The organism is Pseudomonas sp. LH1G9 (assembly GCF_002949975.1).
In the GTDB taxonomy this organism is placed as follows: Bacteria; Pseudomonadota; Gammaproteobacteria; order Pseudomonadales; family Pseudomonadaceae; genus Aquipseudomonas; species Aquipseudomonas veronii.
This window is the reverse complement of sequence record NZ_CP026880.1, coordinates 1,077,759-1,191,858: the sequence shown is the minus strand read 5'-3', so window position 1 is coordinate 1,191,858 and position 114,100 is coordinate 1,077,759. Positions and strand designations below refer to the sequence as shown.

General features: G+C 61.9%; 100 protein-coding genes, 4 tRNA genes and 1 pseudogene (2 of these 105 only partly in view). 60 read left to right on the top strand and 45 right to left on the bottom strand.

Annotated elements, in window-relative coordinates; all coding sequences use genetic code 11:
* The 4 genes in view from C5F70_RS05635 to C5F70_RS05620 are tightly spaced (each overlapping or abutting the next) and all read left to right on the top strand, a layout consistent with a single transcriptional unit that may run on beyond the window.
* Positions 1–610, top strand: the end of a protein-coding gene (locus C5F70_RS05635) for a monovalent cation/H+ antiporter subunit D (RefSeq protein ID WP_046485002.1). 1,073 nt of this gene lie to the left of the window's left edge; only the last 610 of its 1,683 coding nucleotides appear in the window; its start codon lies off the left edge, out of view; the stop codon is at positions 608–610.
* A complete protein-coding gene (locus C5F70_RS05630; protein WP_017848090.1) occupies positions 607–1,095 on the top strand; it encodes a Na+/H+ antiporter subunit E in 489 nt (162 codons plus the stop codon). The genes C5F70_RS05635 and C5F70_RS05630 overlap by 4 nt, the downstream gene beginning before the upstream one ends.
* On the top strand, positions 1,092–1,370 hold the full coding sequence (locus tag C5F70_RS05625; RefSeq protein ID WP_017848091.1) for a K+/H+ antiporter subunit F: 279 nt from the start codon (positions 1,092–1,094) through the stop codon (positions 1,368–1,370). Before C5F70_RS05630 ends, C5F70_RS05625 begins: the two co-directional genes overlap by 4 nt.
* Entirely contained in the window at positions 1,367–1,705 is a 339-nt protein-coding gene (locus C5F70_RS05620; RefSeq protein WP_017848092.1) for a Na+/H+ antiporter subunit G, read from the top strand. Before C5F70_RS05625 ends, C5F70_RS05620 begins: the two co-directional genes overlap by 4 nt.
* Positions 1,706–1,832: 127 nt before the next feature.
* Here the strand turns inward: C5F70_RS05620 and C5F70_RS05615 are convergent, their stop codons facing one another.
* On the bottom strand, positions 1,833–2,291 hold the full coding sequence (locus C5F70_RS05615; RefSeq protein ID WP_026140168.1) for an HIT family protein: 459 nt from the start codon (positions 2,289–2,291) through the stop codon (positions 1,833–1,835).
* Between the two features lie 380 nt (positions 2,292–2,671).
* Here C5F70_RS05615 and C5F70_RS05610 point away from each other — a divergent pair, with 380 nt between their 5' ends.
* From C5F70_RS05610 to C5F70_RS05595, 4 genes are all read left to right on the top strand, one after another.
* Complete coding sequence (locus C5F70_RS05610) at positions 2,672–3,007, top strand: DUF6124 family protein (protein ID WP_104902871.1); 336 nt, start codon at positions 2,672–2,674, stop codon at positions 3,005–3,007.
* A 194-nt stretch (positions 3,008–3,201) separates the two neighbouring features.
* The gene (locus tag C5F70_RS05605) at positions 3,202–3,687 is read left to right on the top strand and encodes an Hcp family type VI secretion system effector (RefSeq protein ID WP_046485001.1); all 486 of its coding nucleotides are present in this window, start codon (positions 3,202–3,204) and stop codon (positions 3,685–3,687) included.
* On the top strand, positions 3,684–4,397 hold the full coding sequence (locus tag C5F70_RS05600; protein WP_104902870.1) for a DUF4225 domain-containing protein: 714 nt from the start codon (positions 3,684–3,686) through the stop codon (positions 4,395–4,397). Before C5F70_RS05605 ends, C5F70_RS05600 begins: the two co-directional genes overlap by 4 nt.
* A 5-nt stretch (positions 4,398–4,402) precedes the next feature.
* Entirely contained in the window at positions 4,403–4,696 is a 294-nt protein-coding gene (locus C5F70_RS05595) for a hypothetical protein (RefSeq protein WP_186357308.1), read from the top strand.
* A 70-nt stretch (positions 4,697–4,766) separates the two neighbouring features.
* Here C5F70_RS05595 and cysS read toward each other — a convergent pair whose 3' ends face one another.
* Together cysS and C5F70_RS05585 are read right to left on the bottom strand one after the other, a co-directional pair.
* Positions 4,767–6,155 carry a cysteine--tRNA ligase gene (gene cysS / locus C5F70_RS05590; protein ID WP_104902869.1) on the bottom strand — a complete coding sequence of 463 codons (1,389 nt, stop codon included), beginning with the start codon at positions 6,153–6,155 and terminating at the stop codon, positions 4,767–4,769.
* Between the two features lie 14 nt (positions 6,156–6,169).
* Complete coding sequence (locus C5F70_RS05585; RefSeq protein ID WP_017848095.1) at positions 6,170–7,867, bottom strand: glutamine--tRNA ligase/YqeY domain fusion protein; 1,698 nt, start codon at positions 7,865–7,867, stop codon at positions 6,170–6,172.
* Positions 7,868–8,115: 248 nt separating this feature from the next.
* On the opposite strand from C5F70_RS05585, the gene C5F70_RS05580 reads away from it, so the two are divergent.
* Positions 8,116–8,619, top strand: coding sequence for a peptidylprolyl isomerase (locus C5F70_RS05580; protein ID WP_017848096.1), 504 nt, complete (start codon positions 8,116–8,118; stop codon positions 8,617–8,619).
* On the top strand, positions 8,616–9,365 hold the full coding sequence (lpxH, locus tag C5F70_RS05575; RefSeq protein WP_057004440.1) for a UDP-2,3-diacylglucosamine diphosphatase: 750 nt from the start codon (positions 8,616–8,618) through the stop codon (positions 9,363–9,365). The genes C5F70_RS05580 and lpxH overlap by 4 nt, the downstream gene beginning before the upstream one ends.
* A 204-nt stretch (positions 9,366–9,569) precedes the next feature.
* Here the strand turns inward: lpxH and C5F70_RS05570 are convergent, their stop codons facing one another.
* The 7 genes from C5F70_RS05570 to C5F70_RS05540 all read right to left on the bottom strand — a co-directional run bounded on the left by C5F70_RS05570 (position 9,570) and on the right by C5F70_RS05540 (position 20,487).
* The gene (locus C5F70_RS05570) at positions 9,570–11,099 is read right to left on the bottom strand and encodes a DHA2 family efflux MFS transporter permease subunit (RefSeq protein ID WP_104902868.1); all 1,530 of its coding nucleotides are present in this window, start codon (positions 11,097–11,099) and stop codon (positions 9,570–9,572) included.
* Positions 11,099–12,295 carry an efflux RND transporter periplasmic adaptor subunit gene (locus C5F70_RS05565; RefSeq protein ID WP_046484987.1) on the bottom strand — a complete coding sequence of 399 codons (1,197 nt, stop codon included), beginning with the start codon at positions 12,293–12,295 and terminating at the stop codon, positions 11,099–11,101. Before C5F70_RS05565 ends, C5F70_RS05570 begins: the two co-directional genes overlap by 1 nt.
* 15 nt (positions 12,296–12,310) lie before the next feature.
* Positions 12,311–13,762, bottom strand: a complete 1,452-nt coding sequence (locus tag C5F70_RS05560) for an efflux transporter outer membrane subunit (protein ID WP_046484984.1) — start codon at positions 13,760–13,762, stop codon at positions 12,311–12,313.
* On the bottom strand, positions 13,759–14,232 hold the full coding sequence (locus tag C5F70_RS05555) for a MarR family winged helix-turn-helix transcriptional regulator (RefSeq protein ID WP_017848101.1): 474 nt from the start codon (positions 14,230–14,232) through the stop codon (positions 13,759–13,761). The genes C5F70_RS05560 and C5F70_RS05555 overlap by 4 nt, the downstream gene beginning before the upstream one ends.
* A gap of 142 nt (positions 14,233–14,374) precedes the next feature.
* Complete coding sequence (locus tag C5F70_RS05550; RefSeq protein WP_104902867.1) at positions 14,375–18,046, bottom strand: translocation/assembly module TamB domain-containing protein; 3,672 nt, start codon at positions 18,044–18,046, stop codon at positions 14,375–14,377.
* Positions 18,046–19,773, bottom strand: a complete 1,728-nt coding sequence (locus C5F70_RS05545) for an autotransporter assembly complex family protein (protein ID WP_017848103.1) — start codon at positions 19,771–19,773, stop codon at positions 18,046–18,048. The genes C5F70_RS05550 and C5F70_RS05545 overlap by 1 nt, the downstream gene beginning before the upstream one ends.
* A 63-nt stretch (positions 19,774–19,836) precedes the next feature.
* Positions 19,837–20,487: an N-acetyltransferase gene (locus C5F70_RS05540; RefSeq protein ID WP_017848104.1), complete on the bottom strand. Its 651-nt coding sequence runs from the start codon at positions 20,485–20,487 to the stop codon at positions 19,837–19,839.
* Between the two features lie 168 nt (positions 20,488–20,655).
* Here C5F70_RS05540 and xthA point away from each other — a divergent pair, with 168 nt between their 5' ends.
* Complete coding sequence (gene xthA / locus C5F70_RS05535) at positions 20,656–21,468, top strand: exodeoxyribonuclease III (protein ID WP_104902866.1); 813 nt, start codon at positions 20,656–20,658, stop codon at positions 21,466–21,468.
* A 134-nt stretch (positions 21,469–21,602) separates the two neighbouring features.
* Positions 21,603–22,934: a substrate-binding domain-containing protein gene (locus tag C5F70_RS05530; RefSeq protein WP_104902865.1), complete on the top strand. Its 1,332-nt coding sequence runs from the start codon at positions 21,603–21,605 to the stop codon at positions 22,932–22,934.
* A 129-nt stretch (positions 22,935–23,063) separates the two neighbouring features.
* Here the strand turns inward: C5F70_RS05530 and C5F70_RS05525 are convergent, their stop codons facing one another.
* The gene (locus C5F70_RS05525; RefSeq protein WP_017848107.1) at positions 23,064–24,293 is read right to left on the bottom strand and encodes an acyl-CoA dehydrogenase; all 1,230 of its coding nucleotides are present in this window, start codon (positions 24,291–24,293) and stop codon (positions 23,064–23,066) included.
* 151 nt (positions 24,294–24,444) lie between these two features.
* Between C5F70_RS05525 and C5F70_RS05520 the strand changes: the two genes are divergently transcribed.
* On the top strand, positions 24,445–25,380 hold the full coding sequence (locus C5F70_RS05520) for a LysR family transcriptional regulator (protein WP_017848108.1): 936 nt from the start codon (positions 24,445–24,447) through the stop codon (positions 25,378–25,380).
* An 11-nt stretch (positions 25,381–25,391) separates the two neighbouring features.
* Here C5F70_RS05520 and C5F70_RS30960 read toward each other — a convergent pair.
* Positions 25,392–25,478, bottom strand: a pseudogene (locus tag C5F70_RS30960) (outer membrane lipoprotein carrier protein LolA); the annotation flags it as partial.
* Positions 25,479–25,565: 87 nt separating this feature from the next.
* On the opposite strand from C5F70_RS30960, the gene C5F70_RS05515 reads away from it, so the two are divergent.
* Together C5F70_RS05515 and C5F70_RS05510 are read left to right on the top strand one after the other, a co-directional pair.
* Positions 25,566–25,961: a MerR family DNA-binding transcriptional regulator gene (locus C5F70_RS05515; protein ID WP_017848109.1), complete on the top strand. Its 396-nt coding sequence runs from the start codon at positions 25,566–25,568 to the stop codon at positions 25,959–25,961.
* 16 nt (positions 25,962–25,977) lie between these two features.
* Positions 25,978–26,877 (top strand): hydroxymethylglutaryl-CoA lyase, encoded by a 900-nt coding sequence (locus C5F70_RS05510; RefSeq protein WP_017848110.1) that lies wholly within the window; start codon positions 25,978–25,980, stop codon positions 26,875–26,877.
* 602 nt (positions 26,878–27,479) lie between these two features.
* Here the strand turns inward: C5F70_RS05510 and C5F70_RS05505 are convergent.
* Positions 27,480–29,162 (bottom strand): AMP-binding protein, encoded by a 1,683-nt coding sequence (locus tag C5F70_RS05505; protein ID WP_104902864.1) that lies wholly within the window; start codon positions 29,160–29,162, stop codon positions 27,480–27,482.
* Between the two features lie 151 nt (positions 29,163–29,313).
* Here C5F70_RS05505 and C5F70_RS05500 point away from each other — a divergent pair, with 151 nt between their 5' ends.
* Genes C5F70_RS05500 through C5F70_RS05485 form a run of 4 tightly spaced genes read left to right on the top strand, consistent with a single transcriptional unit; the run spans position 29,314 to position 34,840 of the window.
* Positions 29,314–30,477, top strand: coding sequence for an isovaleryl-CoA dehydrogenase (locus tag C5F70_RS05500; RefSeq protein WP_104902863.1), 1,164 nt, complete (start codon positions 29,314–29,316; stop codon positions 30,475–30,477).
* An 11-nt stretch (positions 30,478–30,488) separates the two neighbouring features.
* Positions 30,489–32,096, top strand: a complete 1,608-nt coding sequence (locus C5F70_RS05495; protein ID WP_057004449.1) for a carboxyl transferase domain-containing protein — start codon at positions 30,489–30,491, stop codon at positions 32,094–32,096.
* A 15-nt stretch (positions 32,097–32,111) separates the two neighbouring features.
* The gene (locus C5F70_RS05490) at positions 32,112–32,918 is read left to right on the top strand and encodes a gamma-carboxygeranoyl-CoA hydratase (protein WP_017848114.1); all 807 of its coding nucleotides are present in this window, start codon (positions 32,112–32,114) and stop codon (positions 32,916–32,918) included.
* A complete protein-coding gene (locus tag C5F70_RS05485) occupies positions 32,915–34,840 on the top strand; it encodes an acetyl/propionyl/methylcrotonyl-CoA carboxylase subunit alpha (RefSeq protein ID WP_104902862.1) in 1,926 nt (641 codons plus the stop codon). The genes C5F70_RS05490 and C5F70_RS05485 overlap by 4 nt, the downstream gene beginning before the upstream one ends.
* Here the strand turns inward: C5F70_RS05485 and C5F70_RS05480 are convergent.
* Complete coding sequence (locus C5F70_RS05480) at positions 34,837–35,472, bottom strand: LexA family transcriptional regulator (RefSeq protein WP_104902861.1); 636 nt, start codon at positions 35,470–35,472, stop codon at positions 34,837–34,839. The genes C5F70_RS05485 and C5F70_RS05480 overlap by 4 nt on opposite strands.
* Before the next feature lie 129 nt (positions 35,473–35,601).
* Between C5F70_RS05480 and C5F70_RS05475 the strand changes: the two genes are divergently transcribed.
* A complete protein-coding gene (locus tag C5F70_RS05475; protein ID WP_026140171.1) occupies positions 35,602–35,952 on the top strand; it encodes a DUF6124 family protein in 351 nt (116 codons plus the stop codon).
* 464 nt (positions 35,953–36,416) lie between these two features.
* Entirely contained in the window at positions 36,417–37,568 is a 1,152-nt protein-coding gene (locus tag C5F70_RS05470) for a M14-type cytosolic carboxypeptidase (protein WP_046485401.1), read from the top strand.
* Between the two features lie 40 nt (positions 37,569–37,608).
* Here the strand turns inward: C5F70_RS05470 and C5F70_RS05465 are convergent, their stop codons facing one another.
* The 5 genes from C5F70_RS05465 to C5F70_RS05445 form a co-directional block, all read right to left on the bottom strand.
* Complete coding sequence (locus tag C5F70_RS05465) at positions 37,609–38,148, bottom strand: cytochrome b (protein ID WP_017848120.1); 540 nt, start codon at positions 38,146–38,148, stop codon at positions 37,609–37,611.
* Positions 38,145–39,227, bottom strand: coding sequence for a catalase family peroxidase (locus C5F70_RS05460; protein ID WP_104902860.1), 1,083 nt, complete (start codon positions 39,225–39,227; stop codon positions 38,145–38,147). Before C5F70_RS05460 ends, C5F70_RS05465 begins: the two co-directional genes overlap by 4 nt.
* 120 nt (positions 39,228–39,347) lie before the next feature.
* Positions 39,348–40,112, bottom strand: a complete 765-nt coding sequence (locus tag C5F70_RS05455) for an enoyl-CoA hydratase-related protein (protein WP_046485403.1) — start codon at positions 40,110–40,112, stop codon at positions 39,348–39,350.
* Positions 40,113–40,155: 43 nt separating this feature from the next.
* Complete coding sequence (locus tag C5F70_RS05450) at positions 40,156–41,454, bottom strand: hypothetical protein (RefSeq protein WP_104902859.1); 1,299 nt, start codon at positions 41,452–41,454, stop codon at positions 40,156–40,158.
* A complete protein-coding gene (locus tag C5F70_RS05445) occupies positions 41,447–43,054 on the bottom strand; it encodes an amino acid adenylation domain-containing protein (RefSeq protein WP_104902858.1) in 1,608 nt (535 codons plus the stop codon). The genes C5F70_RS05450 and C5F70_RS05445 overlap by 8 nt, the downstream gene beginning before the upstream one ends.
* Before the next feature lie 198 nt (positions 43,055–43,252).
* On the opposite strand from C5F70_RS05445, the gene C5F70_RS05440 reads away from it, so the two are divergent.
* The 4 genes from C5F70_RS05440 (at position 43,253) to C5F70_RS05425 (ending at position 47,059) form a co-directional block, all read left to right on the top strand.
* Positions 43,253–43,759 carry a sigma-70 family RNA polymerase sigma factor gene (locus C5F70_RS05440; RefSeq protein WP_046382864.1) on the top strand — a complete coding sequence of 169 codons (507 nt, stop codon included), beginning with the start codon at positions 43,253–43,255 and terminating at the stop codon, positions 43,757–43,759.
* Complete coding sequence (locus tag C5F70_RS05435; RefSeq protein WP_017848126.1) at positions 43,756–44,493, top strand: anti-sigma factor; 738 nt, start codon at positions 43,756–43,758, stop codon at positions 44,491–44,493. Before C5F70_RS05440 ends, C5F70_RS05435 begins: the two co-directional genes overlap by 4 nt.
* A gap of 117 nt (positions 44,494–44,610) precedes the next feature.
* Positions 44,611–45,705, top strand: a complete 1,095-nt coding sequence (gene zapE, locus C5F70_RS05430) for a cell division protein ZapE (RefSeq protein ID WP_104902857.1) — start codon at positions 44,611–44,613, stop codon at positions 45,703–45,705.
* 40 nt (positions 45,706–45,745) lie between these two features.
* A complete protein-coding gene (locus C5F70_RS05425; RefSeq protein WP_104904531.1) occupies positions 45,746–47,059 on the top strand; it encodes a leucine-rich repeat-containing protein kinase family protein in 1,314 nt (437 codons plus the stop codon).
* Positions 47,060–47,183: 124 nt separating this feature from the next.
* Here the strand turns inward: C5F70_RS05425 and C5F70_RS05420 are convergent, their stop codons facing one another.
* Both C5F70_RS05420 and C5F70_RS05415 read right to left on the bottom strand, forming a co-directional pair.
* Positions 47,184–47,891, bottom strand: a complete 708-nt coding sequence (locus C5F70_RS05420; protein ID WP_017848129.1) for a YebC/PmpR family DNA-binding transcriptional regulator — start codon at positions 47,889–47,891, stop codon at positions 47,184–47,186.
* 101 nt (positions 47,892–47,992) lie between these two features.
* The gene (locus C5F70_RS05415; RefSeq protein WP_017848130.1) at positions 47,993–48,850 is read right to left on the bottom strand and encodes a LysR substrate-binding domain-containing protein; all 858 of its coding nucleotides are present in this window, start codon (positions 48,848–48,850) and stop codon (positions 47,993–47,995) included.
* A gap of 126 nt (positions 48,851–48,976) precedes the next feature.
* Here C5F70_RS05415 and C5F70_RS05410 point away from each other — a divergent pair, with 126 nt between their 5' ends.
* The 3 genes from C5F70_RS05410 to C5F70_RS05400 all read left to right on the top strand — a co-directional run bounded on the left by C5F70_RS05410 (position 48,977) and on the right by C5F70_RS05400 (position 51,603).
* The gene (locus tag C5F70_RS05410) at positions 48,977–50,086 is read left to right on the top strand and encodes a 2-aminoethylphosphonate--pyruvate transaminase (RefSeq protein WP_104902856.1); all 1,110 of its coding nucleotides are present in this window, start codon (positions 48,977–48,979) and stop codon (positions 50,084–50,086) included.
* 29 nt (positions 50,087–50,115) lie between these two features.
* On the top strand, positions 50,116–50,943 hold the full coding sequence (gene phnX, locus C5F70_RS05405; protein WP_104902855.1) for a phosphonoacetaldehyde hydrolase: 828 nt from the start codon (positions 50,116–50,118) through the stop codon (positions 50,941–50,943).
* A gap of 114 nt (positions 50,944–51,057) precedes the next feature.
* Entirely contained in the window at positions 51,058–51,603 is a 546-nt protein-coding gene (locus C5F70_RS05400; RefSeq protein WP_046485421.1) for a cytochrome b, read from the top strand.
* Here C5F70_RS05400 and C5F70_RS05395 read toward each other — a convergent pair.
* Both C5F70_RS05395 and C5F70_RS05390 read right to left on the bottom strand, forming a co-directional pair.
* A complete protein-coding gene (locus tag C5F70_RS05395; RefSeq protein ID WP_104902854.1) occupies positions 51,600–52,490 on the bottom strand; it encodes a 1-aminocyclopropane-1-carboxylate deaminase/D-cysteine desulfhydrase in 891 nt (296 codons plus the stop codon). The genes C5F70_RS05400 and C5F70_RS05395 overlap by 4 nt on opposite strands.
* A 57-nt stretch (positions 52,491–52,547) precedes the next feature.
* Positions 52,548–54,587, bottom strand: coding sequence for an NADPH-dependent 2,4-dienoyl-CoA reductase (locus tag C5F70_RS05390; RefSeq protein ID WP_046485425.1), 2,040 nt, complete (start codon positions 54,585–54,587; stop codon positions 52,548–52,550).
* Positions 54,588–54,798: 211 nt separating this feature from the next.
* Here C5F70_RS05390 and C5F70_RS05385 point away from each other — a divergent pair, with 211 nt between their 5' ends.
* A complete protein-coding gene (locus C5F70_RS05385; RefSeq protein WP_104902853.1) occupies positions 54,799–55,929 on the top strand; it encodes a carbon-nitrogen hydrolase family protein in 1,131 nt (376 codons plus the stop codon).
* Between the two features lie 4 nt (positions 55,930–55,933).
* Positions 55,934–56,968 carry an AraC family transcriptional regulator gene (locus C5F70_RS05380; RefSeq protein ID WP_046485428.1) on the top strand — a complete coding sequence of 345 codons (1,035 nt, stop codon included), beginning with the start codon at positions 55,934–55,936 and terminating at the stop codon, positions 56,966–56,968.
* An 8-nt stretch (positions 56,969–56,976) separates the two neighbouring features.
* Here the strand turns inward: C5F70_RS05380 and C5F70_RS30490 are convergent, their stop codons facing one another.
* Positions 56,977–57,156 carry a hypothetical protein gene (locus C5F70_RS30490; RefSeq protein ID WP_126585751.1) on the bottom strand — a complete coding sequence of 60 codons (180 nt, stop codon included), beginning with the start codon at positions 57,154–57,156 and terminating at the stop codon, positions 56,977–56,979.
* A 143-nt stretch (positions 57,157–57,299) separates the two neighbouring features.
* On the opposite strand from C5F70_RS30490, the gene C5F70_RS05375 reads away from it, so the two are divergent.
* Entirely contained in the window at positions 57,300–58,304 is a 1,005-nt protein-coding gene (locus tag C5F70_RS05375) for a pyruvate dehydrogenase (RefSeq protein WP_104902852.1), read from the top strand.
* Positions 58,305–58,412: 108 nt separating this feature from the next.
* Here the strand turns inward: C5F70_RS05375 and C5F70_RS05370 are convergent, their stop codons facing one another.
* A complete protein-coding gene (locus tag C5F70_RS05370) occupies positions 58,413–58,883 on the bottom strand; it encodes a MarR family winged helix-turn-helix transcriptional regulator (RefSeq protein WP_017848139.1) in 471 nt (156 codons plus the stop codon).
* 145 nt (positions 58,884–59,028) lie between these two features.
* Here C5F70_RS05370 and aceE point away from each other — a divergent pair, with 145 nt between their 5' ends.
* Complete coding sequence (gene aceE / locus C5F70_RS05365; RefSeq protein ID WP_104902851.1) at positions 59,029–61,689, top strand: pyruvate dehydrogenase (acetyl-transferring), homodimeric type; 2,661 nt, start codon at positions 59,029–59,031, stop codon at positions 61,687–61,689.
* Position 61,690: 1 nt separating this feature from the next.
* Here the strand turns inward: aceE and C5F70_RS05360 are convergent, their stop codons facing one another.
* Together C5F70_RS05360 and C5F70_RS05355 are read right to left on the bottom strand one after the other, a co-directional pair.
* Positions 61,691–62,491, bottom strand: a complete 801-nt coding sequence (locus C5F70_RS05360; RefSeq protein ID WP_057004463.1) for a DUF2242 domain-containing protein — start codon at positions 62,489–62,491, stop codon at positions 61,691–61,693.
* An 89-nt stretch (positions 62,492–62,580) separates the two neighbouring features.
* Positions 62,581–63,480, bottom strand: a complete 900-nt coding sequence (locus C5F70_RS05355; protein ID WP_104902850.1) for a LysR family transcriptional regulator — start codon at positions 63,478–63,480, stop codon at positions 62,581–62,583.
* Between the two features lie 120 nt (positions 63,481–63,600).
* Here C5F70_RS05355 and C5F70_RS05350 point away from each other — a divergent pair, with 120 nt between their 5' ends.
* On the top strand, positions 63,601–64,767 hold the full coding sequence (locus C5F70_RS05350) for an MFS transporter (RefSeq protein ID WP_104902849.1): 1,167 nt from the start codon (positions 63,601–63,603) through the stop codon (positions 64,765–64,767).
* Positions 64,768–64,815: 48 nt separating this feature from the next.
* Here the strand turns inward: C5F70_RS05350 and C5F70_RS05345 are convergent, their stop codons facing one another.
* From C5F70_RS05345 to C5F70_RS05300, 10 genes are all read right to left on the bottom strand, one after another.
* The gene (locus C5F70_RS05345) at positions 64,816–66,690 is read right to left on the bottom strand and encodes a SurA N-terminal domain-containing protein (protein WP_104902848.1); all 1,875 of its coding nucleotides are present in this window, start codon (positions 66,688–66,690) and stop codon (positions 64,816–64,818) included.
* Between the two features lie 233 nt (positions 66,691–66,923).
* Positions 66,924–67,196, bottom strand: a complete 273-nt coding sequence (locus C5F70_RS05340) for an HU family DNA-binding protein (protein WP_003174819.1) — start codon at positions 67,194–67,196, stop codon at positions 66,924–66,926.
* A 148-nt stretch (positions 67,197–67,344) separates the two neighbouring features.
* Positions 67,345–69,741, bottom strand: coding sequence for an endopeptidase La (gene lon, locus C5F70_RS05335; RefSeq protein ID WP_017848145.1), 2,397 nt, complete (start codon positions 69,739–69,741; stop codon positions 67,345–67,347).
* A gap of 161 nt (positions 69,742–69,902) precedes the next feature.
* Entirely contained in the window at positions 69,903–71,186 is a 1,284-nt protein-coding gene (gene clpX / locus C5F70_RS05330) for an ATP-dependent Clp protease ATP-binding subunit ClpX (protein ID WP_017848146.1), read from the bottom strand.
* A gap of 112 nt (positions 71,187–71,298) precedes the next feature.
* Positions 71,299–71,934, bottom strand: a complete 636-nt coding sequence (gene clpP / locus C5F70_RS05325) for an ATP-dependent Clp endopeptidase proteolytic subunit ClpP (RefSeq protein WP_017848147.1) — start codon at positions 71,932–71,934, stop codon at positions 71,299–71,301.
* Positions 71,935–72,025: 91 nt separating this feature from the next.
* Positions 72,026–73,336, bottom strand: a complete 1,311-nt coding sequence (tig, locus tag C5F70_RS05320) for a trigger factor (RefSeq protein WP_017848148.1) — start codon at positions 73,334–73,336, stop codon at positions 72,026–72,028.
* A 400-nt stretch (positions 73,337–73,736) separates the two neighbouring features.
* A tRNA-His gene (locus C5F70_RS05315) sits at positions 73,737–73,812 on the bottom strand.
* A gap of 77 nt (positions 73,813–73,889) precedes the next feature.
* Positions 73,890–73,974: transfer RNA gene (locus C5F70_RS05310), tRNA-Leu, on the bottom strand.
* 57 nt (positions 73,975–74,031) lie between these two features.
* Positions 74,032–74,107 (bottom strand) — tRNA-His (locus C5F70_RS05305).
* A 32-nt stretch (positions 74,108–74,139) separates the two neighbouring features.
* Positions 74,140–74,216 (bottom strand) — tRNA-Arg (locus C5F70_RS05300).
* 275 nt (positions 74,217–74,491) lie between these two features.
* On the opposite strand from C5F70_RS05300, the gene folD reads away from it, so the two are divergent.
* The 5 genes from folD (at position 74,492) to C5F70_RS05275 (ending at position 79,812) form a co-directional block, all read left to right on the top strand.
* A complete protein-coding gene (gene folD, locus C5F70_RS05295) occupies positions 74,492–75,346 on the top strand; it encodes a bifunctional methylenetetrahydrofolate dehydrogenase/methenyltetrahydrofolate cyclohydrolase FolD (protein WP_017848149.1) in 855 nt (284 codons plus the stop codon).
* A gap of 141 nt (positions 75,347–75,487) precedes the next feature.
* Positions 75,488–75,772, top strand: coding sequence for a hypothetical protein (locus C5F70_RS05290; protein ID WP_046382845.1), 285 nt, complete (start codon positions 75,488–75,490; stop codon positions 75,770–75,772).
* A gap of 333 nt (positions 75,773–76,105) precedes the next feature.
* Complete coding sequence (gene pbpG / locus C5F70_RS05285; protein WP_017848215.1) at positions 76,106–77,029, top strand: D-alanyl-D-alanine endopeptidase; 924 nt, start codon at positions 76,106–76,108, stop codon at positions 77,027–77,029.
* A 210-nt stretch (positions 77,030–77,239) separates the two neighbouring features.
* A complete protein-coding gene (locus C5F70_RS05280) occupies positions 77,240–77,629 on the top strand; it encodes a DUF2946 domain-containing protein (RefSeq protein WP_046485607.1) in 390 nt (129 codons plus the stop codon).
* A 95-nt stretch (positions 77,630–77,724) separates the two neighbouring features.
* Positions 77,725–79,812, top strand: a complete 2,088-nt coding sequence (locus tag C5F70_RS05275; protein ID WP_104902847.1) for a TonB-dependent receptor — start codon at positions 77,725–77,727, stop codon at positions 79,810–79,812.
* 30 nt (positions 79,813–79,842) lie between these two features.
* Here C5F70_RS05275 and C5F70_RS05270 read toward each other — a convergent pair whose 3' ends face one another.
* The gene (locus tag C5F70_RS05270) at positions 79,843–81,177 is read right to left on the bottom strand and encodes a HAMP domain-containing sensor histidine kinase (RefSeq protein WP_102617272.1); all 1,335 of its coding nucleotides are present in this window, start codon (positions 81,175–81,177) and stop codon (positions 79,843–79,845) included.
* The gene (locus C5F70_RS05265) at positions 81,174–81,833 is read right to left on the bottom strand and encodes a response regulator transcription factor (protein WP_017848219.1); all 660 of its coding nucleotides are present in this window, start codon (positions 81,831–81,833) and stop codon (positions 81,174–81,176) included. Before C5F70_RS05265 ends, C5F70_RS05270 begins: the two co-directional genes overlap by 4 nt.
* 131 nt (positions 81,834–81,964) lie before the next feature.
* On the opposite strand from C5F70_RS05265, the gene C5F70_RS05260 reads away from it, so the two are divergent.
* The 5 genes from C5F70_RS05260 to C5F70_RS05240 all read left to right on the top strand — a co-directional run bounded on the left by C5F70_RS05260 (position 81,965) and on the right by C5F70_RS05240 (position 86,741).
* A complete protein-coding gene (locus C5F70_RS05260) occupies positions 81,965–82,288 on the top strand; it encodes a PepSY domain-containing protein (protein ID WP_104902846.1) in 324 nt (107 codons plus the stop codon).
* 82 nt (positions 82,289–82,370) lie between these two features.
* Positions 82,371–82,841: a DUF2271 domain-containing protein gene (locus C5F70_RS05255; RefSeq protein ID WP_017848221.1), complete on the top strand. Its 471-nt coding sequence runs from the start codon at positions 82,371–82,373 to the stop codon at positions 82,839–82,841.
* Between the two features lie 25 nt (positions 82,842–82,866).
* A complete protein-coding gene (locus tag C5F70_RS05250; RefSeq protein ID WP_104902845.1) occupies positions 82,867–85,047 on the top strand; it encodes a PepSY domain-containing protein in 2,181 nt (726 codons plus the stop codon).
* Positions 85,037–86,026, top strand: a complete 990-nt coding sequence (locus C5F70_RS05245; RefSeq protein ID WP_017848223.1) for an FAD:protein FMN transferase — start codon at positions 85,037–85,039, stop codon at positions 86,024–86,026. Before C5F70_RS05250 ends, C5F70_RS05245 begins: the two co-directional genes overlap by 11 nt.
* A gap of 13 nt (positions 86,027–86,039) precedes the next feature.
* The gene (locus C5F70_RS05240) at positions 86,040–86,741 is read left to right on the top strand and encodes a VIT family protein (protein ID WP_046485620.1); all 702 of its coding nucleotides are present in this window, start codon (positions 86,040–86,042) and stop codon (positions 86,739–86,741) included.
* 43 nt (positions 86,742–86,784) lie between these two features.
* Here C5F70_RS05240 and C5F70_RS05235 read toward each other — a convergent pair whose 3' ends face one another.
* Positions 86,785–87,447, bottom strand: coding sequence for a C39 family peptidase (locus C5F70_RS05235; RefSeq protein WP_046382837.1), 663 nt, complete (start codon positions 87,445–87,447; stop codon positions 86,785–86,787).
* 211 nt (positions 87,448–87,658) lie between these two features.
* Here C5F70_RS05235 and C5F70_RS30770 point away from each other — a divergent pair, with 211 nt between their 5' ends.
* Positions 87,659–87,820 (top strand): hypothetical protein, encoded by a 162-nt coding sequence (locus tag C5F70_RS30770; RefSeq protein ID WP_167331319.1) that lies wholly within the window; start codon positions 87,659–87,661, stop codon positions 87,818–87,820.
* Here the strand turns inward: C5F70_RS30770 and C5F70_RS05230 are convergent.
* On the bottom strand, positions 87,817–88,227 hold the full coding sequence (locus C5F70_RS05230) for a hypothetical protein (RefSeq protein ID WP_104902844.1): 411 nt from the start codon (positions 88,225–88,227) through the stop codon (positions 87,817–87,819). The genes C5F70_RS30770 and C5F70_RS05230 overlap by 4 nt on opposite strands.
* A 209-nt stretch (positions 88,228–88,436) precedes the next feature.
* Here C5F70_RS05230 and C5F70_RS05225 point away from each other — a divergent pair, with 209 nt between their 5' ends.
* From C5F70_RS05225 to C5F70_RS05210, 4 genes are all read left to right on the top strand, one after another.
* Positions 88,437–91,658, top strand: coding sequence for an efflux RND transporter permease subunit (locus C5F70_RS05225; protein WP_017848228.1), 3,222 nt, complete (start codon positions 88,437–88,439; stop codon positions 91,656–91,658).
* Positions 91,648–92,817 (top strand): efflux RND transporter periplasmic adaptor subunit, encoded by a 1,170-nt coding sequence (locus C5F70_RS05220; RefSeq protein WP_046382834.1) that lies wholly within the window; start codon positions 91,648–91,650, stop codon positions 92,815–92,817. Before C5F70_RS05225 ends, C5F70_RS05220 begins: the two co-directional genes overlap by 11 nt.
* On the top strand, positions 92,801–94,219 hold the full coding sequence (locus C5F70_RS05215) for an efflux transporter outer membrane subunit (protein WP_104902843.1): 1,419 nt from the start codon (positions 92,801–92,803) through the stop codon (positions 94,217–94,219). Before C5F70_RS05220 ends, C5F70_RS05215 begins: the two co-directional genes overlap by 17 nt.
* A gap of 680 nt (positions 94,220–94,899) precedes the next feature.
* Positions 94,900–95,358, top strand: a complete 459-nt coding sequence (locus tag C5F70_RS05210; RefSeq protein ID WP_104902842.1) for a transposase — start codon at positions 94,900–94,902, stop codon at positions 95,356–95,358.
* 252 nt (positions 95,359–95,610) lie between these two features.
* Here the strand turns inward: C5F70_RS05210 and C5F70_RS05205 are convergent, their stop codons facing one another.
* The gene (locus C5F70_RS05205; RefSeq protein WP_104902841.1) at positions 95,611–96,894 is read right to left on the bottom strand and encodes a Zn-dependent hydrolase; all 1,284 of its coding nucleotides are present in this window, start codon (positions 96,892–96,894) and stop codon (positions 95,611–95,613) included.
* A gap of 132 nt (positions 96,895–97,026) precedes the next feature.
* Entirely contained in the window at positions 97,027–98,514 is a 1,488-nt protein-coding gene (locus tag C5F70_RS05200; RefSeq protein ID WP_046485631.1) for an NCS1 family nucleobase:cation symporter-1, read from the bottom strand.
* A gap of 602 nt (positions 98,515–99,116) precedes the next feature.
* Between C5F70_RS05200 and hydA the strand changes: the two genes are divergently transcribed.
* The 3 genes from hydA to preA all read left to right on the top strand — a co-directional run bounded on the left by hydA (position 99,117) and on the right by preA (position 103,354).
* Positions 99,117–100,556, top strand: coding sequence for a dihydropyrimidinase (gene hydA, locus C5F70_RS05195; RefSeq protein WP_046382829.1), 1,440 nt, complete (start codon positions 99,117–99,119; stop codon positions 100,554–100,556).
* Positions 100,557–100,712: 156 nt separating this feature from the next.
* Positions 100,713–102,080, top strand: coding sequence for an NAD(P)-dependent oxidoreductase (locus tag C5F70_RS05190; protein ID WP_104904530.1), 1,368 nt, complete (start codon positions 100,713–100,715; stop codon positions 102,078–102,080).
* Positions 102,080–103,354, top strand: a complete 1,275-nt coding sequence (gene preA / locus C5F70_RS05185; protein WP_104902840.1) for an NAD-dependent dihydropyrimidine dehydrogenase subunit PreA — start codon at positions 102,080–102,082, stop codon at positions 103,352–103,354. The genes C5F70_RS05190 and preA overlap by 1 nt, the downstream gene beginning before the upstream one ends.
* A gap of 427 nt (positions 103,355–103,781) precedes the next feature.
* Here the strand turns inward: preA and C5F70_RS05180 are convergent, their stop codons facing one another.
* Complete coding sequence (locus tag C5F70_RS05180) at positions 103,782–104,402, bottom strand: TetR/AcrR family transcriptional regulator (RefSeq protein WP_046485637.1); 621 nt, start codon at positions 104,400–104,402, stop codon at positions 103,782–103,784.
* A 115-nt stretch (positions 104,403–104,517) separates the two neighbouring features.
* Between C5F70_RS05180 and copC the strand changes: the two genes are divergently transcribed.
* The 9 genes from copC (at position 104,518) to C5F70_RS05135 (ending at position 112,906) form a co-directional block, all read left to right on the top strand.
* Complete coding sequence (copC, locus tag C5F70_RS05175) at positions 104,518–104,883, top strand: copper homeostasis periplasmic binding protein CopC (protein WP_017847464.1); 366 nt, start codon at positions 104,518–104,520, stop codon at positions 104,881–104,883.
* A 3-nt stretch (positions 104,884–104,886) separates the two neighbouring features.
* Positions 104,887–105,744, top strand: a complete 858-nt coding sequence (gene copD / locus C5F70_RS05170) for a copper homeostasis membrane protein CopD (protein ID WP_104902839.1) — start codon at positions 104,887–104,889, stop codon at positions 105,742–105,744.
* A gap of 177 nt (positions 105,745–105,921) precedes the next feature.
* Complete coding sequence (locus tag C5F70_RS05165) at positions 105,922–107,184, top strand: OprD family porin (RefSeq protein WP_104902838.1); 1,263 nt, start codon at positions 105,922–105,924, stop codon at positions 107,182–107,184.
* Positions 107,185–107,380: 196 nt separating this feature from the next.
* Entirely contained in the window at positions 107,381–108,202 is an 822-nt protein-coding gene (locus C5F70_RS05160; protein ID WP_017847467.1) for an NAD(P)-dependent oxidoreductase, read from the top strand.
* A 30-nt stretch (positions 108,203–108,232) separates the two neighbouring features.
* On the top strand, positions 108,233–109,108 hold the full coding sequence (locus C5F70_RS05155) for an SMP-30/gluconolactonase/LRE family protein (RefSeq protein ID WP_104902837.1): 876 nt from the start codon (positions 108,233–108,235) through the stop codon (positions 109,106–109,108).
* A gap of 51 nt (positions 109,109–109,159) precedes the next feature.
* Positions 109,160–110,122 carry a TRAP transporter substrate-binding protein gene (locus C5F70_RS05150; RefSeq protein ID WP_104902836.1) on the top strand — a complete coding sequence of 321 codons (963 nt, stop codon included), beginning with the start codon at positions 109,160–109,162 and terminating at the stop codon, positions 110,120–110,122.
* 66 nt (positions 110,123–110,188) lie between these two features.
* Positions 110,189–110,716, top strand: coding sequence for a TRAP transporter small permease (locus tag C5F70_RS05145; RefSeq protein WP_104902835.1), 528 nt, complete (start codon positions 110,189–110,191; stop codon positions 110,714–110,716).
* A 1-nt stretch (position 110,717) separates the two neighbouring features.
* The gene (locus tag C5F70_RS05140) at positions 110,718–111,998 is read left to right on the top strand and encodes a TRAP transporter large permease (protein ID WP_017847471.1); all 1,281 of its coding nucleotides are present in this window, start codon (positions 110,718–110,720) and stop codon (positions 111,996–111,998) included.
* Complete coding sequence (locus tag C5F70_RS05135) at positions 111,998–112,906, top strand: aldose 1-epimerase (RefSeq protein WP_104902834.1); 909 nt, start codon at positions 111,998–112,000, stop codon at positions 112,904–112,906. Before C5F70_RS05140 ends, C5F70_RS05135 begins: the two co-directional genes overlap by 1 nt.
* Positions 112,907–113,381: 475 nt before the next feature.
* Here the strand turns inward: C5F70_RS05135 and C5F70_RS05130 are convergent, their stop codons facing one another.
* Positions 113,382–114,100 carry the 3' end of a DASS family sodium-coupled anion symporter gene (locus C5F70_RS05130; protein WP_017847473.1) on the bottom strand. Its footprint extends 760 nt past the window's final position, so only the last 719 of its 1,479 coding nucleotides appear in the window; its start codon lies beyond the right edge, outside the window; its stop codon occupies positions 113,382–113,384.

Below are 114,100 nucleotides of genomic sequence, written 5' to 3'. Positions count from 1 at the left end.
ACGCTCGCGCTCGGCCAACGACCTGCCGCTGGATGAAGAGATCGATGCGCTGCCCAAAGCCATGGAATCCCTGCATCCGCGCCCCGGCGTGAACCTCGATGACGAACAGAAAGCCGTGGTCGGCCAGGTGATTCCCTGGACCATGGCCTTCCTCGGCTTGAGCTTTGTCGCCTGCGCCCTGCTGATCATCGGCATGCCGCCGCTGTCGGGGTTTATCGGCAAGCTCAGCCTGTTGAGCGCGCTGGTCAATCCGCCGGGCTTGGGTCATGCGCTGGATGAGCCTGTCCGCCCTGCCGCGTGGGGCCTGGTGACGTTGCTGATCCTGTCCGGCCTGGCCTCGCTGATCGCCTTCGCCCGCCTGGGCATCCAGCGCTTCTGGACCCCGGAAGAACGCCCGTCGCCGCTGCTGCGCCGTTATGAGTGCGTGCCGATCTTCTTCCTGCTCGGCCTGAGCATCCTGCTGACCTTCAAGGCCGAGCCGCTGATGCGCTACACCCTGGACACCGCCAAGAGCCTGAACAACCCGGAACAGTATGTGATGGCGGTCATGGCCACACGCCCGGTGCCCAGCCCTGAAGCCAAGACCGCGGCGCTGGAGGTGCAGCCATGAAGCGCCTGTTCCCGGCCCCGTGGTTATCGCTGGCGTTGTGGGTGTTGTGGCTGCTGCTCAACTTGTCGATCAGCCCCGGCAACCTGTTACTGGGCGCGCTACTGGGTTTGCTCGCGCCGCTGCTGATGGCGCCGCTGCGCCCGCTGCCGATCCGCATCCGCCGCCCCGGGGTGATCATCCGCCTGTTCTTCCGGGTGGGGCGTGACGTGATCATCTCCAACCTGCAAGTCGCCTGGGGCGTGCTGGTGTGCGGCTCGCGGCCACCGCGTTCGCGCTTTATCAAAATCCCCCTGGACCTGCGCGACGCCAACGGCCTGGCCGTGTTGTCGATGATCACCAGCGTGACCCCCGGCACCGTCTGGTCGGAACTCGCCCTGGACCGCAGCATCCTGCTGCTGCATGTCTTCGACCTGGACGATGAAGCGCAGTTTATCCAGCACTTCAAACACGACTACGAACGGCCCTTGATGGAGATCTTCGAATGAGCGCCCTGCTCTCCAATGCGATCCTGTTCAGCCTGTTCCTGTTCTCGCTGGCCATGGCGCTGACACTGGTCCGCCTGTTCAAAGGCCCATCGGCCCAGGACCGGGTCCTGGCGCTGGACTACCTGTACATCCTGGCGATGCTGATGATGCTGGTGCTGGGCATTCGGTATGCCAGTGATACCTACTTCGAAGCGGCGCTGTTGATTGCGCTGTTTGGCTTTGTCGGGTCATTTGCCCTGGCCAAATTCCTGCTGCGTGGCGAGGTGATCGAATGATGCCGTTATGGGTTGAAGTGTGCGTGGCCGTGTTGCTGGTGCTGAGCAGCGTGTTTGCCCTGATTGGCGCAATCGGGTTGCTGCGCATGAAGGATTTCTTCCAGCGCATGCACCCGCCGGCACTGGCCTCGACGCTGGGCGCGTGGAGCGTGGCGTTGGCGTCGATCATCTATTTTTCGGTGCTCAAGTCCGGGCCGGTGTTGCATGGCTGGTTGATCCCGATCTTGTTGTCGATCACCGTGCCGGTGACGACGCTGCTGCTGGCGCGCACCGCGCTGTTCCGCAAGCGCATGGCCGGTGACGATGTGCCCGCCGAGGTCAGCAGCCGTCGCTGAGTTCTGATGCGACACGGTCAAAAAAATGTGGGAGGGGGCTTGCCCCCGATAGCAGGGTGTCAGTGAATGCAGCTGTCGCTGACACACCGCTATCGGGGGCAAGCCCCCTCCCACATTTGGATCGAGGCTAGGCGAAGGATCGGATGTGTGCCGCCAACTCCGCCAATTCGGCATCATCCGCCCGCACAAAATCGTGGGACGAGATGTACCCCTCGTAGCGATCAAAGAACTTGTCGACCCTGGAACTGATGGGCTTGAAGTCACTGTCCTGCCCCGTCCCATGCATGGGAAACAGCTTCGCATGCAGGTGATCCACCCCGTAGCCTTCCAGAATCATCCCCGTGCGCGCCACATCGGGAAACGCCCGGTCGATCTGCTGCGCGGTTTTCTTCGCCGCCACCACCAGACCTGCCAGCACCTCATCCGACTGGGCGAAGGCGTAGCTTCCGTAGTGCTGCTTGGGGATCACCACGCTGAAACCGGGCGTGTTGGGGAAAATAGACAGGAAGGCCATATGCTGTTCGTCTTCCCACAGAATATGGGCCGGGGAGGTTTTTCGGACAATGCTGCAGAAAATACAATCCATTTGAATCACCGTCAGTTTCATCATGGGTTGGGTTGTGGCAACCATCTAAAAGCACGCGTCGTGCCGGCGTCAAAAAAACCGTAGGAACGAGAACTTTCCGACATCTTTTTAGGGTTGCCCCTCGGAAGATGCATCACTAATCTTCGGCGGTCGCTGCAAATTCAGCGACCGGGTTTCGCAGCCCGGTTAAACTCTAGACGCACAGCGTCCACCTCAGATAGCGGGCGCTTTTTTATGCCTGATGTTATGGCGGCTGTGCGCGGGATACCTTCGGGTATGCCGGGTGCCTAGAGTCCCGGTCTGCGAACCTGCGTACAGCGGCCACCCAAATATCGTTTCGCAGCGATGGGTGGTGACTCCAATACTCTAGGAGCTACGCCATGATTAAAGACAGTCCGAATCCACCGTCAGATTCAACCGCATTTCACACTGCCGCTCATCGAGCGATAAATCACTACCTGAACCCGTCTGAAAAACCAGAGCCATCTGCTGAGGATCATGGTTTGTTTACCGTACGTGAAGGATTAGACGTCGAGACGCTGCTGGTCAACGCGTCGGAGGACCTTGCGTCAGTTCAGGCATTGGCTAGTCATTTAGCCTTTGAGATTGATGGCACACCACGCAGCGTGGCACTAGGGATTTGCCGAATGGTGGAAACTATCCAGCTTCTGGTGAATGAAGCACTGAATGAGCATTGCGCGAGAATTGAAAAATAGTAGGTAGCGAATGCCGTCATTACTTTCGCTCGCACAACCACAGCAAAACGCCCCGGCATAACGGGGCGTTTTTCTTCTCGCACAAAACCGAATAATCCTACATCCCGCCCGCACGATAAAAGGCGAAACATCCGATATTTCCTATTTACATTTTTCCGTATGTTTATGGTGAATAAATCAGGATACCAACGTCCATGGCTAACCACGGTTACATGTCCATTAACGGAAAATCTCAAGGCCTGATCTCGGCTGGCTGCTCAACTCAAGACTCTATTGGCAACAAATGTCAGGAGGGGCACAGGGATGAAATCATGGTGATGTCCTTCAACCACAATATGCTCAACACCGGCAACGTCAGAGCTTCCACCCACGGCCCTGTGGTCATCACAAAAAGCATTGATAAATCCTCGCCCTTGCTGGCCGTGGCGTTATCCAACAGAGAAGAACTGAACTGCGTCATCAACTTCTATCGAATTTCACAGTTTGGTCGGCACGAAAAATACTACACCGTCGATATAAGGGGCTGCATCATTGCCAGCCTGACCGTCGATGTGCCGCATTCTGTCCTGCTGAATGATGTCGAGGCACAGGAACATCTGGCGATTCGTTATCGGGAAATTATCTGGACGCACCACATCGCGGGAACCAGCGGCTATGGCACATGGGAAACCGGGCGATGAACTCAAAGAACAAAAGTCAAGCGCCTACTTTCTATGACTTGGGGGTAGTCAGCCAAGCCGCAGCAAAACTAACCAATTACGCGTGTGCAATCAGTGCTCGACATCTACAGGATGGCGTTACTCGGTCAATATTCAATCGAGAGGTGACCTATTACGCTCGTAGTATTGTTAGCGATGTGGAGCAAGGAAAAAAGACAGTCGCAGAGGGGCTGATTGAGATTAAAAAAGAGCAACGTAGCTTGCTGGATCAATCAATAACGATTGGGAGAAATGGAATAGGAGCCGTTGCGGGTGCGCTTCAAATAGCCACTGGTGCCGGAATTTGCTACGCGTCGGTGGGTACCCTGTGCCTCGTCGCAGGAGTGCCATTAATGGCACATGGCGCTAATAATTTATATGAAGGTGGACACAACCTAGTAACAGGACGATCCGATACCGTCGGTCCGGTTCGTACAGCATATCAATCAGTTGCATCCGCCGTCGGTCACGGAGAGCGGGAAGCAAACATGGCCTACGGCGCCGTTGATATTAGCCTATCTATCTACAGCACTGTAAGACATATATACAAACCAGATGCTTGGCGTTTATTTAGGTATTTGGATTCAGACCGGATACGAGCCTATAAAACCATGACACCAACTTCGCTGGCAGCGGAGGCCGCAACAGATGCAATCACATTAAAGCAACTACATGAAGAGTCTAAAAAGTGATTATTATGGCTTTTCTAATACTCTCGCCACTGGGGCTGTTATTCGCTTACTGGCTTAGAGTTATCTTCTCCGGCAAACGACTTGGATATACCAAAATCTATATCAGCTTAGCAGTCAATATTTTCTTTATGATGACACATATGGAAATCGCTCAATTTGACAAATACTTATACTTCGGCACTCATCCAGAAGTCATTGAAAACTATCCAATCATTGGCTGGATCGCACTAGCGTTCTTCATACTGCATGCACTCGCACTCCCAGTTAAACGCGACTTGAACTGGTGGTGGAAACGCTAAGTGACATCGCTATTTTTTGTAAAAAAACGCCCCGAACCAGTCGGAGCATTTTTCATTCAGCGCTTACAGATCAAGCCTGATCAGCCAAGCGCCACGTCGTCCCACCCTTGCCGTCTTCCAACACCACACCCATCGCGGTCAGTTGGTCACGGATCCGGTCGGACTCCGCCCAGTCCTTGTTGGCCCGCGCCGTCAAGCGCGCCTGGATCAGCGCGTCCACTTCAGCCGCATCCACACGCCCTTCGGCGCCGGCTTGCAGGAAGTCGTCGGCTTCCATCTGCAACACGCCCAGCACGCTGGCCAGTTCTTTCAGGCGTGCAGCCAGACCGGCCGCGGCGTCGAGATCGCTCTCACGCAGGCGGTTGATCTCGCGCACCATCTCGAACAGCACCGCGCAGGCTTCCGGTGTGCCGAAGTCGTCGTTCATTACTTCGGTGAAGCGGGCCACGAACGCTTCGCCGCCGGCCGGGGCCACGGCGGGCAGGCCTTTCAACGCGTGGTAGAAACGCTCCAGGGCGCCTTTGGCGTCCTTGAGGTTGTCCTCCGAGTAGTTGATCGCGCTGCGGTAGTGGCTGGACACCAGCAGGTAGCGGACCACCTCCGGGTGGTACTTTTCCAGCACGTCGCGGATGGTGAAGAAGTTGTTCAAGGACTTGGACATCTTCTCGCCATTGATGCGGATCATGCCGCAGTGCATCCAGGCGTTGGCGTAGGTCTTGCCGGTGGCGGCTTCGCTTTGGGCGATTTCGTTTTCGTGGTGCGGGAACTCGAGGTCGCTGCCGCCGCCATGAATGTCGAAGGTCTCGCCCAGGCAGCAGGTGGACATCACCGAGCATTCGATGTGCCAGCCCGGACGCCCGGCGCCCCAAGGCGATTCCCAGCTTGGCTCGCCTGGCTTGGTGCCTTTCCACAGCACGAAGTCGAGCGGGTCTTGCTTGGCTTCGTCGACTTCGATGCGCGCGCCGATGCGCAGGTCTTCGATTTTCTTGCGCGACAGCTTGCCGTAGCCCATGAACTTGGCGACGCGGTAGTACACGTCGCCATTGCCTGGAGCGTAGGCGTAGCCCTTGTCGATCAAGGTCTGGATCATCGCGTGCATGCCCGGGATATGGTCCGTGGCACGCGGTTCCATGTCCGGCTTGAGGATGTTGAGGCGCGCCTCGTCCTCGTGCATGGCGGCGATCATGCGCGCGGTCAGGACGTCGAACGGCTCGCCGTTTTCCTTGGCGCGGTTGATGATCTTGTCGTCGATGTCGGTGATGTTGCGCACATAGGTCAAGTCGTAGCCGCTGAAACGCAACCAGCGGGTCACCAGGTCAAAGGCGACCATGCTGCGGCCGTGGCCGATGTGGCAGTAGTCGTACACGGTCATGCCGCACACGTACATGCGTACCTTGTTGCCATCCAGCGGCTTGAAGACTTCTTTGCTCTTGCTGAGCGTGTTGTAGATCGTTAGCACGACGGTTCCTTAAATCACTGGCCCCACGAATCACGCAAGGTCACGGTACGGTTGAATACCGGATGGCCAGGTTTCGAGTCCTTGATATCCGCGCAGAAGTAGCCTTCGCGCTCGAACTGGAAACGGTCTTCCGGCTGTGCATTGCCAAGGGATGGCTCGGCACGACAACCCGTGAGTACTTGCAGGGAGTTCGGATTGATGTTGTCGAGGAAGCTCGCGCTGTCTTCGGCTTTCTCAGGGTTCGGCGAACGGAACAGACGGTCGTACAGACGCACTTCGCACTCGACGCTGGCGGCGGCCGGCACCCAGTGGATCACGCCCTTGACCTTGCGGCCTTCAGGGTTCTTGCCCAGGGTTTCTGGATCATACGAGCAGCGCAGTTCGACGATGTTGCCCGCGGCGTCCTTGATCGCTTCGTCGGCGCGGATCACGTAGCTGCCGCGCAGGCGCACTTCGCCGGTAGGTTCCAGGCGCTTGTAGCCTTTTGGCGGCTCTTCCATGAAGTCGTCACGGTCGATGTAGATTTCACGGGCAAACGGCAGTGCGCGCACGCCCATGTCTTCTTTCGGGTGGCGTGGCAGTTCGAGGTTCTCGACCTGGCCTTCCGGGTAGTTGGTGATCACGACTTTCAGCGGGCGCAGCACGCACATGGCGCGCGGGGCGCTGTGGTCGAGGTCGTCACGGATGCTGAATTCGAGCATGCCGAAGTCGACCACGCCGTCGGAACGGTTGGTGCCGACCATTTCGCAGAAGTTGCGGATGGACTTGGGCGTGTAACCGCGACGGCGGAAGCCCGACAGCGTCGACATACGCGGGTCGTCCCAACCGTTGACGTGCTGTTCATCCACCAGTTGCTTGAGCTTGCGCTTGCTGGTGATGGTGTAGTTCAGGTTCAGGCGGCTGAATTCGTACTGGCGCGGGTGTGCCGGAACCGGCAGGTGCTCCAGGAACCATTCGTACAGCGGACGGTGGCTTTCGAACTCCAGGGTGCAGATGGAGTGGGTGATGCCTTCGATGGCGTCCGACTGGCCGTGGGTGAAGTCGTAGTTCGGGTAGATGCACCACTTGTCACCGGTCTGGTGGTGATGGGCATGGCGGATGCGGTACATGATCGGGTCGCGCAGGTTCATGTTCGGCGAGGCCATGTCGATCTTGGCACGCAGTACACGGGCACCGTCTGCGAACTCACCGGCGCGCATGCGGGCGAACCAGTCCAGGTTCTCTTCCACCGAACGGTCGCGGAACGGGCTGTTCTTGCCCGGCTCGGTCAGCGTGCCACGGTATTCCTTGGCCTGTTCAGGGGTGAGGTCGTCGACGTAGGCCTTGCCGGCCTTGATCAGCACGATGGCCCAGTCGAACAACTGGTCGAAATACTTGGACGCATAGCGCACTTCACCGGACCATTCGAAGCCCAGCCACTTGATGTCGCTTTCGATGGCGTCGATGTATTCCTGGTCTTCCTTGGCCGGGTTGGTATCGTCGAAACGCAGGTGCGTGACGCCACCGAACTCCTGGGCCAGACCGAAGTTCACACAGATCGACTTGGCGTGACCGATGTGCAGGTAGCCGTTGGGCTCCGGCGGAAAGCGCGTGACGATCTGCGTGTGCTTGCCCGAATCCAGGTCCGCCTGGATGATCGGGCGCAGGAAATTGACCGTGGCGGCAGGACCGGCCTTGGCGTTCGAGGTAGGGTCGACAGTGGGCTTGCTCATATTATCCTTGAACAGACGAGTACGTGGCCTTGGGCAGGCCAGATAAAACAAAGGGCTTATCATAGCCGAAGCGGTCAACCGCCTGACAGGGTGCGGCCAAAAACTGCTGCTTTAATTGCCCGGGCGGTAAAAAACCACCTCGAAATTCCCGCAGGGCACGCTAAACTGCGCGTCTTGGCCAACGTTTAGCCAAACAGGTCAGGCGCACAGCGCCCGAACCCACGAATTCCCTGAAAAGAGTAGTACACATGACTCAAGTCAAACTGACCACCAACCACGGTGACATCGTCATCGAGCTGAACGCCGAGAAAGCGCCGATCACCGTCGCCAACTTCATTGAATACGTGAAAGCCGGCCACTACGAAAACACCGTTTTCCACCGTGTCATCGGCAACTTCATGGTCCAGGGCGGCGGTTTCGAGCCTGGCATGAAAGAAAAGAAAGACAAGCGCCCAAGCATCCAGAACGAAGCGGACAACGGCCTTTCCAACGACAAATACACCGTCGCCATGGCCCGTACCATGGAGCCGCATTCGGCCTCCGCGCAGTTCTTCATCAACGTCGCCGACAACGCCTTCCTCAACCACAGCGGCAAGAACGTGCAGGGCTGGGGCTACGCGGTGTTCGGTAAAGTCACCGAAGGCACTGACGTCGTCGACAAGATCAAAGGCGTTGCCACCACCAGCAAAGCCGGCCACCAAGACGTGCCAGCAGACGACGTGATCATCGAGAAAGCCGAGATCATTGAGTGATATTGCTGATTTCAGACTTGCATCTGGAAGAGGAACGCCCGGACATTACCCGGGCGTTTCTGGATTTACTCCACGGCCGCGCCCGTGGCGCCCAGGCGTTGTACATCCTCGGGGACTTCTTTGAAGCCTGGGTTGGCGACGATGGGATCACCCCTTTCCAGCGCTCGATTTGCGCGGCCCTGCGCGAACTGAGCGACAGCGGCACCGCGATTTTCATCATGCACGGCAACCGCGACTTCCTGATCGGCAAGACGTTCTGCAAAGCCGCAGGCGCCAAGCTGCTCAAGGACCCGAGCGTCGTGCAACTCGCCGGCGAGCCCGTGCTGCTGATGCACGGCGACAGCCTCTGCACCCGCGACGTCGGCTATATGAAGCTGCGGCGCATCCTGCGCAACCCGATTGTGCTGTTTATCCTGCGTCACCTGCCCTTGCGCACCCGCCACAAACTGGCGCGCAAGCTGCGCAACGAAAGCCGGGCGCAGACGCGGATGAAGGCCAACGACATTGTCGACGTCACCCCCGAAGAAGTGCCGCGGGTGATGCAGCAGTTCGGTGTGCGTACCCTGGTCCACGGCCATACGCACCGCCCCGCCATTCATAAGTTGCAGATCGGCGATCAGGCGGCCAAGCGTATTGTGCTGGGGGATTGGGACAAGCAAGGCTGGGCATTGCAGGTGGATGAGCAAGGGTTTCAGTTGGCGGCGTTTGACTTCGTCAATCCGCAACTGGCACTGCCGGGCGCCTGATCAAATGTGGGAGGGGGCTTGCCCCCGATGGCAGTGGGTCAGCTTCAAATAGGTTGACTGATACACCGCTATCGGGGGCAAGCCCCCTCCCACATTTGATTGCATTTCAGCCCTGGTTGATTGCATTCCAGCCCTGGTTGATTGCATTCCAACCTTGGCTGATTGCATTTCAGCCCTGGTTGATTGCATTTCAGCCTTGGCCGATCAGTGCCCTGATGCAGCCGGGCCCGCCTTCGCGGTAAACGGCGGTTTGGCGAACCACACCAGCAGCATCAAACCCATGAACATCCACCCCAGCAACGTGAAGTAATCCACGGTGGACATCATGTATGCCTGGCTGGTGAGGATCTGGTCGAGTTGGGCGTAGGCCTTTTGCCCCGCGCCGCCCAACGCACTCAACGCATCGCGGGTCGCCGCGTCGTAGGTGGTCATGTTCTCGCTCATGTACGCATGGTGCTGGTCCGCGCGGCGAATCCAGATCCAGGTGGTCAGCGAGGCCGCGAAGCTGCCGCCCAGGGTCCGCAGGAACGTCGCCAGGCCGGCGCCGTCGGCGATCTGGTGCGGCGGCAGGTCGGACATCAGGATGCTCAAGGTCGGCATGAAGAACAGCGCCACGCCGATGCCCATGAACAGCTGCACCAGGGCGATGTGCTGGAAGTCCACCTCATTGGTGAAGCTGGCGCGCATGAAGCAGCTCAAGCCAATCGCCAGGAACGCCAGGCCCGCCAGGACGCGCAGGTCGAATCGGTGCGCGTACTTGCCGACAAACGGCGACATCAGCACCGGCAGAATACCGATCGGCGCCACGGCCAGCCCGGCCCAGGTCGCGGTGTAGCCCATCTGGGTTTGCAGCCACTGCGGCAGGATCAGGTTGATGCCGAAGAAGCCCGCGTAGCCGAGGACCAGCACGATGGTGCCGATGCGGAAGTTGCGGTAGGCAAACAGCCGCAGGTTGACCACCGGGTGTTTGTCGGTCATCTCCCAGATGATGAACACCGCCAGGGCAATCACCGAAATCGCCGCCCCCACGATGATGAAGTTGGATTCGAACCAGTCCAGGTCGTTGCCCTTGTCGAGGATGATCTGCAACGCGCCGACCCCGACGATCAAGCTCAACAACCCCACATAGTCCATCGGCTGGTAGCTGGTGACCACCGGGCGTTTCTTCAACTGCGAACGCACCACCATCACCGCAAAGATGCCGATGGGCACGTTGATGAAGAAGATCCACGGCCAGCTGTAGCTGTCGGTGATCCAGCCGCCGAGGATGGGGCCGGCGATCGGCGCCACCACCGTGACCATCGCCAGCAGTGCCAGGGCCATGCCGCGCCTCGCCGGCGGGTAGACCGCGATCAGCAACGTTTGGGTCATCGGGTACAACGGCCCCGCCACCAGGCCTTGCAACACCCGAAAGCCGATCAGCTCGGGCATCGACGTGGAAATACCGCAGAGAAACGAGGCCAGCACAAACAGCACGGTGGCCCAGAGAAACAGCTTCACCTCGCCGAAGCGCCGGCTCAACCAGCCGGTCAGCGGCAGGGCAATGGCGTTGCTCACCGCAAACGAGGTGATCACCCAGGTGCCCTGCTCCGAACTCACGCCAAGGTTGCCGGAAATGGTCGGCAACGCCACGTTGGCGATCGTGGTATCGAGCACCTGCATGAAGGTCGCCAGCGACAGGCCAATCGTGGCCATCGCCAAGCTGGGTGGCGAGAAGGACGCGTTATGGCTCATCAGCGTTGCACAGCCTTGGGCGCGGCGAGGCTGTTGTCATGAATCAACTGGGTGATCATGGCATCGGCTTCGGCCAACTGGCGGTCATACACGTTGGTGGTGAACGAGGCCTTTTGCGGCGCCTGTTGCGCCAGTACCGGGCCGCTCTGGTCATGCAGGTCGACGCTGACCACCGTGCTCAAGCCCACCCGCAGGGGGTGTTTGGCCAGTTCTTCGGCATTGACGTGGATGCGTACCGGCACCCGTTGCACGATCTTGATCCAGTTGCCGGTGGCGTTCTGCGCAGGCAGCAAGGCAAACGCGCTACCGGTGCCAGCGCCGAGGCTGTCGATGGTGCCGCTGAACTTCACATCGCTGCCGTAAATGTCCGCTTCGATGTCCACCGGTTGGCCGATACGCATATTGCGCAGTTGGGTTTCCTTGAAGTTGGCATCGATCCACAGCTGGTTCAGCGGGATCACCGCCATCAACGCCGTCCCCGGCTGCACGCGCTGGCCCAGTTGCACGGTGCGCTTGGCCACATAGCCAGTGACGGGGGCGATCAGGGTGCTGCGCGCATTGGCCAGGTACGCCTGGCGCAGTTGCGCGGCGGCGGCTTGCACGTCCGGATGGGACGAGATCACCGTGTCATCGACCAGGGCGTTGCTGCTTTTGAGCTGCTGCTCAAGGTTGGTCAGGGCATTCTTGGCCGCGGTCAGGCTGTCACGGGCGTGGGACAGTTCTTCCTGGGAAATCGCCCCGCCCTGGGCCAGGGTCTTACGCCGGTTGTAGTTGTCCTGGGCAGTTTGCACGTCGGCTTTCTGCGCATTGACCTGGGCTTTCATGCCGTCGACGTTGCTGTACAAACCCCGCACCTGGCGCACCGTGCGGGCCAGGTTGGCCTGCGCACTTTGCAGGCCGACCGCGGCGTCGTTAGGGTCGAAGTTGATCAGCACCTGGCCTTCGTGGACCAGGTCGCCATCGTCGGCGCCGATGCTGACCACGGTGCCGGTGACCAGCGGGGTGATTTCCACCACGTTGCCGTTCACGTAGGCGTCGTCGGTGCTTTCATTGAAGCGGCCGTAGAGTTCATACCAGCCCCACACGCCGACCACGCCGAGGATGACGATCAGCACCAGGCCGACCAGCATGACTTTGCGTTTGCGCGGGTTGTTATCGGGCGTTCCCGTTGCGTTGTTGCTTTCGGCAGTGGCCATGTCAGTTACCTCAAATTATTCCGTGCGTGTAGCTGGGGTGGTCGATGCCACATTTGCGGCGTCGTAGCCGCCACCCAGGGCTTGCATCAATTGGATCGACAGATCGATTTGCGCGGCGTTCAAGGTCGCCAGCTGACGCTGGGCCTGCAGCAATTGCTGCTCGATGCTGAGCACGTCCAGGTAGTTGCCGATCCCGGAGCTGTAACGCTGCATCGCGGTGTCGTAGGACTGCTGGGCAATGTCCGCGGCATGTTGCTGGGCCTGGATCTGCCGACCGGTTTCGCGCAGTTGTGAAAGGCTGTTGCCGATATCGCCGAGGGCTTGCACCAGGGTTTTGTTGTACTGGGCCACGGCCAGGTCATAGTCGGCATCGCGCGCATCGAGGTTGGCGCGCAGGCGGCCGCCATCGAAAATCGGCAGCGAAATCGTCGGCGCAATGTTGAAGAAGCGGCTGGCCGAACCGAACATCGCATCCCCCAGCAACGACTCGGCCCCGGCGCTCGCGCTCAGGTTGAGGTTGGGGTAGAAGCTGGCCTTGCCGGCGGCGATATTCTTGCTCGCCGCTTCCACCCGCCAACGTGCGGCGATCAGGTCCGGGCGCCGGCCCAGCAGTTCGGCGGGCAGCACCGAGGGCACGGCGACGGCGCTGGGCTTGAGCACCGCCGGGCGCGCCAGTTCGTTGCCGCGGTCCGGGCCTTTGCCGAGCAATACCGCCAGGGCGATTTTCGCGCTCTGCAGTTGTTTTTCCGCATCGATCAGTTGCGACTGGGAGCTGGCTTCCAGGCTTTCGGTCTGCTGGTACTGGTACCGGCTGTCGATGCCCGAGTTCAGACGGCGCTGGCTCAGGCTGAGCATTTGCCGGGTGCGCTTGAGGTCGTCATTGGCCAGGTCCCGCACGATGTGCGCCTGGCCCAGGTCGCTGTAGGCCTTGGCCACATCGGCCGCCAGGGTCAGGCGCGCGGCCTGCTGGTCGACTTCGGCGGCGCGGGCCTGGCCCAACGCGGCTTCCCAGGCAGCACGCTGGCCGCCCCAGAGGTCGAAGTTGTAGTTGAAGCTGGCGCCGATGTTTCGCACCGTCGAGTAGGCATCGCCCTGCCCCAGCGGGTCCTTGTCCCTGGCCAGGCGCGAACGGCTCACACCGGCGCTGGCGTCCAGGGTCGGCAGGCGTGCGGCGTTGGCGGCATAAGCGGCGGCTTCGGCCTGGTGGGCGCGGGCGCTGGCCACTTGCATGTCGGGACTGTTTTGCAGGGCTTCCTGGATCAAACCGTCGAGCTGCGGATCGCCGAGGCTTTTCCACCAGTCGGCGCTGGGCCAGGCGGCGCTCGACAGGGTCACGCCGGTCAACGACTTACCGGTCTGCAGGGTGTTCGCGTCGAGGCGTTGGCCCTGGGTGTCGAGGCCGCTGAAATTGGCGCAACCGGCCATGCTCATGGCCGCCAGCACCAGGCAAAGGGCACGTGTATTCATGCTTTACCTACCCGCTGCAGGGTGATCGGATCACCGGCAGCTATCAGCATTTTCTTGAGGAGCTTTTCCAGGGTTTGCAATTCATCCGGCTCCAGTGCGCCGGCCAACTGGTTCAACGCCTCGGCGCCGATGTACGGCAGCCTGTCCGCCAGGCGCTGGCCGTCGTCGGTCAACACCAGTTGCACTTGGCGACGGTCCAGCGCCGAACGCTTGCGATCAAGCAGGCCTTTTTGCTCCAGGCGATCGAGCATGCGGGTCATCGAACCGCTGTCCAGGGACAGGTGGCGACACAGCTCCGCCGGGGTGTCGACACCGAACTGCGCCATGATGATCAACACCTTGAACTGCGCGGCGGTGATGCCGTGCGGTTCCATATGGGTGTCGATGATTTTGTCTTTAAGGATCGCCGCACGGCCCAGCAACAGCCCGAGGCGGCAGTTGTGGAAGTTGTCCGGGGTGAAGTGTTTCATCGGAAGTCACCTTATTACTGCCTAGGCAGCGAATGTGTGACGAGATATTACTGCTTAGGCAGCTAATGTCAAATGAAATGATTAGCTTGCTTGGTATATGCGAGCACAGACACGCGCTCCCACTTTTTTACCGAGTCCGACGCTAGAAATCGCGCTTGTAGAAAATATCCAACGAACTGGCCACCCCACTGGCCACTTCCAGGTACACCTTCTTGCTCAACAGGTAACGCAAGGCAATGGTGCTGGCCGGCTCGAACACCCCGACCCCATAACGCAGGCTGAGCTTCTCCGAGATCTTGCCGCTGGCGACCACGGCGGTGTTGGTGCCGCTGCCTTGGGTGTCGAGCTCGAAATCCTGGATGCCGAGGTCCTTGGCAATGTCCGAGGTCACGCCGGCACTGCCCATCAAGCCCAGGCCCAGGGCGGCTTGGGCGAGCATATTGTTGTCTTCACCGGTGGTGCTCAGCGGGCGGCCGAGCACCAGGTAGGACAGTGCCTGCTCCTGGCTCATGGCCGGCTCGGAGAAGATCTGCGTAGTGGGCTGTTCGGCGCTGCCGCTCAGGCGGATACCGGCGACGACATCGCCGGTCTTGCGGATCGCTTCGATATCCAGATAAGGCTGGTCGAGCGGCCCGGCGAACAGCAAACGCGCACGGCGCACATCCAGCTTCTGGCCGTAGGCACGGTAGCGGCCGTCGTTGAGCCACAGCTCGCCGCGGGTGTCCAGGTTGTCGCCGATATGCACATGCCCCTGCACCTTGGCGGTGAGGCCGAAGCCCGAGAAGTTGAGCTGGTCTTCACCCACCGCCACGTCGATATCCATCGCCATTGCCATCGGCGGCTTGCCCTCTTCGGTCTGGCTGCCGACGATCACCGTGTCATCGGAGACCTTGACCGTCGACGGCGGCAGTTCGCGCACGGTGATGTCACCCCGCGGGATCTGCACCTTGCCGGCGATCGCGAGCTTGTCGTTCTTCAGGCTGATCTTCAGGTCGGGCGCAACTTCCAGCACCGCGTAAGGTTCGACGGTGACCGGCAGGTGCGCGCCTTGCAGGCTGAGGTCGACCGCCAGGGCGCGGCCCCAGTCGATGTGGCCCTTGAGGCTGCCCTGCCCGGCCTTGCCGCTGTGCCAGCGGCCATCGAGTTGCACGCTTTCGCCGGCAATCAGCGCCTGTACGTTCAAGCCTTCGAGGCTGATGGGCAGTTCCGCCCCGGAAATCTCGCCGCCCACCAGATTCATGCTGCCGTTGACCAGCGGCGCCAGCAGGCCACCGGAGATGCGGCCATTGCCGTTGAGCTTGCCGTTGAGTTTTTCCACCATCGGCACAAACGGCCGCGCCACGGTGAGGTCCAGACCGGTGAGGCTGAAAGTACCGGTGATCGGCTTGTTTTTCGCCAGCGGGTTGATCTGTGCCTGCAACCGCAACTCACCGAGCTTGCCGCCCTGGAAGTTGAGCTGGGTGTCGATGCGCTTGGGGTTGAGAGTGGCGTCCAATTGCAGCGTGTCGTAGGGGAAATCCAGCCACTGGTGCTTGTCCTTGACGCGCAACGTGCCGCCACTGGCATCCACTGCGATCACGCCTTTGGGGCCGCTGGCCGGCAGGTCGAGCTGTACGTCGGCGTTGAGCGTGCCCTGCCAGGCGAAGTCCTTGGGCAACCAGGCCGCCAGGCTATCGATGGGGAATTGCTTGAGGTGGTAACGCAGCTTCGGTTCAGGCATCAGGCGCTGATCTTCAGCACACAGGCTGGCCGGGCCCGCGACCCAGCAGTGGGCGGCGAAGGTCAGCCTGCCATCGGCCAGGCGCTCGATTTTCGCCGGGGCCTGCAGCTTCCAGTCCTGGCCGCCGGCCTGCACGTCACCGCTGGCCAGGCGTCCGCGCCAGTTGCCTTGGTCGAGGTTGCCATCCAGGGCCAGGGCCAGCTTGACCAGTGGGCCGGCCAGATCCAACTGGACCTTCTGTTGCCTGACATCGCCCTGGGCGCTGGCTGTCAGGGTGCCGACTTGGGTGTCGCCGCTTTGGATGCCGCTGCCCTTGAGGTCGATCTTTGCGCGCTGGGCGTTATCGAGCGTGGCGTCGAGGCTCAGGCTTTGCAGGCGATTGTCGGCAAACGCCAGTTGCTGGCCCTTGAGGTCGAGTTTGCCTTGAGGCGCTTTGAGGCTACCGGCCACATCGAGTCGGCCATTGACCTGCCCGCGTAACTGCGGCCACAGCTGGGCCAGCCGCGTCAGTTTGATATCGATCTGCCCGGCCAGGCGTTGTTGCAGGCTGCCGCTGCCGTTGATGCGGTTGTCGCCCAGGCGGATATCCAGGTTGGCCAGGGTCCATTGCTCACCCGCGCCTTCGGCCTTGGCGGCCAATACGGCGGGCTGCCCGCGCAGACGGCCCTTGAGGCCGAGGTCGGCGCTCAGTTTGAGCTGCTGGTTCTTGAACTCGCCTTTGCTGCGCAGCGGTCCGGCCAGCGTGCCCGGCAACTCCGCGACCCAGTACGCCGGGTTCAGCGCCGACAGGTCGAGCGCCGTGTCCCAGGCGATGCCATCGGCGAACTGCAGGTTGAGGTGGCCTTCGGCCTTGCCTTGGCCAGCGGTCAGTTTCAGCTCGGGCAGGAACACTTGTTTGAGGTCGCCGCTGAACGGCGTGACCACATTGAATTTGCCTGCGGGACCATCGAGGTCGGCCTTGAGGTTGCCGAGGTAGTTGCCGTCTTTATAGGAAATTTCACCATTGAAGGTGCGCAAGGTGACTTGCGGCTCGTCAATCAAGGGGTAGAGGCGATGCCAGGGAAAGTCCAGCCAATCGATTTTCGCATCGGCGCTGAAGCCCTGCTGCCAGTCCAGCTGTGCCGTGAGTTTCAGGCTTTGCTTGTCACCGGCGCTCAGATCCAGGCCGGCGATCTGCGCGCCCTTGGCATCGACCTTACCTTGCAGCAGTAAGTCCACCGGGCCCTTTTCCGCGGGCAGTACGGCTTTGCCGAGCAATTGGTAACCGCTGTCCAGGTCGCCTTTGGCGGTGAGGTCAAGTTGATTGAGTTGCAGGGTGTCAGGCAAATCGGCGCTGGGTTTGAAGGCGTCGGCGGTGATGTGCAGCTGTGCCGGCAGGTTTTCCACCAGCGGCTGCAACTCGCCGCTGAGCTTGGCCGGCAGGTAGCCGCTGCTGTCGGCGTCGAGCTTGAGGGTCTTGAGCAGGTCGCCATCGGCCCTGAACGCCACCGTCCACGGCGCGCCGCCGGGGGCGTAAGGCAGGCTCAGGTTGCCGCTGGCGGTCAACGGCCAGTCGCCGCTGGGTTGGAGTAGCCCGGACAGGTCCAGCACCAGATCATCGCGTTGCAGATGCACGGAATCGATCTGCAGGCCCGCGGCGGTCCAATGCGCCGCCAGTTGCATACCCTTGAGTTCCTCGCTGCCGTTAAACAGCAGGCTGCCGACGCGAACGTCGCCCAACTGGAGCGCAACCGGCAACTTCAGCGCCGGCAGCTGGATCGGCCCGCTGCTCGGCTCCGTGCTCGGCGCAAATTGCAGGCTGACTTGATCCACCGCCAACCGGTCAATGCACAGCGTCAGGCGCAGCAGGCAGGCCGGCGACCAGTCGAACGTCGGCGCGTTGAGCTCGACACGGTCACTGCCCTGCTGCCACAGCAGATGCTCGGCACTCCATTGGCCGCCCAAACGGCCCTGAAAATTGTCCACGCTCAAGCCCGGCACCTGGCCCAACGCCCAACGGCTGCCCGCCTGGGTTCCGAGTACGGTCCACAGCGCCAGCAACACCACGGCCAGGAGGGCAACGGCAGCCAGCCCGGCTATTTTCAAACCACGCATCACAGCTCAGGCCCCATGGAAAAGTGCAAACGGATACCGCCCGGGTCTTCCAGGGCATGGGCCAGGTCAAGGCGAATCGGCCCGACGGGCGACACCCAGCGCAGGCCGACGCCCACGCCGGTTTTCAGGCTTGGCATTTCCAGGGTGTTGAAGGAGTTGCCCTGGTCGATAAAGGTCGCGATCCGCCATTTTTCGGCGATGGAATATTGATACTCGGCGCTCAAGGCCACCATGTAACGGCCACCGATGCGGTCGCCACGGTCGTTCTCCGGCGACAGGGTCTGGTACTCGTAACCACGCACGCTCTGGTCGCCACCGGCAAAGAAACGCAGCGACGGCGGCACCGACTTGTAGCCGTTGGTGGCGCTGCCGCCGATCTGCGCCCGCGCGAGGAAGCGGTGCTTGTCCCACACGGTGGTCAGGCCTTTGACCATGGCCGTGCCGTAAAGCAGGTTGGTGTCGGAGCCGAAGCCTTCCTTGGCCAGCTTGGTGTCGAATTGCAGGCGATAGCCGTGGTGGGGATCGATGCGGTTGTCGCTGCGCAAATAGGAATAGCTGAGCCCCGGCATCAACAGGTTGCTCAGGCCCGAGTCATCGCCCAGGCGATACTCTTCACGCTGCCACTTGAGGGAGACCACCCGGGTCCAGCCGCTGGGCAACTTGCTGTGCCATTCCGGGCCGAGGGTGAGCAATTTACTCAGGGTGTCGGTGTTGGCCAGCTCTTCATTCTGGTAGCCGCCGGCAAAACGCAGTTTGTCGGTAAGCGGTGGGTCGAGCGGGATGTCGTACCACAGGCCGACGTTCTGCCGTGGCGCCGACAATTCGGCTTCCCAGCCGTAACTGTGGCCCTGCGGATTGACCCAGTGGCGCGTCCAGTTGGCTTTGCCGCGCGGGCCGACGTCGGTGGAAAAGCCGAGGCCCAGGCCCATGGTGCGTGGCTTGCGGGTTTCCAGTTGCACCGCGACCGGGATCACATCGTTGGCCGACGCAGCTGGCGCGGCGTCCACCCGCACGCCCTCGAAAAAGCCGCTGGCTTGCAGGTTCTGGTTCAACTCGGCAATCAGTTCGGAATCGTAGGGCGCGCCGTTTTTGAACGGCACCATGCGTTGCAACAGTTCTTCATCGAACGGCGTATCGCCGGCAAAATTGACCTTGCCCAAGGTGTAGCGCGGGCCGCTGTCATACACCAGTTCGATATCGGCGACGCCCGCCTTGGGGTCGACCGACAGGGTCTGGCGGGTAAAGCGCCCATTGAAAAAGCCGTAGCGCGAGGCCTGGTTCTGGATCAGACGCTTGGCGTCTTCATAATGGCCGTGGTTGAGCACGGCACCGGATTCAAGGTCGCGGCTGGCAGGCACACGAAAGGCTTTGAGGGCGGCGGCCGGGCCGTCGACCCGAATGGTCACGTCGCGCAAATGCACCGGTTCGCCGGGCTCGATGGTCAGGGTCAGGCGCGGGTTCTTGCCGCCCTGCACATCACTGCTGATCTGCGGCTGATAGAAGCCCAAGGCCTGGGCCGCTTTGCGCGCCTGTTCTTCGGCGCCACGGCTGAAGCGCAGCAACGCTTCTTCATCGCGATCGCCTACCCCGCCGATGTAGCCTTCGATGTTGGCTTTCAACGCGTCGTTTGAGGGTTTGACTCGCACGTCCAGTTCGCTTTGCGCCAAAGCGCCGCAGCTTGTGAACAGCAGAATCAAGCCGCTGGTGAATCTTCCTGGAAACTTCATAGGCGCGGATGCTACACGAGCTGAGGAGACTCTTTGAACTCGGATTTATCTGAAAATCCTGACTCAAGTCGTTACAGCCTGTAACGGCTGTGGATTGGCATGAAAAAACACATGCTCCAGGATCGGTCCTACAGCAACTTCGCCGATTTCCTCATAACCCTGACGCTTGTAGAACTCCAGGTAACGTGAGTTGCCGGTATCGAGCACCACACCGGACGAATGCGGGTCCTCGGCGCACCAGTTGTGTACCGCGCCGAGCAGTTGCTCACCGAAGTGCTTGCCCTGGAATTGCGGGTGAATACCCAGCAACGGCAACACATGCACCGAATCGCTGGGCAGGCACGCCAGCACCGCCTGGTGATAATCCAGGTAACGCCGCGTCCCCCGCACACCGGTGCTCAACCACATGCGCAATTGCCACGCCCAGCTCTCGGTGATGCCCAGGCGCCGCTGGGGTGGCGCGATCAACGCAACGCCGATCAGTCGATCGTCAACAAACAGGCCGATGGCGGGAAGCTTCTGGAAGAAATGCTGTTTGACCAACTCGCGCACGGTGGCACGGACCCGCTGCTCATACCCCGGCCGCTCAGCTTCGAAGATGTAGGCGAACGTCGGCTCATGGCGATAAGCCTGGTACAGCAGGGAGCGCGCTTCGCTGGAATAGTCGCTATTGAGCAGGCGGATTTCGGCAATCGCAGTTGAAGTGTCAGACATACAGTGAATCTCCCTGGGCGCCATTCAAAAGACGGCGTTCTTATGGGTACGAACTTACGCAGCGCGAGTCGTTCCCAGACATTAGCAGCGCATCCGTCCTACCGCCACGCTGGCCCCCGTCCGACTTGTCGGCTAGCATCGCCCTTTTGCCAGACTGGACAGCCGACCATGAAAATCGTCTCTTTCAATATCAACGGGCTACGGGCTCGCCCGCATCAGTTGGCGGCGCTGATTGAAAAGCATCAACCCGATGTGATCGGCCTGCAGGAAACCAAGGTCCACGACGACCAGTTCCCGCTGGCCGAAGTGCAGGCCCTGGGGTATCACGTGTACTACCACGGCCAGAAAGGCCATTACGGCGTGGCTCTGCTCTCGCGCAAAGAAGCGTTGAGCGTACACAAAGGCTTTGCCAGCGATGAAGAAGACGCCCAGCGCCGCTTTATCTGGGGCACCTTCGCCGATGCGCAAGGCAACCCGATCACCATCATGAACGGCTATTTCCCCCAAGGCGAAAGCCGCGACCACCCCACCAAGTTCCCGGCCAAGCAGCGCTTCTACGCAGACCTGCAACAGTTGCTGGAAAGCCAGTTCAGCAACGACCAGGCGCTGGTGGTGATGGGCGATGTGAATATTTCCCCGGAAGACTGCGACATCGGCATTGGCCCCGACAATGCCAAGCGCTGGCTGAAAACCGGCAAGTGCAGCTTCCTGCCGGAAGAGCGCGAGTGGATGGCCCGCCTGAAGAACTGGGGCCTGGTGGACAGCTTCCGCCACCTCAACCCCGACGTGACCGACCGCTTCAGCTGGTTCGACTACCGCAGTCGTGGGTTTGAAGATGAACCCAAGCGTGGCCTGCGTATCGATGTGATCCTGGCGTCCAACGGCTTGCTGCCCAGGGTCAAGGATGCTGGGGTGGACTACGAACTGCGCGGCCTGGAAAAACCCTCGGACCATGCACCGATCTGGCTGGAATTGAGCTGACTTCAAGGACGGCGCGCTTAAACAATGTGGGAGCAAGCCCGCTCTCACATTTTTACGGTTGAGTGACAGTCATATTACTGAAACCCAACTGACTTAATCTCGCGGCACTCCCTTTGCCTTGAGACGGTGCCGGCATGACCCTGCGCGTTCTGTTACTGCTGACCCTTTTTCCCCTGAGTGCCGTTAGCGCGCCGCTGCCCGTCCCCGATCAGGGCCCCGCCTTGCGCATCCAGGGCTCCAACACGATCGGCGCGGCACTTGGCCCGGCGCTGGTCAAGGGGTTGATGGAGCAGCAGGGCCTGCAAGGGGTCCACGCAGAACCCGCCGAAGGCGCCAATGAACAGCGCGTGATCGGCAAGACCCGCCAGGGCAAGACGCTGACCATCGAGGTCGACGCCCATGGTTCCAGCACCGGTTTTGCCGCGCTGCACAAAGCCAGCGCCGACCTCGCCGCCTCCTCCCGCCCGATCAAAGACAGCGAACTGGTGGACCTCGAACCCCTGGGCGACCTGAAAAGCCCCGAGGCCGAACAGGTGATCGCCATCGACGGCCTGGCCATCATCCTCAACCCGCGCAACCCGCTGAATACGCTGAATACCGAGCAACTGGCGCAAATCTTCAACGGTGAGATCAGCACCTGGGAAGCACTCGGCGGCATCGGCGGGGCGATTCATTTATATGCGCGGGATGATCGGTCGGGCACCTATGACACCTTCAAGGACCTGGTCCTGAGCCGTCGTGGCAAGCCCCTCGCCGCGTCGGCCAAGCGGTTCGAGGCCAGCGAGCAACTGTCGGACGCGGTGAGCCAGGACCCGCAAGGCATCGGTTTCATCGGCCTGCCCTATGTGCGCCAGGCCAAAGCGGTGGCGATCGTCGACGGTGACTCGCAACCGATGCTGCCGCTGAACAGCCTGATTGCCACCGAGGACTACCCGCTGTCGCGCCGCCTGTTCTTTTACCTACCGCCGACCTCGCACAATCCGTGGGCCAAGGCGCTGGTGGACTTCACCCAGAGCAGCAAGGGCCAGGCGATCGTGGCGGCCAACGGGTTTATCGCGCAGCGGGTCCAGGCGATAAGCGTGGAGCCGCGCCCGTCCATGCCCGAGGACTATCAGGCAATTGCCCGCGAGGCCCAGCGCCTGACGGTGAATTTCCGCTTCGAAGAAGGCAGCGCGAGCCTGGACAACAAGGCGCGCCAGGATGTGCAGCGCGTGGTGGCGTATATAAAAGGCCACGGCAAGCTCGACAAGCAGGTGACGCTGGTAGGGTTTGGCGATATCAAGAATGACCCACAACGCGCGGCGCTGTTGTCCAAACTGCGGGCGATGGCGGTGCGTCGGGAATTGGTCAAGAGCGGCGTAGTGCTCCGCGATATCCGCGGGTTTGGCGCACAGATGCCGGTGGCGGCGAATACCGCGGATGAGGGCCGGATCAAGAATCGGCGGGTGGAGGTTTGGGTGTACTGAGGTTTGTGTTTTGTGTTGTTCGCACGGGCCTCGTCGCGGGCAAGCCCCCTCCCACACTAGACCGCGTTCTCATGCACAACTCGGTCAACTGTGGGAGGGGGCTTGCCCGCGACGGCAGGCGACGCGGTGTTACTGCCCGCCGCGCATCAACTCTTTAGGCACATACTTGCCGATCTCGAACTTGCCGATCGCCGCACGGTGGACTTCGTCCGGGCCGTCGGCCAGGCGCAGGGTGCGTTGCATGGCGTACATGTAGGCCAACGGGAAGTCGTTGGAGACGCCGGCGCCGCCATGGATCTGGATCGCCCGGTCGATCACCTTCAACGCCACGTTCGGCGCCACCACCTTGATCTGGGCGATTTCGCTTTTCGCCACTTTGTTACCCACGGTGTCCATCATGTAGGCGGCTTTCAGGGTCAGCAGGCGTGCCATGTCGATTTCCATGCGCGAGTCGGCGATCTTGTCGATATTGCCGCCCAGGCGCGCCAACGGTTTGCCGAACGCGGTGCGGCTGATGGCGCGTTTGCACATCAGTTCCAGCGCGCGCTCGGCCATGCCGATGGAGCGCATGCAGTGGTGAATGCGGCCCGGGCCAAGACGCCCCTGGGCAATTTCAAAGCCGCGGCCTTCACCCAGCAGGACGTTTTCATACGGCACGCGCACGTTGTCGAACAGCACTTCGGCGTGGCCGTGGGGCGCATCGTCGTAACCGAACACCGGCAGCGGGCGCACGATTTTCACGCCAGGGGCGTCCACCGGCACCAGGATCATCGAGTGCTGCTGGTGGCGCGGCGCATCGGGATTGCTCAGGCCCATGAAGATCAGGATCTTGCAACGCGGGTCGCAGGCGCCGGAGGTCCACCATTTTTTGCCGTTGATCACCCACTCATCGCCCTGGCGCTCGGCGCGGGCGGCCATGTTGGTCGCGTCCGAGGAGGCCACGTCGGGCTCGGTCATGGCGAAAGCCGAACGGATCTCGCCGCGCAACAGCGGTTCGAGCCAGCGCTGTTTCTGTTCGGCGTTGGCGTAGCGCACCAGCACCTCCATGTTGCCGGTGTCCGGGGCGGAGCAATTGAACGGCTCCGGGCCCAGCAGCGAACGGCCCATGATTTCCGCCAGCGGCGCGTATTCAAGGTTGGTCAGGCCAGCGCCCAGTTCGGATTCGGGCAGGAACAGGTTCCACAGGCCTTCGGCTTTCGCCTTGGCTTTGAGCTCCTCCATGATCGCGGTGGGCTGCCAGCGGTCGCCTTCGCTGACCTGGCGTTCGAACACCGGTTCGGCCGGGTAAACGTAAGCGTCCATGAACGCAGTGACGCGTTCACGCAGTTCCTGAACCTTGGGCGAATAGGCGAAATCCATGAGCAGCTCCCTTCTTTGAGAGGTTGTTTAGGTCATGCAATCGATGCTAGAACAGCGTTGATAATTTACCTAGCCTATTCTCGGCGTGTATTAACATTCATCACCGATATATGATCGGGGCATGGCCACCTAACAATAAGAGCGCAACGAAATGAATCTGAGCAAGGTCGACCTCAACCTGTTTATCGTCTTTGACGCGATCTACACCGAAGCCAACCTGACCCGTGCCGGGCAGATTGTCGGCATCACCCAACCGGCGGTGTCCAACGCTCTGGCACGCCTGCGCGAGACCTTCAACGACCCGCTGTTCGTGCGGACCGCCCAAGGCATGGTGCCCACGCCGATGGCGCAGAACATCATCGGCCCGGTGCGTAACGCACTGTCATTGCTGCGCGTGTCGGTGCAGGAAAGCCGGATTTTCAACCCGCAACAGGCGGCCAAGACCTACCGCATCAGCATGACCGACTTGACCGAAGCGGTGATCCTGCCACTGCTGTTCCAGCGCTTGCGTCGCCTGGCGCCGACGGTGGTGATCGAGAGTTTCCTGTCCAAACGCCGCGAGACCACCAAGGAGCTGGCCGCCGGGCGCCTGGATTTTGCCGTCGACGCACCGCTCAACACCGACCCGCAGGTGCGCCACGTCAAGCTGATGGAAGACCGCTACGTGTGCGCCATGCGCAAGGGCCATCCGATGGCGGGCAAGGACAAGTTCACCCTGGACGATTACCTGTCGCTGACCCATATCCATATCTCCAGCCGCCGCAACGGCCTGGGCCATGTCGACCTGGCCCTGGGCAAGATGGGCATCCAGCGCAAGATCGCCCTGCGCTCCCAGCACTACCTGATGGCCTCGCAAGTGTTGCAGCAGACCGACATGGTGATGACCGTGCCCGAGCGCTTCGCCCGCCGCCATGAACTGCACTGGTTCAACCTGCCGGTCAACGATGTGCCGCCGGTGGAAACCCACCTGTACTGGCACGAGAGCACCGACCAGGACCCGGCCAACCGCTGGATGCGCGAGCAAATGATCGAGTTGTGCCAGCAGGTCACGGCGCACGAGAAGAAACTCGACAAGCTGCAAGCCTGAACCTGTCGCCGTGTAGGAGCGAGCTTGCTCGCGAAAAACCCGAGGGCGCCTTTGGGTATCAGGGCTACCGCGTTAGCGTTGACGTTTTTCGCGAGCAAGCTCGCTCCTACAGGGATTGACGATCGACCTTGACGTTTACGTCAACCTGACATTAGCTTAGCGCCAAGACTTTCTTGAGCGCCTTCATGAGCACGACCTACAGCATTTCCGACCTCGCCCGCGAGCTCGACATCACCACCCGCGCCATTCGCTTCTATGAGGAACAAGGCCTGCTGGCCCCGGAACGCCGGGGCCAGGAACGCATCTACTCGGCGCGGGACAAGGTCAGCCTCAAGCTGATCCTGCGCGGCAAGCGCATCGGTTTTTCCCTGGCCGAATGCCGTGAACTGATCGAACTCTACGACCCCACCAGCGGCAACCATGTCCAACTCAACAGCATGCTGGTGAAAATCGCCGAGCGTCGCGAACAGTTGGAACAGCAGTTACTGGACATCGAACAAATGAAGCTGGAACTGGACACCGCCGAAGAGCGCTGCACCCAGGCCCTGGCCGAAACCATCCAAGGCCAGGCTGGCCATTGATCATAAGGTAGTTGCCATGTCCCTCCCCTCCCACGTGCGCCTGGTCGAAGTCGGCCCGCGCGACGGTTTGCAGAACGAAGCCCAACCCATCAGCGTGGCCGACAAGGTGCAGTTGGTGGATGCCCTCAGCGCCGCGGGCCTGAGCTACATCGAAGTCGGCAGTTTTGTTTCGCCCAAATGGGTGCCGCAGATGGCCGGTTCCGCCGAAGTCTTTGCGCAGATCCAGCGCAAGCCCGGCGTGACCTACGGCGCGCTGGCGCCGAACCTGCGCGGCTTTGAAGATGCGCTGGCCGCCGGGGTCAAGGAGGTCGCGGTGTTTGCTGCGGCGTCCGAGGCGTTTTCGCAGCGCAACATCAACTGCTCGATCAGCGAAAGCCTGGAGCGATTCGTGCCGATCATGGCGGCCGCCAAACAGCAGGGTGTCAGTGTGCGCGGCTATGTGTCCTGCGTGCTGGGTTGCCCTTACGAAGGCGCGGTCGCCCCGGAACAAGTGGCGGCGGTGGCCCGCGAGCTGTATGCCATGGGCTGCTATGAAGTGTCCCTGGGCGACACCATCGGCACCGGCACCGCGGGAGCCACGCGCCGGCTGTTCGAGGTGGTGGGCGCGCACGTGCCACGGGACAAGTTGGCGGGGCACTTCCATGACACCTATGGGCAGGCCGTCGCCAACGTCTACGCCAGCCTGCTGGAAGGGATCAACGTGTTCGACAGCTCTATCGCCGGCCTCGGCGGTTGCCCATACGCCAAGGGCGCCAGCGGTAACGTCGCCACCGAAGATGTGGTGTACCTGCTCAACGGCCTCGGGATCGAGACCGGCATCGACCTGGAGCGATTGATTCTCGCGGGCCGGCAGATCAGCGACGTACTCGGCCGGCCCAGCGGCTCGCGCGTTGCCAGGGCGCGTAACGCCAGTTGAGTAGCTTAGCCGTGACAATGTGTTACCGCAGGCCGGCCGGACGAGTAACACGGGAACATATTTTCCCGTGTTTACCGTAGGACATTTCTTACAAAAAACTCAACTCATTGATTTTAAACGATTTTTAAAAGTTGGCACGGCTTCTGCTATCTCTATGGCATAACAAGAATAAAAAGCGCCAAACCTAATAAAAATAAGACGAAACGACTCTGACATAACAAAAACAACACGGCAGAGACGCAGCTAACAGATTTTTTTGGAGAAGATGTGCTTCGCAGGGTACGGCATGCCGAAACCCGCAACCGGATAGAGAAAAATAAAACTACCTCAGGTAGCTACCCACTGGTTGGATCGTGTACGAAGAAGCAGATCAGCGCTCAAAAAAATACGTTTGCTCTTGACCCTGGATGGGGTCGCCAAAAACAGCGGTAAAGGGTAACGGTTGCCAAAAACAACAATAGACCGCCCCTCAATAATAAAAAAAGAGCACGTAACAACAAATTAAAGGGGACCTTCGGGTCCCCTTTGTGCTGTCTGGGATTACGCAATTTAAACTGTGGGAGGGGCTTGCTCCCTACCCCCACAAGTTTTCAGCGAAACGACTAAGACAGCGTTCGCAGCTCTTCGATCGAGATCTCGCGCATGCGGAATTTCTGGATCTTGCCGGTGACCGTCATCGGGAATTCGTCCACGAACTTGAAATGCTTGGGCGTCTTGAAGTGCGCGATACGCCCCTTGCACCACGTGTGCAACTCCAGCGCGCTGGCCACATGCCCGGGGTGAAACTTGACCCAGGCAACAATCTCTTCGCCATAACGCTCATCCGGAATACCAATGACCTGCACATCGGCCACCGCCGGGTGCGTGAAGAAAAACTCTTCCAACTCGCGCGGGTACACGTTCTCGCCACCGCGAATGATCATGTCCTTGTTGCGCCCGACGATGCACACGTAGCCGTGCTCGTCCATGGTCGCCAGGTCACCGGTATGCATCCAGCCGGCGTCGTCGATTGCGTCGCGGGTGCCGTCGGGGTTGTTCCAGTAACCGAGCATCACGCTGTAGCCACGGGTACACAGCTCACCGATCTCGCCACGCGCGACGGTGTGACCGGCGAGGTCGACGATCTTGCTTTCCAATTGCGGCTGGGTGCGGCCGACCGTGGTGACGCGGCGCTCCAGGTCGTCATCGGGGCCGGTCTGCAGGGACACCGGGCTGGTTTCGGTCATGCCGTAGGCAATCTGCACTTCGCTCATGTGCATTTCGCCGATGACCCGACGCATCACTTCGATCGGACAGGTGGCACCGGCCATGATCCCGGTGCGCAGGCTGGACAGGTCGAACTCGCCGCGTTGCGGATGGTCGAGCATGGCGATAAACATGGTCGGCACGCCGTACAGGGCGGTGGCGCGTTCTTCGGCGACGGCGGCCAGGGTCAGCAGCGGGTCGAAGCCGTCGTTCGGGTAAATCATGGTGGTGCCGTGGGTGATGCAGCCCAGGTTGCCCATCACCATGCCGAAACAGTGATACAGCGGCACGGGGATCACCAGGCGGTCCTGCGCGGTCAAGCCCAGGCTTTCGCCGACCATGTAGCCGTTGTTGAGGATATTGAGATGACTGAGGGTGGCGCCCTTGGGGAAGCCGGTGGTGCCGGAGGTGTACTGGATATTGACGGCCTGGTCGAAGTGCAGGCTGGCTTGGCGCGCGATCAATCGCTCAGGCGGGATGCCCGCACCAAGGGCCGCCAGTTGCGACCAGGGCAAAAAGCCCGTGGGCGGGCGCGGCGCAAGGCTGATCACGCCGCGCAGGTCCGCCAGTTTTTCACAGTTCAAGCGGCCGACGGGTTGCTCCGCCAGCTCGGGCAGCAGCTCCTGCAACATCGCGTGGTAATCGGAGGTCTTGAACGAACCGGCACACACCAGCCATTGGCAGCCGGATTGCTTGAGCACGTATTCCAGCTCAGTGCTGCGATAGGCCGGATTGATATTGACCAGGATCACCCCGAGCTTGGCGCTGGCCAGCTGGCTGATGCACCACTCGGCGCAGTTCGGCGCCCAGATGCCCAGGCGATCACCGCGCTGCAGGCCCAACGCCAGCAGCGCGCGGGCGTGCAGGTCAACGGTCTCAGCCAGTTGCCGCCAGGTGTAGCGGCGTTGCTGGTGACGCACCACCAAGGCTTCCCCATCGGGAGACTGCGCAACCGTGTGATCGAAGGCCTGACCGATCGTCATGGCCAACAAGGTCTTGTCCTGAGAGCCACGGCTGTAGCTCTGATTCGGTTGATCCATAACGACCCCTGTTGTCTTTTTTGTAGGTTGACGTAAACGTAAACTACGATTGACAGCGCCGCAACGCAAGCTTACGTTAACGTAAAGGTGAGCATCCCCTCCCCCGGTGCCGTCACCCCACAACAACAAAGCTCAATAAAGGTGCCTGTCCATGAGTTACCCCTCCCTGAACTTCGCCCTCGGCGAAACCATCGACATGCTGCGCGACCAAGTGCAGTCCTTCGTGGCCAAGGAGATTTCTCCGCGCGCGGCACAAATCGACATCGACAACCTGTTCCCCGCCGACCTGTGGCGCAAGTTCGGTGACATGGGCCTGCTGGGCATTACCGTGGCCGAAGAATACGGCGGTGCCGGCCTGGGCTACCTGGCCCATGTGGTGGCTATGGAAGAGATCAGCCGTGGTTCGGCGTCGGTGGCGTTGTCCTACGGCGCCCACTCCAACCTCTGCGTGAACCAGATCAACCGCAACGGCAACCATGAACAGAAACTCAAGTACCTGCCGAAGCTGATCAGCGGCGAACACGTCGGCGCCCTGGCCATGAGCGAGCCGAATGCCGGCTCCGACGTGGTCTCGATGAAACTGCGCGCCGACAAGCGCGGCGACCACTACGTGCTCAACGGCAGCAAGACCTGGATCACCAACGGCCCCGACGCCAGCACCTACGTGATCTACGCCAAGACCGACCTGGAGAAAGGCGCCCACGGCATCACGGCGTTCATCGTCGAGCGCGACTGGAAAGGCTTCAGCCGCAGTAACAAGTTCGACAAGCTCGGCATGCGCGGCTCCAACACCTGCGAGCTGTTCTTCGATGACGTGGAAGTGCCGGAGGACAACATCCTCGGCGTGCTCAACGGCGGCGTCAAAGTGCTGATGAGCGGCCTGGACTACGAACGCGTCGTACTGTCCGGTGGCCCGACCGGGATCATGCAAGCCTGCATGGACCTGATCGTGCCGTACATCCACGACCGCAAGCAGTTCGGCCAGAGCATCGGCGAATTCCAGCTGATCCAGGGCAAGGTCGCCGACATGTACACCCAACTCAACGCCAGCCGCGCCTACCTGTACGCGGTGGCACAGGCCTGCGAGCGCGGCGAAACCACGCGCAAGGACGCGGCCGGGGTGATCCTCTACAGCGCCGAACGCGCCACGCAAATGGCCCTCGACGCGATCCAGATCCTGGGCGGCAATGGCTACATCAATGAATTCCCCGCCGGACGCCTGCTGCGCGACGCCAAGCTGTACGAAATCGGCGCCGGCACCAGTGAGATCCGGCGCATGTTGATCGGTCGCGAACTCTTCAACGAAACCCGCTGAAGGAGCGCGTCATGGCCACCTTGCACACCCTGCTCAACCCGCGCTCGGCGGAGTTCGCCGCCAACAGCGCGGCGATGCGCCAACAGGTCGACGCCCTGCACACCCTGCTCGCCCAGGTGCAGCAAGGCGGCGGCGCCAAGGCCCAGGAGCGCCACACCTCGCGCGGCAAACTGCTGCCACGCGAGCGGATCAACCGTTTGCTCGACCCGGGCTCGCCGTTCCTGGAACTCAGCCAACTGGCCGCCCATCAGGTGTATGGCGAAGACGTGCCGGCCGCCGGGGTGATTGTCGGGATCGGCCGCGTGGAAGGCGTCGAATGCATGATCGTCGCCAACGACGCCACGGTGAAAGGCGGCTCCTACTACCCGCTGACGGTCAAGAAACACCTGCGCGCGCAGACCATCGCCGAACAGAACCGCCTGCCATGCATCTACCTGGTGGATTCCGGCGGCGCCAACCTGCCGCGCCAGGATGAGGTCTTCCCCGACCGCGAGCACTTCGGGCGGATCTTCTTCAACCAGGCCAACATGAGCGCCCAGGGCATCCCGCAGATTGCGGTGGTGATGGGCTCGTGTACCGCCGGCGGCGCCTATGTGCCGGCGATGGCGGACGAAGCAATCATGGTGCGCCAGCAAGCCACCATCTTCCTCGCCGGCCCGCCGCTGGTGAAGGCCGCCACCGGTGAAGTGGTCAGCGCCGAAGACCTCGGCGGTGCCGACGTACACTGCAAGATCTCCGGCGTGGCCGACCACTATGCCGACAGCGATGAACACGCCCTGGCCCTGGCCCGGCGCAGCGTGGCCAACCTCAACTGGCGCAAACAAGGCCAGTTGCTGCAACGCACGCCAGTGGCGCCGCTGTACAGCGGCGAAGAGTTGTACGGCGTGATCCCGGCCGATGCCAAGCAGCCGTTCGATGTGCGCGAAGTGATTGCGCGACTGGTGGACGGCTCGGTGTTCGATGAGTTCAAGGCGCTGTTCGGCACCACCCTGGTCTGCGGCTTTGCACACTTGCACGGCTACCCGATAGCGATCCTGGCCAACAACGGCATTCTGTTCGCCGAAGCCGCGCAAAAAGGCGCGCACTTCATCGAGCTTGCGTGTCAGCGCGGGATTCCGTTGCTGTTCCTGCAAAACATCACCGGTTTTATGGTCGGCCAGAAGTACGAGGCCGGCGGTATCGCCAAGCACGGCGCCAAGCTGGTCACGGCGGTGGCCTGCGCCAAGGTGCCGAAATTCACCGTGATCATCGGCGGCAGCTTTGGCGCGGGTAACTACGGCATGTGCGGCCGCGCCTACGACCCGCGTTTTTTGTGGATGTGGCCCAACGCGCGCATCGGCGTGATGGGCGCCGAACAGGCGGCCGGCGTGTTGGTGCAGGTCAAGCGCGAGCAGGCCGAACGCGCCGGCAACGGCTTCAGCGCGCAAGAGGAAGCGGCGATCAAACAGCCGATCCTCGACCAGTACGAAACCCAGGGCCACCCGTATTACTCCAGCGCACGCCTGTGGGATGACGGCGTCATCGACCCGTTGCAGACCCGCGACGTGCTGGCCCTGGCCCTGTCTGCCGCACTGAACGCCCCCATCGAGCCGAGCCGCTTCGGCGTGTTCCGCATGTAAATGGAGCTGTACCCCATGAACGATTTCAACACCCTCGAACTGATCACCGACAGCCGTGGTTTCGCCACGCTGTGGCTCAGTCGCGAAGCCAAGCACAACGCCTTCAACGCCGAGATGATCCGCGAACTGATCATCGCCCTCGACCAGGTGCAGGGCAATGCGTCGCTGCGCTTTCTGGTCCTGCGCGGGCGCGGCAAACACTTCAGCGCCGGCGCCGACCTGGCCTGGATGCAACAGTCGGCCGAACTGGATTACGCCACCAACCTCGACGACGCGCGCGAACTGGCGGAGCTGATGTACAACCTGGCCAAGCTGAAAATCCCGACGCTGGCAGTGGTGCAAGGCGCGGCCTACGGTGGCGCGCTGGGCCTGATCAGTTGCTGCGACATGGCGATCGGGGCCGATGACGCGCAGTTCTGCCTGTCGGAAGTACGCATCGGTTTGGCGCCTGCGGTGATCAGCCCGTTTGTGGTGCAAGCCATCGGGGAACGCGCGGCGCGTCGTTATGCGCTCACGGCCGAACGCTTTGGCGGCGAACGCGCGCGCGACATCGGCCTGCTGGCGGAAAGCTATCCGGCCGAAACCCTGGATCAACAGGTCGATCACTGGATTGCCAACCTCCTGCAAAACAGCCCGGCAGCGATGCGTGCAAGCAAGGATCTGCTGCGCGAAGTCGGTAACGGCGCCCTCACCCCGGCGCTGCGGCGCTATTGCGAAAATGCCATCGCCCGGATCCGCGTCAGCGCCGAAGGCCAGGAAGGTTTACGCGCATTCCTGCAAAAACGCCCACCCAGCTGGCAGTCGCAGGAGCCACGCTCATGAGCACACTGACCACCGTACTGGTGGCCAACCGTGGCGAAATTGCCTGCCGCGTGATGCGTACCGCCAAGGCGATGGGGTTGACCACCGTGGCGGTCCACAGCGCCACCGATCGCGATGCGCGCCATAGCCGCGAAGCCGATATCCGCGTCGACCTCGGCGGCAGCAAAGCGACCGACAGTTACCTGCAAATCGACAAACTGATCGCCGCCGCCCAGGCCAGCGGCGCCCAGGCGATTCATCCGGGCTACGGCTTCCTTTCCGAAAACGCCGGTTTTGCCCGCGCCGTCGAGGCGGCCGGGTTGATCTTTCTCGGCCCGCCCGCCTCGGCAATCGACGCCATGGGCAGCAAATCCGCCGCCAAGTCACTGATGGAAACCGCCGGCGTGCCGCTGGTGCCGGGCTACCACGGCGAAGCTCAGGATCTGGATACCTTCCGTGCCGCCTGCGCGCGCATCGGCTACCCGGTGCTGCTCAAGGCCACGGCCGGTGGTGGCGGCAAGGGCATGAAAGTGGTCGAGGACGTCAGTCAACTGGCCGAAGCCCTGGCCTCCGCCCAGCGTGAGGCGTTGTCGTCCTTCGGCAACGCGCAGATGCTGGTGGAGAAGTACTTGCTCAAGCCCCGCCATGTGGAGATCCAGGTATTTGCCGATCAGCAGGGGCACTGCCTGTACCTCAACGAGCGCGATTGTTCGATCCAGCGGCGCCACCAAAAAGTCGTCGAGGAAGCCCCGGCGCCCGGCTTGAGCGCCGACCAGCGCCGGGCGATGGGTGAAGCCGCGGTGCGTGCGGCCCAGGCCATCGGTTATGTGGGCGCGGGCACGGTGGAATTTTTGCTGGATGCCCGTGGCGAGTTTTTCTTTATGGAGATGAACACGCGGCTGCAAGTGGAACACCCGGTGACCGAGGCGATTACCGGCCTCGACCTGGTGGCCTGGCAGATTCGCGTGGCTCAGGGCGAAGCGCTGCCGATCACCCAGGCACAGGTGCCGTTGATCGGCCATGCGATCGAGGTGCGCTTGTATGCCGAAGACCCGGCCAATGATTTCCTCCCCGCGACCGGCCACCTGACGCTGTACCGCGAATCCGCACCCGGCCCGGGCCGCCGCGTGGACAGCGGCGTCGAGCAAGGCGACAGCGTTTCGCCCTTCTACGACCCGATGCTCGGCAAGCTGATTGCCTGGGGCGAGGACCGCGAACAAGCGCGGCTGCGGCTGTTGAGCATGCTCGACGAGTTCGCCGTCGGCGGGCTCAAGACCAACCTGGGCTTCGTGCGACGCATCATCGCCCATCCGGCGTTTGCCGCCGCCGAGCTGGATACCGGCTTTATTCCGCGCTATCAGGACGAACTGCTGCCGCTGCCCGGAGCATTGAGCGACGAATTCTGGCAGGCCGCGGGTTCGGCCTTCATGCAGAGTCTGCCGGCCGGCGACGGGCCCTGGGCAGACACCCGCGGCTTTCGCGCAGGGCTGCCCGCCGAAGTCTCGCTGCACTTGAGCTGCAACGGCCAGGATCGCCTGGTGACGTTGGCGCAACACACGCCGCGACTGCAAGGCGAACAGCTGCTGATCGACCATCAGGGCGTGCGCCGTGCCCATCTGGCCGTGCGTAGCGCAGGCACGCTGTTCCTGCGCTGGGAGGGCGACATGCATGCCGTCAGCCTGTTCGATCCGATTGCGGCGGTCGAAGCCAACCAATCCCACCAAGGCGGCCTCACCGCGCCGATGAACGGCAGCATCGTGCGGGTGCTGGTGGACATCGGCCAGACCGTCGAAGCCGGCACGCAGTTGGTGGTGCTGGAGGCGATGAAGATGGAACACAGCATCCGCGCGCCCCAGGCCGGCGTGGTCAAGGCACTGTTCTGCCAGGAAGGCGAAATGGTTGCCGAAGGTTGCGCGCTGGTCGAGCTTGAACCAGCGGACTAGAACTTCGCCGTGGCCTGCACGACGACGCCGAGGATGCGGCAATCGCCGCTGAACAGGCGCTTGGGGTAAGTCGGATTGAGCGGTACCAGGTACAGCTGGCCGCTCTCTTCGCGCAACTGGCGGAAGGTCGCCTGCGGGCTGTGCGCCCACTGCGCGACCACCAGCTTGCCGGGTTCGGCGTCGATGGCCGGGTCCACCAGGATCATCATCCCGGCACCGATGCTCAGGCCAGTGGGCGCGGTCATCGCGTCGCCGACCACGGGCAGCCAGTAAGCCTCGCCCTGGGCATGGTAGTCCGTCAGTTCGAAGCGCGCCGCGCCGTAGGCCGGGCGCTCTTCGCGAAGTTCGCACACGCCTTTCCAATCGCTGACCGGGTAGCGGAAGTACGGGTTGTAGTGTGGTGGCCCAACCGGCAGCGCATCGGCCTTGCGACGAACATCCAGCGCGACTTCCAGGGAGCCCAGCCCCAGCGCTTCCAGCACCCGGTTCATGTCCGCCAGGCTTGGCACCCGGCGCTTGTTCAGCCAATGCCCGACACCGCCCTGAGACATGCCCAGGCGTTCGGCCAGTTCATCCTGCGTGACCTTGCGGTCTTTCATGTTGGCCCTGACCAACGCGATCCATTTATCCATGGGGCCTGACAATACGTCGCGTATTTTTCAGGGCAATAAACAGTTTGTAGTAATCCATAAAACGACATAAATACGATACGTACTATCATCGGGTATCAGCGTTTCGACACCCAACCCGAGTACCGCCCTATGACGACAAGCCCGTATCGCCTGCCCTGCGAACCCGAATCCCATGAGCTGCTCGACATGCGCAGCAGCGGCGCCGCCCAACGTGCGCTGGATTACTATTTGAAAGAAGAGATGTGCGCCTCGGCCCCGAACGACGCCTTCTTCAGCATCAAGCCCGGCGTCAGCCCGGAGGAAGCCCTGGTGCATGCCTCGGACCTGTTGCGCAGCGCGGCTGCCACAGCCTACGAATCGGCGAGCAGCCATCAAGGCAACCAGCGTGACCTGGCATTTTCAGTGGTGTATTTGATTGATATGGCGAAGGCGATGGTGGAGCGATCGTTGCAGGCGCCGCAGGCTCAGGACGGAGCATGAGCCACGCGAAAGAAAAATATTTCTATCCCACGGATAAAAACATTTGACTTGCAAATGATAATGATTATTATTGGACCAAGCTGATCGCGAGATCAGTCGATAGACCAAGGGACCTTAGGTCGGACTCTTGGAATATCTCCTCATCAGGCTAATCACGGTTTTTGACCCGGCTCTTTGGCCGGGTCTTTTTTTTGCCAGCGTTTCTGGCTTTGCTTCAGGCTAATGAAGACTGTGTGTTGCTTGATGGCACGCATGATAGCAAAAGACCATCGTCAAAAGAAAGTCGGCCGACCGCTCTGGCTCAGACCTTTGCGAAATAGCACTTGAGAATCAATCTCACAAATTCTAAGCTGCTGCGGCGTCAAGGATGACGCCCCCTCCTCCCGCAACAATTTTGCATCCGGATTTTGCCCGGCCTCTGTGTAAGATAACCGCCACAACACTCATACTCAGGCAGCCAGACTATGACCGTGGCCTTGACCTCCATCAAAATCAGCACCAACTTCGACAGCGGCAACATCCAGGTTCTGGATGCCAGCGATGCCTATCACTTGTTGCTGGCAATCAAACCCGATACCCGCAGTCACCATTTCCAGTGGTTCCATTTCAAGGCCGAAGGCATGCACGTGGGCCACACCCACACCTTCCGCCTGAGCAATGCCGGGCAATCGTCCTATAAGCACGCCTGGAGCGGCTACAACGCCGTGGCGTCGTATGACCATGTCAATTGGTTTCGGGTGCCTACGCGTTTCGACGGCGAAACCCTGCACATCAGTCTCGAAACCCGTGAGAAACACGCCTGGTTTGCCTACTTCGAACCCTACAGCCGCGAACGCCACGACTGGCTCATCGACCAGGCGCTGAACCATGCGGGCACCCGCTTGCTGGCCACCGGTAAAAGTGTCGAAGGCCGCGATATCCAACTGTTGCGCCGTGGCAAAGGTGGCGAAGGCCGGCGCAAGGTGTGGATCATCGCCCAGCAGCACCCCGGCGAGCACATGGCCGAATGGTTTATGGAAGGCATCATCGAACGCCTGCAGCAGGACGGTGACGCCGAGCTGAAAAAGCTGTTGGCCGTCGCCGACCTGTACCTGGTGCCGAACATGAACCCCGACGGCGCGTTTCACGGCCACCTGCGCACCAACGCCATGGGCCAGGACCTCAATCGCGCCTGGCAGAGCGCCAGCCAGGAGATCAGCCCGGAAGTGCTGTTCGTCCAGACGCAAATGGAAAAGTATGGCGTCGACCTGTTCCTCGACATCCACGGTGACGAAGAAATCCCCTACGTATTCGCCGCCGCCTGCGAAGGCAACCCCGGCTACACCCCGCGTATCGAAGCCCTGGAAAAGCACTTTCGCAGCCACCTGAGCGCCTTGACCCGTGACTTCCAGACCACCCACGGCTACACCCGCGACCTGCCGGGCGAAGCCAATATGACCCTGGCTTGCAATGCCGTCGGTGAGAAGTACGACTGCCTGTCGCTGACCCTGGAGATGCCCTTCAAGGACAACGACGACGCGCCCAACCCGAACACCGGCTGGTCGGGCAAACGCTCGATGCAGTTGGGCAAGGATGTGTTGAGCAGCGTGGCCGATATCGTCGGCCTGTTGCGCTGAATGTGGCGAGCGTGCTCGCCACACGGATCAAGCGCGGGCCTCAGTCCTGGGTGCCCGTCATGCTCTGCAGCACGCCGTCACGGCGAATCAACCCATGGAACAGCGCCGCCGCCAGGTGCAACAACACCGTGAAAAACAGCACGTAGGCAAGATAGCCATGGGCCTTGCGCAGCACCGCGAACAGCGGTGCGTTGGCCGACACCAGCGCCGGCAGTTGCACCGAATGGCTGAGCATCACCGGGTCGCCCGCCGCCGAAATCATCGCCCAGCCGAGCAGCGGCAACACCAGCATCAAGGCATACAGCAGCCAATGGGAAGCCTTGGCCGCCAACACTTGCCATCGCGGCAAATCGCCAGGCAACGGCGGTTGGCGCGTGGAAAAGCGCACTGCCAAGCGCACGATCACCAACGCCAGGATCGCGATACCCAGCGGCTTGTGCAGGTGGATCAACCATTCATGCCGTTCGGAAACCGACGCTGCCAGGCCCGCGCCGATGAACAGCATGGCGATGATCATCAGCGCCATCAGCCAGTGCAGCAGGCGCGCCAGGGGGGCGAAAAACCGTGGTTGGGCATTCATGGCTTCGACTCCTGAGGGGGGCGGTGCAACGGGCTGACTTCTGCGGCGCGGCGCAGGTAGGAACTGGCATAGGCGGCCGAACGCGCGGCCAATAGCGGGTCATTCGAAGCCTCGATGCCGCTTGGCAGAATCAGCGGATCGAAGTTGATGTCGCGGCAATCGCCGTCTGCTTGCGCTTGGCTGCTTTGCAGCACCAGGGTGCCGGCGTTGAGTATTTTGTGCTCACCGATCCAGGGTTTGCTTGCATCGTCGAGCGGATCGCCGGGGTTGGCCAGGGTCAGGTTCAACTGCCAACGCAGCGGTCCGGAAGCCAGGCGTTGCACCATGTCTTTTTCCAGGAAGTCACTGCCGGCTGGCGCGGTATCGCCCACAGCATCCTGGCTTTGCGCGACAACCGCCCAACGCACGGCCTGGCGCTTGCCATCGGCGCCCACCAGGAAAAACGCGTTGATACCGTTGTAGGTTTCCGTCGCATAGCTGGCGGATGGCTTGGCCGTCTTGACCCACGCCAGGAACGGCGCAGCCTCGGGATGGGCCGCAAAGAACGCCGGCATATTCGCCGGGTTGGGCTTGCCGGTGGCCGGATCGGGCGCGCCGGCCTTGAGCAGTTGATAGAACGCCTCGGGAGTGCCCACCGGAAACACCGGCATGCTGTTCATCCCGGTGCGCCACTGCTGGCCGTTGGCCTGACTGAATTGCACGGCAAAACTGCGGATCGGCACACTACTGTCCGGCGCGTAGGGGTTACCGCTGGGCAAGGCAAACCGGCCGATCAATGGGGTCCTGGCCGCATTGAATACCTGGGCACTGGAGTAGGCACGCGCCTCGGCGCTGCTCTCGAAGTACCCCGCGACACACACGCCCTTGGCATGGTTGCGCCGAAACCCCGGGTGGATGCCGTTATTGGTTTCCAGGGCATTGACCAGGGTTTTGGGCTGCAGGCGTTGTGGGTCGAAGGTGCCGTTGACGTAGGCAAACGCCCCGGCGACAGCCGCTACCACGCCACCGATACACGCCAGCCTGATCGCCAGGCTGGCCGTGCTGAGTGGCGGACGGGGCGGTGATGAGTGATCTACCATGAAAAGCTCCAGGGCACATGGCCAAGGGGAAATTGAGCTATGAGACGAATCCCATGTAGGTTTATTCCTCCTTCACTGTAGTTTTTTTCAGAGCAGCCCAGCGCCGAGTCCTTGGCCCTCCTAGACCCGATTAAACGCGGCCGGTCGCTTGTCGAGAAACGCCTGCATGCCCTCCTGCTGATCGGGCGTGGCGAACAGACTGTGGAACAGTCGGCGTTCCAGCCGCACGCCCTCGTGCAGCCCGAGCTGCAGGGATTGCTCGACCGCCTCGCGCGCCGCCCGGGTGGCCAGGCGAGAAAAACCGGCGATTTGCGCGGCCACCGCCAGCGTCTGCTCCAGCAAGCTCGCCGCCGGATAGACACGCGACACCAACCCGGCCTGTTCAGCCTCGTGAGCCGTCATCGGCCGCCCGGTCAGCACCAGATCCATGGTCTTGGCCTTGCCGATCAAGCCTGTCAGACGTTGGGTCGCCCCCATGCCAGGGATCACGCCGAGCTTGATCTCCGGCTGGGCAAAGGTGGCGCTATCGGCGGCAAAAATCATGTCGCACATCAGCGCCAGTTCGCACCCTCCGCCGAAGGCGTAACCGTTGACGGCGGCGATGGTCGGCGTGCGCAAGCGGGTAAATGCCTCCCAGCCGACGAAGTAATCCTCGTTGAGCATGTCCTGATAGGACTTGCCGCTCATCTCCTTGATATCGGCTCCGGCGGCAAAATACTGCGCACCGCCGGTAATGACAAAACACCCGACCTGGGGGTCCTGGTCCAGGGCCTCCAGACAAGAAACCAGCTCGGTCATCAGCGCCGAGTTCAGCGCATTCTTGACCTGGGGACGATTGAGCCTGACCAGGACCACCCGACCCTGACGCTCGATCACTACATTCATAGGCACCTCCATTGATTGATATCGTTTAATGAACACATGCGCTTCACGAATCCCAGATCGCGCCATAGGCGGGTATCCCCCGGGCTTCCAGCTCTTGCACGACCTGCTGCGTCAGTCGTTGGTTGGCGATACAGATCACGGCCTCCGCGCCACAGGCTTGCACCGCGCCGTAGGCCAACTGCACCAGGTCAGGTTTGCCGCGCTCATCGGTGTCCCAGATCAACGCGTCGGGCTGGGCACCCAGGATCTCGTCGACCCATTCGTCGCCGTAGGTCTTGCGCGGGCTGCGGGTCGACCAGATCAGCTGGATCGGCAGCCGCGCCGCAAGTAAATGCGGCATGACCGGGCCGATCCCGCTGCCGGTGGCGACGTACACCACCGACTTGAACAGGGTTTCCACATGGGCCACGCCAGCGGTGGTGATGCCCTTGACCCACACATGGCGCGGCAGGTCCTCGATAAACCGCCCCGTCCAATCCCCGGCGCGGGAAATGGTCAGCCGAAACCCGGTTTGGCCCGGTGTGGGGATGTTGGCAAACGAGTGCCACTCCAACAGCGGATGTCGGCTGATCGCGGTCGACGAACCGGCGAATGGCGTGGTGTGGGTAAAGCGCGTAATCACCGCATGCCCGGAAGGCCGCGTGTGCTCAACGGCGACCTTGCGCAGCCGCAGCCAGGGCAGTGCGATGCTCAGCGTCAACAGCACCAGCATCCAGAACGCGCCACTGTGCAGCAGGCTCGCACCGCGTTCGACGGACGCCAGCAAGGTCAGCGCCCAAAACAACAGCAACGCGGCCCACCCCGCAAACCGATGAACCCGCTCGAAGCCGTTGTGAAATCGCCCCCGGATGCGCGGTTGCGCCATGCCCACCATCAACAGCAACACGCCGAGCAGCGTCGCGCCAAGCCACAACCCGGCGGACGAAACGCTGCCCGGCCGCTGCAGATAGTCCGTGGCCTGCACACCGACCCACCCCGCGAACCAGCCCGTGGCCGCCAGGGCCGCGCCACTGTGCAGCCCGCCGACGTGGTACACCTTGGCCGCGCTGCGCCGCACACGCAGCGGCCAGGTGACGGGGATGCGCGTCGCCAGCCAGAACAACGCATTGATCAGGTATTGCTGGCGAATCAGGATGGCCAGCGACAGGTTGATCAGCACCAGCGCCGACAACGTCTGGGCGCTGACGCCCTGCAGGCCGACGCCCAGCACCGCAAACGCCAGGTTGCTGAGCAACACCAGCGCTGCCAGGCGGTTGTAGTAGGAAAACACCGGCAACGCCGTCCAGCGCCGCCAGAGCGCCGGCTTGGGCGGCACCACGGTTTGACTCAGGGCATCAAGCATGGCCGGGCTCCTGCACCGCGAACGCCTGCACGGCCACCCACCTTTCACGCGCCCGTTGCAGCAACAGCGCCTTGTCGATCTTGCCGCGGGCGGTCAGTGGAAAATGCTCCACTGCGTCGATCAGCGCCGGCACGCAGTAGTAGGCCAGGCGCTGCTCGCATTGGCGTCGGCAGGACGCCACGTCGGCGCTGGCCGGCGAAACAAAGGCGACCAAGGTGCGGCTGTCGAGTTTTAGCGTGACGGCCCGCGTGCAGCCATCGCCGGCTTCCAGGGCGCTGGACACCGCGTCCAGCTCCACCCGGAACCCGCGGACTTTCACTTGGTCATCGACGCGCCCCAGGTGCTCGAGTTGCCCGTCGGCCGTCCAGCGTCCCAGGTCGCGTGTGCGGAACATCATGGCGTCGCCGCCCACAAAGGGGTCCGGGCGGTACCGTTCGTGGGTCAATGCGCGGTTGTTCAGATAACCCGCCGTTACCCCGGCGCCGCCCGCCCACATTTCCCCGGCTTGCCCCGCCTCACAGGGGCGGCCCTGTTCGTCGAGCACATACACGCTGTTGTTGGGGGTCGGCTGGCCGATGGTCAATGGGGTGCCAGGCACATGCCGATGCAGCGTATTGACGATGGTGGTTTCGGTGGGGCCGCAGCCGTTGTAGAACGTGCAATGCGCCGCCCAACGCTCGGCCAGGGCCTGGGAACAGGGTTCTCCGGCGACCGCGACCACCTGGAGATCGGGGCACTGCCGAGGATCGAGGCCGGCCAGGATCGAAGGGGTTGCGATCAACACATGGCACTGTGCAGCGGTCTGCGCAATGGCTTTACCGCGAATCAGCAAGGTCGCGCCATGGGCCAGGCAGCCGAGTATTTCCCAGGCCGCCATGTCGAAGCCGATATTGAGGATCTGCCCGACGTTGCGGCCCGGCGCCATGCCCATCCGCCCGGGCTGCGTCAACAGGATGTTGCATACGTTACGGTGACTGACACACACGCCGTTGGGGCGCCCCGTGGTGCCGGACGTGAACAGTACGAAACACAGGTCGTGGGTGTCGACGACGGCGCCCACCGGCTTATTGTCCTGGGCGATCCAGGGCAGTTCGGCCAGGAACGTGTCCAGGCACAAGCTGCGATGGGCGGCGTCTGACGGGATGCGATCCGCCAGGTGCGACAGGGTCAGGATCAGCGGGCTGGTCAATGACTCGAGGACCATGGCCAGTTGCAGGGGCGGGACGATTCTGGCGTCCTGCGGCACATACGCGGCGCCGACCTTCAACACGGCCAACAGGCCCACCAGCATGGGGATCGAACGCTCGACGAACAGCGCCACAGTGTCGCCGCGTTTGACGCCCTGCTCGATCAAGCCCGCGGCCAAACGATTGGCTTGGCGGTTGAGTTGTTCATAACTGATGCGCTGCCCCGCACACACTGCCGCCGTCGCATGCGGCGCCAGCGCCGCTTGCGCTTCGATGGCGTGGTGGATACAGGCGGCGCTCGGCGGGGTCGATGGGCCAAAGCCCCATTGTTCAACCAAGGCGCGCTGCAGGACAGGCAGAGGCGCCAGCATGGGCGGGGAAAAAAGCGGTTTTTCGGTCGGTGAAAACATCATGGATACACCCTCATCGGTTGACTGCCGAAAAATGGCTGGCAGGTACGAGGGTGGATTGAGGTACGAGCCCGCGATTACAGGCGCTCAGGCTTTACAGAAACTTCTCACCGACACGCGTAAAGTTTCTTTTCATCGCGAGTGGAATAACCTACGGGGAGCAGCGTCTACCTGCACACAACCGGTTAGACTCGACTCCCCATGCATGAACTCGACGAACAGTTACGTGAACTCATCCCCAGGCTGCGGCGCTTTGCCCTGTCCCTGAGCCGTAACGCCAGCAGCGCCGACGACCTGGTGCAATCGACCCTGGAACGGGCGATCACCCGCTGGGCCGACAAAACCGTCGACGGCGACCTGCGCGCCTGGCTGTTCTCGATCCTCTACCGGCAGTTCCTCGATGCCCATCGGCGCACCCGGCGCTATGCGCGCATGCTCGAGTTCTTCACCGGCCGCGACGATGTGCAGCCGTCGGTCGAACGCACGGTAATCGCCCAGTCGACCCTGCAAGCCTTCGACCGGCTCAACAGCGAACAGCGCGCCCTGCTGTTGTGGGTGTCGGTCGAAGGCTTGAGCTACAAGGAAGTCGCGCAGATTCTCGACGTGCCCATCGGCACTGTGATGTCGCGTTTGTCCAGGGCGCGCCAAGCCCTGCGTCAACTCAGCGATGGCGAAATGACCAGCCCTTCCCTGCGGATACTCAAATGATCAGCCTGCCCCCCAGCGAACGCGATTTGCATGCCTACGTCGACCAGCAACTGCCGGAGAGCGATCGACGCGTGCTGGAAACCTACTTGGCCGCCCACCCCGAGGTCGCCGCCCAGGTGCATGCCTGGCAGCAGGACGCGCACGTATTGCGCGCCGCCTTGAGTGGCGCGTTGCAGCAGCCGGCCAACCCGGCCCTGGACCCGGCGCTGATCCGCCAGCGCATCAAGCAGCAGTCGCGCCGCCACTTCGCCACGGCGGCGGTGTTGCTGATGGCGGTCAGCCTCGGCGGCCTGGGTGGCTGGCAGGCGCGCGAAGCCACGCAACCGCCCATGCTGCCCATGGCCGATGCCATGCAGGCTTACCGCCTGTTTGCCCAGGACGGTGTGCTGCCCGCCGACTATCACGCCCAGGGCAACGCCACGATGCAAACCTGGCTCGACCGCTATTTCAACCAGGCCCAGCGTCTGCCCGACTTGAGCCAGGCGGGTTTCACCGCCGTCAGCGGGCGCTTGCTCAGCACCGAACAAGGCGCGGCGGCGATGGTGCTGTACGAGGATCGGCAAGGCCGGCACATCAGTTTCTACATCCGCCCGCCGGGCCCGGAAAATAACTTCCTGCCCCGCGGCAGCCGCAGCGCCGATGGTTTGCTCGCCGAGTACTGGTCCGGCGGCGGGTACAACTACGCAATGGTCAGCCCGCAGGGGCTGCCGACCACGCCGCTGCTGCAGTTCTGAAGCCCACGCCCCGTAAAGGCCATGCGTTTTCGAGATGGCTGGCGACGCGCTTCGCTATTGGTCAAATCCCGATTGTCGCCCTAAAGTGAGCGACCACCGCACACAGAGTGACTCCCCTTGGCGCCGCGTTCCCTGATCCGTCGTTTGCTCGGTAAAAAACACCCCACCCACGACGACTCACCCATCCCCACCTTCTTTCAGACCAAGGCCGAGCAGCACGGCTATACCCTCAGCGCCGCACAGGCCCGGGCGATTGCGGCGATGGCGCGCGAGACCCACCACCTGCTCGCCGGCCAGCCCACCCGCAGCCTGTATTTGCACGGGCCGGTGGGGCGCGGCAAAAGTTGGCTGCTGGACGGGTTTTTCCAGGCATTGCCGATCGCCGAAAAACAACGCGTGCATTTCCATGATTTTTTCGCCCGCCTGCACCGGGGCATGTTCGCCCACCGTCAGCACCACGACGCACTGGCGGTGACCCTGGATACGCTGCTGGACGGCTGCCGCGTGCTGTGTTTCGACGAATTCCATGTCCACGATATCGGCGATGCGATGCTGATCAACCGCCTGTTCAAGGCGTTGTTCCAACGTCGCGTGCTGGTGTTGGTGACGTCCAATTATCCGCCGCAAGGGCTGTTGCCCAACCCGCTGTACCACGAGCGATTCAAGCCGGTGATCGACCTGATCGCAACGCGCATGGACGTGCTGGAAGTCAGCTCGCCCAAGGACTTTCGCAGCCTGCCCCAGGCCCATGCCGAACAGCGCTTCAGCAGCGGTCGGTACGTGTGGCCGGGTACACCGGCGCAGCGAACCGCGCTCGGGCTGCCGGCCACGGATTGCCCGGCGCAGGCGCTGACGGTCGGCAACCGCCAGTTGCGCTGCCGCAGCCAGCAGGCACGGCGCATCGCCTTCACCTTCCATGACCTCTGCGAACAACTCACGGCGGTGATGGATTACCTGCTGCTGTGCCAGGACTTCGACGAGTGGATCATCGACGGGCTGCCGCATCTGGCAGACTGCCCGATCGCCGTGCAACAGCGCTTTATCAACCTGGTGGACGTGCTCTACGACCAGGATAAACAGCTGATCCTGATCGGCGCGCACCCGCTGGAGCAGGCCTTGAGCGGCCAGGCCATCGATCTGGCGCGCACCGCCAGTCGCCTGAACCAATTGCAGGCGGTCCGCCCGCAACACACGCCCGACCCGGTATCATGAGCGCCTTTTTACGCCCCCTTGCCGAGTGACCGCGCCGTTCATGAATACCCTCGTCCAACTCAAGGCCGGCCAATTGGCCGGCATCCAGCGCCTGGACCTGTCCTGTGGGCTGACCGAATTCCCCCGGGAAATCTTCGAACTGGCCGACTCCCTGAAAATCCTCAACCTCAGCGGCAACGCCCTGAGCAGCCTGCCCGACGACCTGCATCGCCTGCCGCACCTGCGCGTGCTGTTCTGCTCGGACAACGCCTTTACCGAACTGCCGGCCTGCCTGGGCCAATGCGCAAAGCTGAGCATGATCGCCTTCAAGGCCAACCGCATCCGCCACGTGCCGGCCGCCGCGTTGCCGCCGCTGTTGCGCTGGTTGATCCTCACCGATAACTGCATCAGCCAACTGCCCGACGAATTGGGCGAGCGGCCGCTGCTGCAAAAACTGATGCTGGCCGGCAACCACCTGGCGCACCTGCCGCCAAGCCTGGCCAGTTGTCACAACCTGGAGCTGATCCGCATCGCCTCCAACCGCCTCACCGGCCTGCCCGATTGGCTCCTGGCGCTGCCCAGCCTGACCTGGCTGGCCTACGCCGGCAACCCGGTGGAAATGGCGGCGGACGTGGCCGCCGACGATGCGACGCCTGACATTCCATGGTCGGCACTGGAACTGGCCGAGGTGCTCGGGGAAGGCGCCTCCGGGGTGATCCGCAAGGCGCTCTGGCAGCCCTCGGCCAAGCCGGTGGCGGTCAAGCTGTACAAAGGCAGCATCACCAGCGACGGCTCACCGCTGCACGAAATGCAGGCATGCATTGCCGCCGGGTTGCACCCCAACCTGATCAAGGTGGAAGGCCGCGTGGTTGGCCACCCCGACGACCAGGCCGCGCTGGTGATGGACCTGATCGAGCCGAGCTACCGCAACCTCGCCGCCCTGCCGAGCCTGGCGTCCTGCACCCGCGACATCTACGAACCGGCTACCCGCTTCAGCCTCGCGGTGGCATTGCGCATGGCTCGCGGCATCGCCTCGGTGGGCGCGCACCTGCACCGCCACGGCATCACCCATGGCGACCTGTACGGCCACAATATTCTGTGGAACGCGGCGGGCGACTGCTTGCTCGGGGATTTCGGCGCGGCGTCGTTCCATGCCACCGCCGACACCGTAGAAACCAGGGCACTGCAACGCATTGAAGTGCGTGCGTTCGGAGTGTTGCTCGGGGAGTTGTTGCAGCGGATCGACGTAGGCTTGAGCGACACCACACGCCAGATCCTGGAAGGCTTGCAGGCCCGCTGCTGTCAGCCCGAAGTGCTGGCGCGGCCGGGCTTCGAGGAAGTCGAAGCGCTGCTGCAATCTATTCCACAGCACTGAACCCAATGTGGGAGGGGGCTTGCTCCCGATGGCTGTGGCCCATTCAACATCATCGTTGACTGACACACCGCTATCGGGGGCAAGCCCCCTCCCACAGTTTTGAGCGCGTTTATTCAGGCACGGATCAGCCGGCCAGGCCGACGAACATATCCTGCACGTCGTCATGGTTGTCCAGGCCTTCGAGGAAGGCTTCGACTTCAGCCATCTGCTCGTCGGTCAACCCCGTCACCGGGTTCTTCGCGATATAGCCCAGTTTGGCCGACAGCACGGTAAAACCCTGCTCCGGCAGCGCTTTCTGCACGGCGTCGAGGTCGGTGGTTTCGGTGATGAACAGGGTGGTGCCCTCTTCTTCGCCCTCTTCGAAATCCTGGGCGCCGGCTTCAATGGCCGCCATTTCAGGATCGGCGTCCGGGCTGTCCGGCGCGGCTTCGATCAGGCCGACGTGGTTGAAGTCCCAGGCCACGGAGCCGGAAGCGCCCAGTTGGCCCTTGCGGAACGCCACGCGGATTTCCGCCACGGTGCGGTTGATGTTGTCGGTCACGCACTCAACGATCAGCGGCACCTGATGCGGGGCGAAGCCTTCGTAGGTCACGCGGTGGTACTGCACGGTTTCCCCAAGCAGACCGGCGCCTTTCTTGATGGCGCGGTCCAGGGTTTCCTTGGGCATCGAGGCTTTTTTGGCCTGCTCCACCACCAGACGCAAGTGGGCGTTGGTCGCGGTGTCGGCACCGTTACGGGCAGCGATGGTGATCTCTTTCACCAGTTTGCCGAAGATCTTCCCCTTGGCATTGGCTGCCGCTTCTTTATGTTTGACTTTCCACTGTGCGCCCATGACTTGCTCTCTTCCTCATGCATCGCGCCGAGACGTCTACTGGCCGGCGCTTTGGGGGCAGAGTTTATAGGGCAAAAACGCAACGTTCCACCAAAAAACCTTCACGGCGCCAGCTCGAAAAACGCCTGAATCAAACGCAGCGACCGACGGCGCTCCATGCACCCCAACATGTGTCGGTTGAGCAGCCCCTGCCCGTGGATCGGCAGCGCACGCACGCGCGGGTCCGGGCTGACCTCCATCGAGGACACCACGCCAACCCCCAACTCGGCGGCAACGGCTTCGGTCACCGCTTCACGGCTGTCCAGCTCCAGCAGCACTTTCGGCTGCACCCCGGCGCCGAGGCAGGCGTGATCGAAGGTGCGCCGGGTAATGGAGCCCGGCTCGCGCAGCACCATGATCACCTCGTGCAATTGCTCCAACTGAATGCCCTGGGCCAGCGTCGCCCACGGGTGGCTGGCCGGCACCAACGCGCAGATCCGCGATTCGCCCAGCGCCTGCAAGTGCAGGCCGTTGCGTGGTTCGACTTCGGTGAGCACCGCCACATCCGCATGCTCGGACAGCAGCGCCGCCAGGGTTTCCTGGGCATTGCCCAGGCGCAGGTTCACGGTGATCCCTGGGTAACGCGCGCGCAGGCTGGCGATCATCGGCATCACCAGGTGCGGTCCGTCCGCCGCCACTTCGAGGCGTCCGCTGAGCAACTGCCGATTGGCCTCCAGCAGGGCCTGGGCTTCGTCCACCAGGCCAAAGATCGCCCGGGTGATCGCTGCCAGGCGTGTCCCCTCTTCGGTCAACTCGACGCGCCGCGCGGTGCGGCGCAACAAGGGGATCTGGTAGTGCTCTTCGAGGGCCTTGATGTGCCCGGTCACCGCCGGCTGGCTGATGAACAACCGCGCCGCCGCGCGGGTAAAGCTGCCCTCGCGGGCCACTGCGTCGAATGCGCGCAGTTGGAACAAATTCATGTTGAGTGACCTTTCTATCGGCCTGACTGATAGCTCGCATAACAACAAACAATTTGATTGATGACAAGCCAAACTGCAATTTAGGCGCCGTAACGTCCACCCCCGGACACTTTGCGAGGACTTGAAATGAGCAGCGCCGCGCCGATCCTGCTGACCCCAGGCCCCCTGACCACCTCTGCCCGCACCCGCCAGGCAATGCTGGTGGACTGGGGTTCATGGGATGAGCGCTTCAATCAACTGACCGCCAGCGTCTGCTCGCAACTGCTGGCGATCCTCAACGGCGCCGCCACTCACCATTGCGTGCCATTGCAAGGCAGCGGCACCTTCGCCGTCGAAGCGGCCATCGGCACCCTGGTGCCACGCAACGGCAAGGTGCTGGTGCTGATCAACGGCGCCTATGGCAAGCGCCTGGCGAAGATCTGCGAAGTGCTCGGCCGCGATTTCAGCACCTTTGAAACCGCCGAGGACGAACCCACTACCGCCGCCGACGTCGACCGCCTGCTGCAGGCCGACCCGGCCATCACTCACGTCGCGTTGGTCCATTGCGAAACCAGTACCGGCCTGCTCAACCCGCTGCCGCAGATCGCCCAGGTGGTCAAAGAGCATGGCAAGCGCCTGATCGTCGACGCGATGAGTGCCTTCGGCGCGCTACCGATCGATGCGCGCGAAGTGCCGTTCGACGCCCTCATCGCCGCCTCGGGCAAGTGCCTGGAAGGCGTGCCGGGCATGGGCTTTGTCTTCGCTGAAAAACACGCGCTGGGCGCCGCCCAAGGCAACTGCCACTCCCTGGCGCTGGACCTGTTCGAGCAGCACGAGTACATGGCCAGGACCGGCCAGTGGCGCTTCACCCCACCGACCCACGTGGTCGCCGCGCTGCACGAAGCGCTGCTGCAATACCACGAAGACGGCGGCCTGCCCGCGCGCCAGCGACGCTATGCCAACAATTGCCAGGTGCTGCTGGACGGCATGGCCGAACTGGGCCTGCGCAGCTTCCTGCCGGCGGCGATCCAGGCACCGATCATCGTCACCTTCCATGCGCCGACAGCCCCGCGCTACCAGTTCAAGGCGTTCTACGAACGGGTCAAGGCCAAGGGTTTCATTCTGTACCCCGGCAAATTGACCGAAGTGGACACCTTTCGCGTGGGCTGCATCGGCCACGTCGATGCGACCGAGATGCGCGCGGCGGTCGCGGCCATTGCGCAGGCGCTGCACGCGATGCAAGTGCTGGACATCTGATTGCCCTTTTTACCCCCAGGATCTGAACCATGAACTATCAACACCCCGATACCCTGCAGGCTGTCATCCTCGACTGGGCCGGCACCGTGGTCGACTTCGGCTCGTTCGCGCCGACGCAGATTTTTGTCGAAGCCTTCGCCGAGTTCGGCGTCCAGGTCTCCATCGAAGAAGCCCGTGGCCCGATGGGCATGGGCAAATGGGACCATATCCGCACCCTGTGCAACCAGCCGCAGGTCGCCGAGCGTTACCGCCAGGCGTTCGGCCGCACGCCCAGCGACGAGGACGTGAGCGCGATCTACCAGCGCTTCATGCCGCTGCAGATCGAAAAGATCGCCGAGCACTCTGCGCTGATCCCCGGCGCCCTCGACTGCATCGCCGCACTGCGTGCGCAAGGGCTCAAGATCGGCTCCTGCTCCGGCTATCCCAAGCAAGTGATGGACAAGGTCGTCGCGCTGGCCGCCACCAACGGCTACGTCGCCGACCATGTAGTCGCCACCGACGAAGTGCCCAACGGCCGCCCATGGCCGGCGCAGGCCCTGGCCAACGTGATCGCCCTGGGCGTTGACGATGTGGCGGCATGCGTCAAGGTCGACGACACCGTACCGGGCATTCTCGAAGGCCGTCGCGCCGGGATGTGGACCGTGGCGCTGACCTGTTCCGGCAACGCCCTGGGCCTGACCTACGCACAGTTCCGCGCCCTGGACAGCGCCAGCCTGGCCCATGAGCGCACGCGTATCGAAGCGATGTTCGAAGGTTCGCGCCCGCACTACATGATCGACACCATCAGCGACCTGCCAGCGGTGATCGCCGACATCAACCAGCGCCTGGCCCGCGGTGAAATGCCGCAAAGCCACTGATCGAGGTCAACTCAACGGCATTCGCGCCGGGCAAACCCTGCAAAACAGGCTTACAGTAAAAGGACTTCGTCGCCAAAGAACGGAGGTTTGCCCTGATGAGTGAGGAATCAAGCGATGCCGTGGAAAAATTCCGAGTCACGTTACAGCACCATGTCGGTTGCGTTGCACTGGTTGATGGTGGTGCTGCTGGCGGTGGTCTACGCCTGTATTGAGTTTCGCGGGATCTTCCCCAAAGGCAGTGGCGGGCGGGCGCTGATCGTGGAAATGCACTTCATGTTCGGCCTGACCGTGTTTGTGCTGGTCTGGCTGCGCCTGTTTGCCCGCTCGCTGGGGGTCGCACCGAAAATCGTACCAGCACCGCCGCAATGGCAGAGCCTGCTGGCGACCCTGATGCACTTTGCACTGTATGCCTTCATGATCGGCATGCCGATCGCTGGCTGGCTGATCGTCAGCGCCCAAGGGCATTCCGTGATGTTCTATGGGATCGAGTTACCGCCCCTGATCGGCGAAAACAAGGACTTGTCCAAGCAGATCAAAGAGTGGCACGAGCTGGGCGGCTCCATCGGTTATTGGTTGATCGGCCTGCATGCCGTGGCAGGTCTGTACCACCACTACTTCATCCGCGATAACACCGTGTTGCGCATGCTGCCCAAGCGTTAGGCAGCCAACCCTCGGCGGCCTTGCAAGCCGCCGGTGTGGACGAAGATCAGACGCGTGCCGGGAGGGAAGCGTCCGGCTTCGACCTGTTGCTTCAACGCCAGCAGTGCCTTGCCGGTATAGAGCGGCTCCAGCGGCAGGCCGCAGGCCCGTTGCGTGGTCTCGATAAAGTCGAGCAACAACGGGTCGACCTTGGCGAAGCCGCCCCGGCTGGCGTCCAACAACGCAAAGCCGTCCTGCACGATGGCGCGCACGTTCTGCGCCACGCCGTGATCGTCCGGCACCGCCATTGCACCGTACACCGGATGTCTCCCCGCCTCGGCCAACGCCAGCCCGGCCACAGTCGTGCCGGTGCCTGCCGCCAGCCACCATGCGTCGTAATCGTCCCACCCCACGTTGCTCAATTGCGCACGCGCCTGCTCGACCAATACGCCGCAACCCAACGCCCCGGCGATGCCCCCGCCGCCTTCGGGCACCGGGTAGAGATGGGGATAGTGTTCGCGCCACGGCTGCCAGAAACCGGGTTCATGCCGCGCGCGGTAGCCGCCATAGCCCAGCCAATGCAACTGCATGCCGAAGGCTTTCAAATCGAGAACGGTGGGCGTGTCTTGGGGATGGCCGCGCAACAGGCCGACGGTGGGAAAATCAAAACGCTTGCCGGCCGCCGCCAGCGCATGCAGGTGGTTGGAGTACGCCCCGCCGAGACTGATGATCCCGCCGGCACCGGCCTGTTGCGCCAGGGCCAGGTGTTCGCTGAGCTTGAACCACTTGTTGCCGCTGATCAGCGGGTCGATGCGGTCCAGGCGCAGCACGGCCAATTCGACCCCGTTCAGCCAATCCAGCGGCAGCGGTTCCAGGGGCGCATGGGGGAGCCAGTCGAAAGGGCCCATCGGCGCAAGTCCGTATGAAAAAGGGGCAGTAGTCTAACACTGCCCCTTCTCGGCGTTTTACAACTCAGCCGCCAGGCGCGAGCCCTGGTTGATGGCGCGCTTGGCGTCGAGTTCGGCGGCGACGTCGGCACCGCCGATCAGGTACACGTTCTGGCCCGCAGCGACCAGGCCGTCCTGCAATTCGCGCAACGGGTCCTGGCCAGCGCAGATCACAATGTTGTCCACCGCCAACAACTGCGGCTCGCCCTCGGCGCCGATGCGGATATGCAGGCCCGCGTCGTCGATCTTCAGGTACTCGACGCTGTTGAGCATCTGCACCTGCTTGTTCTTCAACCCGGTGCGGTGAATCCAGCCGGTGGTCTTGCCCAACCCGTCACCGACCTTGGAAGCCTTGCGCTGCAGCAGGAACACCTCGCGCGCCGGCGGGTGCGGTTGCGGCTTGATCCCGGCGACGCCGCCACGCGCTTGCAACTGCGTGTCGATGCCCCACTCTTTCCAGAACGCGTCGCGGTCCAGGCTGGTGGACACGCCCTGATGCACGAGGAATTCCGACACGTCGAAGCCGATACCGCCGGCACCGATCACCGCGACGCGCTTGCCCACGGGTTTGCGCTCGAGGATCACGTCGAGGTAGCTCAGCACCTTCGGGTTATCGATGCCCGCAATTGCCGGCGTGCGCGGGGCGATACCGGTGGCGAGGATGATCTCGTCGTACCCGCCTGCCGTCAGTTGCGCGACGTCGACGCGGGTGTTGAGGCACACCTCCACATGGGTGGTCTGCAATTTGCGGTTGAAATAACGCAGGGTCTCGAAAAACTCTTCCTTGCCCGGCACGCGCTTGGCGATGTTGAACTGGCCACCGATCTCGCTGGCCGAATCGAACAACGTCACCTGATGGCCGCGTTCGGCCGCCACCGTGGCAGCGGCCAGGCCCGCGGGACCGGCGCCGACCACGGCGATTTTCTTGATCTGTTTGACCGGCAGATAGTTGAGCTCGGTCTCGTAGCACGCGCGCGGGTTGACCAGGCAGGTGGTCAACTTGCCGCCGAAGGTGTGGTCGAGGCAGGCCTGGTTGCAACCGATGCAGGTGTTGATTTCATCGGCACGACCGGCCGCGGCCTTGTTGACGAACTCCGGGTCGGCGAGGAACGGCCGCGCCATCGAGACCATGTCGGCATCGCCTGCGGCGAGGATCTGCTCGGCAATCTCCGGGGTGTTGATGCGGTTGGTGGTGATCAGCGGGATCTGCACCGCGCCGCGCAATTTGGCGGTGACTTTACTGAACGCGCCCCGCGGCACCTTGGTGGCGATGGTCGGAATGCGCGCTTCGTGCCAACCGATCCCGGTGTTGATGATGCTCGCACCGGCCTGCTCGATGGCCTTGGCCAGTTGCACGATTTCTTCCCAACTGCTGCCGCCTTCCACCAGATCGAGCATCGACAGGCGGAAGATAATGATGAAGTTCGGGCCGACGGCTTCGCGCACCCGGCGCACGATCTCCACCGCCAGGCGCATGCGGTTTTCGTAGCTGCCGCCCCAACGGTCGGTACGGTGGTTGGTGTGGGCGGCGAGGAACTGGTTGATGAAGTAGCCTTCGGAACCCATGATTTCCACGCCGTCGTATTCGGCGGACTGCGCCAGCAGCGAGCAGGTGACGAAATCCTGGATCTGTTTCTCGATGCCCGCTTCGTCCAGTTCCTTGGGCTTGAACGGGTTGATCGGCGCCTGGATCGCGCTCGGTGCCACCTGCTTGGGGCTGTAGGCATAACGGCCGGCGTGGAGGATCTGCATGCAGATCTTGCCGCCGGCTTCGTGTACGGCGCGGGTCACGATCTTGTGCTTCTGCGCCTCTTCGTCGGTGGTCAGCTTGGCCGCGCCGGAATACACCCCACCTTCATCGTTCGGGCCAATGCCGCCGGTGACCATCAGGCCCACGCCGCCACGGGCGCGCTCGGCGAAGTAGGCCGCCATGCGTTCGAAACCGCCCGGTTTTTCTTCCAGCCCCGTGTGCATCGAGCCCATCAGGGTACGGTTGCGCAAGGTGGTAAAACCCAGGTCCAACGGGGCCAGCAGGTGCGGGTACGCAGCAGCGGTCATGGTCAAGCTCCACAACGGATCATCACGGGACGTGGCACGCTCTTACGGCTTGCCATCGGTTTATGTCCCACAGACTAAGAGGCGTTCGGCTAGCACTCAATGACCGAAACTGACAAGTTATTGATCCAAATGCACAGCGCCCCTTGGCAAGCCGAGCCGCGGGCCCTACCCTAGTCGCGAACCCTGCACTCGGTCTGTTGTCTGTTCCCCCATGCGTAAACTTCTCGCTTTTACCGTCACCCTGGCGCTGGTTGCCGCCGTCGCCGCCTATCTGGTCTGGACCCAGGAACGCCCCGTGGCGCATTACCTGTCCGACCTGCGCATCACCCTGGCCGTCAACGAAGGCCAGCCTGCCGATCGCGGCAACCTGCTGGGCATTCAGCCGGAACTGTTCCCCGGCGACTACCAGAGCCTGGAACGCCTGCACCTGAAGCTCGCGGCCTACCTGCAAACGGCGCGAAACCAGGGGCTGATCAATGAAAAAACCATCGTGGTGCTGCCGGAACATATCGGCACCTGGCTGATGCTCCGCGGCGAAAAAAACGAGCTGTATCAGGCGACCCACCTGAAAGATGCGATGAACTGGCTGTCGATCAGCAACCCGCTGCAGTTCATGCGCGCCTGGATCAGCGCCACCGGCGACAACCGCATGGACGACGCGTACTTGCGCATGAAAGCCCCGGCAATGGCGCGGGACTACCAAGTGCTGTTCGGCGGCCTGGCCAAGGAGTTTGGCGTGACCCTGGTGGCCGGTTCCATCGCGTTGCCCAACCCCAGCGTGAGCGAGGGGCAACTGCAGGTCGGGCATGGCGCGCTGTACAACGCCAGCCTGGTATTTGCGGCCGATGGCCTGCCCCTGGGCCAGCCGCAGCGTCAGCTCTACCCGATCTACGACGAGCGCGGCTTCATTGCGCCCGGGGATGAAAACACCGTCAGCGTGGTCGACACCCCGGCCGGACGCCTGGGCATCCTGATCGGCAGCGACAGCTGGTACCCGGACAACTACCGCAAGCTCAATGAGCAAGGTGCAAGGTTGATCGCCGTCCCCGCGTTTGTTATCGGCCGCGACACCTGGGGCCGCCCTTGGCGCGGCTTCAAAAGCGTGTCGACGCCCGCGGAAATCAGCCTCAAACCCGAAGAACTCAGCGAAGGCGAAGCCTGGCGGCGGCTGACCTTGATCGGCCAGCCGCCCATCAGCCAGGCCATCGCGGGCATGAGCGTGTTTCTGCGCGGGCAGTTCTGGGACCTGGGCAGCGCCGGCCAGAGCTTCCTCAGCAGCAACGGCCAAGTGTTCGCCGACGGCGACGCCCGTGGCGCGCGCTTGCTGAATATCTGGCTGTAACGCCGTGAAGCCGGTACGCCTGGGGGATCTGTCGGTGGGCTTCGTGCACACCCTGGCCGACGCCATCAGCAGCCACGGCCTGGACCCGCAACCGCTGTTGCTGCAATACGGCCTGGACCCGCTAAGGCTCGCCGAAGCCGGCGCGCGCTTGTCGATCCCGCGTTACATGCGCCTGGGCCATGCCGCCATTCAACTGACCGGCGACCCGGGCCTCGGCCTGCGCATGGGCCAGTCGAGCCGCTTGAGCCAGGCCGGCCTGGCCGGCGTCACAGCCGCCCAGGCGCCCAACGTGCGCGAAGCGGCCCGCACCCTCACGCGCTTTGAAGCGCTGTACGGCTCCAACTATCGCGGGCAGTCGAGCTTTCATGAAGACGCCGAAGGCGCGTGGCTGCGTTTCTACTCCATCAGCCCGTACAACGCCTATAACCGCTTTGTGGTCGACTCGATCATCGCCGGCTGGCTGCACCAACTGTCGAGCCTGGCCCAGCAGCCGGTACAGGCGCAGCGCATCGAGATCGAATTCGAAGCACCGGACTACAGCGAACAATACAGCGTGCTGGGTGACAGCCCGGTCCACTTCGGCGCCGAGGCCAATCAACTGCGCCTGAGCCAGACAACCCTGGCGCTGCGCAACCCGGAGCATTGCCCGAGTACCTGGCAACTGCTGTTACAACTGTGTGAAAGGGAGTTGGAGCAGTTGACCCGCACCCGCAGCCTGCGCGAGCGCATTACCCGCTTGCTCGGGCCGATGCTCAATGGCGGCCGGGAACCCGACCTGGAAGAAGTGGCGGCGCGCTTGAAGCTGCCGACCTGGACCCTGCGCCGCAAACTGGCCGATGAAGGCACTCAGTTCCGGGCGATCCTCAACGATACCCGCCGCGACCTGGCCATGACCTATATCCGCGATACGGAACTGGCATTCGGCGAGATCGCCTACTTGCTCGGTTTTGCCTCGGCCCAGGCCTTTCAACGGGCGTTCAGGCGATGGAACAACCAGACCCCAGGGGAATTTCGCCGCAGTCAGCGGCAATCCGCCTGAAGCCGGTCTTACAGCTCAGTAGCGTCGTCGGCGGGGTCCAAAGGGTCCCATTCAAAGGCCTGGTACTCCAGCAGTTCTTCTTGGTAATCGTCCATGGTGAACTCCTTTTTGAGTTGAAAGCAGCCGCAGGTAAATGACCTGCACAGCCAGCCTAATGTGCCGTGATGACGGAAAAATGTCGGTGTCATGACGTTCCTGCACGTTCAGATTAAACGTAGCAGCGTTGTGCGGATTTAGCACTGGGTCATCGAAAAACAATTGCAACCATTGCAATTGCAATTATAAGTAGATTTCCCTTAGGGTAAGCCTCCCTTGCCGAGGAGTCAGACCGATGATTGCCACCACCGCGCACGCCGCACAGCTTTGCTGTGATGCGTTGAACCAGGCCGGACATACACGAAGTTCGCCATTGCACACCGTCATGAGCATGGCCAACACCCTGGAAGCCAGCCGGCAGGCCTGGGTGATTCGCGGCCAGTCCCGTTCCCGGCGCGTGGGCAGTTGGCCCGTCTGGTTTGCGCGCAAAACTGCGGAAAAACCGTTGCTGTACCTGCACAGCGCGGTGTCGTCGGCACAACTGTGTGCCTTGTCGGCCGAGACGGCGCAGCGCGGCATCCTGTGCAACGACATCGAAACCCAACCCTCGGCCTGGCCCAAGGGCGCACAGCCTTCTCTCCCGCTGTGGCTGGCGAGCAATCCGCATTGCACACCCTACGATCCTGCCACGGGTGAGGAAGTCCGGGCGATCGTGCTGGCGGGACTGCGCACCTTGTATATCGACGGCAAGCCCGGGTTTTACTACCTGGCGCTGCATGACGACGACAACGCAGTACCGTTGACCGAGCAGGACCGTGAAGATGCGCTCAAGGGTATGTATCCGCTCCAGCGCGATGCCCCAGGGAACGTGCGCTTGCTCGGCGCAGGTCGGGCGCTTGAAGAGGTCGTGCAGGCCAAACGCTTGTTGGCACAGGACTGGAATATCACCGCGCAGCTGTGGAGTTGCCCCAGCTACACGCGGCTGGCCCGAGAAGCCGCGGCCGCCGAACGCTGGAATCGCCTGCACCCCACCGCCCCCAGACGCAGCAGCCACTTGCGCGAGTGCCTGGCCGGGAATGCCGCGCCGGTGATTGCAGTGACCGGCTATGCACAGCCGATTGTCGACCCGTTGGCGGCTTACGTGGATGCGCGGTTCGTGGGGCTGGGCGCGGGCTCGGTACAGGCATCGGCGCCCAGTCGTTATTGGATTGCGGTGTCTGCATTGAGCGCCCTGGCGAAGGACGGGCTTATCGCTGCACAGCAGGTCGAACGGGCGATGAAGCGCTACTCACTGCAATGAGCCGGAATGCGAACAACGGCGCAAGGGGCTTGCTCCCGATAGCGGCGGGTCAGTCGACAGCTGCCTGTTATCGGGACCACGCCATCTTCCACGTTGAATCGTCGTGTCTCAGGATTTGCGCCGGTTACGGACCTGCACACCGGCCTCCATCGCCAACCCGGCAGTACGTTCCAGGGCTTCGGCAAACCCCTGGCGCTGCTCCGGTGCGATCTGCGACAGGAACAGCTCATCCACCGTGCTTTCGTAGATGCCCCACATCTTTTTGCGCAACACCCGGCCGGCCTCGGTGATCGTGGCAAACGCGGCACGGCCGTCGCCGTCGGAGCGGGAGCGCACCACCAGGCCGTCTTTTTCCAGGCGGTCCACCAGGCGCGTCAGGTTGTAGCGCTCGATGGCCAGCACATCGGCCAATTCATGCATGCGCCGAGTACCTTCGGGGCCGCTTTCCAGGCCCCACAATGCGTCGTACCAGGCGTAGGGCGGCAGGTCGGCCGCGGCCAGGCGCCGCTCGATTTCACGGATGACCGTCCTGTGGGCCCTGACAAAACGGAACCAGACATCAGGCTCTTTCGACGACATGCAACACCATCCGGGGAATTTCAAGAAGGTTGCAATAGTAGCTCATCCCGCGCTAGATTCAGACATGTAGTTGCAATTGCAACTATATGTGCGCCGCTCCCACAAGGAGCACGCTGCTTGATATTCGCCGACCCTGGAGCCTCACATGACCCCGAATACCGCAGTAAGACTGGACGACGACCCACAGGAAACCCGCGAATGGCTGGAAGCCATCGAATCGGTGCTGTCCACCGAAGGCCGCCCGCGTGCCCACTACCTGATCGACCAGTTGCTGGATTTCGACGTGGCGCAACATGGTGACGTCTACGGCCGGGTAACCACGCCCTACATCAACACGATCCCGCTGGACCGCCAGTTGCCCTACCCTGGCAACCTGGCCATCGAACGCCGCACCAGTGCGTTTATCCGCTGGAACGCCATGGCCATGGTGCTGCGCGCCGGTAAACACTCCGGCGTCGGTGGGCATATCGCCACCTACGCGTCGGCCGCCGTGCTGTATGACGTCGGCTTCGACCACTTTTTCCGTGGGCGCACCGACACCTTCGATGGCGATCTGGTCTACATCCAGGGCCACTCCTCCCCCGGCATCTACGGCCGCGCGTATCTCGAAGGCCGCATCAGCGAGGCCCAGCTCGACAACTTCCGCCGCGAAACGGGCGGTGCGGGCTTGTCGTCCTACCCGCACCCACGGCTGATGCCGGATTTTTGGCAATTCCCCACCGTGTCCATGGGGCTCGGACCGATCACCGCCGCCTACCAGGCGCGCTTTATGCGCTACCTGGAGTTGCGTGCGCTCAAGCAGCACCAGGGCCGCAAGGTCTGGGCGTTCCTTGGTGATGGCGAAATGGACCAGCCGGAATCCCTGGCCGCCATTTCCCTGGCCGGGCGTGAAAAACTCGACAACCTGATCTTCGTGGTCAACTGCAACCTACAGCGCCTGGACGGCCCAGTACGCGGCAATGCCAAGGTGATCCAGGAGTTCGAAAGCCTCTACCGCGCGGCCGGCTGGAATGTGATCAAGGTAATCTGGGGCGGCGGCTGGGATGCACTGCTGGAAAAAGACCAGAGCGGGCTGCTGCGCCAACGCATGATGGAGTGCGTGGACGGTGATTATCAGAACTACAAATCCCAGGACGGCGCCTACGTGCGCGAACATTTCTTCGGCAAATACCCGGCGTTGCTGGCATTGGTTGCGGACCTGTCAGACGAGGACATCTGGAAACTCTCACGCGGCGGTCATGACCCGGACAAGGTCTATAACGCCTATGCTGCCGCCATGAGCCATTCAGGCCAACCCACGGTGATCCTGGCGAAAACCGTCAAGGGCTTCGGCATGGGCGAAGCCGGCGAAGGCCAGAACATCAACCATCAGCTGAAAAAAATGGGCGCCGACGCCGTCAGAGCGTTCCGTGATCGCTTCGGCCTGGAAGTCCCCGACAAGCAGTTGGCTGAAATTCCTTACCTCAAGCCGGCTGCCGACAGCGAAGAGGCGCGCTACTTCGCCGCCCGGCGCCAGGCGTTGGGTGGCTACGTGCCGGCGCGCCACAGCGCCGTCGAATCGCTGCAGATTCCTGAACTGAGCGCTTTCGCGACCCAGCTCAAAGACACCGGCGAGCGCGCCATCTCTACCACCATGGCCTTTGTGCGGATCCTCGGCACACTGCTCAAGGACCCGCACCTGGGCAAGCTGATCGTGCCCATCGTGCCGGACGAATCACGCACCTTCGGCATGGAAAGCCTGTTCCGTCAGATCGGCATTCACTCCGCCGTCGGCCAGCTCTACACCCCACAAGACGCCGGGCAACTGAGCTACTACAAAGAGAGCAAGGACGGACAGATCATGCAGGAAGGTCTGAATGAGTCCGGTGCGATTGCCTCCTGGATCGCGGCGAGTACGTCCTACAGCAACCATGCTCTGATGACCGTGCCCTTCTACATCTTCTACTCGATGTTCGGCTTCCAGCGCGTCGGCGACCTGGCCTGGGCGGCAGGCGATGCCCGGGCACGCGGCTTCCTGCTGGGTGCCACGGCCGGGCGCACCACCCTGATGGGCGAAGGCTTGCAGCACGATGATGGGCATAGCCATATCCTGGCGTCGGTGATTCCGTGCTGTGTATCGTATGACCCGACTTTTGCCTACGAACTGGCGGTGATCATTCGCGAAGGCATGCGGCGCATGTATGTCGAGCAGGAGGACATTTACTACTACATCACCCTGCTCAACGAGAACTACCCGCACCCGGCAATGCCCGAAGGCGTGGAAGAAGGCATTCTCAAGGGTTTGTATCCGCTGAGCACACACCAGCAGGCACAGGTGCAATTGATGGGCAGCGGTTCGATCCTGCGGGAAGTGATCGCCGCGGCAGCGTTGCTCGACAAGGATTTCGCCGTACACAGCAGCGTATGGAGTGCGCCCAGCCTGACCGAGCTGCGCCGTGACGGGCATGAAGCCGAACGCTGGAACCTGTTGCACCCGGAACACGAGCCGCGCTTGAGTTACGTCGAGCAATGCTTGGCCGGGCATACGGGTCCGGTGCTGGTGGCCACTGACTACATGAAGCTGTTCGCCGACCAGATCCGCCCCTTTGTGCCGAACCGACGCTTTGTAGCGCTGGGCACGGACGGCTTCGGGCAGTCGGATACCCGGGAGGCCTTGCGCGAATTCTTCGAGGTGGACCGGCATTTCATTGTGCTGGCGGCACTGAAGGCGCTGGCCGATGACGGGCTGATAGGTCACGAGAAAATCAGTGAGGCGATCAGTCGCTACGGGATCAATGTCGACAAGACCAATCCCGTAGCGGTCTGACTTACTGCGCGGGCGTCGGCAGGGGCGGAATCGCCTCTGTCGGCGGCGGCAGGTCCGGCGTGGTTGGCGCAGGTGCCGGTGCCGGCGCAGGGCTCGGTTCTGCCTGCGGGACGATCGGCGCAGGCTCCGGTGCCGGTGTAACCGGCGTCGAGACGGCCGGCGCTACAGGTTCTTCCTTCGGCGCTGGCACCTTCTCCGCTGCCGGGGCAACTTTGGGTTCCGGCACCCCCAGTTCAGCCTTGGGCTGTTCTGGAATATGTTCGGTCTTCTTCACCTCTTGGGGCAGGAACACATCCACCAGCGCGAAGTAGCGCTCGTAGAACTTCGGCGCCGAGACAGTCTCACTCGCCACCTTCACCATCGAGTCGTCGGTGGAGCCGATCGGCATCGACACCGAGCCCAGCACACCCACACCCAGGCTGGCGGAGTTGTTGACCTTCTTCAGCGCATAACGATCCTGCAGGGCGTTGGCGAACATCGTCGAGTGGCTTTTACCTTTGCCATCATTGGCACACACCACATTGAAGCTGATCTGCATGTGAGTTTCGCCGGTCTGCTGGAAACTCTTGTTACCCACCACCAGCTTCGGATCGCTGCTGGTGATGATGTAGCCCTGGCTCAGCAAGGCACGGCGTGCGGCCTCGCACGCGGCGATGTCACTGACCGGGTAATTACGGGAGAACGTACCGGAGTCGTCGAAATTTTCGTGCTCGTAAACAGCGGTCTTGGGTGACGAGCAGCCCGTGGCGCCCGCCAACACCAGCGCCAACCCGAGGCTACGCAAGTGAAATGATGTCGACATTGAAAATCCTGAGGAAAACGGTCTGGGCGGTATTGTGCAACAGAACGAGGCCTTGGCGCGCGCATTCCTGTCGATAAAACGTCACAAGCCTACACAGCGGTGCCTGCAGGGAAAAGCCCGGCGCACATATGGTCAATAAACACGCGCAACTTGGCAGATGCATGACGACTTGACGGCCACAATATCCAGAAACTGCCACGGTGTTCGAGATAATCATCCAACACCCGTAGCAAGCGCCCCTGCCCCACGGCCTCGTTGACCATGTAGTCGGGCAGACAGGCGATGCCCAATCCCTCGTGTACCACCTGGTTGAGGGACTCAATGGTGGTACTGACCAGCGGTGTACGCAAGGTCGGCTCGGCGGCGCCCGGCAGGTGACGCAACGGCCAGTTTTCCAGCTTGCCGGTGGCGCAGAATTTGTGCCGCAGGCACGCGTGATCATTGAGATCCTGCGGTTGCTGCGGGGTGCCGTGTTGAGCGAAGTAGCCCGGCGTGCCCACAAGCACCAACTGGTAATAGCCCAGATGCCGCGCCATCAAGCGCGAATCTTCGGGCTTGCCTGTGCGAATCACCGCATCGAAACCTTCCTCGATCACGTCCACCATGCGGTCGGAAAAATCCACATCCAACTCGATATCCGGGTAGGCGCGCATAAAGTCGCTGAGCACCGGCATCAACAAGCCGCGTACCTGCGGCAGGCTGACGCGCAACTTGCCGCGGGGCGTGGCGCTGGCGTCCGTCAATTCCTGCTCGGCCGCCTCGACCTCGGCCAGAATGCGCCGCGAACGCTCAAGAAACAGCGAGCCTTCGCTGGTCAGGGTGATACTGCGCGTGCTGCGGTGAAACAGCCTGACGCCCAGGCGCTCTTCCATGCGCGCGATACTTTTGCCCACGGCCGACGACGATACCCCCAGCACGCGACCGGCGACGGTGAAGCTGCGCGTCTCCGCCACCTGCACAAATACCGACAGGCTGCTCAAGCTGTCCATGATCACGTCTCGACTGATTACGGACACCTACGTCCGCTAAGTTCGGAACCTTAGCCTGTTTTTCCGCACAGCACAGCCCCTTACTCTGCCGCCTTGCCCCTTTTATATGGATCAAGCGTCATGAGCGACAACCCTTCACTTACCCATTGCCCGGCGAACGCCGAGCCTGACGTGCTGCCGCTGGGAGGCTTGTTGGCCCTGGCTTGCGCGGGTTTTATCACCATCCTCACCGAAGCCATGCCTGCGGGGCTCTTGCCGCAGATGGGCGCAGGCCTGGGTGTGTCGCCCGCCCTGGTTGGCCAACTGGTCACGCTCTACGCACTCGGATCATTGCTCGCGGCCATCCCCTTGACGCTGCTGACACGGGGTTGGCGCCGACGCCCCCTACTGCTGGTGGCCATTGCTGGCTTCGCCCTGGTCAACAGCGTGACGGCCATATCCAGTCACTACGGGCTGACCCTGGTAGCGCGCTTTTTCGCCGGGGTATTCGCCGGGTTGCTCTGGGCCCTGTTGGCCGGTTACGCCAATCGTATGGTCGCCCCTCACCTGCAAGGCCGGGCGATTGCCATCGCAATGCTTGGCGCACCGCTGGCCCTGACCCTGGGCGTGCCGGCCGGCACCCTGCTGGGTACCCTCGTTGGCTGGCGCTTGAGTTTTGCGATCATGACCGGGCTGACGCTGGCATTGCTGCTCTGGGCGCGCTGGCAACTCCCGGACTTTGCCGGCCAAGCAGCACAACAGCGCCTGGGCCTGCGCCAGGTGATGAGGTTGCGCGGTATTCGCCCGGTGCTTTGGGTGACCTTTACCTACGTGCTGGCGCACAACATTCTCTATACCTACATCGCCCCCCTGCTGGAGCCCGCCGGCATCCAGGCCGATATCGACCGGGTACTGCTGGTGTTTGGCCTGACGGCGTTGTTGAGCATCTGGCTGGTGGGCCTGCTGATCGATCGATGGCTGCGCCCGTTGGTGCTGTTCAGTTGCATGCTGTTTGGCCTGTCGGCGCTGGCGTTGGCGTTCTGGATCGACTCGCCGGCGATCATCTACATCGCCGTCGCGGCCTGGGGGCTGGCATTCGGTGGCCTACCAGCCTTACTGCAAACCGCCCTGGCCAAGTCGGCGGGCGAGTCGGCGGACGCCGCGCAGTCGATGCTGGTGACGGTATGGAACCTGGGCATTGCCGGTGGCGGTCTGGCGGGCGGGTTGTTGCTGCAGAGCTGGGGCGTGCTCGCGTTTCCCTGGGCGGTAGTGGCGTTGATGTTGCTGGCCCTTTGCAAACGCCCATGAAAAAGCCCCCGGTCTTTTCAGGCCGGGGGCTTTTTATTCAAACCGAGATCAGTACTTCTTGATCTCAGCCTTGGTTTCCAGCTGCTTGCGGTACGCCGCGAAATCCTGCTGCCCAACACGGGAAGCGAGGAAACGGCGGTATTGCGCCTTCTCATCGTCCGATGGAGCCGCCGCTTCGGTGACGCCGTTCAAGCGCACGATCACCAGGCTGCCATCAGCGAGGGTAACGGTGGTGAAGGTCGGCTTGTCCTTGGACGCAGGCTTGGGCATGCGGAACAAGGCTTGCAGCACCACCGGGTCGATCGTTTCCTGGCTACGGGTAGCCGCTTCGGTGACTTTCCAGGCCTGGCCATCAACGGGCTGGTTCAGCGGGGTCTTGCCATCACGCAGGCTGGCGATCAACTCGTCAGCGTGAGTCTTGGCGGCCGCGCTGGCGCGCTCCTTGGTCATCTGGGTGCGGATCGCCGCTGCCACGCTTTCCAGCGGCAGTTGCGTAGGCTTCAGATGCTCTTTGGCCCGCAGCACGATGATGGTTTCCGGGTCGAGCTCGATGGCGGTGCTGTTGGCACCCTCATCCAACACTTCCGGGCTGAACGCGGCAGTGACCACGGCACGGTTGGCCGCGACACCCTCACCGCCTTCGCGACCAAACGGCGCAGAGGTGTGAACGGTCAGCTTCAGATCGGACGCCGGCTGAGCCAGGTCGGAGGCTTCGAACGCCGCATCTTCCAATTGCTTGGTCGCTTCGACAAAACGCTGTTCAACCTGTTGGTTCTTGAGCTCGTGAGTCAGCTTGTCTTTCAGGCTGGCGAACGATGGCACTTCTGGCGCTTCAACGCCCAACAGCTTGATCAGGTGCCAACCGAAGGTGCTGCGCACCGGTCCCGAGACCTGGTCCTTATTCAAGGCGTACAGGGCAGCTTCGAAGTCCGGATCGTAGACGCCAGGACCGGCAAAACCAAGGTCACCGCCATTGCTGGCCGAACCCGGGTCCTGGGAGAACTCCTTGGCCAGGGCTTCGAACTGCTCACCCTTGGCCAGGCGCGCCTGGATTTCCTCGATCTTGGCCTTGGCTTGAGCGTCGGTGACCTTGTCGTTGACTTCAATCAGGATGTGCGCCGCACGACGCTGCTCAGCGAGGTTGGCGGTTTCTTTCTCATACGCTGCCTGCAGTTCATCGTCCTTGACGGTGACCTGGTCGAAGAAAGACGACTTCTTCAACTCTAGATAGTCGATGACCACCTGGTCCGGGGTCATGAACTCTTTGGCGTGCTGGTCGTAGTAAGCCTTGACCTCGTCGTCGGTGAGTTTCACCGCCGCAGGGTTGGCCTTGATATTGACGGTGGCGAAATCGCGGGTCTGTTTTTCCAGGCGGGCGAATGCCAGCACCTGCGCGTCAGTCACGAAGGCGCTGCCGAGGATGCCCAAGCGAGTCTGCTCGATCAGCATTTGCTGGGTCATCATCTGACGGAACTGCAGACGGCTGTAGCCCAGTTGACGGATCACCTGGTCAAAACGCTCGGCGTTGAACTTGCCGTCCACCTGGAACTCCGGCGTCTGCAGGATCACTTGGTCCAGCGCGGCGTCAGAGAAGGCAAACTTGGAATCAGCGGCACCTTGCAGTACCAGCTTGCGATCGATCAGGCTCTTGAGCGCCGCGTCGCGCAGCAGTTTTTCGTCCAGCAGGGAAGCATCGAAATCCTTGCCCATCTGTTGCATCAGTTGGCGACGTTGCATGTCGACGGCCTGGCTCAGTTCGGTCTGGGTGATTGCTTCACCGTTGACCTTGGCCACGTCCTGCTTGGTGTTGGTCGAAGCCTGAAAAATAGCCTCGATACCGGTGAACGCCATCAATGCGACGATGATCCCGATAATGGTCTTGGCAATCCAGCCTTGTGAATTGTCCCTGATATTTTGCAGCATGCGTCCCCCAGAAACGGTTGAACTTCAAAAATTGGCAACCGTGGAGCGTGGGTAGAGTCCGGATAGAAGAAAGGCGCATCCGAGGATGCGCCTTCTCTCGTAACTGGCGGAGCGGACGGGGGTTAGAACCCACACCCCCGGCGTGGTGACCCGATGGATACGTGGGTCAGCTGCCGCTCCGCTGCCAGGCCAGACCTGCGTCGGACCCGGGTAGGTAAAGGCTTGATCGAGGCTTAGTTAACGGCTTCTTTCAGGGCTTTACCGGCTTTGAAACCTGGTTTCTTGGCAGCAGCGATTTGCAGTGCTTTGCCAGTCTGTGGGTTACGGCCAGTGCGAGCTGGGCGGTCAGTCACAGAAAAAGTACCGAAGCCTACCAGTACCACCGAATCGCCGGCCTTCAGAGCGCCAGTGACGGATTCGATTACTGCGTCCAGCGCACGGCCAGCAGCAGCTTTCGGGATATCAGCGGATGCGGCGATAGCATCAATCAGTTCCGACTTGTTCACTCTAAGTCCCCTTATATATCTATTGAGTATGATTCTAAGTTTTTTGGTGAAAGCAAAAACCAGTGCTGAATGGCCTACAGACACTTAAGAGCCGCTTTATAACAAGGGCTCTAAAAAGCTGTCAAGGAAGCCCCCAGGCTTTAACGCATTAATGCGTGCTAATTCTTTCCTTGGAATCAGACTCGCGCTTTTCGTCCTTCGCGACTATCTCCGGAGCCACATCCGGCAAGGGCTCCGGCGCGTATTGCAGCGCAATTTGCAGGACCTCGTCAATCCATTTAACCGGTTTAATCTGAAGATCTTGCTTGATATTGTCAGGAATTTCCTTCAAGTCGCGGACATTCTCTTCAGGAATGATCACGGTCTTGATTCCACCCCGGTGTGCGGCGAGCAATTTTTCTTTCAGACCACCGATGGCCAATACCTGGCCACGCAGGGTGATTTCCCCGGTCATGGCCACATCGGCGCGTACCGGAATGCCGGTCAGGGCCGATACCAGGGCCGTACACATGCCTACGCCAGCGCTAGGGCCGTCTTTCGGGGTCGCCCCTTCCGGCATGTGGATATGGACGTCGTGCTTCTCATGGAAGTCCAGGGGAATCCCCAGGCTCCGGGCGCGGCTGCGCACCACGGTCTGCGCGGCGGTGATGGATTCGACCATCACGTCACCCAGGGAACCTGTCTTGATCAATTGGCCTTTGCCCGGGATCACCGCGGCTTCGATGGTCAGCAATTCGCCACCCACCTGGGTCCACGCCAGGCCAGTCACCTGCCCTACCTGATCCTGCTGTTCCGCCAACCCGTAGCTGAATTTACGCACGCCCAGATAGTGCTCCAGCACATCGGCGGTAATCTTCACCGAGAAGCGTTTTTCCAGCGCATGTTCCTTGACCGCCTTGCGGCAAATCTTCGCAATCTGGCGCTCAAGCCCCCGTACACCGGCCTCGCGGGTGTAGTAACGCACCATATCGCGGATCGACTCGACCTCGAATTCGATCTCGCCTTTCTTCAGGCCATTGGCCGAAATCTGCTTGGGCGCGAGGTATTTGACGGCGATGTTGATCTTCTCGTCTTCGGTGTAACCCGGCAGACGAATCACCTCCATCCGGTCCAGCAACGCTGGCGGAATGTTCATGGAGTTGGAGGTACACAGGAACATTACGTCGGACAGGTCGTAGTCGACTTCCAGGTAATGGTCGTTGAAATTATGGTTCTGCTCGGGATCGAGCACTTCGAGCAAGGCCGATGCCGGATCGCCACGCATGTCGCTGCCCATTTTGTCGATTTCATCGAGCAGGAACAGCGGGTTGCGCACGCCGACCTTTGTCATCTTTTGAATCAATCTTCCTGGCATCGAACCGATATATGTGCGGCGATGACCACGAATTTCCGCTTCATCACGCACGCCGCCAAGGGCCATTCGCACGAATTTACGGTTGGTGGCATTGGCAATCGACTCGGCCAGGGAGGTTTTACCCACACCCGGCGGACCGACTAGGCACAACACCGGGCCACGAATTTTCTTCACGCGCTTTTGCACGGCAAGGTATTCGAGAATGCGTTCTTTGACTTCTTCGAGGCCGTAATGGTCGGCATCGAGGATATCTTCGGCGCGAGCCAGGTCCAGGCGCACCTTGGTCTGAGCCTTCCACGGCACCTGCACCAGCCAATCGATGTAGGAACGAACCACGGTGGCTTCGGCCGACATCGGCGACATTTGCTTGAGCTTGTTCAGCTCGGCGTTGGCCTTGGTCAGGGCGTCTTTCGGCAGGCCGGCGGCATCGATGCGCTTTTTCAGCTCTTCGATTTCGTTGTGGCCTTCCTCGCTGTCGCCGAGTTCTTTCTGAATGGCCTTCATCTGCTCATTCAGGTAGTACTCGCGCTGGCTGCGCTCCATTTGTTTCTTCACGCGACCACGGATGCGCTTTTCAACCTGCAGCAGGTCGATTTCGGCATCGAGCAGCGCCAGGACGTGTTCGACACGGGCCGGCAGGTCGATGATTTCGAGGATGTCTTGCTTCTGCTCGATTTTCAGCGCCATGTGCGCGGCCATGGTGTCGACCAGGCGGCTAGGCTCATCAATGCTGTTGAGGGAAGACAGGACTTCAGCCGGGACTTTCTTGCCCAACTGCACATACTGCTCGAATTGCGAGAGCAGGCTGCGTACAAATACTTCGGACTCGCGCTCCGGGGCCTCGACTTCGTCGATCAGTGCCACTTCGGCGCGCAGGTGGCCGTCCACCTCCATGAAGCGCTCGACCGCACCGCGCTGCTCACCTTCCACCAACACCTTGACAGTGCCGTCGGGCAGCTTGAGCAATTGCAGGACAGTCGCAACGGTACCGACGCGATACAGGGCGTCTTCGCCTGGATCATCATCAGCAGGATTTCTCTGGGCCAACAGCAGGATCTGCTTGTCGCCCGTCATCGCGGCCTCGAGGGCTTCGATAGACTTCTCGCGCCCCACGAACAGCGGGATAACCATGTGCGGATAGACGACGACATCACGCAACGGCAGGAGAGGCAATTCGATGGTTGTCTTCATGATTTCGCCTCTATGACAGTTGAAAAGTAAGCATGAAACCAAGATGGGGGCTGCCGGCAAAAAAAACAAGCTCAATGCCAGCAGTTAAATGCAGGAAAAACACGCCCTTAAAACAAAAGGGGCCCCTAAAGGCCCCTTGTTGTTATGCAGCAGCCGGACGCTTACGCGTCTGGCGCAGCCTTGGCAGCCGGCTCACTGTTTTCATAGATATACAGTGGCTTGGACTTGCCTTCGATAACACTTTCGTCGATCACCACTTTGCTCACCTCGGACTGCGAGGGGATTTCGTACATGGTGTCGAGCAATACGCCTTCGAGGATCGAACGCAGGCCACGCGCACCGGTTTTGCGCTCCAGTGCCCGCTTGGCCACTGATTTGAGTGCGTCGGTACGGAACTCGAGGTCTACGCCTTCCATTTCGAACAGCTTGGCATATTGTTTGGTCAGGGCGTTTTTCGGCTCGGTGAGGATCTGAATCAGAGCAGCCTCATCCAGCTCGTCCAATGTCGCCAGGACCGGCAGACGACCAACGAATTCCGGGATCAGACCAAACTTGACCAGATCGTCAGGTTCGACTTCACGCAGGGACTCGCCCACCTTCTTGCCTTCTTCCTTGCTGCGCACTTCCGCACTGAAGCCGATGCCGCCACGGGTGGAACGGTTTTGAATAACCTTTTCCAGACCGGAGAACGCACCGCCGCAGATGAACAGGATATTGCGCGTATCAACCTGAAGGAATTCCTGCTGCGGGTGCTTGCGGCCGCCTTGTGGCGGTACGGAAGCAACCGTGCCTTCGATCAGTTTCAACAAGGCTTGCTGCACGCCTTCACCGGAAACATCCCGAGTGATCGACGGGTTGTCGGACTTGCGCGAAATCTTATCGATTTCGTCGATGTAGACGATACCCATCTGGGCCTTCTCTACGTCGTAGTCGCACTTCTGCAGCAACTTCTGAATGATGTTCTCGACGTCCTCACCCACGTAGCCAGCCTCGGTGAGGGTGGTGGCGTCGGCGATGGTGAACGGAACGTTCAGCAGGCGAGCGAGGGTTTCCGCAAGCAGGGTTTTACCCGAGCCTGTAGGACCGATCAGCAAGATGTTGCTCTTGCCGAGCTCGACTTCGTCGTTTTTCTTGTCACGCTGGTTCAAACGCTTGTAGTGGTTGTACACCGCTACGGCCAGAACCTTTTTTGCACGCTCTTGACCAATCACGTACTGATCAAGGATGCCGCTGATTTCTTTAGGCGAAGGCAATTTATGCGCGCTGCTTTCGGCCTGGGCTTCCTGCACCTCCTCACGGATGATGTCATTGCACAGGTCGACGCACTCGTCGCAGATAAAGACCGAGGGGCCGGCAATCAATTTGCGTACTTCATGCTGGCTTTTGCCACAGAAGGAGCAATAGAGCAGCTTGCCGTTGTCCTCGCCGTTGCGGGTGTCAGTCATTCGTTCGATCCAAATCCGATAGGCTTGCAACACAAGATGAAGGCTTATGCGGGCTTTTTCAAGCCCGCAGGTGATCGGACTTGCCGACCTGGCCTATTTTGAGCTGCTTATATTAAGCGGGGCGCTTGTCAATCACTGCGTCGATCAACCCGTAATCACGCGCGGCTTCGGCGCTCATGAAATTGTCACGGTTGGTATCACGCTCGATTTCTTCCAAGGTGTGCCCGCTGTGCTTGGCCATCAGCGTGTTAAGACGCTCACGAATAAAGAGGATTTCCTTGGCATGGATTTCGATGTCCGATGCCTGGCCCTGGAAACCGCCCAGTGGCTGGTGAATCATCACGCGCGAGTTCGGCAGGCAGTAACGCTTGCCTTCGGCACCTGCGGTCAGCAGGAAAGCACCCATGCTGCAGGCTTGACCAATGCAGGTGGTCGACACGTTTGGCTTGATGAACTGCATGGTGTCGTAGATCGACATGCCCGCGGTCACCGAACCGCCCGGCGAGTTAATGTAAAGATGGATGTCCTTGTCCGGGTTTTCCGCTTCAAGGAACAGCAGTTGCGCACAAATCAGGTTGGCCATGTAGTCCTCTACCGGCCCCACCAAAAAGATCACTCGCTCCTTGAGCAGGCGCGAGTAGATGTCGTAGGCGCGTTCGCCACGAGCGGACTGCTCGACAACCATCGGGACCAGGCCGCCTGCGGCCTGGATATCAGAGTTCTGCTGAATATAGGAATTACGGAACATGCTCTGCAGTTACTCCCAAATAGTCATGTCTTGAAAACGCATAAGCCAGCGCGAGGCTGGCTTATGGTTGTATTTCAAACGAGTTGGACAATCAGTCGGCTTGTGCTGCTTCCGCCGGCTTGACTGCTTCTTCGTAAGAGACCGCTTTATCGGTCACCTTAGCCTTCTGCAGAACAGTATCCACAACTTGTTCTTCCAGCACAACCGAACGTACTTCGTTCAGCTGCTGGTCGTTCTTGTAGTACCAAGCCACAACCTGCTCAGGCTCCTGGTAGGCCGAAGCCATTTCCTGGATCATTTCACGAACGCGGTCTTCGTCAGGCTTGAGGTCGAACTGCTTGACCACTTCAGCCACGATCAGGCCCAGCACGACGCGGCGCTTGGCTTGCTCTTCGAACAGCTCGGCCGGCAGTTGGTCAGGTTTGATGTTGCCACCAAACTGCTGAACGGCTTGTACGCGCAGGCGATCCACTTCGTTGGACAGCAAAGCCTTAGGCACTTCGATCGGGTTGGCGGTCAGCAGACCGTCCATGACCTGGTTCTTGACCTTGGACTTGATGGCCTGACGCAGCTCGCGCTCCATGTTCTTGCGAACTTCGGTGCGGAAGCCGTCGATGCCGGTTTCCTTGATGCCGAATTGAGCGAAGAACTCTTCGTTCAGCTCTGGGAGCTTAGGCTCGGACACGCTGTTGACCGTCACGGTGAACTCGGCGGCTTTGCCGGCCAGGTCCAGGTTCTGGTAGTCAGCCGGGAAAGTCAGGTTCAGAACGCGCTCTTCGCCAGCTTTTGCACCAACCAAGCCGTCTTCGAAACCCGGGATCATGCGGTTGGAGCCCAGCACCAGCTGAGTACCCTTGGCGGAGCCGCCAGCGAATGCTTCGCCGTCAACCTTGCCCACGAAATCGATGTTCAGCTGGTCTTCGTTCTGGGCAGCACGTTCGGCCACTTCGAAACGGGTGTTCTGCTTGCGCAGGATTTCCAGCATGTTGTCCAGGTCGGCATCAGCCACTTCGGCGCTCAGGCGCTCGATCGCGATACCGTCGAAGCCGGCAACTTCGAACTCCGGGAACACTTCGAATACAGCAACGTATTCCAGGTCCTTGCCCGCTTCCAGGGACTTAGGCTCGATCGAAGGCGAACCAGCCGGGTTCAGCTTTTGTTCGACAACTGCTTCGTAGAACGACGCCTGGATCACGTCACCTACCGCTTCCTGACGCGCATCAGCACCAAAACGGCGCTTGATTTCGCTCATTGGCACTTTGCCTGGACGGAAGCCAGCGATCTTGGCCTTTTGGGCAGTCTGCTGCAGACGCTTGTTGACCGCAGTCTCGATGCGCTCTGCCGGCACGGTGATGCTCAGGCGGCGCTCGAGAGCAGTAGTATTTTCAACAGAAACTTGCATGGATATTCCTCGTTGCACAGACGTTAGCCGGCCGTTTCCGACCCCAGAATCAAGGGCATGCATTCTAGTGGGTCAAACTCAAGAAGTCACCCTACTGGAAACGGGTAAAAAAACAGCAGGCAATTTATCGGTACGAAGACACTGTTGCGCCTCGCCCCGGTGACAAATACAGCCAATCGCGCCAGGGCTCTGCGCCGACCCTTCTATATATAGAAGAAGTCGCCAATCATCTCCCTGACGGCCGCCCCTGCGAACAGGACCGGCAGGCAGCGCGGCATCATCGAGACACATAAATACGACGAAACGCCCTGCCTTGCGACCCAGAACCTGCAGCCGCGGAATACTCGAACCACTAAAACAAAAAAGGCGCCAGACTGTTAAATCTGGCGCCTTTCGAATATGGGGTGGACGAAGGGGATCGAACCCTCGACAACGGGAGTCACAATCCCGTGCTCTACCAACTGAGCTACGCCCACCATATTGCGTTAACAAAGAAACCAAACCACTTCTTTGTCGAGCCTGACCCCGCCTTCCGGCCGGGCAAAGCTTTAATTGGTGCGGATGAAGAGACTCGAACTCTTACGCCTCGCGGCGCTGGAACCTAAATCCAGTGTGTCTACCAATTCCACCACATCCGCGCTTGAAGCTCTTAAAGCAAAGGCGCCAGATGATTAATCTGGCGCCTTTTCAAAATATGGGGTGGACGAAGGGGATCGAACCCTCGACAACGGGAGTCACAATCCCGTGCTCTACCAACTGAGCTACGCCCACCATCTAACGCTACTTGTGCCAAAGCTGCCTAATGGCGCACCCGGCAGGACTCGAACCTGCGACCATCCGCTTAGAAGGCGGATGCTCTATCCAGCTGAGCTACGGGCGCCTGATTAATCTGTACTCTTGGAGGATTACAAACTAAGTGCTTCCAGCCTTGCAGAACAACAATCCTGCTAGACCTTCTTAACCAGTGCTAGGCTGTGCCCGACAAGTGCGACGAATAGTATAGACGCGCCGGAAAGCCGTCAAATCTTTTTTGAAAAAAATTCATTTTATTTAAGGGGTTAGGCCAATTTGCAGACCAAGCGCCTTTGCCCCCACGTCTTGGCATGCGAGAATGCGCGCACTTTTCTTCCCCCTCTCGATGGTTAATCACGCGTAATGACTGCACAACTTATCGACGGCAAATCAATCGCCGCCAGCCTGCGCCAGCAGATCGCCAAACGCGTCACCGAGCGTAGCCAGCAAGGCTTGCGCACGCCTGGCCTCGCGGTGATCCTGGTCGGCAGCGATCCTGCGTCTCAGGTTTATGTCTCGCACAAGCGTAAAGACTGTGAAGAGGTCGGCTTTATTTCCAAGGCCTACGACCTGCCTTCCGAGACCACCCAGCAGGCCCTTACCGACCTGATCGACGGCCTCAACGATGACCCGAACATCGACGGCATTCTGGTGCAACTGCCATTGCCCGCGCACCTGGACGCCTCCCAGTTGCTCGAACGCATCCGCCCGGACAAAGACGTCGACGGTTTCCACCCGTATAACGTCGGCCGCCTGGCCCAGCGCATCCCGCTGCTGCGCCCATGCACGCCCAAAGGCATCATGACCCTGCTGGAAAGCACCGGCGTCAACCTTTACGGCCTCGACGCCGTGATCGTCGGCGCCTCCAACATCGTTGGGCGCCCGATGGCCATGGAACTGCTGCTGGCCGGCTGCACCGTGACCGTGACCCACCGCTTCACCAAGGACCTCGCCGGTCACGTCGGCCGCGCCGACCTGGTGGTAGTGGCTGCCGGCAAGCCGGGCCTGGTCAAAGGTGAGTGGATCAAGGAAGGCGCGATCGTCATCGACGTCGGCATCAACCGTCAGGCAGACGGCAAGCTGGTCGGCGACGTGGTGTACGAAACCGCCCTGCCCCGTGCCGGCTGGATCACCCCGGTACCGGGTGGCGTTGGCCCGATGACCCGTGCCTGCCTGCTGGAAAACACGCTGTATGCAGCAGAAACCCTGCACGGCTGATCAACTGCCGCGCTGAAAAGAGCCCTGCCTTGTCGCAGGGCTTTTGGTTTCTGATGAACCTCACGCTCTGCTATCGTGCATTCGCGGCTGACATGTTCGGCACCCGCCAGATGCCGCAGGAACCCCAGGAGTGCTTTCGCCATGCGCAACCTACATGCCGCCCCTCTGCTGATCCTCATCGCGGTATTGATCCCCGCTTGCACCACCCAACTGACTGAAGCGGGCAAACAGGTCAACCTCGTCACGGCCTCATCCGCCCACGCTTGCCACGTCGTCAAAGCCTTCACGGTGCAGGGCTCATCCAACGGCGACGCTCTGAACACCGCATTCAATAAAGCCGCCGAGGCTGGCGCTGACAGCCTGAGCATCGTCAATGTGGGGGACGCTGGCAAAATGCAGGTAGCCGCCTTGAACTGCCGACGCTGACGGGTTTGCCCAATAGAACACGCCCCCGAACATCCGGCTCGTTCACCCAGGCGCAGCACCCGGTTTCGCGTTTCTTCGACATCCTTTTCACCCGCCATCGACAGGATCGGGCGCAACTTACCTCTACTCCTTTGAAAATCCCCATTAGACCCGCCCTCATAGCGGGCCTTTTTTTGCCCGCGATGGGCTACAAGCCTAACCAATCATCGTCTTACAGCCTTTATTTAAAGGCTCTCTATCGTTTTCTGATCCATACTCCTAAAATGTAACGTCATTTTTCATAAAGCCCGTTGCAGAACGGTATTTCTTACTTTTTTTAGCGAGTTCATCCGCGTGAAAATTCGTCTCTCTCTCGTCAGCCTTTTATTTGCTTTCACCGGCACCTTTGCGCACGCCGCCGAAACCACCCTGGCCCCGCGTGACACCTCAAAACTGCAAATCGCTTCCGGCAGCGCCATGCTGGTCGATCTGCAAACCAACAAAGTCATCTATTCCAGCAACCCGGACGTGGTGGTGCCGATCGCTTCCGTGAGCAAGCTCATGACCGGGCTGATCGTGCTGGAAGCCAAGCAGAACATGGACGAGTACATCGACATCAACATCACCGACACGCCGGAAATGAAAGGCGTGTTCTCCCGGGTGAAAATCGGCAGCCAAATGCCGCGCAAGGAGATGTTGCTGATCGCCCTGATGTCCTCGGAAAACCGCGCCGCCGCGAGCCTGGCTCACCACTACCCGGGCGGCTACGCAGCCTTCATTGCGGCGATGAACGCCAAGGCCAAGGCGCTGGGCATGACCAGCACCCATTACGTCGAACCTACCGGCCTGTCCATCCATAACGTGTCGACCGCCAGGGACCTGAGCAAGCTGCTGGCCTACGCGCGCAAATTCCCGATGCTGAGCCAATTGAGCACCACCAAGGAAAAGACCGTGGCGTTCCGCAAGCCCAACTACACCTTGGGTTTCTCCAACACCGACCACCTGATCAACCGCGCCAACTGGGACATCAAGCTGACCAAGACCGGCTTCACCAACCAGGCCGGCCACTGCCTGGTGCTGGTGACCAGCATGGGTAACCGCCCGGTGTCGCTGGTGATCCTCGACGCCTTCGGCAAGTTCACCCACTTCGCCGACGCCAGCCGTATCCGCAACTGGGTCGAGACCGGCAAGAGCGGTTCGGTGCCGGACGTTGCGTTGCGCTACAAGGCCGACAAGAACCTGAAAAACCGCCCGAACGCGACAGAGGTTCGTCGCTGAACGGCGCAACCCCAAAACAGCCCGCCTGACCAATGCCCCGACATGCTCGGGGCATTTTTTTCGGCATAAGCCACGCAAAAACAGACCGTTGCATCGCTACCCGGGGTTGCGGATCACGCCCACGAACTGCGGCAAAATAGCGCACAGACAGGCTTTTACTTTGCGCCTGAACTGCCGCTAAATGTTCACCCCTTTCAGTCGACTTCGTTCATGGCTCGTTTCAAACGCATCAGTCCCTGGCTAGCCTGCCTGGCCATCGTGCTGAACATGCTGGCCATGCCGCTCAGCCGCGCCATGCAGACGCCGGACATGGGACTGTTGATGTGGGGCGGATTCTGCTCGGGGGGCGCCTCGCAAGCGCTGCCTCCCAACTTGAGCACGCTGATCGACCCGCTCCAGTCGGCGCCGTCGAAAACCGCCATGAAACACAGCGATTGCTGCTGCGGTCATGCCGGACTGGCGGCGCTGCCATCCGACTACTACAGGCATTTCCTACCGCGATACGCCCCCGACACCACCCTCGACAACCCCGAGTTGCCGACGCTGCACCCCAGAATCCGCTGGCCGAGCCTGAGCCCGCGCGCCTCCCCTACCGTTTGATCGACACCCGCGCCGCCCCATAGGTGGCGCGATCTGCTTGTCAGCCGCCCGCCTGGGCGTCCTCGAAGTGTCTTGATCATCAGGAATGGTGCGTTATGCCTGCTCGAATGACTTTGCCTCGCGCAAAGCGTGTCTCTGTGTCCCGCCCGCTATGGCCCTTGCTGTCCATCGGCCTGTTCGCCCTCAATCCGCTGTCCTCGGCGCTGGCCGAAACCGGTAAAACCGAAGACTCCACCCTCACCCTCGGCACCGTCACGGTCCAGGGCGCCAGCGCCAGCAGCGGCCCGCTGAGCACCAGCAGCGTGCTCAGCTCGGTGGACATTCTCGGCGCCGACATCCTCGAAAAAATGCCGGTCAACTACAGCTGGGAACTGTTCAGTCGCGCGCCGGGGGTGATCCTCACCGAGTTCAACCAAGGCACCACCTCGGGCAAGATTTCCTTTCGCGGCTTCAACGGCGAAGGCGAAGTCAACGCAGTGAAGTTGCTGATCGACGGCATCCCGAGCAACAGCAACGACGGCAACATGCCGTTCATGGACATGATTTTCCCCATGGAGCTGGACAGCATCGAAGTGGTGCGCGGCACCAGCGATGCGCGCTACGGCCTGAACAACATCGCCGGCAACGTCAATATGCTGACCCGCACCGGCGGCGACTACACCAAGGCGCGGGTGCGCTATGGCAGTTACAACACCCAGGAAACCCAGCTGGCCAAAGGCATCGAAGGCAGCAACTGGACGCAGAACTACTTCTTCGCCTACCAGAAATCCGACGGTTACCGCGATCACGCCGAGGCGGACAAGTTTTCCATGTCCGGCAAATGGTTCTACACCCCGGACGACAACAGCTACCGCATCGGCCTGATCGCCCGTCACTACGAAACCGAGGCGCAGGAACCCGGCTACTTGAGTGAAGAGGACGCCCACCAGCACCCGACCATGACCAACAGCTACAACGCCACCGACAAAGGCACGCGGCGGATGAACCAGGTCAGCCTGCACTTCGACACCGACCTGGCCGAGACGCTGGCCTGGTCGGCAAAAACCTACGTCAACACCTTCGACGACCGGCGCTGGACGCAATACTGGCGCACCAGCGCCCAGCAGGAGCGCGACGCCTACGAAACCCAGTATGGCGCCCTCACCTCCCTGACCTGGCGCCCGCAAGTCAGCTGGCTGTACGACTTCGCCCTGGAAGGCGGCGCGGACATGCAGCAGCAGCAGAACAAGAGCGAGCGCTACCGCACCAAGGACCGCCTGCGCCTGGCCCAAACCCGCGACCAGCGATTCGACTTCGACACCTACGGCGCCTATGTCCAGGCCGAGATCAAGCCGTTCGAGTCGCTGAAAATCGTCCCTGCGTATCGCGTCGATAAGATCCAGGGCGACTTCACCAACGAAATGACCGGCATGGACTACGACATCAACGACTATGGGCTGATCAAACAACCCAAGCTCAGCGTGGTGTATTCACCGTGGGACGTGGCCAGCATCTATGCCAACTGGGGGCGGACCTTCCAGGTCGGCACCGGCGCGGCGGCCTATAAGATTCCACCGCGGGATACCAACCTGGCGCCGTCGATCAACGACGGCTGGGAAACCGGGGTCAAGTTCACCCCGGCGGACTGGATCGACGGCCGCATCGCCTATTGGCAGCAAGAAGCCAGCGGCGAAGTCAGTCGCCGGCTCAACGACCCGAGCGGCGAGTCGGACAACGTCGGCGAAACCCGGCGCTGGGGTTACGACGCGCAAGTCAATCTGCACCCGGACGAACGCACCGAAATCTGGATGGCCTACTCCTGGCAGTACTCGAAAATCCTCCAGCCCAGCGCGACCTTGCCCAACAGCAAAGGCCAGGAAATCGACCACATCCCGCATCACCTGTACAACGCCGGCGTCAGCTACAAGGCCACGCGGGCCCTGCAGTTGACGGCGTGGATGAACGGCCAGACGAATTATTACCTGGAACGCGAGAACACCAAGGGCACTTACGGCGGCTATGTCTTGATGAACCTCGGCGCGACTTACCAGGTGACCGAATCGGTCAGTGTCGACCTGCAGTTGAAAAACCTCACCAACCGCTACTACGAATACGTCTGGTATGACCCGGACGGCGCCCAGGCCTCGCTGCACTCACCCGGCGACGGGCGCGCGCTGTACAGCGGCGTCACCGTCGACTTCTGATCGGCAGCGCCGCCGGGGCGCGATGAACGTTCAGGCCGGCAAGCGCAAAAACTGAACGTTCACTTCAAACCCGTCGTCCCGGCCTGTGGCCGGCGACGCCAGGGTCATGTGCGCCTTGACCCCATGGACGATGGTCTTGGCAATCGCCAGGCCCAACCCGCTGCCGCTGGCTTCGCTGCTGCCGCGCACGAAGCGTTCGGTCAGGCGCTGCAACACCGGCGCCGGCACGGCCGGTCCGCCGTTGACCACCCGCAGCAACGCATCGTCCGTGAGGCTGACGTCGACCGGTTGATCCGCCGCGCCGTACTTCAACGCATTCTCGATCAAGTTGCGCAGCAGGATGCCGAACGCGTCCGGGTCAATCGCGCAATACACGCTACCCTCGCTCGGCAGTTGCAAGCGGATGCGCTGCCCACTGCTGCGGTTCCACTCATCGACCCCATGGGCCAGTAAGGGAATCAGGTCCTGGGGCGCCTCGGACAACAGCCCGCCGCCCTCGGCCTTGGCCAGTTGCATGAGTTTTTCCGAAAGCCGCGCCAGTTCGCGCAAGGCGTGTTCGATCTTCGCCGCACGCACGCGCAACGGGCCTTCCGGCGCTTCCTGGCGCAAACGCTGGATCTGCGCCAGCGTCGCCGCCAATGGTGTGCGCAACTCGTGGGCGCTGTTGGCGGTGAAGCTGCGCTCGGCCTCCAAGGCCTTGCGCAAGCGCTCCAGCAGGTGGTTGACCGCGTCGGCCAACGGGTCGATTTCAGCCGGCAGCCGGGCCACGCTGATCGGCGACAAATCCCCCACACCACGCGCTTCCACGGCACGGCGATAAGCCAATACGCTGCGCAGGCTGAAGCGCACAAACAACCATGTGCCCAACAGGCTGATGGGGATCAGCGCCAATAACGGCATCAACAGGGCCAACAAGGCTTCCCGTGCCGCCTCACGGCGATGCCCCAGCGGCTCGGCGATCTCAATGAACAGCGTATCGCGCAGCGCACTCGCGCCGTACAGCCGGTATTTTCGGGTGGTGGAAAACCCTTCGCTCGGGTGTTCGCTGAAGATCTTCGGGTTGGCGTCATGGGACTGCATCAGAATCTGGCCCTGGGCATCGCGCACCAGGTACGTCAGGTATTCCTTGTGCATCTTCAGGGTGGCGACGTGCTGGGCGGTGCGCGGTTCTTCGCGGTTGCTGATTTCCAGCACGGCCAGGGGCAGGATGCGTTGCGCAGTCTCTTCCAGGGCGCTGTCGAACGCCTCGTTCAATTCGTGTTGCACCATCAGCCAGGCGCCGACGGTCGCCCCCAGCCAGAGCAAGGTCATGCCCAGGGTCAACCCGAGGCCGAGGCGCTTTTGCAGGCTGATCGGCGACTTCATCCGGCCATCAACCGATAACCCATGCCACGCACGGTTTCCAGCAGGTCGCGCCCGAGTTTTTTGCGCAGGCGGCTGATATAGACCTCGATGGTGTTGCTCTCGATTTCCGCACCGAAGGCGTACAGGCGCTCTTCGAGCTGCGACTTCGACAACAACGCCGTGGGGCGCTGCACGAACGCCTCGAACAGCGCCCATTCGCGCGCCGTCAGGTCGACGGTGATGCCGGCACGCTGCACGGTGCGCGCGTTCATATCGATCTGCAACTCGCCGAGTTTGATCTGCGGGTTGGGGTTACCGCTGTAACGGCGGGCCACGGCGGCCACCCGGGCCGACAGCTCGAACAGGTCGAACGGTTTGACCAGGTAATCGTCGGCCCCGGCGTTGAGGCCGGCGATACGATCGGATATCTGGTCCTGGGCGGTGAGGATGATCACCGGGGTCACATTGCCGGCCGAACGCTGCTGGCGCAGAAAGTCCAGCCCGCGACCGTCGGGCAGCATCAGGTCGAGCAGGATCAGGTCATACGGCGTGCTGCGCACGCTGTTGTTCGCATGCTCCAGGCGCTGCACCCAATCGACTGCATGGCCGTCGTCGGCAATCTGTTCGCGCACCGCCTCGCCCAGCCCGGGTGCATCCTCGACCAATAAAACCCGCATCTGGCACCTCCTGTGGTGGTTGTCGTGCCGCACCTTACCGAGCTTACCTGACGTGAATCTGAAGATTCAGCTGGTTGTCAGGAATGCCCTTTAGGGTAAGCCGCAAATGCCAATCCGGCCGGAGACAGATCATGAAATCAGCTTTTATTGTCAGCACCGCATTGCTGGGCGTCCTGCTCGGCGCAAACGCCTTGGCCGACGACGACTGCAGCGAGCCGGTCAGCGACTGGCAACCACGCGAAACCCTGCGCCAGCAAGTGGAACAGCAATACGGCTGGAGCGTGCAACGCATCAAGGTCGACGACGGCTGCTATGAGCTCAGGGGCACCGACCGCAAAGGCAATGCGATCGAAGCCAGCTACGCACCCGCCTCGCTTCGTCTGCGCAAACTGGAAATCCATTTTGGCGTCAACGGCGACGCCCGGGATTACCTCAACCGCCCTGGATCGGAATGATCAGCGGTTTTTCCACGGCTTTCAGGTTGCTGTCAGCCAGCAGGTCCAGGCTCTCGCCATAACGTTCAACCAGGACATCATCATGAAAAAGATCATTGCTGCAACCTGCCTCGCCGGCGCCATTGCCCTGCCGGGTCTGGCCCAGGCCCGCGAAGTGACCCTGACCACCCAACTCAAGGACTATAGCGGCAACGGCGCGTACCTGGCGATCTATGTCACCGACGCCAACGGCCAGTACCAGAAAACCCTCTGGGTCGCCGGCAAAAAGGCCAAGTACTACCGGCACCTGAGCGACTGGGCGCGTGGCAGCGCCATGAAGCCGAGCGAGTTTGACGGCCTCAGCGGCGCCAGTGTCGGCAGCGGCCGCAGCCTCACCGTCAGCGTGGAACTGGCCGACACCTTGATCGACGCCGGGTATCAGATCCGTATCGACAGCGCCGTGGAAGACAAGCGCGACAGCCGCGCCGACGTCAGTGTCCCGCTGACATCGGCCGGGTCGGGCAAGCCGGTCAGCGGCAGCACTTATGTCGAGTCCTTTACCTACGACCTGTAACACCTGCGACTTCTGGAGGCTGAACATGCTTCGCCAGTTCCATTCACTGCCCGGTCTGATCGCCGCCCTGTTGGTCATGATATTGGCCATCAGCGGCGCAGTGCTGTCCGTCAATCCGGCTTTGGAACGCCTGCACGGCACGTCAACCGCGACTGGGCAGCTCAATGTCGGCCAGTTGGCGGGACGCATCGCCAACCACTTTCCGGGGGTGGAGCAGATCCAGCGCAGCGCCTCCGGAACAGTGATCATCTACTACAACCAGGACGGCCAGGCGGGTGCGCAAACCGTCGATCCACTGACCGGCCAGGGCCTCGGGCCCTATGAGCCATCCGCCGTTTCGCGCTGGGTAAAAGACCTGCACCGCTCGCTGTTCATGGGTACCACCGGGCATGGGATCGCGGGCGTCGGCGCACTCTTCATGTTGATGCTTTGCGTGTCCGGCGCGCTGTTGCTGGCGCGCCGCCTGGGTGGCCTGCGCAACCTGTTGCGGCCGCTGCGCGGCTCGTTCAGCCAGCGCTGGCACGCCGAAGTCGGGCGCCTGGCCGTGCTCGGGCTGCTGCTGTCGGCCTTGACTGGGCTGTACATGTGCGCCACGACCTTCGGTTTGATCGCCGACGGCAGTCAGGCTGAGCCGGCCTTCCCCGCGCACATCAGCGTCGGCGCGGCGCAGCCGGTGGCCAACCTGCAAGCCTTGCAGGCCATCGATCTGAACGACCTGCGCGAACTGGTTTACCCGAGCCCCGGGAACCCCGAGGACGTGTTTTCCCTGCGCACCGCCCAGGGTGACGGCTACGTGGACCCGGTCAGCGGCACGCTGTTGTCGTATCAGGCCCACGATTCAATGCACAACCTGTATCAACTGATCTATCAATTGCACACCGGCGAAGGCCTCTGGTGGCTGGGCTTGATCCTCGGGGTTAGCGCCCTCAGCGTGCCGTTGATGAGCGTGACCGGCATCCTGCTGTGGTGGCGCCGCCGCAAGGCCGCGCCGAAGATTCGCCATAACAGCCCGGCCCACACTGCCGACAGCGTGATTCTGGTGGGCAGTGAAACCAACAGCACCTGGGGTTTTGCCAATACCTTGCACGCGGCGTTGCACCGGGCCGGGCACCAGGTTCACAGCGCCGCGATGAACGATTGGAAGGGCGAGTACCGCGCTGCCCAGCGCCTGTTCATCCTCACCGCCACCCACGGCGACGGCGATGCACCGGCGTCGGCCGCGCAGTTCCTGGCACGGCTGCAGCAAGTGGGCCTCAAACCCGGCCTGCCCTTTGCGGTACTCGGGTTTGGCGACCGGCAGTTTCCACGATTCTGTCAGTACGCCCATCAGGTGCAGGACGCGATGGTACAAGCCGGCGGCACGCCATTGCTGGGGCTGGAAACCGTGAACCGTCAATCCTCGCAGGAATTTGCGCGCTGGGGCGATGCGTTGGCGGCGCCACTGGGCCACGAGCTGCCGCTGATCCACACGGCGCAGCGCCCGCGCAGCCGTCGTCTGGAATTGACCGAGCGCATCGTCTATGGCGAAGCCGTGAACGCACCGACCCACGTCCTGCGCTTCAAGGCCGCGGGCGCGCTACCGAGCTTCCAGGCCGGCGATCTGGTCGGCATTTTGCCGCCGGACAACCCGGTGCCGCGCTTTTACTCGCTGGCCAGTTCCTCTGAAGACGGCACGCTGGAAATCTGCGTGCGCAAACACGAAGGTGGCCTATGCTCGGGGTTCCTGCATGAGCTGAAGATCGGCGGGTCGGTCGAAGCGTTCATCCAGCCCAATCCGCAATTTCGTCCGGCGTCGGGCGCGCACCCGGTGATTCTGATCGGTGCCGGCACCGGTATCGGGCCCCTGGCCGGTTTTATTCGTCATAACACCGCCAAACACCCGATGCACCTGTATTGGGGAGGACGCAACCCGGCCTCGGATTTTCTCTATGAACCGGAGCTCAAGCGTTACCTGGCCGACCGCCGCCTGACCGCATTGTGCGCGGCGTTCTCCCAGGTTCAGGAGCGCAGCTATGTGCAAGACCGGTTGCTCGGCGATGCCCTGGCGTTGCGCGCCCTGATCGAAAACGGCGCCCAAGTGCTGGTGTGCGGTAGCCGCGAGATGGCCAAAGGCGTGATGCAAGCGCTGGATAACGTGTTAGCCCCGCTCCACCTGAGTGTGCTGGCCCTGAAAGCACAAGGACGCTACCGTGAAGATGTCTACTGAGCCCCAACGCTACAGCCTGAACGGAGAGACCATGGGCACGCGCTATACCGCCGTGTTCTATGCCGAGGCCGGCGTCGACACCGACGCGATCAACCGCGGCCTGGCCCAGGCCGTGGGCCGGGTGGACCAGCAGATGTCCACCTGGAAGGCCGATTCCGACCTCAACCGCCTCAACGCCGGCCCCGAGCAAACATGGTTGCCGGTGCCCCAGGAACTGGCCACGGTGTTGGCCGCCGCGTTGCGGGTCAGCCAGCAATCCGGCGGGGCTTTCGACATCGCCGTCGGTGATCTGGTGGACGCCTGGGGCTTCGGTCCCGGCGCACCCTCAGTCACCGAACAGACCATCGACGCCCTGCCGTCACGCAGCGGCCTGTCGGCCACTGCAGCATTGACGGTGGACACGCAACGCCACCAAGTGCGCAAACGCGCGCCGCTGCACCTCAACCTCAACGGGATCGCCAAAGGCTTTGGCGTCGACGAACTGGCGCGCTGCCTGGACGGCTTCGGGCTGACCCGCTACCTGGTCGGCATCGATGGCGAAATGCGTGCCCGCGGCGTCAAGCCGGATGCTCAACCGTGGGTCGTGGCCATTGAAAAACCAAGCCGTGGCCAGCGTGAAGTGATGGGGGTCATGGAACTCAGCGACGCCGCCATCGCCACCTCCGGCGACTACCGACACTGGATTGACGTGAAAGACCGACACTATGCTCACACCATGAACCCGGCCACCGGCGCCCCGCTGTGCAATACCGTCGCCGCCGTCACGGTGGTGGCCGCCTCGTGCATGCTCGCCGATGCCTGGGCCACGGCGTTGATGGTGCTGGGCGAAATCGAAGGCCCACGCCTGGCGCAGGCACGCGGGATGGACGCGCTGTTCGTGCTGCGCGAGGGTGAACAACTCAAAGAAATATCGATTGTCGGCGGTATTCTGCAGGCGCAGATTGAAAGCCGTCCGCCCCAACCCCGTCCACGAACATGAGTCCCGCACACCGATGAAATTCATGCACCGGCACACCGAATCCCACCGCAGTGACCGTATCGGCTGGCTGCGCGCCGCGGTCCTGGGCGCCAATGACGGCATCGTCTCCACCGCCAGCCTGTTGATCGGTGTCGCCGCCGCCAACGCCAGCCACGCCTCGCTGATCGTCACCGGCATGGCCGGGCTGGTGGCGGGGGCGATGTCGATGGCGGCCGGCGAATACGTTTCGGTGCATTCCCAGGCCGATACCGAGCACGCCGATCTGGCACGGGAACGAGCGGAACTGGCGAGTAACCCGAAAGCGGAGCATAGCGAGCTTGCCAACATCTACATGCAGCGTGGCGTATCACCCGAATTGGCTCATCAGGTCGCCGACCAATTGATGGCGCACGACGCCTTGGGGGCTCACGCCCGGGACGAGCTGGGCATCAGCGAAGCCCTCGCCGCCAAACCGCTGCAAGCGGCGCTGGCCTCGGCGGCGAGTTTCGTGGTCGGTGCCGCGTTGCCGCTGGCGGTGACGCTCATCGCGCCAGAGCACAGCGTGGTGCCGTGGATCTGCGGCATGTCCCTGCTGTTTCTTGCCAGCCTTGGCGCCGTGGCGGCCAGGGCCGGCGGGGCGAAAGTCTTCGTCGGCGCCTGGCGCGTAACCCTGTGGGGCGTACTGGCCATGGGCATTACGGCCAGCGTCGGGGCGTTGTTCGGCGCTGTGGTGTAGCGCGAAAACACGCCGCGCCCCAACGTGGCGGGCGCGGTGTGTCTTACTTTCTTTCGGCCAATACCTTGAGTGCCTGCGCCGCAGCCTGCTCTTGCCCGGCCTGCGCGGTGGCATTGGCCGCTTCGCGCCAGCGCTGCGTATCCACATTGGCCGGCAACTGGCTCGGGCGCTGGGTGAGGATTGCCCAGTGACCGGCGCTGCTCCACTTCGACTCAAAGTCACTGAAGCTCATCAACAACCGCCGATCCATGCCTGAGCGCAGCAGCACCGTGCTTTTCTGCTGGTTGAAACCCACCACGACCACGTAGTGCGTGCTGGACAACAGGCCGCCGCCGATCCGCGCCATCACCGGGTAACCCGCGCTCACCTGCGCCAGCACCGAGGTGAGCTTGGCGTCGAGCGGATACACCATCAACCCGTATTCACGGGCCAGCACCTGCATGTTGCGCTCCAGGTTCGCTTCGTCGCCCGGCAAGTGCAGCGGCTTATCCAGCAACCCCGGTGTCATGACAATGCCTTGTTGCGACAGCATGCTGGCTAACGCCGTGGGACCGCTTTGATAAGCGTCGCTGCGAAACGTCGGCACGCCATTGAGCTCGACACGCTCCGGCAGGCCCGGCAGTTTCGACGGCTGCCCGGAACAGGCCGCGAGCCCCAGGGTGCAGGCCAGCAGCAAGGAGGTTGTAACGTTGGACCGTAACCGCAATTTTCTACCCTCTTGATCAACTGCCGGTAAGGGCCCTGATCATAGGACGCTCTTCAGCTCGGGTATAGCCTTGAACCGCAGTAAAACGCCCGGGATAGAGCAAAGAAGTTGGATCGACACGACCATTGGTCAATAGCAGGCAACCGTCATCTGACTAGACTGTCCATTGAGAAGACTGTGTGTGCGCCCTGCTGGGCGAAAGGAGGCCAGAATGAGCCTTGCAACGACGATTGTCCTGTTGATCTGCGGTTGGCTCGCGGTGGCTGCCGCCATGTTGTGGGGGGTGTTGCGCATTACCCGTCGGCACCATCACCCCCACGTCAAACCGGCTGCATCCGCCAAGCCGCACAAGACGGCGGTGCATCACGCCTAGCCAGGCATGCAATTGAAGTCCTGCGTTGCCGCGACTTCCTTACCGTGACCATCCAAGAGCGATGCGCGCACGGTGGTGCCCAGGCTGGATTCGATCAGGGTGTAGTGCTCACCCGCCTTGAAGTCTTTGTACTCCACGCGGCCCTGGCAGTCCTGCTGGTTTTCGTCGCCCGGCTCTTCCTCGAACAACGTCACATCCAAACGATGGGCTCCCGGCGGCACTTCGAAAAAGCGCCCGTCATCCACGCGTGTGCCGTCGACGCGCTCGGCCATCAGGTCATTCGGCGCTTCTTCTTTCAATCCGATCCAGGCTTCGCTGGGGTCGGCTTTGGGCATCGGGCCGGCGCAGGCCGACAGTAACAACACAGCGCTCAAGGCGGGAATCAGCAATAAAGGTTTGAGTGACATGGCAGAACTCCAAAGGATTTCAGTTAAAAGACGCATCGCATCCGATGGGTCACAAGCTTGGAGAGCCGCCCTTTGTAGAACAAATGAATACACATGAAACGATCTTCAGCCCATACCTAAATCTTCCTTCACCTGGCTGAAAGGTGCGTGTTAGGTGGGTCGGGCAAGACTGCCGGGGTTTGCAATCCTGCTCCCTCGGAGGTTCACGCATGCTCGGGCTGGTAAAGACCGCACTGCAAAAGCCGTACACGTTTATCGTGTTGGCCATATTCATCTGCATCATCGGGCCGATGGCGGCCCTGCGAACCCCCACTGATGTATTCCCCGATATCGGCATCCCCGTCGTTGCAGTGGTCTGGCAGTACAACGGCCTGTCGCCGGACGCCATGGCCGGGCGGGTGATCTACACCTACGAACGCTCCCTGAGCACCACCGTCAACGACATCGAACACATCGAATCGCAATCCCTGCCGGGCATGGGCATCGTCAAGATCTTCTTCCAGCCCGGCGTCGACATCCGCACCGCCAACGCCCAGGTGACAGCGGTGTCACAAACCGTGCTCAAGCAAATGCCCCCCGGCATCACGCCGCCGCTGATCCTCAATTACAGCGCATCGACGGTGCCGATCCTGCAAATGGCGTTCTCCAGCCCGACACTGTCGGAAGCCAAGATCCGCGACCTGGTGCAGAACAATATCCGCCTGCCCCTCAGCGCCCTGCCCGGCCTGGCCATGCCCACGCCCATGGGTGGCAAGCAGCGGCAGATCACCCTCGACCTCGACCCGCAGGCGCTGGCCGCCAAAGGCTTGTCGGCGCAGGACGTGGGCAATGCCCTGGCGTTGCAGAACCAGATCATCCCGGTGGGCACCGCCAAGCTCGGCCCCAACGAATACACGATCCTGCTCAACAACAGCCCCAAGGCCATCGATGAACTCAACGACCTGCCGATCAAGACCGTCGACGGTGCGCTGATCACCATCGGCCAGGTGGCCCACGTGCGTGACGGTTCGCCACCGCAGACCAACATCGTGCGCGTCGACGGCCATCGCGCGGTGCTGATGCCAGCGTTGAAAAACGGCAGCATCTCCACCCTGTCGATCATCGACGGCATCCGCCAGATGCTGCCGCGCATCAACGAAACCCTGCCGCCGTCGCTGAAGACCTCATTGCTCGGCGATGCGTCGGTGTTCGTCAAACAATCGGTGGGCAGCGTGGCCCAGGAGGGCATCATCGCCGCGCTGCTGACCAGCGCGATGATCCTGCTGTTCCTCGGCAGCTGGCGCTCGACGCTGATCATCGCCGCCTCGATCCCCCTGGCGGTGCTGTCGGCCATCGCGCTGCTGGCGGTCAGCGGGCAAACCCTCAACGTGATGACCCTCGGCGGGCTGGCGTTGGCCGTAGGGATTCTGGTGGACGACGCCACGGTGACCATCGAAAACATCAACTGGCACCTGGAACAGGGCAAGGCGGTGAAGGCTGCGATCCTCGACGGCGCCGCGCAGATCGTCGGCCCGGCGTTCGTCTCCCTGCTGTGCATCTGCATCGTGTTCGTGCCGATGTTCTTGCTGCAAGGCATCGCCGGGTACCTGTTCCGGCCGATGGCCCTGGCGGTGATCTTCGCCATGGCCAGCTCGTTCATCCTCTCGCGCACCCTGGTGCCGACATTGGCGATGTACCTGCTCAAGCCGCACGCGCCGGAACCGGGCACCGGCCACCACCCGGAAGATGCGTTCATCAACCACCACGAAGGCGAGCAGCACACCAAACCACGCAATGCCGTGCTGCAGTCGGTGCTGAATTTCCAGCAGGGTTTCGAGCGGCACTTCTCGAACATCCGCGACACCTACCATGGCCTGCTGACGTTGGCCCTGGGCAATCGCAAGCGCTTCATCGTCGGCTTTTTAGCCTGTGTGCTCGCCTCGTTTTTGCTGCTGCCCAGCCTGGGCCAGGATTTCTTCCCGGCCACCGACGCCGGGGCGCTGGCGCTGCATGTGCGTTTGCCGCTGGGTACGCGGATCGAGGAAAGCGCTGCGGCGTTCGACCGGATCGAGGCGCGGATACGCGAAGTGATTCCAGCCGACGAACTCGACACCATCGTCGACAATATCGGCATTCCGCTGAGCGGCATCGACATGGCCTACAGCAGCAGCGGCACCATCGGCCCGCAGGACGGCGATATCCAGGTCAGCCTGAAACAACACCACGCGCCCACCGCCGACTACGTGAAAAAACTGCGTGAGGCGCTGCCGCAAAGTTTCCCTGGCAGCCACTTTGCGTTCCTGCCGGCGGACATCAGCAGCCAGATCCTCAACTTCGGCGCGCCGGCGCCGCTGGACGTGAAAATCTCCGGGCGCAGCGATGCCGAAAACCGCGCCTACGCCGTGGAACTGGAACGCCGTCTGCAACACGTACCGGGCATCGCCGACCTGCGCATCCAGCAGTCCACCGGCTACCCGTCGCTGCAAGTGAATGTCGACCGCCTGCGCGCCAACGGCCTGGGCATCACCGAGCGCGATGTGACCAACAGCATGGTCGCGTCGCTGGCCGGCAGCTCGCAAACCGCGCCGACGTTCTGGCTCAACCCGGCCAACGGCGTGTCCTATTCCATCGTCGCCGCCACCCCGCAATACCGCCTCGACAGCCTGCCGGCGCTGGAAGCGCTGCCGGTGACCGGTGCCGATGGCCAATCGCAAATCCTCGGCGGCGTGGCCAGCATCTCCCGCGTGCAAAGCCCGGCGGTGGTGACCCACTACAACATCGAGCCGACCCTGGACCTCTACGCCAACGTGCAAGGCCGCGACCTCGGTGGCGTGGCCCGCGACGTGCAAAAAGTGCTGGACGACACCGCGTCCATGCGCCCCAAAGGCGCGACGATCAGCCTGCACGGGCAGATCGATGCGCTGCATGAAGCCTTCAGCGGTTTGAGCGTCGGCCTGCTCGGCGCGGTGGTGCTGATCTACCTGCTGATCGTGGTCAACTTCCAGTCGTGGGTCGACCCGTTCGTGATCATCACCGCGTTGCCGGCGGCATTGGCGGGGATCGTGTGGATGCTGTTCCTCAGCGGCACGTCGTTGTCGGTGCCGGCGTTGACCGGGGCCATCCTGTGCATGGGCGTGGCCACCGCCAACTCGATCCTGGTGGTGAGCTTCTGCCGGGAACGCCTGGCCGAACATGGCGATGCGCTCAAGGCCGCACTGGAAGCCGGCTACACGCGCTTTCGTCCGGTGTGCATGACCGCCCTGGCGATGATCATCGGCATGCTGCCGCTGGCCTTGTCCGAGGAGCAGAACGCGCCGCTCGGCCGCGCCGTGATCGGTGGCCTGATCCTCGCCACCACCGCCACCCTGTTATTTGTTCCCGTGGTCTTCAGCCTGGTCCACGGTCGTCAGCCTACTCGCGCAACTGTTGGAGAAACGCCCCATGTCGTCTGATCACAAACCCTCGCGCAAGCGTCTGATGCTCATGGGTGTCGGCGGCCTGACCCTGGCCGCCCTGCTGGTCGCCAACGGCCTGTACGCCCGCACAATGCACGAACGCTCCGTCACCGCCTGGACCGAAACCGCCGCCGTGCCGCAGGTGATGGTGTTCCAGCCGCAGCAGAACGTGGCCGGTGACACCCTGCGCCTGCCCGCTCACCTTGAAGCCTGGAGCAAGGCGCCGATCCATGCGCGGGTCAGCGGCTACTTGAAGGACTGGAAAGTCGACATCGGCAGCCAGGTCAAAGCCGGGCAAATCCTCGCCGAAATCGACAGCCCCGATCTCGATCAACAACTGGCGCAGACCCATGCGCGGCTGGTGCAGCAACAGGCCAATGCGCGGCTGGCCGCCACCACCGCGACACGTTGGCAAAACCTGCTGGCCAGCCATTCGGTGTCGCGCCAGGAGGCCGATGAAAAAACCTCCAACGCCGCAGCGGCCAAAGCCAACGCCGAAGCCGCCGCTGCCGATTACGCGCGCTTGTCGGCGCTGGAAAGCTACAAGACTATCCGCGCGCCGTTCGCCGGCACCATCACTGCGCGCAACACCGACATCGGCCAGTTGATCAAGGCCGATACCGACAGCGACCCGGAGCTGTTCAACATCGCCGACACCCACCAGTTGCGCCTCTACGTGCCGGTGCCGCAGAACTATGCGGCCGTCATCCACCCCGGGCTTGAAGCCGAGCTGAGTGTTCCCGAGCACCCCGGCGAACACTTCAAGGCGCACCTGATCGGCGACTCCACCGCCATCGACCGTCGCTCCGGCACCCTGCTCGCGCAGTTTGTCGCCGACAACCCCAACGGCGAGTTGCTGCCGGGCGATTACGCCGAAGCGACCCTGCCGATTCCGGCAGACACCCATGGCGTGAGCATCCCGGCCAGCGCGCTGATCTTCCGTGCCCAAGGCACCCAGGTCGCGGTGCTGGATGCGCAAAACCACATACACCTGCAGGCCATCCATATCGGCCTGGACCTGGGCGAACGCCTGGTGATCGACCAGGGCCTGAAACCCGCCGACCGCGTGGTCGACAACCCGCCCGACGCCCTGCGCGAAGGCGACCCCGTGCAACTGGCCGACGCCTCCGGAGGTGCCCATGCGCCCAAGGCTTAAACCGCTTGCTGCGGTGATGCTGCTGGCGTTGCAAGGTTGCTCGCTGGCACCGACCTACAACGTGCCGGCGATCGACCTGCCGGCCAACTATCGCGAACAGACCAGCGATGGCCCCTGGCACAGCGCGCAGCCGTCCGACCAACTGGCGCCGCAGTGGTGGACGCTCTACCGCGAACCGCGCCTGGATCAGCTGCAACAGCAATTGCTCAAGGCCAACCCGGACCTGGCGGCAGCGCTGGCGCACTTCGATGCATCCCAGGCGTATGCCAGCCAATTGCATGCCGGGCTGTTCCCGCAGATCACCGCCAGCGCACAACCGCTGCGTCAGCGCCAATCCGACTTGCGTCCGCTGCGCGGCACCACGCAGCCGTCGGTTTACAACAGCAACACGGCGGGGTTTTCGTTGAGCTACGACTTGGACCTGTGGGGCAAAATCCGCAACCAGGTGGCGGCGGGTGATGCGCAGGCGCAAGCGTCGGGCGACGATCTGGCGGTGGCGCGCTTGAGCTTGCAGCATCAGTTGGCGACCTTGTACGTGCAGCTCAATGGGTTGGATGCGCAAAGTCGGATTCTCAACAGCTCGCTGGAGGATTTCAGCCAGGCCCTGCAACTGACCCGCAGCCGCTACGAGGGCCAGATTGCTTCGGAACTGGACCTGACCCGCGCGCAAAACCAGCTCGCCCAAGCCAAGGCGCAACTGGATGAAGTGCGCGGGCAACGCAACCTCACCGAGCATGCCATCGGTGAACTGGTTGGCGTGGCGGCCAGCGACTTCACACTGCCGGCGAGCCAACAACTGATCGCCCTGCCGGGGATTCCGTCGCAACTGCCGAGCCACCTGCTGCAACGTCGCCCGGATATTGCGGCGGCAGAGCGCCGAGTGTTTGCGGCCAACGCAAATATCGGCGTGGCCAAGGCCGCGTGGTACCCGGATTTCAGTCTGACCGGGTTGATTGGCGGGCAGACCCAAGGCGTGGGGAATTTACTGTCGGCGGGCAATCGGTATTGGGCGCTGGGGCCGCTGATGAACTTGCCGATCTTCGATGGCGGTCGCTTGAGCGCCAACGAACGCCAGGCCAAGGCCGAGTTCGAACAAGCCTCGGCACAGTACCGCAGCCAGGTACTGAAAGCCGTGCGCGAGGTCGAAGACAACCTGGCGCAACTGAGGGATTTGCAGCAGGAGGCACAGGATGAACAGGCCGCGGCAGATGCGGCGCAGCATACGCAAACGTTGGCGATGAACAGCTACCAGGCCGGCGCGGTGAGCTATCTGGATGTAGTGACCGCGCAGACAGCGGCGTTACAGGCACAGCGGACCTTGCAGGCGGTGCAGACACGGCAGTTGCAGGCGAGTGTGGGGCTGGTCACCGCGCTGGGCGGCGGCTGGCAACCTGGCGCCTGACGCTTTTTTTGTGCAAACCAGCTCAAAGGTGGGAGCTGGTTTGGCTTTGATGAGGCTGGATCAGCCAGACATCACCGACCGATCCAGCGCACATTCAGTCTTCCGGCCGACTGTTGAGAAACACGGTCACTGCTGTGTAATCACTGTCATTGGCGTGTCGGTACGCGGTATTGCTGTGATAGCGGCGGCGTCAGTTCCGGCCTCATCGGGGGCAAGCCCCCTCCCACACTGGTCCGGCGCCAGACACACAATGCATGAACACCGCAGAACCCATGTGGGAGGATTCAAGCCAACCCCACACTGGTCCGGCGCCAGACACACAATGTATGAACACCGCAGAGCCCATGTGGGAGGATTCAAGCCCATCCCACACTGGTCCGGCGCCAGACACACAATGTATGAACACCGCAGATCCCATGTGGGAGGATTCAAGCCAACCCCACACTGGTCCGGCGCCAGACACACAATGTATGAACACCGCAGAGCCCATGTGGGAGGATTCAAGCCCATCCCACACTGGTCCGGCGCCAGACACACAATGTATGAACACCGCAGATCCCATGTGGGAGGGAGCTTGCTCCCGATAGCGTTCGCACAGACACATCCTGCCAAAAGCCTGCCCTTCAACCTGCAGTTCACCCATCTAGCCTCTCAAAACACACCCAGAGAGAGGCCAGGGAATGCCCGACTTACCCGCTTCACACCGCCTGCGTATCGGCCGATTCAGCGAACCCAACCGTATCTACCTCATCACCACCAACACCCACGAACGCATCCCGATATTCAAGAATTTCCATCTCGGTCGCTTGGTGGTCTGGCAGTTTCGATTAGCTCAGTACCAAGGGCTGGCGAACTCCCAGGCATGGGTGATCATGCCGGACCATTTCCATTGGCTGCTCGAACTGAAAAAAGGTTCGCTGGCTGACCTGATGCGCCAGGTGAAGTCCAAAAGCACACGGAGCGTCAACGGTGCGAGCGGACGCAAGGGGCGGCTTTGGCAGGAAAGTTTCCATGACAGGGCACTGCGCAAGGAAGACGACCTGGTGAAAATGGCCAGGTATGTGGTGGCCAATCCATTGCGGGCGGGATTGGTTAGCCGGATTGGCGACTACCCGTTGTGGGATGCCATTTGGGTATAGACACAGTTCAACTGTGGGAGGGGGGGGCTTGCTCGCGATGGCGGTGGGTCAATCACATGTGTATCGGCTGAACCACTGCTATCGGGAGCAAGCTACCTCCCACACTGATCCTGCGCCAGACACACAATGTATGAACACCGCAAAACCCATGTGGGAGGGAGCTTGCTCCCGATAGCAGTGGTTCAGCCAGCTTATCTGTAACTGACCCACCGCCATCGCGAGCAAGCCCCCTCCCACAGGTTTTACCGCATTTCAGGCCGCGCGTTTGCCGCTGGCAATGGCGGCCGAGGCGGCCACCATCGCCCGCAACAACACCGCACACCCCGCCGCCAGGTCATCCGGCGCGGCGTTTTCGATTTCGTTGTGGCTGATGCCGCCTTCGCATGGCACGAAGATCATCCCCGCCGGGCCGAGTTCGGCGACGAAGATCGCGTCGTGCCCTGCCCCGCTGACGATGTCCATGTTCGACAACCCCAACCCATTCGCCGCATCGCGCACTGCGTCGACGCAACCCTTGTCGAAATACAGCGGCGGGAAGTCGGCGGTGGGTGTCATTTCAAAACTCAACCCATGCTTGGCGCAGGTCTCGTCGATCACCTGGCGTACCTGGCCGATCATCGAATCCAAGCGCGCCGGTTCCAGGTGGCGGAAGTCCAGGGTCATACGCACTTCACCCGGGATGACGTTGCGTGAGCCCGGATAAGCCTGCAAACAACCGACAGTGCCACACGCATGCGGCTGATGCCCCAATGCCGCCGCATTCACCGCTGCGACCACGGCGGCCGCGCCGACCAGGGCGTCCTTGCGCAGGTGCATCGGCGTCGGCCCCGCGTGGGCTTCAACGCCGCGCAGGGTCAAGTCGAACCACTTTTGCCCGAGGGCACCGAGCACCACGCCGATGGTTTTCTTTTCATCCTCAAGAATCGGCCCCTGTTCGATATGTGCCTCGAAATAGGCGCCGACTTTGTGCCCACTCTCCGACCGCGTCCCCGCATAGCCGATCGCATTCAGTGCCGCGCCGACGCTGATACCCTGCGCATCGACCTTGGCGAGGGTGTCGGCCAGGCTGAATTTCTCGGCAAACACCCCCGAGCCCATCATGCACGGCGGGAAGCGTGAGCCCTCTTCGTTGGTCCACACCACCACTTCCAGCGGCGCCTCGGTTTGCACCTTGAGGTCGTTGAGGGTGCGCAACACTTCCACACCGGCCAGCACGCCGAAGCAGCCATCGAACTTGCCACCGGTGGGCTGGGTGTCGATATGGCTGCCGGTCATCACTGGCGGCAGGTCGGGGTTACGCCCGGGGCGACGGGCGAAGATGTTGCCGATACCGTCGACGGTCACGCTGCACCCGGCCTCTTCGCACCATTGCACGAACAGGTCGCGGGCCTGGCGGTCGAGGTCAGTGAGGGCCAGGCGGCACACGCCGCCCTTGGCGGTGGCGCCGAGCTTGGCCAGCTCCATCAACGACTGCCACAAACGGTCGCGGTTGATGTGCTGATGGGTCGATTGCAGAACGTCCAGGGCAGCGTTCATGGGGATCTCCTCAGGCTACATGTTATGAATGGAATGCAGTTCAAAGGTGGGAGGGGGCTTGCTCCCGATTGCAGTGGGTCAGTCACCCATGCAGTGGTGGAATGACCACCTGTTTGACTGCATGCCATCGCGTTACAGCAGGGATTTGGCCGGCATCGGCGTCAGGCCACGCCTGGCATTCAGGCCGTAATACAACACGCCGCCCAACGCCGAACCGGTAAACCAGCCATAGCTGTAGAACCAGCTGAACACGTCGCTGCCCAATGACAGCAAGGTCAGCACCACCGGCACGCCAAACGCGACAAACCCGCTCCAGTTCCACGCCGGGTACACGTCGTCACGGTACAAACCGGCGAGGTCCAGGCGCTGTTTGCGCGTGATGAAGTAGTCCACCACCATGATCCCGGCGATCGGCCCCAGCAGGCTGGAATAGCCGAGCAACCAGTTGGAATACACCGTCTCCAGGCTCACATCGGAAACGATCAGCCCGAGCTTCTTCAGCAGCTCGTGGCCCATCAACACCAACCCCACCAGGCCGGTGAGAATCACTGCCGAAGTGCGGTTGATCAGCTTGGGCGCAATGTTCTGGAAGTCGTTGGTGGGCGACACGATGTTCGCCGCCGTGTTGGTGGACAAGGTGGCGACGATGATCAATGCCATGGCCACGGCGACCCACACCGGGCTCTGGATATGCCCGATCAGCGTCACCGGGTCGGACACGCTGACGCCCACCAGCTTCACCGACGCGGCGGTCATGATCACACCGAGGGCGGCGAACAGGAACATGGTCAGCGGCAGGCCGAAAATCTGCCCGAGGATCTGGTCCTTCTGGCTCTTGGCGTAGCGGCTGAAGTCGGGAATATTCAGCGACAAGGTGGCCCAGAACCCCACCATCGCGGTCAGGCCGGCCATGAAGTAACCGGTCAGGCTTGCACCTTCGGGGCGTTTGGGCGGGATCGCCATCAACTCGCTGAGGGACACGTTCGGCATCGCCCACACCAGCAGGCCAATGCCCACCGCCACCAGCAGCGGTGCCGACAGGGTTTCCAGGCGCTTGATCGACTCGGCGCCGCGCAGCACCACCCACAGGTTGAGGGTCCAGAAGATCATGAAGCCGATCACCTCACCGGTGCCGCCCAAGGCCTTCCACCCCTCGAAAATCGAGCCCAGGAACAGGTGAATCGCCAGCCCGCCGAACATGGTCTGGATGCCGAACCAGCCGCACGCCACCAGCGCTCGGATCAGGCACGGCACGTTGGAACCGAGGATGCCGAACGACGAACGCAGCAACACCGGGAACGGAATGCCGTACTTGGTACCGGGGAAGGCGTTGAGGGTCAGCGGGATCAGCACCACGATATTGGCCAGGAGGATCGCCATCAGCGCCTCGCCCACCGACAAACCGAAGTACGCGGTAAGCACCCCGCCCAGCGTGTAGGTGGGCACGCAGATCGACATGCCGACCCACAGCGCGGTGATGTGCCACTTGTTCCACGTGCGTTCATGCACCTTGGTCGGTGCCATGTCGTGGTTGTAGCGAGGGCTGTCGAGGACGTCGGGGCCGGCGTCGAGTTCGTACAGGCCGTTGCGTTCAATAACTTGCGATCTGTTCTGTTGCATGGCCGCTCCACGGTTTTTTCGAATTATTGTTGCTCACCTGCAAGGTCGGTGCAGGTGGCCGGAGTACCTCGTAAACAACATGACATCAAGGGTCCGGCCAGCCGCCACTGCACTCAATAAACGTGCCGACAACCCGCCCTGACCCTGCACCGCATATATAACTCGCTGATGTTTATCAGCTTTATTTCAAACGCCGATGAGTCCTTCGGTACTTGCCGCGTGACGCAGGCTGGATAACGCGCAAGTTGTCCGAACGTTCAGGACTCAATCTGGTGCAACACAATTATTTTTATTTACCGCCGCCGTCAAGCGGCATGTCTCAAGCGCCTGATTTGCAATAAGAAATGTTGTTCATATTTGGAACCTGTCAAGTGCGTCAAAATGGTGATCAGTCGCCACATTTTGGTGATTTTAATTTTTTATCCTTATATTTCAATTAGTTAAAACACAACTAAGCGTAGGAAAAATCTTCTTGCTCATTCTAAAAACACCGGCTAGTTTCTATTCCTGTCACCGATGACAGGTTTTTACCAAGCCTGCGCTGAAAACAACTACAACACTTAGAACTGGCACCAGCCGGTCAAGCCTGTGAGGAACTCGACATGTCGCTGTTGATCCGTGGCGCCACCATCATTACCCACGACGAAAGTTACCGCGCCGATGTTTTATGCGCAGACGGTCTGATTCGCGCGATTGGCACGGGCCTGGATATTCCCGCTGGCACCGAAGTACTCGATGGCAGCGGCCAATACTTGATGCCCGGCGGCATCGACCCGCACACCCATATGCAACTGCCCTTCATGGGCACCGTGGCCAGTGAGGATTTTTTCAGCGGCACGGCGGCGGGTCTGGCGGGGGGCACCACCTCGATCATCGACTTTGTGATTCCCAACCCACAGCAATCCTTGCTCGAAGCCTTTCACCAATGGCGCGGCTGGGCGCAGAAGTCGGCGGCCGACTATGGCTTTCACGTGGCGATCACCTGGTGGAGCGAGCAGGTGCGCGAGGAAATGGCCGAGCTGGTCAGCCATCACGGCGTCAACAGCTTCAAGCATTTCATGGCCTACAAGAACGCGATCATGGCGGCCGACGATACCCTGGTGGCCAGCTTCGAACGCTGCCTGGAGCTGGGCGCGGTACCCACCGTGCATGCGGAAAACGGCGAGTTGGTATATCACCTGCAACGCAAGCTGATGGCCCAGGGCATCACCGGGCCGGAAGCGCACCCGCTGTCGCGTCCGTCCCAGGTCGAGGGCGAAGCGGCCAGCCGCGCGATCCGTATCGCCGAGACCATCGGCACGCCGTTGTACCTGGTACACGTCTCGACCAAAGAGGCGCTGGATGAAATCACCTATGCGCGCGGCAAGGGCCAGGCGGTGTACGGCGAAGTGCTCGCCGGGCATTTGCTGCTGGACGACAGCGTCTACCGCCACCCCGACTGGCAGACCGCCGCCGGCTACGTGATGAGCCCGCCGTTCCGCCCGCGCGGGCATCAAGAGGCGCTGTGGCATGGCCTGCAATCCGGCAACCTGCACACCACCGCCACCGACCACTGCTGCTTCTGCGCCGAGCAAAAAGCCGCCGGGCGTGACGATTTCAGCAAGATCCCCAACGGCACCGCCGGTATCGAAGACCGCATGGCGCTGTTGTGGGATGAAGGGGTCAACACCGGGCGCCTGTCGATGCAGGCGTTCGTCGCGCTGACCTCCACCAACACCGCGAAGATCTTCAACCTCTACCCGCGCAAAGGCGCAATCCGCGTCGGTGCCGATGCCGACCTGGTGCTGTGGGACCCCGAGGGCACGCGCACGATTTCCGCCAAGACCCACCACCAGAACGTCGACTTCAACATCTTCGAAGGCAAGACCGTGCGCGGCGTGCCGAGCCACACCATCAGCCAGGGCAAGCTGGTCTGGGCCGACGGCGACCTGCGCGCCGAACGCGGTGCCGGGCGGTATGTGGAACGGCCGGCGTATCCGTCGGTGTTCGAGCAGTTGAGCAAGCGGGCTGAGCGTTCCAAGCCGGTTGCTGTGAACCGCTGAGACCGCTATCGGGGGCAAGCCCCCTCCCAAAATTGACCGCATGCTTTCAGACACAATGCGATCACTGTGGGAGGGGGCTTGCCCCCGATGAGGCCAACCCAGGCAACAAAAATGCCCGCCAGAGGCAATCCGAAAAAAAACCGTGAGGCCCACACCGTGATCCAGACCCTGACCCACCTCCCCCATCCCCATGAAGACGGGGCGACCCTCGCCAGCCATTTCACCGACCTGGCACCGCCCCTCAACGCCCGCCAGGCGCAACTGGAAGCCTCGCGCTGCCTGTATTGCTACGACGCGCCGTGCGTGAATGCGTGCCCCAGCGAAATCGACATCCCATCGTTCATCCGCAACCTCCACACCGACAACGTGCAAGGCGCCGCGCAGAAGATTCTCTCGGCCAATATCCTCGGCGGCAGCTGCGCCCGGGTCTGCCCCACCGAGATCCTGTGCCAGCAAGCCTGCGTGCGTAACCACGGCGAAGAATGCGCGCCGGTGCTGATCGGCCTGTTGCAACGCTACGCCATCGACAACGCGCACTTCAGCGAACACCCGTTCCAGCGCGCCGCCACCACCGGCAAGCGCATCGCCGTGGTCGGCGCCGGACCGGCCGGCCTGGCCTGCGCCCATCGCGCCGCGTTGCACGGCCACGATGTGGTGATCTTCGAAGCCCGGGAAAAAGCCGGCGGCCTGAATGAATACGGGATCGCCAAGTACAAACTGGTGGATGACTTCGCGCAGAAGGAGCTGGAGTTCCTGCTACAGATCGGCGGCATCGAGATCCGTCACGGCCAGCGCCTGGGCGACAACCTGTCGTTGAGCGAACTGCATCAGCACTTCGATGCGGTGTTCCTCGGCCTCGGCCTGGCCGCCAGCAAGCAACTCGGCCTGCCCCATGAAGACGCACCCGGCCTGCTCGCCGCCACCGACTACATCCGCGAACTGCGCCAGGCCGACGACCTCACCCAATTGCCCCTGGCCGACCGCTGCATCGTGCTCGGTGCCGGCAACACCGCCATCGACATGGCCGTGCAAATGGCCCGCCTCGGCGCCCGCGACGTCAACCTGGTGTATCGCCGGGGCCTGGCGGACATGGGCGCCACCAGTCACGAGCAGGACATCGCCAAGGCCAATCAGGTTCGCCTGCTGACCTGGGCCCAGCCGGAGGAAGTGCTGCTGGACGAGCAAGGCCATGTGCGCGGCATGCGTTTCGCCCGCACGCACCTGGACAACGGGCGCCTGCAACCCACCGGCGAAACCTTCGAATTGGCCGCCGATGCGATCTTCAAAGCCATCGGCCAAGGTTTCGACAACGCCGCACTGCACGACCCGCTGGCCCAGCAACTGCAGCGAGTCGGCGAACGCATCTTCGTCGACGAACACCTGCGCACCAGCATCCCCGGCGTGTATGCCGGCGGCGACTGCGTCAGCCTCGGCCAGGACCTCACCGTGCAGGCGGTGCAACACGGCAAGCTGGCGGCAGAAGCCATGCATGCCCAACTCATGCTCAACGTGGAGGCTGCGTAATGGCCGATCTCTCGATTGTCTTCGCCGGTATCAAAGCCCCCAACCCGTTCTGGCTGGCCTCCGCGCCGCCCACCGACAAAGCCTACAACGTGGTCCGCGCCTTTGAAGCGGGCTGGGGCGGCGTGGTCTGGAAAACCCTCGGGGAAGACCCGGCGGCGGTCAACGTGTCGTCGCGTTACTCGGCGCATTACGGCGCCAACCGCGAAGTGCTGGGCATCAACAATATCGAGCTGATCACCGACCGCTCTTTGGAGATCAACCTGCGCGAAATCACCCAGGTCAAAAAGGACTGGCCGGACCGCGCGCTGATCGTGTCGCTGATGGTGCCGTGCGTCGAAGAGTCTTGGAAAAACATCCTGCCGCTGGTGCAAGCCACCGGCTGCGACGGCATCGAGCTGAACTTCGGCTGCCCCCATGGCATGCCCGAGCGCGGCATGGGCGCGGCGGTCGGCCAGGTACCGGAGTATGTGGAACAGGTGACGCGCTGGTGCAAGACGTACTGTTCGCTGCCGGTGATCGTCAAGCTCACGCCGAATATCACCGACATCCGGGTGGCGGCGCGTGCGGCGTATCGCGGCGGTGCGGATGCGGTGTCGCTGATCAACACCATCAACTCCATCACCAGCGTGGACCTGGAACGCATGGTCGCCCTGCCGACGGTCGGCACCCAGAGCACCCACGGCGGTTACTGCGGTTCGGCGGTCAAGCCGATCGCGCTGAACATGGTCGCCGAAATCGCCCGCGACCCGCAGACCCACGGCTTGCCGATCTGCGGCATTGGCGGCATCGGCAACTGGCGCGATGCGGCGGAATTCGTCGCCCTCGGCTGCGGCGCCGTGCAGGTGTGTACGGCGGCGATGCTGCATGGCTTTCGCATCGTCGAAGAAATGAAGGACGGCCTGTCGCGCTGGATGGACAGTCAGGGTTACACCAGCCTGCAGGATTTTTCCGGGCGCGCCGTGGGCAACACTACGGACTGGAAGTACCTGGATATCAACTACCAGGTGATCGCCAAGATCGATCAGGCCGCCTGCATCGGCTGCGGGCGTTGCCACATTGCCTGCGAAGATACGTCGCACCAGGCCATCGCCAGTTTGAAACAGGCGGACGGCACGCATAAGTACGAAGTGATCGATGACGAATGCGTGGGCTGCAACCTGTGCCAGATCACCTGCCCGGTGGCCGATTGCATCGAGATGGTACCGGTGGACACCGGCAAGCCGTTCTTGAACTGGACCCAGGACCCGCGTAATCCCTATCGGGAAGCGGTGTAGTCCAGTAGAGCGCTATCGGGGGCAAGCCCCCTCCCACAGTTGACCGCATTCTTTCAGACAAAATGCAGTTCATTGTGGGAGGGGGCTTGCCCCCGATGAGGCCCTCAGCCTCACCACAAGCCTCAGGGCTCAAACAGTTGACCGCATTCTTTCAGACAAAATGCAGTCAATGTGGGAGGGGGCTTGCCCCCGATGAGGCCCTCAGCCTCACCACAAAACTCAAGACTCAAACAGTTGACCGCATTCTTTCAGACAAAATGCAGTCAATGTGGGAGGGGGCTTGCCCCCGATGAGGCCCTCAGCCTCACCACAAGTCTCAAGTCTCAAACAGTTGACCGCATTCTTTCAGACAAATGCAGTTCATTGTGGGAGGGGGCTTGCCCCCGATGAGGCCCTCAGCCTCACCACAAGCCTCAAGCCTCAAGCCTCAAGGCTCCAACCCAATCCCCCGCAAAATCACCCCCGTCACCGTCTGAATCGCCCTCTCGAACTGCATATCCGACAACGGCTGGTGATCGTTCAGAATCTTCACCTGATGATCAAAGTCGGCGTAGTGCTGGGTCGAGGCCCAGATCATATACAGCAGGCTCGCCGGCTCGACCGGCAGGATGCGTTTGTCTTCCACCCATTGGCGAATTTTCGCTTCCTTCATCTTGGCCCAGTCGTACAGGCTTTCATCCAGCGCCTCACCGAGCGTCGGCGCGCCGTGGATGATTTCGTTGGCCCAGACCTTCGACCCATACGGCCGCGTGCGCGAGCGTTGCATCTTGGCGCGGATGTAGCTGCTGAGCACCACTCGCGGGTCATCGAAGGTTTCGAAGCTCAGGGCATCCTGCTTCCACACTTCCAACAGATCGAACAGCACCGCGCTGTACAGCTCGCTCTTGGTGGTGAAGTAGTAATGCAGGTTGGAACGCGGCAGTTGCACTTCGGCGGCAATATCGGCCATGGCGGTGCTGCCATAGCCCTTCTCGGCGAAGATTTTTTCCGCCGCCAGCAGGATTTTTTCGACGTTGACCCGACGAATTCCGATCTTGTGCTTGCCCATAAGGGCTCCCTGACAAAGACATAACGGAAAGACTACCACCCGCTCTAGATCGGGGCGACAGGAGGAGCCGAAACTTCGTACACTGCCCGTCCTATCCTTTGATTGGTATTGCTCAATGTTGATCAAGAAAACCCTGACCACCGTCGCTCTGCTGGCCTCGCTGCTGGGCGCCTCGGCGGCGTTTGCCCATGCTCACCTCAAGAGCGCGACGCCTGCGGCAGACAGCAGCGTCGCCGCACCGAACGATGTGCGCCTGACCTTCAGCGAAGGCGTGGAGGCGACCTTTTCCAAGGTTTCCCTGAGCAAGGACGGCACCGAAATCGCAATCAAGGGCCTGGCAACGCCGGATGCCGACAAGAAAACCCTGGTGGTGACGCCCGCCGCGCCTCTGGCAGCCGGCACCTACAAAGTGGTGTGGAACGCGGTCTCGGTCGACACCCACAAGAGCAACGGCGAATACAGCTTCAAGGTCGGCCAATAACCTATGGCGACGCTGCTGGTGCTGTGCCGTTTCCTGCATTTCATCGTCGTCTTGTTGATGTTCGGGGCCTGTGTATTCAGGCCATGGCTGATGGGCAATGCACCGCAGCCGGCGCTGGACCGGCAAGTGCTGCGTATCAGCCGAGCACTGGCCTGGCTCGGGCTCGGCTCCGGCGTGGCCTGGTTGCTGCTGATCACGGTCAGCATGGCCGGCAGTTGGGACGCCGCACTGCAACCGGCCACTGTGCAATTGGTGCTGGGCAAGACCTTTTTCGGCCAAGTGTGGCTCTGGCATCTGCTGCTCAACGTGCTGCTGTTGATCGCCTTGATCAAACCCTGGTCGGCGTTGCGCCTGCCCTTGATCGGCCTGCTGCTGGCGACCCTGGCCCCAGTCGGTCACGGCGCCATGCTCAACGGGCTCAGCGGCCAGTTGCTGATCCTCAATCAGGTCGTCCACCTGGCATGCGTGGGCGCCTGGCTTGGCGGTCTGCTGCTGTTGGTATTGATCCTGCGCCAACCGCAGCGCCATGGGCTGGAGCCGATTCTGCTGCGTTTCAGCGGCGCGGGTTATGGCCTGGTCGCCGGCTTGCTGGTCACCGGCTTGATCAACGTGCGTGTATTGACCGGGCAACTGTGGCCCACCCCGCTGTTCAACGGTTTCGCCCTGATTCTACTGATCAAGGCGATGCTGGTGCTGGGCATGTTGGCCCTGGCGCTGCTGAACCGCTTGCGTATCGAGCGCTGCGAACAACGACTGGAGACCTTGAAGGCCAGTGTGATGGCTGAATGGTTACTAGGTATTTTAGCGGTTGCCGCCGTCTCCCTCCTCGGCACCTTGCCCCCGATGGCGATGGCCGGCTGAATCCATAGTCGACACGATCCAACTCCCACACTGAACCACGGCCACTTTTGCTCAGCGAAGCCTGGTCATCGTATAACTTCTGATTGACAAGCCACAAAAACCCCGCAAATATCACCCTTATGTTGTACGACGACGTATGACAAATAATAAAAACAACAAACCCAAGGGAGCGTCACTGTGCGTCCATCCGCCCGCAATTCCTCCTCGCATCTCGGCCTTATCGGCCTCGGCAGCCTGGCTTTCACCCTGCCCCTCATCGCCCAGGCCGAAGGGTTTGTCGGCGACGCCAAGGCCACGCTCAACTTACGCAACGCCTACTTCAACCGCAATTTCACCAACCCGTCCAACCCCCAGGCCAAGGCCCAAGAGTGGACGCAGAACTTCATCCTCGACGCCAAATCCGGCTACACCCAGGGCACCGTGGGCTTCGGGATTGATGTGCTGGGCCTGTACTCGCAAAAGCTCGACGGCGGCAAAGGTACCGCTGGCACCCAGTTGCTGCCGGTTCACGACGACGGTCGCCCCGCCGACAACTTCGGGCGCCTGGGCGTGGCGCTGAAAACCAAGCTGTCGAAGACCGAACTGAAAGTCGGCGAATGGATGCCCGTGCTGCCGATTTTGCGTTCCGACGATGGCCGTTCCCTGCCGCAAACCTTCCAGGGCGGCCAGGTCACCTCCAATGAAATCGCCGGCCTGACCCTCTACGGCGGGCAGTTTCGCGGCAACAGCCCGCGCAACGATGCGAGCATGGAAGACATGTTCATGAACGGCAAAGCCGCCTTCACCTCAGACCGCTTCAACTTCGGCGGCGCCGAATACACCTTCAACGACAAGCGCACCCAGGTCGGCCTGTGGTACGCCGAACTGACCGACATCTACCAACAGCAGTACCTCAACCTGACCCACAGCCAGCCGCTGGGCGACTGGACCCTGGGCGCCAACCTCGGCTTCTTCAACGGCAAGGAAGACGGCAGCGCCCTGGCCGGCGACCTCGACAACAAAACCGCGTTCGCCCTGCTCTCGGCCAAATACGGCGCTAACACCTTCTACGTCGGTCTGCAGAAACTCAGCGGCGACAGCGCATGGATGCGGGTCAACGGCACCAGCGGCGGCACCCTGGCCAACGACAGCTACAACGCCAGCTACGACAACGCCAAGGAGAAATCCTGGCAACTGCGCCACGACTTCAACTTCGCGGCGCTCGGCGTTCCGGGCCTGACCCTGATGAACCGCTACATCAGCGGCAGTAACGTCCACACCGGCACGATCACCGATGGCAAGGAATGGGGCCGCGAATCGGAACTGGCCTACACGGTGCAGAGCGGTGTTCTGAAGAACCTCAACGTGCGCTGGCGCAATTCGACCATGCGCCGGGACTTCAGCAATAACGAGTTCGATGAGAACCGGGTCTTCGTCAGCTACCCGATTTCGTTGCTTTAAAGATCTAAAACCCGGGCACATCCATTGTGGGAGGGGGCTTGCTCCGGTACATCCCAATGACGGTGTATCAGGCAATGTCTCTGTGACTGACCCACAGCCATCGGGGGCAAGCCCCCTCCCACATTGACAAGCGGGGACTCTCTAACAATACTTCGGCATAGTCATACGACAACTTACAACAACAATGGAACACACCATGACCACCACCGCCACGCCTCCCGTTCCATTCAACCGCCTGCTGCTCACTGGTGCCGCCGGCGGCTTGGGCAAAGTGCTGCGCGAACGCCTGCGGCCGTATGCCCAGGTGCTGCGCCTGTCGGATATCGCCGACATGGCCCCCGCCGGCGCCAATGAAGAAGTGCAGCCCTGCGACCTGTCCGACAAACACGCGGTACATCACCTGGTCGAAGGCGTCGACGCCATCCTGCATTTCGGTGGCGTATCCGTGGAGCGCTCGTTCGAAGAAGTCCTCGGCGCCAATATCTGCGGGATTTTTCACATCTACGAAGCCGCCCGCCGCCATGGCGTCAAGCGCGTGATTTTCGCCAGCTCCAACCATGTGATCGGCTTCTATCAACAGGGCGAGCACCTCGACGCTCACTCGCCGCGTCGCCCGGACAGTTACTACGGGCTGTCCAAGTCCTACGGCGAAGACATGGCCAGCTTCTACTTCGACCGCTACGGCATCGAGACCGTGAGCATCCGCATCGGCTCGTCGTTCCCCGAACCGCAGAACCGCCGGATGATGCACACCTGGCTGAGCTTCGATGACCTGACCCAACTGCTCGAACGCGCGCTGTACACGCCGAACGTCGGCCACACCGTGGTCTACGGCATGTCGGCCAACCTCGACACCTGGTGGGACAACCGCTACGCCGCACACCTGGGCTTCACCCCCAAAGACAGCTCCGAAGTATTCCGCGCCCAGGTCGAGCGCCAGCCGCCGCTGGCCGCCGACGACCCGGCCAAGGTCTACCAGGGCGGTGCGTTCTGCGCCGCCGGGCCGTTCGGTGACTGACGTCACACTAACCCAAGGGAGTGAGTTGCCATGACCGCTGAATTGATTGTCGACGCCCGCAACGCCGTGGGCGAATGCCCGGTGTGGGTGCCCGAAGAAAACGCCCTGTACTGGGTGGATATTCCCAACGGCGGCCTGCAACGCTGGAGCGCCGCCACCGGCCATATCGACGCGTGGAAAGCCCCGCAGATGCTCGCCTGCATTGCCCGCACCGATGCGGGCAACTGGGTCGCCGGGATGGAAAGCGGCTTTTTCCAGCTCACCGCGCACAACGACGGCAGCCTCGACACCACGCCCCTGGCCGAGGTCGCGCACCCGCGCGCGGACATGCGCCTGAACGATGGGCGCTGCGATCGCCAGGGCCGGTTCTGGGCCGGCAGCATGGTGCGGGACATGAGCGCAAATGCGCCCGCAGGCATCCTCTACCGTTACGCGTCGGGTGCGGCGCCGCATGCGCAACTGGACGGCTTTATCACCCTCAATGGCCTGGCCTTCAGCCCCGATGGCGGCACGATGTATGTCTCGGACTCGCACCCGCTGGTGCAACAGATCTGGGCCTTCGACTACGACACCGACACCGGCACACCGTCCAACCGCCGCGTGTTTGTCGACATGCAGCCACACCAAGGCCGCCCCGATGGCGCGGCCGTGGATGTCGACGGCGGCTACTGGATCTGCGCCAACGACGCCGGCCTGATCCACCGCTTCACCCCCGACGGTCGCCTGGACCGCTCCCTGCGCGTGCCGGTGAAAAAACCCAGCATGTGCGCCTTTGGCGGCAGTCGCCTGGACACCCTGTTCGTCACCTCGATCCGTGACGACCAGAGCGAGCAGTCGCTGTCCGGCGGCGTATTCGCCCTCAACCCCGGCACGACAGGACTGCCCGAACCCCGCTTCGCCCTCTAGCTGCATCGCTGTGCCGTGAATACAACAATAACAAGACAGGAGTGACCGCCCATGGACTTCAAACGCACCTTGCTCGCCGCCGCAATCTTCACCCTCAGCAGCGCCGCCCACGCGCTGGAAATCAAATTCGCCGACATCCACCCCGCCGGCTACCCCACCGTCGTGGCCGAAGAGAACATGGGCAAGGCCCTCACCCAAGAAAGCAACGGCGAACTGACCTTCAAGTACTTCCCCGGGGGCGTCCTGGGTTCGGAAAAAGAAGTCGTCGAACAGGCCCAGGTCGGCGCGATCCAGATGACCCGGGTCAGCCTCGGCATCGTCGGCCCGGTGGTGCCGGACGTGAACGTGTTCAACCTGCCATTCGTGTTCCGCGACCAGGCGCATATGCGCAAAGTCATCGACGGCGGGATCGGCGATGAAATCCTCGCCAAGATCACCGACTCCGAATTCGGCCTGGTCGCCCTGGCCTGGATGGACGGCGGCACGCGCAACCTCTACAGCAAAAAACCGGTGCGCAAGATCGAAGACCTCAAGGGCATGAAGATTCGCGTGCAGGGCAACCCGCTGTTCATCGATGCCTTCAACGCCATGGGTGCCAACGGTATCGCCATGGACACCGGCGAGATCTTCAGTGCCTTGCAGACCGGGGTGATCGACGGTGCCGAGAACAACCCACCCACCATGCTGGAACACAACCACTTTCAGAACGCCAAGTACTACACCCTCACCGAGCACCTGATCCTGCCCGAACCGATCGTGATGTCGAAAATCACCTGGAACAAGCTCACCCCCGCGCAACAGCTCATGGTGAAGAACGCCGCCAAGGCCGCCCAGGCCGATGAGCGTGTGCTGTGGGATAAAAAATCCGCCAGCAGCGAGGAAAAACTCAAGGCGGCCGGCGTGGAGTTCATCCGCGTCGACAAACAGCCCTTCTACGACGCCACCGCCGCGGTTCGCGCCAAGTACGGCGCGCCTTACGCCGACATCATCGCGCGCATCGACGCCGTTCAATAACCCGCCCTGCCTCTCGCATAAGGCCCGGCGCGGTCGGCATCGACGCGCCCGGTCACGGTGAACGCCATGAAGAATCTAGTGCTGCGCATCAACGACCGCCTCTACATGACCTGCATCTGGGTCGCCGGCCTCTCGGTCCTCGGGGTCGCGCTGATCATCCCCTGGGGCATCTTCGCCCGCTACATCCTCGGCACCGGCTCCAGCTGGCCGGAGCCCACCGCCATCCTGCTGATGCTGGTGTTCACTTTTATCGGCGCCGCCGCCAGCTACCGCGCCGGGGCGCATATGTCGGTGGCGATGGTCACTGACCGCCTGCCTGCGCGCCAACGCCAGGTCGTCGACATCCTCTCGCAACTGCTGATGGGCACCATCTGCCTGTTCATGACCATTTGGGGCAGCAAGCTGTGCCTGTCCACCTGGAACCAGTTCATGAGCGCCATCCCTACCCTGCGCGTGGGCATCACCTACATGCCGATCCCGATCGGCGGGTTGCTGACCCTGGTCTTCGTGATGGAAAAACTCGTGCTCGGTGACCAGAGCAACCGACGGGTCGTGCGCTTCGATCTGGTTGAAGAAAGCGAAGGGGCTGCCTGATATGGACGCATTGATTCTGTTGGGCAGCTTTGTCGGCTTGATCCTGATCGGCATGCCAGTGGCCTATGCCCTGGGCCTGTCGGCGTTGATCGGCGCGTGGTGGATCGACATTCCGTACCAGGCCCTGATGATTCAGATCGCTGGCGGGGTGAACAAGTTTTCGCTGATGGCGATTCCGTTCTTCGTGCTGGCCGGCGCGATCATGGCCGAGGGCGGCATGTCGCGGCGGCTGGTGGCGTTCGCCGGGGTGCTGGTGGGTTTTGTGCGCGGCGGCTTGTCCCTGGTGAACATCATGGCCTCGACGTTTTTCGGTGCGATCTCCGGCTCCTCGGTGGCCGACACCGCCTCGGTCGGCTCGGTGCTGATCCCGGAAATGGAGCGCCGTGGCTACCCCCGGGAGTTCGCCACGGCGGTGACCATCAGCGGCTCGGTGCAGGCGCTGTTGACCCCGCCCAGCCACAACTCGGTGCTCTACTCCCTGGCGGCGGGCGGCACGGTGTCGATCGCCTCGCTGTTCATGGCCGGCGTGGTCCCGGGCCTGCTGATGAGCGCGTGCCTGATGGTGCTGTGCCTGATCTTCGCGAAGAAGCGCGACTACCCCAAGGGCGAAGTCATCCCGCTCAAGCAAGCGCTGAAAATCTGCGCCGACGCACTGTGGGGCCTGATGGCCATGGTGATCATCCTCGGCGGCATCCTGTCGGGCATCTTCACCGCCACCGAGTCCGCCGCGATCGCGGTGCTGTGGGCATTCTTCGTGACCATGTTCATCTACCGCGACTACAAATGGAACGAGCTGCCCAAGCTGATGCACCGCACGGTACGCACCATTTCCATCGTGATGATCCTGATCGCCTTCGCGGCCAGCTTCGGCTACATCATGACCCTGATGCAGATCCCGGCGAAGATCACCACGCTGTTCCTGACCCTGTCGGACAACCGCTACGTGATCCTGATGTGCATCAACGCCATGCTGCTGTTGCTCGGCACGGTGATGGACATGGCGCCGCTGATTTTGATCCTCACGCCGATCCTGCTGCCGGTGGTGCTCGGCATCGGCGTCGACCCGGTTCACTTCGGCATGATCATGCTGGTCAACCTCGGCATCGGCCTGATCACGCCACCGGTCGGCGCGGTGCTGTTCGTGGGGGCGGCGGTGGGCAAGGTGAGTATCGAGAACACCGTGAAGGCGCTGCTGCCGTTCTATGGCGTGCTGTTTTTGGTGCTGATCGCGGTGACTTACATTCCGGCGTTATCGCTGTGGCTGCCAGGGCTGGTGCTGTGATGCTGATTGAACTGGAAGATCACCTGACCCACCTCACCCTCGCCCCGGCCGTGGGCGGCAGCATCGTCAACTGGCGCGTGCGCGCCAGCGGCCAGCCCCTGCTGCGGCCTAGCGATCAAGCGGCGCTGGACACCGGCCTGCCCGGCAAACTGGCCTGCTATCCCCTCGCGCCGTGGTCCAATCGCATTGCCAACGGCGGTTTCGATACGCCGGCCGGCTGGCTGGCACTCACGCCCAACAGCGCGACCGATCCGCTGCCGATTCACGGTTCGGCCTGGCAACAGGCGTGGCGCGTGGTCAGCCAGTCGGCGGATGAAGTGCTGCTTGCGCTGGAATGCGCCACGCCGTTCGCCTATCGCGCCGAGCAGCGGTTTGGGTTGAGCAACGGCGTGTTGAGTATCGGGCTGAGCGTGACGCATCTGGCCGAAGCCGCCGCGTGGCACGGTTTGGGCTTGCATCCTTACTTCCCGCGCCGGGCGGGTACGCGGTTGCAGGCCAAGGCTGGGCAAGTGTGGATGAGTGATGCGTCCAAGCTGCCGACGGCGCTGGCACCCGTACACGCCGATTGGGATTTCCAACAGCTCAAGGGGTTGCCCCAAGCGTTGGTCGACAACGGGTTTTGCCAGTGGGACGGGCATTGCCGGATCGAACAGCCGGAGCTGGGTTATGCCCTGGAATGCCAGGCCACCGGCGCCGATTACTTCTTGCTGTACTGCCCGCCGGGGTTGGGGTTCTTCTGCATCGAGCCGGTGAGCCATCCGGTGAATGCCCATCACTTGCCGGGCAGGCCGGGCCTGAAACTGCTGGAACACAACCAGTCGACCCAACTCAATTTCACCCTGAAATACATTCCAACTGTGGGAGGGGGCTTGCCCCCGATAGCAGTGTGTCAGCCACTACATGCATGACTGACCCACCGCTATCGGGGGCAAGCCCCCTCCCACATTTTTGACTGGGTTCGGCTTCCAGGATCAGGTCGGCTATAAGGCAGCCTCGCTTTTGCTTTTGCTTTTGCTTTTGATCTTAGGCGCCCCGTAAAACCACGCTGGCCGAACGCAGGCTTGAATCCGTGGGCAACCCGGCAGGACGCCGGGTTAGCCGTCCTGGGCCAGGGATGGCCCATGACGGCGGCCCACGGATTCAAGCCGGAGTGAGGGCATGCCGAGCCTAGGCGAGGCACCGAGTGGTGGGGCAAGAGCCCTTTGGTTACTTTGGGGCTTTTCCAAAGTGACCCGCCGTAAGGGCGGAACCCATAGCAGCCGTGACCGCAACAATGGATATGTACTCAACCCAAAAAGCTGGTCAGCCCAGAGGCCGCCATCGGGGGCAAGCCCCCTCCCACATTGGATCTCCTTTGCATTGGCGACCCCATGACACGCCCTATCAGATCCAGCCAAGCCAACTCCAGTAGGTCGCCGCAAACACCAACATCAACAAGTAACCCATCAGCGTCACCAACACCCCCACCTTGGCAAACTGCCGCGCCGTGAATGTCCCAGTCCCCAGGCACACCATGTTCTGCGGCGCATTGATCGGCAGGATAAACCCGTAGCTCACCACAAACCCCAACAGCATGGTCATCCCCAACCGGTTGAACTCCCCCGGCAAGGTCTGCAACACCGCAATCAGGATCGGCAACAACGCCGAGGTCAACGCCGTCGCACTGGCAAACCCCAAGTGGATCACGATCAAAAACGCCCCGAGGATGGCAAACACGCCCAGCGGCCCGACCTGGTCCAGGCCGGTATGCGCCACCACTTGCGAACCCAGCCACTGCCCGGCCTGGGTGGTCAGCAACGCCGTGCCGAGGCTGATGCCGACGCCAAACACAATCACCGTGCCCCACGGAATCCGCGACTGCACATCCTTCCAGGTCATCACGCCGATCCCCGGCAACAGCAGGAACACCAGCCCGGCGTAGGTGGTCGAGGTGGTGTCGAAATTGTGCAGGCGCCCTTCGGTAGCCCACGCCAACAGCAACAGCACCGACACGGCAAGCAGGCGTTTTTGCGGGCCGGTCATCGGGCCGATATCCACCAGCGACTGGGCCACGGCTTCTTTGCCGCCGGGGATGCTGTCGCTTTCCGGCGGCAGCAGTTTGA

What these genes read in the sequence shown, in the direction of transcription:
- C5F70_RS05245 (WP_017848223.1), top strand. Translation starts at nt 85,037, where the DNA reads ATGTCTACTGAGCCCCAACGCTACAGCCTGAACGGAGAGACCATGGGC.
- C5F70_RS05460 (WP_104902860.1), bottom strand. Translation starts at nt 39,227, where the DNA reads ATGGTAGATCACTCATCACCGCCCCGTCCGCCACTCAGCACGGCCAGC.
- C5F70_RS05555 (WP_017848101.1), bottom strand. Translation starts at nt 14,232, where the DNA reads ATGAAACACTTCACCCCGGACAACTTCCACAACTGCCGCCTCGGGCTG.
- C5F70_RS05415 (WP_017848130.1), bottom strand. Translation starts at nt 48,850, where the DNA reads ATGAATTTGTTCCAACTGCGCGCATTCGACGCAGTGGCCCGCGAGGGC.
- C5F70_RS05610 (WP_104902871.1), top strand. Translation starts at nt 2,672, where the DNA reads ATGATTAAAGACAGTCCGAATCCACCGTCAGATTCAACCGCATTTCAC.
- C5F70_RS05220 (WP_046382834.1), top strand. Translation starts at nt 91,648, where the DNA reads ATGTCGTCTGATCACAAACCCTCGCGCAAGCGTCTGATGCTCATGGGT.
- C5F70_RS05410 (WP_104902856.1), top strand. Translation starts at nt 48,977, where the DNA reads ATGAGCAGCGCCGCGCCGATCCTGCTGACCCCAGGCCCCCTGACCACC.
- C5F70_RS05200 (WP_046485631.1), bottom strand. Translation starts at nt 98,514, where the DNA reads ATGCAACAGAACAGATCGCAAGTTATTGAACGCAACGGCCTGTACGAA.
- C5F70_RS05390 (WP_046485425.1), bottom strand. Translation starts at nt 54,587, where the DNA reads ATGACCGCTGCTGCGTACCCGCACCTGCTGGCCCCGTTGGACCTGGGT.
- C5F70_RS05520 (WP_017848108.1), top strand. Translation starts at nt 24,445, where the DNA reads ATGAATCTGAGCAAGGTCGACCTCAACCTGTTTATCGTCTTTGACGCG.
- C5F70_RS05210 (WP_104902842.1), top strand. Translation starts at nt 94,900, where the DNA reads ATGCCCGACTTACCCGCTTCACACCGCCTGCGTATCGGCCGATTCAGC.
- C5F70_RS05495 (WP_057004449.1), top strand. Translation starts at nt 30,489, where the DNA reads ATGGCCACCTTGCACACCCTGCTCAACCCGCGCTCGGCGGAGTTCGCC.
- C5F70_RS05490 (WP_017848114.1), top strand. Translation starts at nt 32,112, where the DNA reads ATGAACGATTTCAACACCCTCGAACTGATCACCGACAGCCGTGGTTTC.
- C5F70_RS05485 (WP_104902862.1), top strand. Translation starts at nt 32,915, where the DNA reads ATGAGCACACTGACCACCGTACTGGTGGCCAACCGTGGCGAAATTGCC.
- C5F70_RS05420 (WP_017848129.1), bottom strand. Translation starts at nt 47,891, where the DNA reads ATGGGCGCACAGTGGAAAGTCAAACATAAAGAAGCGGCAGCCAATGCC.
- C5F70_RS05560 (WP_046484984.1), bottom strand. Translation starts at nt 13,762, where the DNA reads ATGAATACACGTGCCCTTTGCCTGGTGCTGGCGGCCATGAGCATGGCC.
- C5F70_RS05270 (WP_102617272.1), bottom strand. Translation starts at nt 81,177, where the DNA reads ATGAAGTCGCCGATCAGCCTGCAAAAGCGCCTCGGCCTCGGGTTGACC.
- C5F70_RS05375 (WP_104902852.1), top strand. Translation starts at nt 57,300, where the DNA reads ATGATTGCCACCACCGCGCACGCCGCACAGCTTTGCTGTGATGCGTTG.
- C5F70_RS05260 (WP_104902846.1), top strand. Translation starts at nt 81,965, where the DNA reads ATGAAATCAGCTTTTATTGTCAGCACCGCATTGCTGGGCGTCCTGCTC.
- C5F70_RS05350 (WP_104902849.1), top strand. Translation starts at nt 63,601, where the DNA reads ATGAGCGACAACCCTTCACTTACCCATTGCCCGGCGAACGCCGAGCCT.
- C5F70_RS05145 (WP_104902835.1), top strand. Translation starts at nt 110,189, where the DNA reads ATGAAGAATCTAGTGCTGCGCATCAACGACCGCCTCTACATGACCTGC.
- clpX (WP_017848146.1), bottom strand. Translation starts at nt 71,186, where the DNA reads ATGACTGACACCCGCAACGGCGAGGACAACGGCAAGCTGCTCTATTGC.
- hydA (WP_046382829.1), top strand. Translation starts at nt 99,117, where the DNA reads ATGTCGCTGTTGATCCGTGGCGCCACCATCATTACCCACGACGAAAGT.
- C5F70_RS05355 (WP_104902850.1), bottom strand. Translation starts at nt 63,480, where the DNA reads ATGGACAGCTTGAGCAGCCTGTCGGTATTTGTGCAGGTGGCGGAGACG.
- C5F70_RS05565 (WP_046484987.1), bottom strand. Translation starts at nt 12,295, where the DNA reads ATGGCCACTGCCGAAAGCAACAACGCAACGGGAACGCCCGATAACAAC.
- C5F70_RS05570 (WP_104902868.1), bottom strand. Translation starts at nt 11,099, where the DNA reads ATGAGCCATAACGCGTCCTTCTCGCCACCCAGCTTGGCGATGGCCACG.
- C5F70_RS05455 (WP_046485403.1), bottom strand. Translation starts at nt 40,112, where the DNA reads ATGAATGTAGTGATCGAGCGTCAGGGTCGGGTGGTCCTGGTCAGGCTC.
- C5F70_RS05360 (WP_057004463.1), bottom strand. Translation starts at nt 62,491, where the DNA reads ATGTCGACATCATTTCACTTGCGTAGCCTCGGGTTGGCGCTGGTGTTG.
- C5F70_RS05240 (WP_046485620.1), top strand. Translation starts at nt 86,040, where the DNA reads ATGAAATTCATGCACCGGCACACCGAATCCCACCGCAGTGACCGTATC.
- tig (WP_017848148.1), bottom strand. Translation starts at nt 73,336, where the DNA reads ATGCAAGTTTCTGTTGAAAATACTACTGCTCTCGAGCGCCGCCTGAGC.
- aceE (WP_104902851.1), top strand. Translation starts at nt 59,029, where the DNA reads ATGACCCCGAATACCGCAGTAAGACTGGACGACGACCCACAGGAAACC.
- C5F70_RS05630 (WP_017848090.1), top strand. Translation starts at nt 607, where the DNA reads ATGAAGCGCCTGTTCCCGGCCCCGTGGTTATCGCTGGCGTTGTGGGTG.
- C5F70_RS05135 (WP_104902834.1), top strand. Translation starts at nt 111,998, where the DNA reads ATGCTGATTGAACTGGAAGATCACCTGACCCACCTCACCCTCGCCCCG.
- C5F70_RS05625 (WP_017848091.1), top strand. Translation starts at nt 1,092, where the DNA reads ATGAGCGCCCTGCTCTCCAATGCGATCCTGTTCAGCCTGTTCCTGTTC.
- C5F70_RS30770 (WP_167331319.1), top strand. Translation starts at nt 87,659, where the DNA reads ATGAGCCTTGCAACGACGATTGTCCTGTTGATCTGCGGTTGGCTCGCG.
- C5F70_RS05450 (WP_104902859.1), bottom strand. Translation starts at nt 41,454, where the DNA reads ATGCTTGATGCCCTGAGTCAAACCGTGGTGCCGCCCAAGCCGGCGCTC.
- C5F70_RS05500 (WP_104902863.1), top strand. Translation starts at nt 29,314, where the DNA reads ATGAGTTACCCCTCCCTGAACTTCGCCCTCGGCGAAACCATCGACATG.
- C5F70_RS05505 (WP_104902864.1), bottom strand. Translation starts at nt 29,162, where the DNA reads ATGGATCAACCGAATCAGAGCTACAGCCGTGGCTCTCAGGACAAGACC.
- C5F70_RS05425 (WP_104904531.1), top strand. Translation starts at nt 45,746, where the DNA reads ATGAATACCCTCGTCCAACTCAAGGCCGGCCAATTGGCCGGCATCCAG.
- C5F70_RS05510 (WP_017848110.1), top strand. Translation starts at nt 25,978, where the DNA reads ATGTCCCTCCCCTCCCACGTGCGCCTGGTCGAAGTCGGCCCGCGCGAC.
- C5F70_RS05435 (WP_017848126.1), top strand. Translation starts at nt 43,756, where the DNA reads ATGATCAGCCTGCCCCCCAGCGAACGCGATTTGCATGCCTACGTCGAC.
- C5F70_RS05400 (WP_046485421.1), top strand. Translation starts at nt 51,058, where the DNA reads ATGCCGTGGAAAAATTCCGAGTCACGTTACAGCACCATGTCGGTTGCG.
- C5F70_RS05265 (WP_017848219.1), bottom strand. Translation starts at nt 81,833, where the DNA reads ATGCGGGTTTTATTGGTCGAGGATGCACCCGGGCTGGGCGAGGCGGTG.
- C5F70_RS05620 (WP_017848092.1), top strand. Translation starts at nt 1,367, where the DNA reads ATGATGCCGTTATGGGTTGAAGTGTGCGTGGCCGTGTTGCTGGTGCTG.
- C5F70_RS05155 (WP_104902837.1), top strand. Translation starts at nt 108,233, where the DNA reads ATGACCGCTGAATTGATTGTCGACGCCCGCAACGCCGTGGGCGAATGC.
- C5F70_RS05470 (WP_046485401.1), top strand. Translation starts at nt 36,417, where the DNA reads ATGACCGTGGCCTTGACCTCCATCAAAATCAGCACCAACTTCGACAGC.
- C5F70_RS05550 (WP_104902867.1), bottom strand. Translation starts at nt 18,046, where the DNA reads ATGCGTGGTTTGAAAATAGCCGGGCTGGCTGCCGTTGCCCTCCTGGCC.
- phnX (WP_104902855.1), top strand. Translation starts at nt 50,116, where the DNA reads ATGAACTATCAACACCCCGATACCCTGCAGGCTGTCATCCTCGACTGG.
- copD (WP_104902839.1), top strand. Translation starts at nt 104,887, where the DNA reads ATGGCGACGCTGCTGGTGCTGTGCCGTTTCCTGCATTTCATCGTCGTC.
- C5F70_RS05545 (WP_017848103.1), bottom strand. Translation starts at nt 19,773, where the DNA reads ATGAAGTTTCCAGGAAGATTCACCAGCGGCTTGATTCTGCTGTTCACA.
- C5F70_RS05290 (WP_046382845.1), top strand. Translation starts at nt 75,488, where the DNA reads ATGCGCAACCTACATGCCGCCCCTCTGCTGATCCTCATCGCGGTATTG.
- C5F70_RS05150 (WP_104902836.1), top strand. Translation starts at nt 109,160, where the DNA reads ATGGACTTCAAACGCACCTTGCTCGCCGCCGCAATCTTCACCCTCAGC.
- C5F70_RS05275 (WP_104902847.1), top strand. Translation starts at nt 77,725, where the DNA reads ATGCCTGCTCGAATGACTTTGCCTCGCGCAAAGCGTGTCTCTGTGTCC.
- C5F70_RS05615 (WP_026140168.1), bottom strand. Translation starts at nt 2,291, where the DNA reads ATGGATTGTATTTTCTGCAGCATTGTCCGAAAAACCTCCCCGGCCCAT.
- C5F70_RS05475 (WP_026140171.1), top strand. Translation starts at nt 35,602, where the DNA reads ATGACGACAAGCCCGTATCGCCTGCCCTGCGAACCCGAATCCCATGAG.
- copC (WP_017847464.1), top strand. Translation starts at nt 104,518, where the DNA reads ATGTTGATCAAGAAAACCCTGACCACCGTCGCTCTGCTGGCCTCGCTG.
- C5F70_RS05600 (WP_104902870.1), top strand. Translation starts at nt 3,684, where the DNA reads ATGAACTCAAAGAACAAAAGTCAAGCGCCTACTTTCTATGACTTGGGG.
- C5F70_RS30490 (WP_126585751.1), bottom strand. Translation starts at nt 57,156, where the DNA reads ATGACACCGACATTTTTCCGTCATCACGGCACATTAGGCTGGCTGTGC.
- C5F70_RS05480 (WP_104902861.1), bottom strand. Translation starts at nt 35,472, where the DNA reads ATGGATAAATGGATCGCGTTGGTCAGGGCCAACATGAAAGACCGCAAG.
- C5F70_RS05345 (WP_104902848.1), bottom strand. Translation starts at nt 66,690, where the DNA reads ATGCTGCAAAATATCAGGGACAATTCACAAGGCTGGATTGCCAAGACC.
- C5F70_RS05370 (WP_017848139.1), bottom strand. Translation starts at nt 58,883, where the DNA reads ATGTCGTCGAAAGAGCCTGATGTCTGGTTCCGTTTTGTCAGGGCCCAC.
- C5F70_RS05540 (WP_017848104.1), bottom strand. Translation starts at nt 20,487, where the DNA reads ATGTCTGACACTTCAACTGCGATTGCCGAAATCCGCCTGCTCAATAGC.
- C5F70_RS05140 (WP_017847471.1), top strand. Translation starts at nt 110,718, where the DNA reads ATGGACGCATTGATTCTGTTGGGCAGCTTTGTCGGCTTGATCCTGATC.
- folD (WP_017848149.1), top strand. Translation starts at nt 74,492, where the DNA reads ATGACTGCACAACTTATCGACGGCAAATCAATCGCCGCCAGCCTGCGC.
- C5F70_RS05280 (WP_046485607.1), top strand. Translation starts at nt 77,240, where the DNA reads ATGGCTCGTTTCAAACGCATCAGTCCCTGGCTAGCCTGCCTGGCCATC.
- C5F70_RS05440 (WP_046382864.1), top strand. Translation starts at nt 43,253, where the DNA reads ATGCATGAACTCGACGAACAGTTACGTGAACTCATCCCCAGGCTGCGG.
- C5F70_RS05205 (WP_104902841.1), bottom strand. Translation starts at nt 96,894, where the DNA reads ATGAACGCTGCCCTGGACGTTCTGCAATCGACCCATCAGCACATCAAC.
- C5F70_RS05585 (WP_017848095.1), bottom strand. Translation starts at nt 7,867, where the DNA reads ATGAGCAAGCCCACTGTCGACCCTACCTCGAACGCCAAGGCCGGTCCT.
- clpP (WP_017848147.1), bottom strand. Translation starts at nt 71,934, where the DNA reads ATGTTCCGTAATTCCTATATTCAGCAGAACTCTGATATCCAGGCCGCA.
- C5F70_RS05215 (WP_104902843.1), top strand. Translation starts at nt 92,801, where the DNA reads ATGCGCCCAAGGCTTAAACCGCTTGCTGCGGTGATGCTGCTGGCGTTG.
- C5F70_RS05525 (WP_017848107.1), bottom strand. Translation starts at nt 24,293, where the DNA reads ATGGATTTCGCCTATTCGCCCAAGGTTCAGGAACTGCGTGAACGCGTC.
- C5F70_RS05250 (WP_104902845.1), top strand. Translation starts at nt 82,867, where the DNA reads ATGCTTCGCCAGTTCCATTCACTGCCCGGTCTGATCGCCGCCCTGTTG.
- preA (WP_104902840.1), top strand. Translation starts at nt 102,080, where the DNA reads ATGGCCGATCTCTCGATTGTCTTCGCCGGTATCAAAGCCCCCAACCCG.
- C5F70_RS05395 (WP_104902854.1), bottom strand. Translation starts at nt 52,490, where the DNA reads ATGGGCCCTTTCGACTGGCTCCCCCATGCGCCCCTGGAACCGCTGCCG.
- C5F70_RS05605 (WP_046485001.1), top strand. Translation starts at nt 3,202, where the DNA reads ATGGCTAACCACGGTTACATGTCCATTAACGGAAAATCTCAAGGCCTG.
- xthA (WP_104902866.1), top strand. Translation starts at nt 20,656, where the DNA reads ATGAAAATCGTCTCTTTCAATATCAACGGGCTACGGGCTCGCCCGCAT.
- C5F70_RS05180 (WP_046485637.1), bottom strand. Translation starts at nt 104,402, where the DNA reads ATGGGCAAGCACAAGATCGGAATTCGTCGGGTCAACGTCGAAAAAATC.
- lon (WP_017848145.1), bottom strand. Translation starts at nt 69,741, where the DNA reads ATGAAGACAACCATCGAATTGCCTCTCCTGCCGTTGCGTGATGTCGTC.
- C5F70_RS05580 (WP_017848096.1), top strand. Translation starts at nt 8,116, where the DNA reads ATGACTCAAGTCAAACTGACCACCAACCACGGTGACATCGTCATCGAG.
- C5F70_RS05385 (WP_104902853.1), top strand. Translation starts at nt 54,799, where the DNA reads ATGCGTAAACTTCTCGCTTTTACCGTCACCCTGGCGCTGGTTGCCGCC.
- C5F70_RS05515 (WP_017848109.1), top strand. Translation starts at nt 25,566, where the DNA reads ATGAGCACGACCTACAGCATTTCCGACCTCGCCCGCGAGCTCGACATC.
- C5F70_RS05160 (WP_017847467.1), top strand. Translation starts at nt 107,381, where the DNA reads ATGACCACCACCGCCACGCCTCCCGTTCCATTCAACCGCCTGCTGCTC.
- C5F70_RS05465 (WP_017848120.1), bottom strand. Translation starts at nt 38,148, where the DNA reads ATGAATGCCCAACCACGGTTTTTCGCCCCCCTGGCGCGCCTGCTGCAC.
- C5F70_RS05595 (WP_186357308.1), top strand. Translation starts at nt 4,403, where the DNA reads ATGGCTTTTCTAATACTCTCGCCACTGGGGCTGTTATTCGCTTACTGG.
- C5F70_RS05530 (WP_104902865.1), top strand. Translation starts at nt 21,603, where the DNA reads ATGACCCTGCGCGTTCTGTTACTGCTGACCCTTTTTCCCCTGAGTGCC.
- C5F70_RS05230 (WP_104902844.1), bottom strand. Translation starts at nt 88,227, where the DNA reads ATGTCACTCAAACCTTTATTGCTGATTCCCGCCTTGAGCGCTGTGTTG.
- C5F70_RS05445 (WP_104902858.1), bottom strand. Translation starts at nt 43,054, where the DNA reads ATGATGTTTTCACCGACCGAAAAACCGCTTTTTTCCCCGCCCATGCTG.
- C5F70_RS05225 (WP_017848228.1), top strand. Translation starts at nt 88,437, where the DNA reads ATGCTCGGGCTGGTAAAGACCGCACTGCAAAAGCCGTACACGTTTATC.
- C5F70_RS05255 (WP_017848221.1), top strand. Translation starts at nt 82,371, where the DNA reads ATGAAAAAGATCATTGCTGCAACCTGCCTCGCCGGCGCCATTGCCCTG.